99 protein-coding genes, 3 tRNA genes and 1 pseudogene (2 of these 103 running past the window's edge) are annotated in these 115343 nt (G+C 70.9%); 62 read left to right on the forward strand and 41 right to left on the reverse strand.

Annotated elements, in window-relative coordinates:
• From ACFWM2_RS01905 to ACFWM2_RS01950, 10 genes are all read left to right on the forward strand, one after another.
• Positions 1 to 882 carry the 3' portion of an NAD(P)/FAD-dependent oxidoreductase gene (locus tag ACFWM2_RS01905; RefSeq protein WP_383271944.1) on the forward strand. Its footprint begins 795 nt before the window's first position, so only the last 882 of its 1677 coding nucleotides appear in the window; its start codon lies beyond the left edge, outside the window; it ends in the stop codon at positions 880 to 882.
• 49 nt (positions 883 to 931) lie between these two features.
• Complete coding sequence (locus tag ACFWM2_RS01910) at positions 932 to 1828, forward strand: dihydrodipicolinate synthase family protein (protein ID WP_383271946.1); 897 nt, start codon at positions 932 to 934, stop codon at positions 1826 to 1828.
• A 90-nt stretch (positions 1829 to 1918) separates the two neighbouring features.
• Positions 1919 to 2920 (forward strand): proline racemase family protein, encoded by a 1002-nt coding sequence (locus ACFWM2_RS01915; protein WP_383271948.1) that lies wholly within the window; start codon positions 1919 to 1921, stop codon positions 2918 to 2920.
• Between the two features lie 103 nt (positions 2921 to 3023).
• Positions 3024 to 3782: a GntR family transcriptional regulator gene (locus ACFWM2_RS01920; protein ID WP_383271950.1), complete on the forward strand. Its 759-nt coding sequence runs from the start codon at positions 3024 to 3026 to the stop codon at positions 3780 to 3782.
• Positions 3783 to 3905: 123 nt separating this feature from the next.
• Complete coding sequence (locus ACFWM2_RS01925; RefSeq protein ID WP_383271951.1) at positions 3906 to 4904, forward strand: LacI family DNA-binding transcriptional regulator; 999 nt, start codon at positions 3906 to 3908, stop codon at positions 4902 to 4904.
• Positions 4905 to 5419: 515 nt separating this feature from the next.
• On the forward strand, positions 5420 to 6772 hold the full coding sequence (locus ACFWM2_RS01930) for an ABC transporter substrate-binding protein (RefSeq protein WP_383271953.1): 1353 nt from the start codon (positions 5420 to 5422) through the stop codon (positions 6770 to 6772).
• 8 nt (positions 6773 to 6780) lie between these two features.
• The gene (locus ACFWM2_RS01935; RefSeq protein ID WP_383271955.1) at positions 6781 to 7749 is read left to right on the forward strand and encodes a carbohydrate ABC transporter permease; all 969 of its coding nucleotides are present in this window, start codon (positions 6781 to 6783) and stop codon (positions 7747 to 7749) included.
• On the forward strand, positions 7746 to 8621 hold the full coding sequence (locus ACFWM2_RS01940) for a carbohydrate ABC transporter permease (protein WP_383271957.1): 876 nt from the start codon (positions 7746 to 7748) through the stop codon (positions 8619 to 8621). Before ACFWM2_RS01935 ends, ACFWM2_RS01940 begins: the two co-directional genes overlap by 4 nt.
• A 56-nt stretch (positions 8622 to 8677) precedes the next feature.
• Complete coding sequence (locus ACFWM2_RS01945) at positions 8678 to 10288, forward strand: glycoside hydrolase family 13 protein (protein WP_383271959.1); 1611 nt, start codon at positions 8678 to 8680, stop codon at positions 10286 to 10288.
• Between the two features lie 86 nt (positions 10289 to 10374).
• Positions 10375 to 12519, forward strand: a complete 2145-nt coding sequence (locus tag ACFWM2_RS01950) for a discoidin domain-containing protein (RefSeq protein WP_383271961.1) — start codon at positions 10375 to 10377, stop codon at positions 12517 to 12519.
• Here the strand turns inward: ACFWM2_RS01950 and ACFWM2_RS01955 are convergent.
• The 4 genes from ACFWM2_RS01955 to ACFWM2_RS01970 all read right to left on the reverse strand — a co-directional run bounded on the left by ACFWM2_RS01955 (position 12491) and on the right by ACFWM2_RS01970 (position 15967).
• Positions 12491 to 13297: an ABC transporter ATP-binding protein gene (locus tag ACFWM2_RS01955; RefSeq protein WP_383271963.1), complete on the reverse strand. Its 807-nt coding sequence runs from the start codon at positions 13295 to 13297 to the stop codon at positions 12491 to 12493. The two genes, ACFWM2_RS01950 and ACFWM2_RS01955, sit on opposite strands and share 29 nt — an antisense overlap.
• A gap of 20 nt (positions 13298 to 13317) precedes the next feature.
• Complete coding sequence (locus ACFWM2_RS01960; protein ID WP_383274063.1) at positions 13318 to 14121, reverse strand: ABC transporter permease; 804 nt, start codon at positions 14119 to 14121, stop codon at positions 13318 to 13320.
• Between the two features lie 104 nt (positions 14122 to 14225).
• Entirely contained in the window at positions 14226 to 15008 is a 783-nt protein-coding gene (locus ACFWM2_RS01965) for an ABC transporter permease (RefSeq protein WP_383271965.1), read from the reverse strand.
• Positions 15005 to 15967, reverse strand: coding sequence for an ABC transporter substrate-binding protein (locus ACFWM2_RS01970; RefSeq protein ID WP_383271967.1), 963 nt, complete (start codon positions 15965 to 15967; stop codon positions 15005 to 15007). The genes ACFWM2_RS01965 and ACFWM2_RS01970 overlap by 4 nt, the downstream gene beginning before the upstream one ends.
• Before the next feature lie 189 nt (positions 15968 to 16156).
• Between ACFWM2_RS01970 and ACFWM2_RS01975 the strand changes: the two genes are divergently transcribed.
• From ACFWM2_RS01975 to ACFWM2_RS01985, 3 genes are all read left to right on the forward strand, one after another.
• A complete protein-coding gene (locus ACFWM2_RS01975; protein ID WP_383271969.1) occupies positions 16157 to 16972 on the forward strand; it encodes an IclR family transcriptional regulator C-terminal domain-containing protein in 816 nt (271 codons plus the stop codon).
• A gap of 183 nt (positions 16973 to 17155) precedes the next feature.
• The gene (locus ACFWM2_RS01980; RefSeq protein WP_383271971.1) at positions 17156 to 19207 is read left to right on the forward strand and encodes a phosphocholine-specific phospholipase C; all 2052 of its coding nucleotides are present in this window, start codon (positions 17156 to 17158) and stop codon (positions 19205 to 19207) included.
• Between the two features lie 52 nt (positions 19208 to 19259).
• Positions 19260 to 20141, forward strand: a complete 882-nt coding sequence (locus ACFWM2_RS01985) for a phospholipid scramblase-related protein (RefSeq protein ID WP_383271973.1) — start codon at positions 19260 to 19262, stop codon at positions 20139 to 20141.
• Between the two features lie 136 nt (positions 20142 to 20277).
• Here the strand turns inward: ACFWM2_RS01985 and ACFWM2_RS01990 are convergent, their stop codons facing one another.
• Together ACFWM2_RS01990 and ACFWM2_RS01995 are read right to left on the reverse strand one after the other, a co-directional pair.
• A complete protein-coding gene (locus ACFWM2_RS01990; protein ID WP_383271975.1) occupies positions 20278 to 21237 on the reverse strand; it encodes a DMT family transporter in 960 nt (319 codons plus the stop codon).
• Positions 21234 to 22112, reverse strand: coding sequence for a phosphatase PAP2 family protein (locus tag ACFWM2_RS01995; RefSeq protein ID WP_383271977.1), 879 nt, complete (start codon positions 22110 to 22112; stop codon positions 21234 to 21236). The genes ACFWM2_RS01990 and ACFWM2_RS01995 overlap by 4 nt, the downstream gene beginning before the upstream one ends.
• A 232-nt stretch (positions 22113 to 22344) precedes the next feature.
• On the opposite strand from ACFWM2_RS01995, the gene ACFWM2_RS02000 reads away from it, so the two are divergent.
• Entirely contained in the window at positions 22345 to 22959 is a 615-nt protein-coding gene (locus ACFWM2_RS02000; RefSeq protein WP_383271979.1) for a TetR/AcrR family transcriptional regulator C-terminal ligand-binding domain-containing protein, read from the forward strand.
• A gap of 200 nt (positions 22960 to 23159) precedes the next feature.
• Here the strand turns inward: ACFWM2_RS02000 and ACFWM2_RS02005 are convergent, their stop codons facing one another.
• The 3 genes from ACFWM2_RS02005 to ACFWM2_RS02015 are packed head-to-tail and all read right to left on the reverse strand — an operon-like array spanning position 23160 to position 26638.
• Positions 23160 to 24125, reverse strand: coding sequence for a DUF2510 domain-containing protein (locus ACFWM2_RS02005; RefSeq protein ID WP_383271981.1), 966 nt, complete (start codon positions 24123 to 24125; stop codon positions 23160 to 23162).
• Between the two features lie 55 nt (positions 24126 to 24180).
• The gene (locus ACFWM2_RS02010; RefSeq protein ID WP_383271983.1) at positions 24181 to 25335 is read right to left on the reverse strand and encodes an anhydro-N-acetylmuramic acid kinase; all 1155 of its coding nucleotides are present in this window, start codon (positions 25333 to 25335) and stop codon (positions 24181 to 24183) included.
• Positions 25336 to 25339: 4 nt separating this feature from the next.
• Positions 25340 to 26638: an MFS transporter gene (locus tag ACFWM2_RS02015; RefSeq protein ID WP_383271985.1), complete on the reverse strand. Its 1299-nt coding sequence runs from the start codon at positions 26636 to 26638 to the stop codon at positions 25340 to 25342.
• Positions 26639 to 26908: 270 nt separating this feature from the next.
• Between ACFWM2_RS02015 and ACFWM2_RS02020 the strand changes: the two genes are divergently transcribed.
• The gene (locus tag ACFWM2_RS02020; protein ID WP_383271987.1) at positions 26909 to 29578 is read left to right on the forward strand and encodes an ATP-binding protein; all 2670 of its coding nucleotides are present in this window, start codon (positions 26909 to 26911) and stop codon (positions 29576 to 29578) included.
• Between the two features lie 65 nt (positions 29579 to 29643).
• Here the strand turns inward: ACFWM2_RS02020 and pcaD are convergent, their stop codons facing one another.
• The 7 genes from pcaD to ACFWM2_RS02055 are packed head-to-tail and all read right to left on the reverse strand — an operon-like array spanning position 29644 to position 36244.
• Positions 29644 to 30783: a 3-oxoadipate enol-lactonase gene (gene pcaD / locus ACFWM2_RS02025; protein ID WP_383271989.1), complete on the reverse strand. Its 1140-nt coding sequence runs from the start codon at positions 30781 to 30783 to the stop codon at positions 29644 to 29646.
• A complete protein-coding gene (locus tag ACFWM2_RS02030; protein ID WP_383271991.1) occupies positions 30780 to 32255 on the reverse strand; it encodes an adenylosuccinate lyase family protein in 1476 nt (491 codons plus the stop codon). Before ACFWM2_RS02030 ends, pcaD begins: the two co-directional genes overlap by 4 nt.
• Positions 32252 to 32815: a protocatechuate 3,4-dioxygenase subunit alpha gene (gene pcaG / locus ACFWM2_RS02035; protein ID WP_383271993.1), complete on the reverse strand. Its 564-nt coding sequence runs from the start codon at positions 32813 to 32815 to the stop codon at positions 32252 to 32254. Before pcaG ends, ACFWM2_RS02030 begins: the two co-directional genes overlap by 4 nt.
• Before the next feature lie 6 nt (positions 32816 to 32821).
• On the reverse strand, positions 32822 to 33592 hold the full coding sequence (pcaH, locus tag ACFWM2_RS02040; protein ID WP_383271995.1) for a protocatechuate 3,4-dioxygenase subunit beta: 771 nt from the start codon (positions 33590 to 33592) through the stop codon (positions 32822 to 32824).
• 11 nt (positions 33593 to 33603) lie between these two features.
• Complete coding sequence (locus ACFWM2_RS02045; protein ID WP_383271996.1) at positions 33604 to 34806, reverse strand: thiolase family protein; 1203 nt, start codon at positions 34804 to 34806, stop codon at positions 33604 to 33606.
• A complete protein-coding gene (locus ACFWM2_RS02050) occupies positions 34803 to 35462 on the reverse strand; it encodes a CoA transferase subunit B (protein ID WP_383271998.1) in 660 nt (219 codons plus the stop codon). Before ACFWM2_RS02050 ends, ACFWM2_RS02045 begins: the two co-directional genes overlap by 4 nt.
• Positions 35462 to 36244 carry a CoA transferase subunit A gene (locus ACFWM2_RS02055; RefSeq protein ID WP_383272000.1) on the reverse strand — a complete coding sequence of 261 codons (783 nt, stop codon included), beginning with the start codon at positions 36242 to 36244 and terminating at the stop codon, positions 35462 to 35464. The genes ACFWM2_RS02050 and ACFWM2_RS02055 overlap by 1 nt, the downstream gene beginning before the upstream one ends.
• A 244-nt stretch (positions 36245 to 36488) precedes the next feature.
• Between ACFWM2_RS02055 and ACFWM2_RS02060 the strand changes: the two genes are divergently transcribed.
• Positions 36489 to 36956: a MarR family winged helix-turn-helix transcriptional regulator gene (locus tag ACFWM2_RS02060; protein ID WP_383272002.1), complete on the forward strand. Its 468-nt coding sequence runs from the start codon at positions 36489 to 36491 to the stop codon at positions 36954 to 36956.
• A gap of 50 nt (positions 36957 to 37006) precedes the next feature.
• Here the strand turns inward: ACFWM2_RS02060 and ACFWM2_RS02065 are convergent, their stop codons facing one another.
• The 5 genes from ACFWM2_RS02065 to ACFWM2_RS02085 all read right to left on the reverse strand — a co-directional run bounded on the left by ACFWM2_RS02065 (position 37007) and on the right by ACFWM2_RS02085 (position 41830).
• On the reverse strand, positions 37007 to 37435 hold the full coding sequence (locus tag ACFWM2_RS02065) for a hypothetical protein (protein ID WP_383272004.1): 429 nt from the start codon (positions 37433 to 37435) through the stop codon (positions 37007 to 37009).
• Positions 37435 to 38697 carry an amidase domain-containing protein gene (locus tag ACFWM2_RS02070; RefSeq protein WP_383272008.1) on the reverse strand — a complete coding sequence of 421 codons (1263 nt, stop codon included), beginning with the start codon at positions 38695 to 38697 and terminating at the stop codon, positions 37435 to 37437. Before ACFWM2_RS02070 ends, ACFWM2_RS02065 begins: the two co-directional genes overlap by 1 nt.
• Before the next feature lie 2 nt (positions 38698 to 38699).
• Positions 38700 to 39125 (reverse strand): hypothetical protein, encoded by a 426-nt coding sequence (locus tag ACFWM2_RS02075; protein ID WP_383272010.1) that lies wholly within the window; start codon positions 39123 to 39125, stop codon positions 38700 to 38702.
• Between the two features lie 314 nt (positions 39126 to 39439).
• Positions 39440 to 40435, reverse strand: a complete 996-nt coding sequence (locus ACFWM2_RS02080) for a DUF3048 domain-containing protein (RefSeq protein WP_383272012.1) — start codon at positions 40433 to 40435, stop codon at positions 39440 to 39442.
• A 324-nt stretch (positions 40436 to 40759) separates the two neighbouring features.
• Complete coding sequence (locus ACFWM2_RS02085) at positions 40760 to 41830, reverse strand: ATP-dependent DNA ligase (RefSeq protein WP_383272014.1); 1071 nt, start codon at positions 41828 to 41830, stop codon at positions 40760 to 40762.
• Positions 41831 to 41953: 123 nt separating this feature from the next.
• On the opposite strand from ACFWM2_RS02085, the gene ligD reads away from it, so the two are divergent.
• On the forward strand, positions 41954 to 42973 hold the full coding sequence (ligD, locus tag ACFWM2_RS02090; protein WP_383272016.1) for a non-homologous end-joining DNA ligase: 1020 nt from the start codon (positions 41954 to 41956) through the stop codon (positions 42971 to 42973).
• Positions 42974 to 43074: 101 nt separating this feature from the next.
• On the opposite strand, the gene ACFWM2_RS02095 is transcribed toward ligD, so the two are convergent.
• Entirely contained in the window at positions 43075 to 45294 is a 2220-nt protein-coding gene (locus ACFWM2_RS02095) for an OmpL47-type beta-barrel domain-containing protein (RefSeq protein WP_383272018.1), read from the reverse strand.
• Positions 45291 to 47810: a ThuA domain-containing protein gene (locus tag ACFWM2_RS02100; protein WP_383272020.1), complete on the reverse strand. Its 2520-nt coding sequence runs from the start codon at positions 47808 to 47810 to the stop codon at positions 45291 to 45293. The genes ACFWM2_RS02095 and ACFWM2_RS02100 overlap by 4 nt, the downstream gene beginning before the upstream one ends.
• A gap of 186 nt (positions 47811 to 47996) precedes the next feature.
• On the opposite strand from ACFWM2_RS02100, the gene ACFWM2_RS02105 reads away from it, so the two are divergent.
• Together ACFWM2_RS02105 and ACFWM2_RS02110 are read left to right on the forward strand one after the other, a co-directional pair.
• Positions 47997 to 49079 (forward strand): multicopper oxidase domain-containing protein, encoded by a 1083-nt coding sequence (locus ACFWM2_RS02105; RefSeq protein ID WP_383272022.1) that lies wholly within the window; start codon positions 47997 to 47999, stop codon positions 49077 to 49079.
• Between the two features lie 28 nt (positions 49080 to 49107).
• Complete coding sequence (locus ACFWM2_RS02110) at positions 49108 to 50163, forward strand: LacI family DNA-binding transcriptional regulator (RefSeq protein WP_383272024.1); 1056 nt, start codon at positions 49108 to 49110, stop codon at positions 50161 to 50163.
• Positions 50164 to 50399: 236 nt separating this feature from the next.
• On the opposite strand, the gene ACFWM2_RS02115 is transcribed toward ACFWM2_RS02110, so the two are convergent.
• The gene (locus tag ACFWM2_RS02115) at positions 50400 to 51188 is read right to left on the reverse strand and encodes a VOC family protein (protein WP_383272026.1); all 789 of its coding nucleotides are present in this window, start codon (positions 51186 to 51188) and stop codon (positions 50400 to 50402) included.
• Between the two features lie 303 nt (positions 51189 to 51491).
• On the opposite strand from ACFWM2_RS02115, the gene ACFWM2_RS02120 reads away from it, so the two are divergent.
• The 5 genes from ACFWM2_RS02120 to ACFWM2_RS02140 all read left to right on the forward strand — a co-directional run bounded on the left by ACFWM2_RS02120 (position 51492) and on the right by ACFWM2_RS02140 (position 53614).
• Positions 51492 to 51737 carry a WhiB family transcriptional regulator gene (locus tag ACFWM2_RS02120; RefSeq protein ID WP_383272028.1) on the forward strand — a complete coding sequence of 82 codons (246 nt, stop codon included), beginning with the start codon at positions 51492 to 51494 and terminating at the stop codon, positions 51735 to 51737.
• Positions 51738 to 51877: 140 nt separating this feature from the next.
• A tRNA-Ala gene (locus ACFWM2_RS02125) sits at positions 51878 to 51949 on the forward strand.
• A gap of 12 nt (positions 51950 to 51961) precedes the next feature.
• Positions 51962 to 52033, forward strand: a tRNA-Glu gene (locus ACFWM2_RS02130).
• 27 nt (positions 52034 to 52060) lie between these two features.
• On the forward strand, positions 52061 to 53494 hold the full coding sequence (locus tag ACFWM2_RS02135) for an SDR family NAD(P)-dependent oxidoreductase (protein ID WP_383272030.1): 1434 nt from the start codon (positions 52061 to 52063) through the stop codon (positions 53492 to 53494).
• Positions 53495 to 53538: 44 nt separating this feature from the next.
• Positions 53539 to 53614 (forward strand) — tRNA-Trp (locus ACFWM2_RS02140).
• Between the two features lie 487 nt (positions 53615 to 54101).
• Here the strand turns inward: ACFWM2_RS02140 and ACFWM2_RS02145 are convergent.
• The 4 genes from ACFWM2_RS02145 to ACFWM2_RS02160 form a co-directional block, all read right to left on the reverse strand.
• Positions 54102 to 55079, reverse strand: a complete 978-nt coding sequence (locus ACFWM2_RS02145) for an acyl-ACP desaturase (RefSeq protein ID WP_383272032.1) — start codon at positions 55077 to 55079, stop codon at positions 54102 to 54104.
• 188 nt (positions 55080 to 55267) lie between these two features.
• Positions 55268 to 56044: a dimethylargininase gene (ddaH, locus tag ACFWM2_RS02150; protein ID WP_383272034.1), complete on the reverse strand. Its 777-nt coding sequence runs from the start codon at positions 56042 to 56044 to the stop codon at positions 55268 to 55270.
• Positions 56045 to 56176: 132 nt separating this feature from the next.
• On the reverse strand, positions 56177 to 58432 hold the full coding sequence (locus tag ACFWM2_RS02155; RefSeq protein ID WP_383272036.1) for an ATP-binding cassette domain-containing protein: 2256 nt from the start codon (positions 58430 to 58432) through the stop codon (positions 56177 to 56179).
• A 10-nt stretch (positions 58433 to 58442) separates the two neighbouring features.
• Positions 58443 to 60077, reverse strand: a complete 1635-nt coding sequence (locus ACFWM2_RS02160) for an ABC-F family ATP-binding cassette domain-containing protein (protein WP_383272038.1) — start codon at positions 60075 to 60077, stop codon at positions 58443 to 58445.
• 380 nt (positions 60078 to 60457) lie between these two features.
• Here ACFWM2_RS02160 and ACFWM2_RS02165 point away from each other — a divergent pair, with 380 nt between their 5' ends.
• The gene (locus ACFWM2_RS02165; RefSeq protein ID WP_383272040.1) at positions 60458 to 61138 is read left to right on the forward strand and encodes a GPP34 family phosphoprotein; all 681 of its coding nucleotides are present in this window, start codon (positions 60458 to 60460) and stop codon (positions 61136 to 61138) included.
• Positions 61139 to 61268: 130 nt separating this feature from the next.
• Here the strand turns inward: ACFWM2_RS02165 and ACFWM2_RS02170 are convergent, their stop codons facing one another.
• Positions 61269 to 61682, reverse strand: coding sequence for an SsgA family sporulation/cell division regulator (locus ACFWM2_RS02170; protein WP_383272042.1), 414 nt, complete (start codon positions 61680 to 61682; stop codon positions 61269 to 61271).
• 284 nt (positions 61683 to 61966) lie between these two features.
• Here ACFWM2_RS02170 and ACFWM2_RS02175 point away from each other — a divergent pair, with 284 nt between their 5' ends.
• From ACFWM2_RS02175 to ACFWM2_RS02185, 3 genes are all read left to right on the forward strand, one after another.
• A complete protein-coding gene (locus ACFWM2_RS02175; protein WP_383272044.1) occupies positions 61967 to 63019 on the forward strand; it encodes a WD40/YVTN/BNR-like repeat-containing protein in 1053 nt (350 codons plus the stop codon).
• 111 nt (positions 63020 to 63130) lie between these two features.
• Positions 63131 to 63454: a plasmid stabilization protein gene (locus ACFWM2_RS02180; protein ID WP_383272046.1), complete on the forward strand. Its 324-nt coding sequence runs from the start codon at positions 63131 to 63133 to the stop codon at positions 63452 to 63454.
• A gap of 174 nt (positions 63455 to 63628) precedes the next feature.
• On the forward strand, positions 63629 to 64318 hold the full coding sequence (locus tag ACFWM2_RS02185) for an endonuclease V (protein WP_383272048.1): 690 nt from the start codon (positions 63629 to 63631) through the stop codon (positions 64316 to 64318).
• Between the two features lie 62 nt (positions 64319 to 64380).
• Here the strand turns inward: ACFWM2_RS02185 and ACFWM2_RS02190 are convergent, their stop codons facing one another.
• Complete coding sequence (locus tag ACFWM2_RS02190) at positions 64381 to 65568, reverse strand: saccharopine dehydrogenase family protein (protein ID WP_383272050.1); 1188 nt, start codon at positions 65566 to 65568, stop codon at positions 64381 to 64383.
• A gap of 91 nt (positions 65569 to 65659) precedes the next feature.
• Here ACFWM2_RS02190 and ACFWM2_RS02195 point away from each other — a divergent pair, with 91 nt between their 5' ends.
• The 6 genes from ACFWM2_RS02195 (at position 65660) to ACFWM2_RS02220 (ending at position 73026) form a co-directional block, all read left to right on the forward strand.
• A complete protein-coding gene (locus ACFWM2_RS02195) occupies positions 65660 to 66040 on the forward strand; it encodes an MmcQ/YjbR family DNA-binding protein (protein ID WP_383274066.1) in 381 nt (126 codons plus the stop codon).
• Positions 66041 to 66247: 207 nt separating this feature from the next.
• Positions 66248 to 67384, forward strand: a complete 1137-nt coding sequence (locus ACFWM2_RS02200; protein ID WP_383272052.1) for a CaiB/BaiF CoA transferase family protein — start codon at positions 66248 to 66250, stop codon at positions 67382 to 67384.
• Positions 67384 to 68397, forward strand: coding sequence for an LLM class F420-dependent oxidoreductase (locus ACFWM2_RS02205; RefSeq protein ID WP_383272054.1), 1014 nt, complete (start codon positions 67384 to 67386; stop codon positions 68395 to 68397). Before ACFWM2_RS02200 ends, ACFWM2_RS02205 begins: the two co-directional genes overlap by 1 nt.
• Positions 68398 to 68411: 14 nt before the next feature.
• Positions 68412 to 69554 carry an acyl-CoA dehydrogenase family protein gene (locus tag ACFWM2_RS02210; protein ID WP_383272056.1) on the forward strand — a complete coding sequence of 381 codons (1143 nt, stop codon included), beginning with the start codon at positions 68412 to 68414 and terminating at the stop codon, positions 69552 to 69554.
• A 20-nt stretch (positions 69555 to 69574) separates the two neighbouring features.
• Entirely contained in the window at positions 69575 to 70789 is a 1215-nt protein-coding gene (locus ACFWM2_RS02215; RefSeq protein WP_383272058.1) for an acetyl-CoA C-acetyltransferase, read from the forward strand.
• A gap of 47 nt (positions 70790 to 70836) precedes the next feature.
• The gene (locus tag ACFWM2_RS02220) at positions 70837 to 73026 is read left to right on the forward strand and encodes a 3-hydroxyacyl-CoA dehydrogenase NAD-binding domain-containing protein (RefSeq protein ID WP_383272060.1); all 2190 of its coding nucleotides are present in this window, start codon (positions 70837 to 70839) and stop codon (positions 73024 to 73026) included.
• A 161-nt stretch (positions 73027 to 73187) separates the two neighbouring features.
• Here the strand turns inward: ACFWM2_RS02220 and ACFWM2_RS02225 are convergent, their stop codons facing one another.
• Positions 73188 to 73886: a MerR family transcriptional regulator gene (locus ACFWM2_RS02225; RefSeq protein ID WP_383272062.1), complete on the reverse strand. Its 699-nt coding sequence runs from the start codon at positions 73884 to 73886 to the stop codon at positions 73188 to 73190.
• Between the two features lie 341 nt (positions 73887 to 74227).
• On the opposite strand from ACFWM2_RS02225, the gene ACFWM2_RS02230 reads away from it, so the two are divergent.
• The 3 genes and pseudogenes from ACFWM2_RS02230 to ACFWM2_RS02240 all read left to right on the forward strand — a co-directional run bounded on the left by ACFWM2_RS02230 (position 74228) and on the right by ACFWM2_RS02240 (position 76431).
• Positions 74228 to 75694, forward strand: coding sequence for an amino acid permease (locus tag ACFWM2_RS02230; RefSeq protein WP_383272064.1), 1467 nt, complete (start codon positions 74228 to 74230; stop codon positions 75692 to 75694).
• Position 75695: 1 nt separating this feature from the next.
• A pseudogene (locus ACFWM2_RS02235) lies at positions 75696 to 75779 on the forward strand (Appr-1-p processing protein); the annotation flags it as partial.
• 175 nt (positions 75780 to 75954) lie between these two features.
• Positions 75955 to 76431: a hypothetical protein gene (locus ACFWM2_RS02240; RefSeq protein ID WP_383272066.1), complete on the forward strand. Its 477-nt coding sequence runs from the start codon at positions 75955 to 75957 to the stop codon at positions 76429 to 76431.
• A 266-nt stretch (positions 76432 to 76697) separates the two neighbouring features.
• On the opposite strand, the gene ACFWM2_RS02245 is transcribed toward ACFWM2_RS02240, so the two are convergent.
• Complete coding sequence (locus ACFWM2_RS02245; RefSeq protein WP_383272068.1) at positions 76698 to 78185, reverse strand: M1 family metallopeptidase; 1488 nt, start codon at positions 78183 to 78185, stop codon at positions 76698 to 76700.
• 182 nt (positions 78186 to 78367) lie between these two features.
• Here ACFWM2_RS02245 and ACFWM2_RS02250 point away from each other — a divergent pair, with 182 nt between their 5' ends.
• From ACFWM2_RS02250 to ACFWM2_RS02260, 3 genes are all read left to right on the forward strand, one after another.
• Entirely contained in the window at positions 78368 to 80326 is a 1959-nt protein-coding gene (locus ACFWM2_RS02250) for a Xaa-Pro dipeptidyl-peptidase (RefSeq protein ID WP_383272070.1), read from the forward strand.
• Positions 80326 to 81606, forward strand: coding sequence for a M14 family metallocarboxypeptidase (locus ACFWM2_RS02255; RefSeq protein WP_383272072.1), 1281 nt, complete (start codon positions 80326 to 80328; stop codon positions 81604 to 81606). Before ACFWM2_RS02250 ends, ACFWM2_RS02255 begins: the two co-directional genes overlap by 1 nt.
• 86 nt (positions 81607 to 81692) lie before the next feature.
• Positions 81693 to 83402 carry a BCCT family transporter gene (locus ACFWM2_RS02260; protein WP_383272074.1) on the forward strand — a complete coding sequence of 570 codons (1710 nt, stop codon included), beginning with the start codon at positions 81693 to 81695 and terminating at the stop codon, positions 83400 to 83402.
• Between the two features lie 170 nt (positions 83403 to 83572).
• Here the strand turns inward: ACFWM2_RS02260 and ACFWM2_RS02265 are convergent, their stop codons facing one another.
• Positions 83573 to 84517, reverse strand: coding sequence for an FAD-dependent oxidoreductase (locus tag ACFWM2_RS02265; RefSeq protein WP_383274069.1), 945 nt, complete (start codon positions 84515 to 84517; stop codon positions 83573 to 83575).
• Positions 84518 to 84589: 72 nt separating this feature from the next.
• Here ACFWM2_RS02265 and ACFWM2_RS02270 point away from each other — a divergent pair, with 72 nt between their 5' ends.
• A complete protein-coding gene (locus ACFWM2_RS02270) occupies positions 84590 to 85609 on the forward strand; it encodes an oxidoreductase (RefSeq protein ID WP_383272076.1) in 1020 nt (339 codons plus the stop codon).
• Between the two features lie 38 nt (positions 85610 to 85647).
• Positions 85648 to 87288 (forward strand): ABC-F family ATP-binding cassette domain-containing protein, encoded by a 1641-nt coding sequence (locus tag ACFWM2_RS02275; RefSeq protein ID WP_383272078.1) that lies wholly within the window; start codon positions 85648 to 85650, stop codon positions 87286 to 87288.
• 60 nt (positions 87289 to 87348) lie between these two features.
• Here ACFWM2_RS02275 and ACFWM2_RS02280 read toward each other — a convergent pair whose 3' ends face one another.
• The 3 genes from ACFWM2_RS02280 to ACFWM2_RS02290 form a co-directional block, all read right to left on the reverse strand.
• Positions 87349 to 89748, reverse strand: a complete 2400-nt coding sequence (locus ACFWM2_RS02280) for a Tex family protein (RefSeq protein WP_383272080.1) — start codon at positions 89746 to 89748, stop codon at positions 87349 to 87351.
• A 169-nt stretch (positions 89749 to 89917) separates the two neighbouring features.
• Positions 89918 to 90049: an LPFR motif small protein gene (locus ACFWM2_RS02285; protein ID WP_383272081.1), complete on the reverse strand. Its 132-nt coding sequence runs from the start codon at positions 90047 to 90049 to the stop codon at positions 89918 to 89920.
• A 72-nt stretch (positions 90050 to 90121) separates the two neighbouring features.
• On the reverse strand, positions 90122 to 90985 hold the full coding sequence (locus tag ACFWM2_RS02290; RefSeq protein ID WP_383272083.1) for a hypothetical protein: 864 nt from the start codon (positions 90983 to 90985) through the stop codon (positions 90122 to 90124).
• A gap of 110 nt (positions 90986 to 91095) precedes the next feature.
• Between ACFWM2_RS02290 and ACFWM2_RS02295 the strand changes: the two genes are divergently transcribed.
• Together ACFWM2_RS02295 and ACFWM2_RS02300 are read left to right on the forward strand one after the other, a co-directional pair.
• Positions 91096 to 92043, forward strand: a complete 948-nt coding sequence (locus tag ACFWM2_RS02295) for a GlxA family transcriptional regulator (protein WP_383272085.1) — start codon at positions 91096 to 91098, stop codon at positions 92041 to 92043.
• Between the two features lie 56 nt (positions 92044 to 92099).
• Entirely contained in the window at positions 92100 to 92726 is a 627-nt protein-coding gene (locus ACFWM2_RS02300; protein ID WP_383272087.1) for a DJ-1/PfpI family protein, read from the forward strand.
• Here ACFWM2_RS02300 and ACFWM2_RS02305 read toward each other — a convergent pair.
• A complete protein-coding gene (locus ACFWM2_RS02305; protein ID WP_383272089.1) occupies positions 92718 to 93467 on the reverse strand; it encodes an enoyl-CoA hydratase/isomerase family protein in 750 nt (249 codons plus the stop codon). The genes ACFWM2_RS02300 and ACFWM2_RS02305 overlap by 9 nt on opposite strands.
• A 284-nt stretch (positions 93468 to 93751) precedes the next feature.
• Between ACFWM2_RS02305 and ACFWM2_RS02310 the strand changes: the two genes are divergently transcribed.
• Positions 93752 to 94258, forward strand: coding sequence for an ATP-binding protein (locus ACFWM2_RS02310; RefSeq protein ID WP_383274072.1), 507 nt, complete (start codon positions 93752 to 93754; stop codon positions 94256 to 94258).
• Between the two features lie 12 nt (positions 94259 to 94270).
• Here ACFWM2_RS02310 and idi read toward each other — a convergent pair whose 3' ends face one another.
• The 4 genes from idi to galE form a co-directional block, all read right to left on the reverse strand.
• Positions 94271 to 94864, reverse strand: coding sequence for an isopentenyl-diphosphate Delta-isomerase (idi, locus tag ACFWM2_RS02315; protein WP_383272091.1), 594 nt, complete (start codon positions 94862 to 94864; stop codon positions 94271 to 94273).
• Positions 94865 to 94986: 122 nt separating this feature from the next.
• Complete coding sequence (locus tag ACFWM2_RS02320) at positions 94987 to 95118, reverse strand: hypothetical protein (protein WP_383272093.1); 132 nt, start codon at positions 95116 to 95118, stop codon at positions 94987 to 94989.
• A 102-nt stretch (positions 95119 to 95220) separates the two neighbouring features.
• Positions 95221 to 96159: a cation diffusion facilitator family transporter gene (locus ACFWM2_RS02325; RefSeq protein ID WP_383272095.1), complete on the reverse strand. Its 939-nt coding sequence runs from the start codon at positions 96157 to 96159 to the stop codon at positions 95221 to 95223.
• Between the two features lie 134 nt (positions 96160 to 96293).
• The gene (gene galE / locus ACFWM2_RS02330; protein WP_383272097.1) at positions 96294 to 97274 is read right to left on the reverse strand and encodes a UDP-glucose 4-epimerase GalE; all 981 of its coding nucleotides are present in this window, start codon (positions 97272 to 97274) and stop codon (positions 96294 to 96296) included.
• 336 nt (positions 97275 to 97610) lie between these two features.
• Between galE and ACFWM2_RS02335 the strand changes: the two genes are divergently transcribed.
• From ACFWM2_RS02335 to dxs, 17 genes are all read left to right on the forward strand, one after another.
• A complete protein-coding gene (locus tag ACFWM2_RS02335) occupies positions 97611 to 99410 on the forward strand; it encodes a DUF5941 domain-containing protein (RefSeq protein ID WP_383274076.1) in 1800 nt (599 codons plus the stop codon).
• Positions 99407 to 100159 carry a sugar phosphate nucleotidyltransferase gene (locus tag ACFWM2_RS02340; protein ID WP_383272099.1) on the forward strand — a complete coding sequence of 251 codons (753 nt, stop codon included), beginning with the start codon at positions 99407 to 99409 and terminating at the stop codon, positions 100157 to 100159. The genes ACFWM2_RS02335 and ACFWM2_RS02340 overlap by 4 nt, the downstream gene beginning before the upstream one ends.
• A complete protein-coding gene (locus tag ACFWM2_RS02345; RefSeq protein WP_383272101.1) occupies positions 100147 to 101208 on the forward strand; it encodes an iron-containing alcohol dehydrogenase family protein in 1062 nt (353 codons plus the stop codon). Before ACFWM2_RS02340 ends, ACFWM2_RS02345 begins: the two co-directional genes overlap by 13 nt.
• A complete protein-coding gene (locus ACFWM2_RS02350; RefSeq protein ID WP_383272103.1) occupies positions 101186 to 101965 on the forward strand; it encodes a CDP-alcohol phosphatidyltransferase family protein in 780 nt (259 codons plus the stop codon). Before ACFWM2_RS02345 ends, ACFWM2_RS02350 begins: the two co-directional genes overlap by 23 nt.
• Positions 101966 to 101973: 8 nt before the next feature.
• A complete protein-coding gene (locus ACFWM2_RS02355) occupies positions 101974 to 102846 on the forward strand; it encodes a glycosyltransferase family 2 protein (RefSeq protein WP_383274079.1) in 873 nt (290 codons plus the stop codon).
• Between the two features lie 96 nt (positions 102847 to 102942).
• Positions 102943 to 103872 carry an ABC transporter permease gene (locus ACFWM2_RS02360; protein WP_383272105.1) on the forward strand — a complete coding sequence of 310 codons (930 nt, stop codon included), beginning with the start codon at positions 102943 to 102945 and terminating at the stop codon, positions 103870 to 103872.
• Positions 103865 to 104644, forward strand: coding sequence for an ABC transporter ATP-binding protein (locus ACFWM2_RS02365; protein ID WP_383272107.1), 780 nt, complete (start codon positions 103865 to 103867; stop codon positions 104642 to 104644). Before ACFWM2_RS02360 ends, ACFWM2_RS02365 begins: the two co-directional genes overlap by 8 nt.
• Before the next feature lie 404 nt (positions 104645 to 105048).
• Positions 105049 to 105981, forward strand: a complete 933-nt coding sequence (gene hpnC, locus ACFWM2_RS02370) for a squalene synthase HpnC (protein ID WP_383272109.1) — start codon at positions 105049 to 105051, stop codon at positions 105979 to 105981.
• A complete protein-coding gene (gene hpnD, locus ACFWM2_RS02375; RefSeq protein ID WP_383272111.1) occupies positions 105978 to 106928 on the forward strand; it encodes a presqualene diphosphate synthase HpnD in 951 nt (316 codons plus the stop codon). The genes hpnC and hpnD overlap by 4 nt, the downstream gene beginning before the upstream one ends.
• The gene (locus tag ACFWM2_RS02380; RefSeq protein WP_383272113.1) at positions 106928 to 107068 is read left to right on the forward strand and encodes a DUF6380 family protein; all 141 of its coding nucleotides are present in this window, start codon (positions 106928 to 106930) and stop codon (positions 107066 to 107068) included. The genes hpnD and ACFWM2_RS02380 overlap by 1 nt, the downstream gene beginning before the upstream one ends.
• Positions 107065 to 108495 carry a hydroxysqualene dehydroxylase HpnE gene (gene hpnE, locus ACFWM2_RS02385; protein WP_383272115.1) on the forward strand — a complete coding sequence of 477 codons (1431 nt, stop codon included), beginning with the start codon at positions 107065 to 107067 and terminating at the stop codon, positions 108493 to 108495. Before ACFWM2_RS02380 ends, hpnE begins: the two co-directional genes overlap by 4 nt.
• A complete protein-coding gene (locus ACFWM2_RS02390) occupies positions 108492 to 109622 on the forward strand; it encodes a polyprenyl synthetase family protein (protein ID WP_383272117.1) in 1131 nt (376 codons plus the stop codon). Before hpnE ends, ACFWM2_RS02390 begins: the two co-directional genes overlap by 4 nt.
• A 108-nt stretch (positions 109623 to 109730) precedes the next feature.
• Entirely contained in the window at positions 109731 to 111740 is a 2010-nt protein-coding gene (gene shc, locus ACFWM2_RS02395; RefSeq protein WP_383272119.1) for a squalene--hopene cyclase, read from the forward strand.
• The gene (locus ACFWM2_RS02400; protein ID WP_383272121.1) at positions 111740 to 112381 is read left to right on the forward strand and encodes a 1-hydroxy-2-methyl-2-butenyl 4-diphosphate reductase; all 642 of its coding nucleotides are present in this window, start codon (positions 111740 to 111742) and stop codon (positions 112379 to 112381) included. Before shc ends, ACFWM2_RS02400 begins: the two co-directional genes overlap by 1 nt.
• A 5-nt stretch (positions 112382 to 112386) precedes the next feature.
• Positions 112387 to 113409, forward strand: a complete 1023-nt coding sequence (gene hpnH, locus ACFWM2_RS02405) for an adenosyl-hopene transferase HpnH (protein WP_383272123.1) — start codon at positions 112387 to 112389, stop codon at positions 113407 to 113409.
• 4 nt (positions 113410 to 113413) lie between these two features.
• Entirely contained in the window at positions 113414 to 114589 is a 1176-nt protein-coding gene (gene ispG, locus ACFWM2_RS02410) for a flavodoxin-dependent (E)-4-hydroxy-3-methylbut-2-enyl-diphosphate synthase (RefSeq protein ID WP_383272125.1), read from the forward strand.
• Between the two features lie 30 nt (positions 114590 to 114619).
• On the forward strand, positions 114620 to 115343 hold the 5' end (the start) of the coding sequence (gene dxs, locus ACFWM2_RS02415; RefSeq protein WP_383272127.1) for a 1-deoxy-D-xylulose-5-phosphate synthase. 1172 nt of this gene lie beyond the right edge of the window; 724 of the gene's 1896 nt are visible here — the first part of the coding sequence; the start codon lies at positions 114620 to 114622; its stop codon lies off the right edge, out of view.

Below are 115343 nucleotides of genomic sequence, written 5' to 3' on the forward strand. Positions count from 1 at the left end.
GTCGAGTCCGCCGCCCCGAGGGCGTTCGTACGCCGGGCCGGGACGCTGGCGGCCCGGCCGGACAAGCTCGCCGAGGGCGCCCGGTACGCGGCCCGACTCCTGTGCCACCGCGTCGCGTTGCTCGCACACCACACCGTCGTCGAGGCGCACGGCGGCGAGCGGCTGGAAGCGGTGACGGTGGCCCGGCTCGACACCGCCGGGCGGGTACGGCCCGGCACCGGGCGACGTATCCCCTGCGACACCCTCGCCGTCGGACACGGCATGCTCCCGCACACCGACCTCGCCGAGGCGCTCGGCTGCCGTATCGAAGGCCTGAACGTCCATGTCGACCGCGAACAGCGCACCGACGTGCCCGGCGTCTGGGCCGCCGGCGAGACCACCGGCATCGGGGGCGCGGCGCTCGCGCTCGCCGAGGGACACATCGCGGGGCGTTCGATCGCCGCCCGGCTGAACGGCGCGGAACCCGACCCGCGCCAGTGGTCCGCGGCCGCCAAGTCCCGTACCCGGCTACGGGAGTTCTTCGCCGCGCTCGACGCCGTCTGTGCTCCGCCCGCGCACTGGCCGGAGCAGGTCACCGACGACACCGTCGTGTGCCGCTGCGAAGAGGTCACCGGCGGGGCGGTCCGGGCGGCGGTGACCGGGCTGGGGGCCGGAGACGTCCGTACGGTCAAGCTCCTCACCCGCGCCGGGATGGGGTGGTGCCAGGGCCGGATGTGCGAGTCGGCGGTCGCGGGGCTCGCCGGCTGCGAACAGGTCCCCGTACGACGGCTGTTGGCCCGTCCGGTGCCACTCGGGGTGCTCGCCCGGGCGGGCTATCCCGAGGCGACCGACCGACCGACCCCGAGCCCGGCAGCCGGAGTCAGGCAGGCCCGCGGCGAGTGAACCGTAGGGCTCGATGCAATGTCACACTCCATGGAGAGGGGTTCCGCTCATGGTCACCACCGAGAACCGTCCCTGGCGCGGCGTCCTCGTCGCCACCGCCCTCCCGTTCGACGACGACCTGTCCGTCGACCACGACCGGTACGCCGAGCACTGCGCCTGGCTCGTCGAGAACGGCTGCGACGGTGTCGTACCGAACGGCTCGCTCGGTGAGTACCAGGTCCTCACGCCCGAGGAGCGCGCGCGGGTCGTCGAGACGGCCGTGTCCGCGGTCGGCGGCTCCCGGGTGATGCCGGGTGTCGCCGCCTACGGATCCGCCGAGGCCCGCCGCTGGGCCGAGCAGGCCCGGGACGCGGGCTGCGGATCCGTCCTGCTGCTCCCTCCGAACGCGTACCGCGCCGACGAGCGCTCCGTGCTCGCGCACTACGCGGAGGTCGCCAGGGCGGGGGTGCCGGTCGTGGCGTACAACAACCCCGTCGACACCAAGGTCGACCTGGTGCCCGAACTGCTCGCGAAGCTGCACGGCGAGGGGTCGATCCAGGCGGTCAAGGAGTTCTCCGGCGATGTGCGCCGGGCCTACCGGCTGGCCGAACTCGTCCCGGAACTGGACCTGTTGGCCGGCGCCGACGACGTCCTGCTGGAGCTGGCCGTCGCGGGTGCGAAGGGCTGGGTGGCGGGCTTCCCGAACGCGTTGCCCACCGCGACCGTCGAGCTCTACCACGCCGCCGTCGGCGGCGACCTCGACACGGCGGGCAAGCTCTACCGGCAGCTGCACCCGCTGCTGCGCTGGGACTCCAGGACCGAGTTCGTCCAGGCCATCAAGGTGTCCATGGACATCGCCGGCCGGTACGGCGGTCCGGTCCGACCGCCGCGCGTACCGCTGCTGCCCGGGCAGGAGGCCGCGGTCCGCGCCGCCACCGAGCAGGCCGTCGCCGCCGGCCTCGGCTGACCCCCTCGTCGATCATCAGGAGTTCCTCGCCCCCCGTATCTCATCAGGAGATTCCCGACCGCCCGTCGACCACCAGGAGTTACGGATCCCATGCGCAGCAGACTCGTCCTGCACGCCGTCGACTCGCACACCGAGGGCATGCCGACCCGGGTCGTCACCGGAGGCATCGGCACGATCCCCGGCGCGACCATGAACGAGCGGCGGCTGTACTTCCGTGCGCACCGCGACGACATCAAGCGGCTCCTGATGAACGAACCGCGCGGCCACGCGGCGATGAGCGGCGCCGTCCTCCAGCCGCCCACCCGACCCGACTGCGACTACGGCGTCGTCTTCATCGAGGTCTCGGGATATCTCCCGATGTGCGGGCACGGCACCATCGGCGTCGCGACGGTGCTGGTGGAGACCGGCATGGTCGAGGTCGTCGAGCCGGTCACCACCATCCGGCTCGACACCCCGGCGGGCGTCGTCGTCGCCGAGGTCGCGGTCGAGGACGGCGCCGCCGGGGCCGTGACCCTGAGGAACGTGCCGTCCTTCGCCGTCGGCCTCGACCGCAGGGTGACCCTGGCCGACGGACGGACGGTGACGTACGACCTCGCCTACGGCGGCAACTTCTACGCGATCCTGCCGCTCGCGGAGTTCGGGCTGCCCTTCGAGCGTGCCCGCAAGGACGACATGCTCCGGGCCGCCCTCGCGCTGATGGACGCCATCGGCGAAGCGGGCGGACCGGTGCACCCCGAGGACCCGTCCATCCGCGGGTGCCACCACGTCCACCTCGTCGCCCCGGGCGCCACGGCCACCCACTCGCGGCACGCCATGGCGATCCACCCGGGCTGGTTCGACCGCTCGCCCTGCGGCACGGGGACGAGCGCGCGGATGGCGCAGCTGCACGCGCGTGGCCAACTCCCGCTGCACACCGAGTTCGTGAACGAGTCCTTCATCGGGACGCGGTTCACGGGACGGCTGCTCGGGACCACCGAAGTCGCCGGAGTCCCGGCCGTGCTGCCCAGCTTCACCGGCCGCGCCTGGGTGACCGGCACCGCCCAGTACCTGCTCGACCCCAGCGATCCGTTCCCGGCCGGATTCGTGCTCTAGGGACTGTCCGGCTGCGGGACAGGCCCCGTTGCCGGGGCGGATCCGAACCGTGGAGATACTGGTGAGACGTCATATGGCACTGCCCGCCCGAGGAGAGACCCCCATGGCCGCCCAGCGCAGCAGCGCACCCTCCGCCGCGCCCGCCCTGCCCGTGCTGGGCGGGAAGAAGAGCAGCTACCGCGAGCGGGTCGCGGACGCGCTGCGGGCCGCGCTGATCGCGGGCGAACTGCGTGCCGGCGAGGTCTACTCCGCGCCGACGCTCGCCGCCCGGTTCGGCGTCTCGGCCACACCGGTGCGCGAGGCCATGCTCGACCTCGCCAAGGAGGGCCTGGTCGACACGGTGCCGAACAAGGGCTTCCGGGTCACCGCGGTCTCCGAGAGACAGCTCGACGAGTACACCCACATCCGCTCCCTGATCGAGGTCCCCACCGTGGTGGAGCTGGCCACCACCGCCGACCCGGTCTCGCTGGAGGCGCTGCGCCCCGCGGCCCGGGAGATCGTGACCGCGGCGGCGGCCGGTGACCTCATCGCGTACGTCGAGGCGGACATCCGCTTCCATCTCGGCCTGCTCGCGCTGGCGGGCAACGCGCACCTCGTCGAGGTCGTCGGCGAGCTGCGCAAGCGCTCCAGGCTGTACGGGCTCCACGCGCTCGTGGCGGCGGACCGGCTGCGGGACTCCGCGGAGGAGCACCTCGAACTCCTCGACGCGCTGCTCGCCCGCGACGAGCGGGCCGTACGCGAGGTGATGACCCGTCATCTGGGTCATGTGCGCGGGCTGTGGGCGGCTCCGGGGGCCGGTCAGGGGACCGTTCCGGGAGCGGCTTCGGGGGCGGCGCGCGCGGCCCGGGTCTCCCGGGCGTGACACCCGCGCTCGGCCGGCACGGACACGCACGGGGGCCCTCACCGGCAGGCCTGTCGGATCGCAGGAACAAGTAGTCCGACGATTACGCAAGCGGTTTGCATTGCTTGCGCTATTCTTGCGGCCATGACGCGACGACTTGCTCAGGTGGCGATGAAGGTCGGGGTCAGCGAGGCCACGGTCAGCCGGGTGCTCAACGGCAAGCCCGGAGTCTCCGACGCCACCCGGCAGGCGGTGCTCTCCGCCCTCGACGTCCTCGGCTACGAGCGGCCCACACAGCTGCGCGGCGAACGCGCGCGTCTCGTCGGCCTGGTCCTGCCGGAACTGCAGAATCCGATCTTCCCCGCCTTCGCCGAAGTGATCGGCGGCGCGCTCGCACAGCTCGGGCTGACTCCGGTGCTGTGCACCCAGACCAAGGGCGGTGTCTCCGAGGCGGACTACGTGGAGCTCCTGCTCCAGCAGCAGGTCTCCGGAGTGGTCTTCGCGGGCGGCCTGTACGCCCAGGCCGACGCTCCGCACGACCACTACCGACAGCTCGCGGACCGCAAGATTCCGGTCGTCCTGGTCAACGCGTCCATCGAGCACCTCGGCTTCCCGGGCGTCTCGTGCGACGACGCCGTCGCGGTCGAGCAGGCGTGGCGACACCTGGCCTCCCTGGGGCACGAGCGGATCGGGCTGGTCCTCGGCCCCGCCGACCACATGCCCTCCCAGCGCAAACTCGCCGCGGCCCGGGCCTTCGGGGCCGATCTGCCCGAGGAGCACATCGCCCGGGCCATGTTCTCCCTGGAGGGAGGCCAGGCGGCCACCACCCGGCTGCTGGACCGCGGTATCACCGGCATCATCTGCGCCAGCGACCCGCTCGCCCTCGGGGCCGTCCGCGCCGCCCGCCGCAAGGGACTCGCCGTCCCGTCCGAGGTGTCGGTCGTCGGGTACGACGACTCCGCGTTCATGAACTGCACCGAGCCCCCGCTGACCACCGTCCGCCAGCCCATCGAGGCGATGGGACGCGCGGCCGTCGAGCTGCTGAACGCCCAGATCGGCGGCAGCGCCGTACCGGCCGAAGAGCTGCTGTTCGAGCCGGAGTTGGTGGTCCGGGGCTCGACCGCGCAGGCGCCCCGCGCCTGAGCCGCTAAGTCCCTCCGGGCTCCGCCACCGAGTCCCGCCGGCCCGCGCGAGCGCGCCGCTCCTGAGTCCTGCCCCGCGCCCCGCTCGGGAGCGCCGCGATCGAGTCCCTGCGGCGCCGCGCGCACCGAGCCCGTTAGCCTCCGCGGTCTGCCCGGCCGAACTGCACCCGCCTCCCTGCGTGCCGCGCGAGGCCACCGCCGGAACACGGCTGTCCGCAGGGCCATCGCCGCCGGGCGCCGCCGCCCGCGGGAGCGCCGCGCCCCGGCTCCGGCCCCGTGCGGAAGCGCACTGCAACGGGATCCGGTCACCCGCGCAAACGTCTCGCCGCTCCGGGGTCCATCGCGCAAGCGCCGCGCCACTGAGATCCAGTCCGCTGTCAAATAATTACAGATTCTGCGCGACATCTTGCGGACAGCTGCCCCCGGTGCTTGAGTGTGCGGCGCCAGACACGGTCGTCGCACCGCCCGGTGTGCCGCCGTGGGCCTTCCCTGCGCCTGCCCAAGAGGGGTCCACCGATGAGAAGTCCCGGGTTCCGCCGTACCTGCACCACGCTCATGGCATCCGCCCTTGCGCTCACCGCCGTCTCCGCGTGCGGGTCGGGCGACGACGGCAAGGCGGGTGGCAAGACCCGCATCACGGTCAACTGCGAACCGCCCAAGAGCGCCAAGGTCGACCGTTCGTTCTTCGAGGCCGACGTCAAGGCCTTCGAGAAGCAGAACCCGGACATCGACGTCGTCACGCACGACGGGTTCCCCTGTCAGGACCCCAAGACGTTCGACGCGAAGCTCGCCGGCGGTCAGATGGAGGACGTCTTCTACACGTACTTCACGGATGCCAAGCACGTCGTCGACATCAACCAGGCCGCCGACCTCACGCCGTACGTGAAGGACCTCAAGAGCTACAGCACCATCCAGCAGCAGCTGCGCGACATCTACACCGTCGACGGCAAGATCTACGGCATCCCGCGCACCGGCTATTCGATGGGGCTGATCTACAACAAGAAGCTCTTCGAGAAGGCCGGACTCGACCCGGACAAGCCCCCGGCCACCTGGGACGAACTCCGCGCCGCGGCCAAGAAGATAGCCGCGCTCGGCAACGGCACCGTCGGTTACGCCGACTACAGCGCGCAGAACCAGGGCGGCTGGCACTTCACGGCCGAGATGTACTCGCAGGGCGGCAACGTGGTCAGCGAGGACGGCAAGAAGGCCACCGTCGACACCCCCGAGGGCAAGGCCGTCCTGCAGAACCTCAAGGACATGCGCTGGACCGACAACTCGATGGGCAGCAAGCAGCTCCTCATCCTCAACGACGTCCAGCAGATGATGGGCTCCGGCAAGCTCGGCATGTACCTCTCCGCGCCCGACAACATCCCGATCCTCGTCAAGGAGAAGGGCGGCAACTACAAGGACCTGGCGCTGGCCCCGATGCCCGGCGGCAAGGGAACGCTCATCGGCGGCGACGGCTACATGTTCAACAAGAAGGACACCCCGGCGCAGATCAAGGCCGGCCTCAAGTGGCTCGACAGCATGTACCTGACGCCCGGTGACGGCTTCCTCGGCGACTACGCCCGCGCCAAGAAGAACGACGCGCCCGTGGGCCTGCCCGAGCCCCGGCTCTTCACCGGCGCGGCCGACGCCAAGGACCAGCAGGTCAAGAAGGCCAACGCCAACGTGCCCGTGGAGAACTACCAGGCCTTCCTCGACGGCAACCAGAGCCTGGAGATGAAGATCGAGCCGCCGCAGGCCCAGCAGATCTACTCCGTCCTCGACGGCGCCGTCTCCGCCGTGCTCACCAAGAAGGACGCCGACATCGACAAGCTGCTGAAGGACGCGTCCGGCAAGATCGACTCCATTCTGGCCCGGGGCTGACACCGTTCATGAAGACCGCATCGAAGCCCGCAGCACTCCCTCCGGCCGCCGTCGGCGTGCCGGAGGGGTCGCGGTCGGCCAGGCGCCGGACGGGGAGTCCATTGCGCCGGCGCCTGGCCGACCAGTTGCGTGCGTACGCCTTCCTGATCGGCGGCCTGCTCTGCTTCGCGCTGTTCTCCTGGTACCCGGCGATCCGCGCGGTCGTGATCGCCTTCCAGAAGTACACGCCCGGGTCCGGCGGGGAGTGGGTCGGTACGGCCAACTTCATCCGCGTCTTCCACGACCCGGAGTTCACCGCGGCCTGGCGCAACACCCTGACCTTCACGCTCATCGCCCTGCTCATCGGCTTCGCCGTCCCGTTCCTGATGGCGCTGGTGCTCAACGAACTGCGGCACGCGAAGGCCTTCTTCAGAGTCGTGGTCTACCTGCCGGTGATGATCCCGCCGGTGGTCAGCGCCCTGCTGTGGAAGTGGTTCTACGATCCCGGGGCGGGCCTCGCCAACGAGGCGCTGCGCTTCGCGCACCTGCCGACCTCGAACTGGTCCAACGGCGCCGACACCGCGCTCGTCTCGCTCGTCATCGTCGCCACCTGGGCCAACCTCGGCGGCACCGTCCTCATCTACCTCGCCGCGCTGCAGGGCATCCCCGGTGAGCTGTACGAGGCGGCCGAGCTGGACGGCGCGAGCATCTGGCAGCGCGTCCGCCACGTGACGATCCCGCAGACCCGCTTCATCATCCTCATGCTGATGCTGCTGCAGATCATCGCCACGATGCAGGTCTTCACCGAGCCCTTCGTGATCACCGGCGGCGGTCCCGAGAACGCGACCGTCACCGTGCTCTACCTGATCTACAAGTACGCCTTCCTCTACAACGACTTCGGCGGCGCCTGCGCGCTCAGCGTGATGCTGCTCGTCCTGCTCAGCGCCTTCTCCGCGCTCTATCTGCGGCTGACCCGTTCCGGAGGAGAGGACTCGTGAGTACCCGCACGCTGGTTTCGCCCCTCACCCTCGCCCGACCCCGCGGCAAGGCCCTCTACTGGACCGTCTTCACCGGCGTCGTCCTGCTCTTCGCGCTCGCCTTCCTCTTCCCCGTCTACTGGATGGTGACCGGCGCGATGAAGTCGCCGGACGAGGTCACGCGCACACCCCCGAGCCTCGTTCCCGAGCACTGGAGCCTCAGCGGCTACACCGACGCCTGGGAACTGATGGACCTGCCCACCCACCTGTGGAACACGGTGGTGCAGGCCGCGGGCGCGTGGATCCTCCAGCTGATCTTCTGTACGGCCGCGGCCTACGCCCTGTCCAAGCTGAAGCCCGCCTTCGGCAAGGTGATCCTCGGTGGCATCCTCGCCACGCTGATGGTGCCGGCCCAGGCACTGGTCGTACCGAAGTACCTGACCGTCGCCGATCTGCCGCTGATCCACACCAGCCTGCTGAACGACCCGCTCGGCATCTGGCTGCCCGCGGTGGCCAACGCCTTCAACCTCTATCTGCTCAAGCGGTTCTTCGACCAGATCCCGCGCGATGTCCTGGAGGCCGCCGAGATCGACGGCGCCGGCCGGCTGCGCACCCTCTGGTCGATCGTGCTGCCGATGTCCCGTCCGGTCCTGGGAGTCGTCTCGATCTTCGCCCTGGTCGCCGTCTGGCAGGACTTCCTCTGGCCGCTGATGGTCTTCTCCGACACCGACAAGCAGCCCATCAGCGTGGCGCTCGTCCAGCTGTCGCAGAACATCCCGCTGACCGTGCTCATCGCCTCGATGGTGATCGCCAGCATCCCGATGGTCCTGATGTTCCTGGTGTTCCAGCGGCACATCATCGCGGGGATCAGCGCGGGCAGTACGAAGGGCTGAGCCGCAGCCCCCTCCGGCGCCCCTCGTGACCCCCCTCGAACGAAAGGCAACGCACCGTGGGACAGCCCCTCCCTGCCCGGAATCAGTCCGAGTGGTGGCGCTCCGCCGTCATCTACCAGGTGTACGTCCGCAGTTTCGCGGACGGTGACGGCGACGGCACCGGTGACCTCGCGGGCGTCCGCGCCAAGCTCCCGTACCTCGCCGAACTCGGTGTGGACGCCCTGTGGTTCAACCCCTGGTACCTCTCACCGCTGGCCGACGGCGGCTACGACGTCGCCGACTACCGGACCATCGATCCGGCCTTCGGGACGCTCGCCGAGGCGGAGAAGCTCATCGCCGAGGCGCGGGAACTGGGCATCCGCACCCTCGTCGACATCGTGCCCAACCACGTGTCCGACCAGCACGCCTGGTTCCGCGCGGCGCTCGTGGCGGGACCCGGCAGTCCCGAGCGGGAGCTCTTCCACTTCCGCCCCGGACGGGGTGCGCACGGTGAACTCCCGCCCAACGACTGGCGGTCGCAGTTCGCGGGGTCGCCCGAGCCGGTCTGGACCCGGCTGTCCGACGGCGAGTGGTACCTGCATCTCTTCACTCCCGAGCAGCCCGACCTCAACTGGGCGCACCCGGCGGTCCGTCAGGAGCACGAGGACGTCCTGCGGTTCTGGTTCGAACGGGGTGTGGCCGGCGTCCGTATCGACTCGGCCGCGTTGCCCGTCAAGGACCCGGACCTGCCGGACTTCGTCGAGGGCCGCGACCCGCATCCGTACGTCGACCGCGACGAGCTCCACGACATCTACCGCTCCTGGCGCGCGGTCGCCGACGAGTACGACGGCATCTTCGTGGGCGAGGTCTGGCTGCCCGACACGGAGCGCTTCGCCCGCTATCTGCGCCCCGACGAACTGCACACCGCCTTCAACTTCTCCTTCCTGTCCTGCCCGTGGGACGCCACCCGGCTGCGGACGTCGATCGACGAGACGCTCGCCGAGCACGCCCCGGTCGGCGCGCCCGCCACCTGGGTGCTGTGCAACCACGACGTGACCCGCACGGTCACCCGCTACGGCCGCGAGGACACCGGCTTCGACTTCGCGACCAAGGCGTTCGGCATCCCGGAGGACCTCGCCCTCGGCACCCGTCGCGCCCGTGCCGCCGCCCTGCTCTCACTGGCCCTGCCCGGAGCCGTCTACGTCTACCAGGGCGAGGAACTCGGCCTGCCCGAGGCGGAGATTCCGCGCGACCGGATCCAGGACCCGATGCACTACCGCTCCGGTGGCACGGATCCCGGACGGGACGGCTGCCGCGTCCCGCTGCCATGGACGGAGGACGCGCCGTACGCCGGTTTCGGCGGCGAGCCCTGGCTTCCGCAGCCCGCCGGCTGGCCCGCGTACGCGGCCGACCGGCAGACCGCGGACCCCGGCTCGATGCTGCGCCTCTACCGCGAGGCCCTGCGCATCCGGCGCACCGAACCCGGCTTCGGCGACGGCCCGCTCGGCTGGCTGCCCGCGCCCGAGGGCGTCCTCGCCTTCCAGCGCACCGACGGTCTGCGCTGTGTGGTCAACCTCTCCGGCACCCCGGCGGATCTCCCCGCGCACCGCGCACTTCTGCTCACCAGCGGCCCCCTGGACGACCAGGGGCGCCTTCCCCAGGACACGGCGGCCTGGCTGCGTGCCTGACCCCGCAGCCAGGCCGTCGAACCACCCCGCTATCCCGGCACCCCCACGATGAAAGGGATCAGCACATGTCCAGAACTGTCAGGCGCATGCCAGCTGCGGCGGCCGCGGTGGCCGTCGCGCTCTCCGCGGGCATGCTCAGCGCCACTTCGGCCCACTCCGCGGCGACGGCCGCGGGCGCCACCCTGCCCTTCACCTCGGTCGAGGCCGAGGGCGCCACCACCACGGGCACGAAGATCGGCCCCGACTACACCCAGGGCACCCTCGCCTCGGAGGCCTCCGGACGCCAGGCCGTACGGCTGAGCGCGGGCCAGCGCGTCGAGTTCACCGTGCCGCGCGCGGCCAACGCGGTGAACGTCTCGTACAGCGTCCCCGACGGCCAGTCCGGTTCGCTCGACGTGTACGTCAACGGGACCAAGCTGTCGAAGACGCTGGGCGTCACCTCCAAGTACTCCTACGTCGACACCTCCTGGATCGCGGGAGCCAAGACCCACCACCTCTTCGACAACGCGCGGCTGCTGCTGGGCCAGAACGTGCAGGCGGGTGACAAGGTCGCCTTCCAGGCGACGTCCACCCAAGTCACCGTGGACGTCGCCGACTTCGAGCAGGTGGCCGCGGCCGCCACCAAGCCCGCGGGGGCCGTGTCGGTCACCGACAAGGGGGCCGACCCCACCGGCCAGGGCGACTCGACGCAGGCGTTCCGGTCCGCGATCTCCGCCGCGCAAGGGGGCGTCGTCTGGATCCCGCCGGGCGACTACCGGATCACGTCCTCCCTCAACGGCGTCCAGAACGTGACCCTCCAGGGCGCCGGCAGCTGGTACTCCGTCGTGCGCACCTCGCGCTTCATCGACCAGACCAGCTCGTCCGGCAGCGTCCACCTCAAGGACTTCGCGGTCATCGGCGAGGTCACCGAGCGCGTGGACTCCAATCCGGACAACTTCGTCAACGGCTCGCTGGGCCCGAACTCGACCGTCTCCGGCATGTGGATCCAGCACCTCAAGGTCGGGCTGTGGCTGACCGGGAACAATGACAACCTTGTCGTCGAGAACAACCGGATCCTCGACACCACCGCCGACGGCCTCAACCTGAACGGGAACGCGCACGGTGTCCGCGTCCGCAACAACTTCCTGCGCAACCAGGGCGACGACTCCCTCGCCATGTGGTCGCTCAACTCGCCCGACACCAACAGCAGTTTCGAGAACAACACGATCTCGCAGCCGAACCTCGCCAACGGCATCGCGATCTACGGCGGCACCGACATCGGGGTGAAGAACAACCTGATCTCCGATACCAACGCCCTCGGCAGCGGTATCGCGATCTCCAACCAGAAATTCATGGACCCCTTCTCGCCGCTGGCCGGCACCATCACGGTCGACGGCAACGCGGTCGTGCGCGCCGGCGCGATCAACCCCAACTGGAACCATCCGATGGGGGCGCTGCGCGTCGACTCCTACGACAGCGCGATCAACGCCACGGTGAACATCACCAACACCACCGTCACGGACAGCCCGTACAGCGCCTTCGAGTTCGTGTCGGGCGGCGGGCACGGCTACGCCACGAGCAACGTGAACGTGAACGGCGCCACCGTCGACAAGGTCGGCACCGTCGTCGTCCAGGCCGAGACGCAGGGCACGGTCAAGTTCAGCAATGTCCGGGCGACCGGCGTGGGCGCGGCCGGCGTCTACAACTGCCCCTACCCGAGCGGCACCTTCACGCTCACGAACGGCGGCGGCAACACGGGCTGGGACAGCACCTGGTCGAACTGCTCGGCCTGGCCGCAGCCCGGCTCCGGCAACCCGGCGCCCGACCCGACCACCAATCTCGCCAAGGGGCACACCGCCACCGCCAGCGGATCCGTCGACGTCTACACGCCCGGCAAGGCGGTCGACGGGGACACGAACACCTACTGGGAGTCGTCCAACAACGCCTTCCCGCAGACCTGGACGGTCGACCTCGGTTCGGCCCGGGCGGCCCGCCGGGTGGTGCTGAAGCTGCCGCCCGCCGCGGCCTGGCAGGCCCGTACGCAGACCCTGTCCGTCCTCGGCAGCACGGACGGCTCCTCGTACTCGACGGTCGTCGGCTCGCAGGGCTACCGCTTCGACCCGGCCACCGGGAACTCGGTCACCGTGAACCTGCCCGCCGGCACGAACGCGCGCTATCTGAGGCTCAACGTCACCGCCAACACCGGCTGGCCCGCGGCCCAGCTCAGTGAGGTGGAGGCGTACCTTTCCTGAGCTCGGACGCCGCCCCGCGCTTCGCCGCCTGGATCTGCTCGTACACATGGGTCCGCAGCTCGGCGAAGCGCGGGGCGACCCGGGTGTGCAACTGGTCCCGCTCGTCGGGCAGATCGACCTGCAGCTGCTCCTGTACGACGGTGGGGGAGGAGGAGAGGATCAGCACCCGCTGGCCGAGATAGACGGCCTCGTCGATGTCGTGCGTGACGAACAGGACCGTGATCCCGCGCTCCCGCCACAGCCTGCGCACCAGGTCCTCGAGATCGGCCCGCGTCTGCGCGTCGACCGCGGCGAACGGCTCGTCCATCAGCAGCACGTCCGGCTCGTACGCCAGCGCACGGGCGATCGCGACCCGCTGCTGCATGCCGCCGGACAGCTGCCAGGGATACGCCCCGGCCGCGTCCGCGAGGCCGACCGACTCCAGCGCGTCGGCGACCAGCTCCCGGCGCCGCGCCCTGCTCAACTGCTTCTGCTTGAGCGGCAGTTCCACGTTCTCGCCGACCCGCATCCAGGGGAACAGACTGCGCCCGTACTCCTGGAACACGAACGCCATGCCGGGCGGCGGACCGGTCACCGGCCGGCCCCTGAGCAGGACCTCCCCGGACGTGGGAGCGAGCAGGCCGCCCAGGCACTTCAGCAGGGTGGTCTTGCCGCAGCCCGACGGGCCGACCAGACAGACGAGTTCGCCCGCGTCGAGGGTGAAGGTGAGGTCCCGCACCGCCTCGACACGGCGCCCGGACCCCTCGTACACCTTCCGCAGACCACGTACGTCGAGCATGGACCGCCCTTTCGTGAGCGTCACGGGGACCGCCGGCGGCGTGCGCCGGGCCGTGCGAGAGGTGCCGCGCGGACGCCGTGGTACCAGCCCAGTACCCGGCGCTCGACCAGCTGGAAGACGACCGAGAGCAGAAAGCCGAGCAGCCCCAGGACGAGAATCCCGGTCCACATGTCCGGGATCGCGAACCCGCGCTGGAACTGGACGATGGTGAAGCCGATGCCGTTGCTGGCCGCGAACATCTCGCTGATGACCATCAGGATGAGGCCGAGGGACAGCGCCTGGCGCAGGCCCGCGAAGATCTGCGGGCTCGCCGCCGGCAGCACCACGCTCCGCAGCCGGGCGATGCCCGTGACGCCGTACGAGCGCGCCGTCTCGGACATCACGGAGTCGAGTGCCCGCACGCCCTCGACCGTGTTGAGCAGGACCGGCCAGACGCAACCGCTCGCGATCACGGCGATCTTCATCGTGTCGCCGATCCCGGCGAAGAGCATGACGACCGGGACGAGGACCGGGGGCGGTACCGCCCGCAGGAATTCGAGGACCGGTTCACAGACGGCCCGCACCCGCCGGTACGAGCCGATGACCGTACCGAGGACCACGCCCACGACGGCCGCCGACGCATAGCCGGCCAGCAGCCGCAGCAGGCTGGGCAGCACGTCGGCGCGCAGTCGGTCGATCGTCCACACGTCCGGGAACGTGGTCAGGATCGTCCGCAGCGGCGGCCAGTACGGGTTGACGCTGTCGTCGGACGCCAGCCACCAGGCCAGGACGAGCAGCGCGGGCAGTCCGATCACGAAGAGAGTCCCGAGGAGGGCGCGCCGCACGAGTTCCCCGGTGGCGCGCCGGGACGGCGGGAGCTGCTTCACTCCGTCCGCGCCCTCCGGAGGCGGTCGGTCCCCTCGTACGGCCTCGGGAGGGCGGTCGCTCTTCACGCCACCACCTCCCCGCGCACCGACTGGTGCCAGGCCAGCGCCCGGCGCTCCACCGTGCGGGCGCCCACGTTGATCAGCAGCCCGAGCAGGCCGGTCACCACCACCAGCGCGTACATGTCCGGGACCGCCTGCGAGGACTGGGCGACCGCGATACGCGCGCCCAACCCCGGTGCGCCGATGACGAGTTCGGCGGTCACCGCGAGGACGAGGGCGACCGCGGCGGCCAGCCGCACGCCTGTCATGACGTACGGCAGGGCGCTGGGCCACAGCACATGACGGATCCGGGCCACGGTGCCGAGCCCGTACGAGCGGGCGGTCTCCTCGGCGACCGGGTCCACGTCCTGGACGCCGTACAGGACCTGGATGAGGATCTGCCAGAAGGCGGCGTACACGACCAGGAGGAGCACCGAGCGCAGTTCGCTGCCGTAGAGCAGGACGGCGAGGGGGATCAGGGCGACCGAGGGGATGGGGCGCAGGAACTCGATCGTCGAGGCGGTCACCTCCCGCAGATACGGCACGACCGAGACGAGCACGCCGACGACGAGTCCCGCGCCGAGGGCGATCGCCAGGCCCAGCGCCCAGCCTGTCAGGGTGTCGCCGAGCGCGGTCCAGAAGGCCCCGTCGCCCAGCTCGGTGAACAGCGCACGGGCGATGCGGCTGGTCGGCGGGAAGTAGTCCTCGGAGACGAGGCCGAGCCGCGGGACCACCTCGCCCAGTGCGAGGAATCCCGCGAGCCCGGCCGTCCCGAGTGCGGCGTTCGTGAGGCCCGGCCCGCTCACGGCAGCAGCTTGTCCAGATCCGGCATCTCCTTGAAGAGGCCGTCCCGCTCGCCCAGCTTGGCCAGTGTCGCGATCGACACGCGGTTCGGCTTGGCGGGCCACTTGGGCAGGATCATCTTCTGCAGGGTGGCCTCGGGGATCTTCGTGTACGTGGTCAGGATGTCGCGCACCTCGTCCGGGTGGCTGTCGGCGTAGGCCAGCGACTCCTCGGTCGCCTCCCGGAACCTCTTCACCACGTCCGGGTTCCGCTGCGTGTACTGCGTGGACGCGAAGTACATGGCGACGGTCAAGTCCGGTGCCACATCGACGTAGTTGGAGGCGATGACCTTGCCGCCCGCGGCCTTGACCGTGGCCAGCGAGGGCTCGACGACCCAGGCCGCGTCGATCTGCCCGCCGTCGAGCGCGGCGGGCATCTGGTCGAAGGCCAGCTCGACGAACTTCACCTTGGTGGCGTCGCCGCCGTCTCTGCGGACGGACTCGCGCACCGAGGTGTCACCGATGTTCTTGACGGTGTTGACCGCGACCTTCTTGCCGACCAGATCCTTGGGCGACTTGATCGCGCTGCCCTTCTTCACCACGATCCCGCCGAAGTCGGCGCCGTCCTTGCCGGTCGACGCGACTCCGTTGGCCACCGCCTTGACGGGCACGTTCTTGGACTGCGCCACCATCAGCGAGGTCACGTTGGAGAAGCCGAACTGGAACTGGCCGCTGACCACGCCCGGCACGATCGCCGCGCCGCCCTGCGCGGTCGTCAGCGACAGCTTGAGACCTCGTTTGCTGTAGAAGCCCTTCTTCTGGCCGAGATAGACGGGCGCGACATCGACGATGGGAATGACTCCGACCTTCACGGTCGTGGTGCCGCCGGACGCCGTGCCGGATCCCCCGGAGTCCGACGAACCGCAGGCCGTCGCGGCGGCTAAGACGGCTCCGGCCGCGAGGCCGATGAGCAGACGACGCATGGTTCCCCCTGTTGAGACCTCTGGTACTCCGACTGGATGTGCGCAGACCGCACAGGTGTGCTCAGCGGGAACGTAGAGCGCATCGCCCCGAGGGGTCAATGCCCTTGGCCCGCAAGGTCGTTGACAGTTGTCGAAGTGTGCTCTTAGCGTGCGCAGGGCGCACCCCCGTGCGCCCAGGTGGAGGCGACGATGGCTGCTGAACTCCGCGATCCGTACTTCGTCCGGTCCTTCGAGCGCGGCCTCGCCGTCATTCGCGCCTTCGACGGTGAGCACCCCTCGCTCACCCTCAGCGATGTGGCCCGGTCCTGCGAGCTGACCCGGGCGGCGGCCCGCCGGTTCCTGCTGACGCTGGTGGACCTCGGCTATGTGCACACCGACGGCCGGCTGTTCCGGCTCACTCCCCGCGTCCTCGAACTCGGCTTCTCCTACCTCTCCAGCTTCACGCTGCCCGACATCGCCGAGCCGCATCTGGAGCAACTCGTCGCCCAGGTGCGGGAGTCGTCCTCGCTCTGTGTCCTGGACGGCGACGACATCGTGTACGTGGCCCGGGTCCCGACCCGGCGGATCATGACCGCGACCATCACGGTCGGCACCCGCTTCCCGGCCCAGGTGACCTCCGTGGGCCGGGTGATCCTCGCGCATCTGGGCGACGAGGAGATCGACGCCCGGCTCGCCCGCGCCGAACCGCGCCGTCTGACGGCCCGCACGATCGTCTCGCCCGACCGGCTCAAGGCCGAGCTGCGCCGGGTACGGCGTCAGGGGTACGCCATCGTCGACCAGGAACTGGAGGAGGGGCTGCGCTCGGTCGCCGCCCCGGTGCGGGACCGGGACGGTGACGTGGTCGCCGCCGTGAACATCCCCGTGCACGCCAGCCGCAACTCGGTCGAGTCCGTACGCCGTGATCTGCTGCCCCATCTGCTGGCGACCGTCGCCCGTATCGAGGCCGACCTGCGGGTCACGGGTCCGGCGCGCGCCGCTTCCCACGGCAGCGCGAAACAGAGGTGAGCGCCCCACGGGCGAGGTCCGCCGACATTCCGTCCGAAAACGTTGGCCACCCGTACCACCGACTTTCACGTGGATGCCACAAGACCCTTCCCTGACGTTTGGTGCTCTTGGAACACTCCTTTCGCGCACGTTCCATCAGCATCCGGCCGCCCGAGGCCGCTCAGGACAAGAGGTCACTCACCCATGCCCCCAGTGAATCGGCGCCGATTCCTTCAACTCGCCGGCGGTACCGCGGCGTTCACCGCGCTGTCCGACAGCATCGCCAAGGCCGCCTCGATACCGGCGGGTCATCGCAGCGGCACGATCGACGACGTCGAGCACATCGTCGTCCTGATGCAGGAGAACCGTTCCTTCGATCACTACTTCGGCTCCCTGCGAGGAGTCCGCGGCTTCGGTGACCCGCGTCCGGCCACCACATCGGGCGGCAAGTCGGTCTGGTACCAGTCCGACGGCACCAAGGACGTGCTGCCCTTCCGCCCCGCGGCCGACGACCTTGGGCTGCAGTTCATCCAGGACCTCCCGCACGGCTGGAGCGACGGACACACCGCCTTCAACAAGGGCAAGTACGACAAATGGGTGCCCGCCAAGTCGTCGACCACGATGGCCTACCTGACGCGCGAGGACATCCCGTTCCACTACGCGCTCGCCGACTCCTTCACCATCTGCGACGCGTACCACTGTTCGTTCATCGGCTCCACGGACCCGAACCGCTACTACATGTGGACGGGCTGCACCGGCAACGACGGCAAGGGCGGCGGCCCGGTCCTCGGCAACGAAGAGGCCGGCTACGACTGGACGACGTACCCCGAGCGACTCGAAGCGGCCGGCGTCTCCTGGAAGATCTATCAGGACGTCGGCGACGGTCTGGACGCGAACGGCTCCTGGGGCTGGATCCCCGACGCGTACCGCGGCAACTACGGCGACAACTCCCTGCTGTACTTCGACAAGTACCGCAACGCCAAGCCCGGCGACCCGCTGTACGACAAGGCCCGCACCGGCACCGACGCCCGCAAGGGAGAGGGCTTCTTCGACCGGTTGAAGGCCGATGTGCAGGGCAGGAAGCTGCCGAAGATCTCCTGGATCGTCGCGCCCGAGGCGTTCACCGAGCACCCGAACTGGCCCGCGAACTACGGCGCCTGGTACATCTCCCAGGTCCTGGACGCGCTGACCTCCGATCCCGAGGTGTGGGGGAAGACGGCCCTGTTCATCACGTACGACGAGAACGACGGCTTCTTCGACCACCTCGTGCCGCCGTACCCGCCGCAGTCCGCCGCCCAGGGCAAGTCCACGGTCGACGTCGGCCCGGATCTCTACCAGGGCGACGCGAGCCATGCCGCCGGACCCTACGGACTCGGCCAGCGCGTGCCGATGCTCGTCGTCTCGCCCTGGAGCAAGGGCGGGTACGTCTGTTCCGAGGCGCTCGACCACACCTCGGTCATCCGGTTCATGGAGCGCCGCTTCGGGGTGCATGAGCCCAACATCTCGCCCTGGCGGCGCGCGATCACCGGCGACCTCAGCTCCGCGTTCGACTTCGCCCGCAAGGACACCAAGCCGGCCGCGCTGCCCGACACCGACGGCTACCGGCCGCCGGACCACGACCGGCACCCCGACTACGTCCCCACCCCGCCCGCGAACCCGGCCCTGCCCAAGCAGGAGCGCGGCTCGCGTCCGGCCCGTCCGCTCAAGTACGCGCCCGTGGTGGACGGTTCGGCGGACCCGGCGGCAGGCAAGTTCACGCTGTCCTTCGCTTCGGGTGCCGCGGCCGGCGCCGCCTTCCTCGTCACCTCCGGCAACCGCGCCGACGGTCCGTGGACCTACACCACCGAGGCCGGCAAGAGCGTCTCGGACACCTGGAACTCGGCCTACTCCGGCGGCTCCCACGACCTGACCGTGCACGGCCCGAACGGCTTCCTGCGCACCTTCAAGGGCCCCGGCGGGACGGCCGGAGCGGAGGTCACCGCCCGGCACGTGGGCGACAACGTGGAGCTCACCTTCACCAACAAGGGCTCGGGCACGGTGCAACTCAAGCTCAGCAACGGCTACGGCGGGCAGCCGCGGTCGTTCAAGGTGCGGGCCGGCGCGACCGTGAAGCACACGGTCGACCTGAAGGCGAGCAAGCGCTGGTACGACCTGAGCGTCGTGTCCGACGCGGACCGCACGTTCCTGCGCCGGTTCGCCGGACATGTCGAGAACGGCCGGCCGAGCGTGAGCGATCCGGCAATCGTGACAGTCTGATGGCGACCCGGGCGTTGGTTGCTTTCCGGTCGGCCCGCGGTAGTGTGCCCCGGTGACCACGCATTCGAACACTCCTGCAGGTTGGTACCCGGATCCGCACGGGGCGGCCCAGACGCTGCGTTACTGGGACGGCTCGCAGTGGACCGACCACACGAATGCGGACCAGCAGGCCCAGGCCGCGCAGCAGGTACCGCAGCAGGCGCCGCCGATCCCGCAACAGCCCGCCCAGCAGCCGCAGCAGGCCTATGGGCAGCAGCCTGCCGCGGGCCCCGACCCGCGCGTGCAGCGTCAGGTGCAGCAGGAGGCCGGCGTCGCGGGCGGCGGTGCCGGTGGCGGCACGCTGTTCACCGAGCCGGTGCTGGTGGTGAACCAGAAGGCCAAGCTGATCGAGGTGACCGCCGAGTACAAGGTCATGGACCAGCAGGGCAACCAGCTCGGTTCGGTCGTCGAGGTCGGGCAGAACGCGCTGAAGAAGATCCTCCGGTTCGTCTCCAGCCTCGACCAGTTCATGACCCACAAGCTGGAGATCCGTGACGCGTACGGCCAGCCGCAGCTGCTGCTGACGCGCCCCCGCAAGTTCATGAAGTCGCGGGTGCTCGTGGCGCGTCCGGACGGACAGCCCGTCGGTGAGATCGTGCAGCAGAACATGGTCGGGAAGATCAACTTCGCGATCAATGCCAACGGTCAGAAGATCGGTGCGATCAAGGCGGAGAACTGGCGCGCCTGGAACTTCGCGATCGTCGACCACGCGGACAACGAGGTCGCCCGGATCACCAAGACCTGGGAAGGCCTCGCGAAGACGATGTTCACGACGGCGGACAACTACGTGCTGCAGATCCACTACCAGCTCCCGGAGCCCCTGCTGAGCCTGGTCGTGGCGACCGCCCTGACGGTCGACACGGCGCTGAAGCAGGACTCCCGCGGGCTGGGCTGACGCGGCGTACACGGCGTAGGGGAAGGGCGGTTGCGGAGGTCCGCAACCGCCCTTCTCGCATGTGCCGGTGGATTCCGCCCGACCGGGTGCCTCTTGAGGGGCCTGACGGGGGAGCCTCTAGAGCGTTGCGGAGCCTCTAGAGCGGCGTGAGGTGCCCTCGCTTCGACCGCCGCTTCGGCTGTCGTGGCACCAACGAGGGCTCGTACGCGGCCGATCCTGGTTCGAGTGCCAGCACCGCGGCCACGGGGTGGTCGTCCAGGACCGTCTCGGCCGCCGGTTCGGGTGCCGAGCGCGACAGTGTCACCACACCCCAGCCGGCGACGCCCGCGCCCACCGCGGCCAGCAGGACGCCCGCCGCACCGCCCTGCAGGCGTTCGCCGAGCAGCACCAGACCGATGGCCGCGGCGGCGACCGGATTGGCGAGCGTCACCACGGCGAGCGGGGCGCCGAGTCCACCCCGGTACGCGGTCTGCGACAGCAGCAGCCCGCCGGTCGCGAAGGCGGCGACCAGCAGGGCCACGACGACGATCTGCGGACTGAGCACCGGGCCCGTGCGGTCGGTGGCGGCGACGGTCACCGTCTGGGTGAGCGCCGAGGCGACACCCGAGGCGAAGCCGGACGCGCCCGCGTGCCGCAGCCCCGGCTTGGCGCCGGGCCGTGCCAGCACCCCGATCACCGCCACGGTCGCGGCGGCGACGCCCAGCGCCTGAGGCACGCTGAGGACGTCCTCGGGCGCGGGCCCGGAGGCCGTGACGAGCAGGGCCGCGAGCCCGATGAGTGTGAGCGCCGTCCCGCGCCATTCGACGGAGCGGACCCGCCGTCCGGCGACCCGCGCGCCCAGCGGCACCGCGGCCACCAGAGTGAGCGCGCCGAGTGGCTGGACCAGGGTGAGCGGTCCGTACTTGAGGGCCGCGACGTGCAGCAGCGCGGCGGAGGCGTTGAGCGTCACCGACCACCACCAGGCCCCGTTGCCGAGCAGGTGCAGGATGCCGGTGTCGGCCCCCTTGGCCGCGAGCCGTTCCTGGGCCACCGCCGCGGCCGCGTACGCCACCGCGGAGAACAGCGACAGGACGACGGCGACGAGGGTGGCGTTCATCGTCCCGCTCCCACGAGCTCCGGTACGGATTCCGGGCCCTCGGCACCGACCAGGCGCCCGGTGCGTCCCGCGGTCGTCGCCGTCCGGTGCGGCAGGTGGATCACCGCGAGGGCGATGCCGAGCAGCGCGCCCGCCACGATCGCGTCGAGCCAGTAGTGGTTGGCCGTGCCGACGATCACCAGCAGCGTGAGCAGCGGATGCAGCAGCCACAACCAGCGCCACCGTGACCTGGTCGCCGCGATGAGGCCGATCGCCACCATCAGCGCCCAGCCGAAGTGCAGCGACGGCATCGCCGCGAACTGGTTGGCCATCGAGTCGGTCGCGGGCCGTGCCCCGTACACCGTCGGCCCGTACACCTGCCCGGTGTCGACGAGACCCGTCATGGCGAGCATCCGGGGCGGGGCGAGCGGGAACGTGAGATGCAGCACAAGGGCGGCGGCGGTGACCGCGGCGAGGCTCCGGCGGGCCCACACGTAGTGCGTGGGGCGCCGCAGATACAGCCAGATCAGAAAGGCCGCGGTGGCCGGGAAGTGGACGGTCGCGTAGTAGGTGTTCGCGATGTGGACGAGGGTGTCGCTGTGCAGCAGTGCGCTCTGCACAACTTCTTCGCCCGGCAGATGCGCGGCCCGCTCCCAGTCCCACACACGGTGGGCGTTGCGGAACGCCTCGGCGGTGTGGCCGGTGACCAGCTGCCGGCCGACCTTGTAGACGACGAAGAGTCCTACGACGAGCAGGAGCTCGCGGACCAGGGGAGGTCGCGCGAGGGTGTCGCGCGACGCCGGGGGTGCGCTCGACGGCCGTGGTGCGGGGGTGTCCCGCCGTGGCCGCCGTACGGCGTCCGGCTCCTGGTCCGCAGGCTCGGTCTGGGAATCCATCCCCCGGCCCCTTTGCTGACGAAATTGCGTGGGGTGGTGCTTGGTGAGCCCAGGACAAGGTCCACGCCAGGGAGTGGATCCTGTCCAAGGCTCATCGATACGCCAGTGTACCGATACGCCAGTGTACCGATACGGTCGCGTTCCGGTACGGCCACGTACCGGTACACTGGCGTATCGATACACTGGGTGGGAACACCCGGCCGATCGACCGACCCGAGCGAGGAGAAGAGCCATGACGTCGCAGGCAGCGGAGGGACCGGAGACGGTCGTCGCCTCGCGCCGCTCCAAGATCACGCCCGAGCGTGAGCAGGAGTTCTACGACGCCGTGCTCGAACAGATCCGTGGCTGCGGCTACGAGGCGCTCACCATGGAGGGCGTGGCCGCGAGCGCCCGGTGCAGCAAGTCCACGCTCTACCGGCAGTGGAAGACCAAGCCCCAGTTCGTGGCCGCCGCGCTGCGCTCCAACCGCTGTCCGCGGTTCGCGGGCATCGACACCGGTTCCCTCGCCGGGGACCTGCGCGAGGCGGCGCGGGCGGCGGGCGAGCAGTCGGGCGCGGACACCCAGCTGCTCCAGGCGCTCGGCCACGCCATGATGCAGGACGAGGAGTTGCAGCGGGCGCTGCGCGACGCGCTGGTCGAGCCCGAGGTCTCCGCGCTCAAGGGCATGATCGACCGCGGGGTGGCCCGCGGTGAGGTCGCCGCCGATCACCCGGCGCTGGCGTACATCCCGGCCCAGCTGCTGGGCGTCCTGCGGGTCCGCCCCGTCCTGGACGGGCAGTACGCGGACGCCGAGTATCTCCAAGGCTTCGTGGAGGCGGTCGTGATTCCGGCCCTCGGCCTGACCTGAGACTCAGGCCGCCGTCCGCGGGATGACCGGACGACGGCCTGTCAGCGCCGCACCGTGGGGACGGGGGCGGCGCGCACCCCCCGGCCGGGTGGGGTTCCTCTTGAGCGGAGAGGCGCCCCACCCGGCCGATCTGTGTCCTGGGGCCCGTCCGACCGTTCCCGTCTGCCTCGCGAGGCAGACGGGAATTTGACGACGGGGCCCTAGACCTTCTGCCCGTTGCCGCCCGCTCCGGACGCCACCTTGATGCCCTTGGTGATCGTGTCGATCACGGTCGCCTTGGAGCTGACGTCGACGCCGAAGCGGACCACGATCAGCGACTTGGAGTCGACCGGCGAGGGGAAGGCGAGCGACTCGACATAGCCGTCGTCCCCCTTGCTCGTGACGACCTGCCAGCGGACCAGATAGCCCTTCTGCCCGGCCACGGTCACCGCCTTGGAGTCCAGCTCCTTGTGCGAGGTGATCTTGCCGTAGGTCGTACCGCCGTAGGACTCCTCGGCGTTCTTGGAGACGTCCTCCTTGGCGGCGGCCTGGGCGGTGGTGGCCTTGAGCTTCAGCGCCACCGCGGGAGCGGAGTACGCGCCGCCCTTCGTGCAGTCCTTGGAGGTGTCACCGGGGCACTTGTACGAGTCCTTCGACGTCACCGCGGCGGTGCCCATGCCGCTCTCGCCGGTCCAGCCGTCGGGCACGGGAATCGCGATGCCGCCCAGCATGTCGGTGGCGTAGCCGTCCTCCGTCTGCGGCTGTCCGGACCGACCCGGTGCGGGAGTCTGCCCGTCCTGGCCGCCGGAGCCTCCCCGGGGTCCGCCCGGCGCGGTCTCGGTGCCGCCCTGCCCGCCGGGCGGGGCGGCCGGCACCTGGGAGCCGGCGCTGCTGCTGCCGCCGTCGTCCTTGGTCAGTGCGTACACACCGCCGCCTATGCCGGCGAGGACCGCGACGGCCACGGCGACGGCTATGCCGGTGCGCAGTCCGCGCCGCCCGGAGGCGGGCGGCCCGCCCGGATAGGCGCCGGCCGCGGGCGGATGCGCCGGCGGACCCCAGAGGGCGGCCGATCCGACGGGACGGGTCTGCTCCGTCCATTCCTTGCCGTCCCACCAGCGCTCGGTGGGCGGAGCGTCACTTGTCTGCCCGGGGTCGGAATACCAGCCGGGGGGAGTCACCTGCGTCATGGGACCACCGTATGAGCCCTGGGTGAAAGGCGGATGAGAGGCCCTCCCGCAGAGGTCACTTCAGGACGAGCCGCACCGGTGCGCGATCCGCGGGCGGCGGCAGCCGCAGCCCGTCCCGTCCCGGCGTGAGCGACCCGAGCACGCTGGGATGCCGGGCCCCGGTGCTCGCCGGATCGGTGCCGGCCAGCCCGTGCGCGGTGAGGAAACCGAGGACGGCGAAGGCGTACGCCTCCTTGGCGGCCGACGGCAGCCCCAGTGCGTCGGAGCTGCGCAGCGGCACACCGGGAAGTTCGGCGGCCAGCATCGACATCAGCACCGGATTGCGTGTGCCGCCGCCGGACGCGATCACCTCCGTCGCCCGCACCGCGCGCACGGCGTCCGCGACCGTCCGGGCGGTCAGCCGGGTCAGCGTCGCGATGACGTCCTCGGCCCGCAGCGTGCCGAAGCCGGCCAGCGCGTCCCGCAGATAGCCGGGATGGAACAGTTCCTTGCCCGTCGTCCTGGGCGCGGGCAGCGCGTAGTACGGCTCGTCGAGCAGCCGCCGCAGCAGCGGCTCGTGGACCGTGCCCCGGGCGGCGAGGGCGCCGTCCACGTCGTAGGCGAGCCGCCCGCCGCTCAGGCCCCGCGCGGCGGCGTCCACGAGTGCGCATGCGGGGCCGGTGTCGAAGGCCGTTCCGTCCGGCGCGGTGAGGTTGGCGATGCCACCGAGGTTCAGTGCGACCGGGGTGCCCGGCCGGCTGCGCAGCCACAGCAGGTCGACCAGGCTCACCAGCGGCGCCCCCTGGCCGCCGGCGGCGACGTCCCGGGGACGGAAGTCGGCGACCACCGGCAGCCCGGTCGCCTCGGCGATCCACGCGGGCTGCCCGAGCTGGAGGGTGCCGTGCACCTGCCCCTGTGCCGCCCAGTGGTAGACGGTCTGGCCGTGCGAGGCGATCAACTCCGCTTCACCGTCACACAGTTCACGGTCGGCCCGGACGGCCACCGCGGCGAAGGCCTGCCCGATCCGGGTGTCCAGACGGCACACCTCGGCGAGGCTGGTGGCCGCCGGAGGCAGCGCCGCCGCGAGCGCCTCCCGCAGCTCCTCGTCGTACGCCTCGCTGACCAGTCCCAGCGGCCGCAGTACGAGGCTGTCCCCGTCGAGGCTGAGATCAGCCGCCGCCGCGTCGATCGCGTCGTACGACGTCCCGGACATCAGGCCGATCACTCGCACGTGCTCAACTCCCTTGGTCGCTATGCCCGTTCCCGCCGAGCGTGGCCAGGGCGAACACGCTGACGGCGCAGGTGGCCGCCGCGTAGTAGGCGGGAATGTCCACGCTCCCGGTCCGCTTGATCGTCTCCGTGATGATGAGCCCGGCGCAGCCCGAGAAGACCGCATTGGACAGGGCGTAGGCGAGTCCCAGGCCGGTGTAGCGCACGCTCGTCGGGAACATCTCGGAGAGCATCGCGGGACCGGGCCCCGCCATCAGCCCGACGACGGCGCCCGCCACGAACACCGCCGCGCCCTTCACGGCGTTCGATGTGCCGCTGCCCTGCAGGAGGTTGAGCAGCGGGACGGCCAGCGCGGTGACCAGCAGCGCACCCGTCAGCATCACCGGGCGCCGCCCGATCCGGTCGCTGAGCAGCCCCGCCGGGACGATGGTCACCGCGAAGCCCAGATTGGCGAGCACGGTGGCGACCAGCGCCTGCTGGAACGTCGCGTGCAGCGTGCTCTGCAGATACGAGGGCAGCACCACCAGGAAGGTGTAGCCGGCCGCCGCCCAGCCCATGATCCGCCCGGCCCCGAGCGCGATCGCCCGCGCGACCTCACGGCCCGGCGGGCTGTCGAGCCGGTGCTCCCGCGTGAACGACGGCGTCTCGTCCAGCCGCAACCGCAGCCACAGCGCGCCGAGACCGAGCGGCAGCGTCAGCAGGAACGGCAGCCGCCAGCCCCAGTCGCCCAGCTGCGCCTCGCTCAGCACGGTGGCCAGCAGCGCCGCCACCCCGGCCCCGCCGAGCAGCCCCAGCGCGACGGTGAAGGACTGCCACGATCCGTACAGGCCCCGCCGGCCCGGCGGCGCGAACTCCGTCATCACCGAGACCGCGCCGCCGAACTCCCCGCCCGCGGACAGCCCTTGGAGCACCCGCAGGAAGGTGAGCAGCCAGGGAGCGAGGGCGCCGGCGGTCGCATACGTGGGCAGCACGCCGATCAGGGTCGTCGCCGCCGTCATCAGGACGATCACCGCGACGAGGACGGGACGGCGGCCGATCCGGTCGCCGAGCCGGCCGAACAGCGCGGCACCGACGGGCCGGAAGAAGAACGCGAGCGCGAAGGACGCGTACGTCTTCACCAGTGCCTCGGCCTCGCTGCCACCCTCAGGGGTGAAGAACCGGGCCGCGATGATCGTCGCGAAGTAGCCGTAGACGCCGAACTCGTACCACTCGATGAAGTTGCCGACGGAGCCCGCGAGCAGGGCGCGGCGGGAGTGCCCGGGCCGGGCCGCGCGGGGGTCCGAGCCGTGCACGGGGGCGGTCATGTCGGTTCCTCCCGGGGCCCGGCCGAAGCGGGGTGGTCGGATGCCGGGACCGGGCAGGTCCCGCTGATGTTGGAAAATTAGCTTCATTTCAGGGGCGGTTGACTGTCAATAACTTTCACGGCGGCTGGTCGGAGCCCCGGCGCGTCGCCCTGGGACACCCGCCGTCACCCGTGACGGCAACAGGTGCCCGGACCGGCCTCCACCGCGGCTTGCGGAGGGCTAGGCTCGATATCTGTACGTCGTTCGGGCGACGCCTGGGGAGGTAGCGGGATGACGGACGCACGGCCCGGAGTGGTCGCCTCGGCTTCCCTGTGGGAACGCGCCGAGGAAGTCGCCACGGTCGAGGCGGCGATCACCGCCCTGCGCGCGGACTCGGCGGACTCGGGAAGTCTGCTGATGTTCACCGGTGAGGCGGGTCTCGGCAAGACCGCACTCCTCGCCGAGGCGCGCCGGATCGCGGAGGACAGCGGCTGCACGGTGTGGTCGGCACGCGGCGGCGAGACCGTCACGTCCGTTCCCTTCAACGTCGTACGCCAGTTGCTGCAACCCGCTCTGGTCTCGCTGCTGCCGGAGGAGGCCCGCGAGTATCTGGGCGACTGGTACGACATCGCCGGGCCCGCCCTCGGAGTGACCGAGCCCGGCGACCGGCAGCCCGACCCGCAGGGCGTGTGCGACGGACTGGTCGCCGCGGTGCGCCGGCTGGCCAAACGCGAGTGGCCGCTCGTGCTGCTCATCGACGACGCGCACTGGGCCGACCAGGAGACCCTGCGCTGGCTGGCCGCGTTCGCCGAGCGGCTCGACGACCTGTCCGTCCTGGTCGTGGTCGCGCGCCGCCCCGGCGAGGCCGGCGGGGAGAGCGCCGGCCACCTCGACACGGTCGCCGCCGCGGGCCGCACGATCACGAAGCTGAGCGCGCTGACGCCCGACGCCACGGCCGGGCTCACCCGCGCCACGCTCGGCGAGCACGCCGACGCGCCGTTCTGCCGCGAGGTATGGGCGGTCACCGGCGGCAATCCGTACGAGACGGTGGAACTCCTCGCGAAGGTGCAGGACAGCGGGCTGGACCCGGTCGAGGGATCCGCCTCGGAACTGCGCGCCCTGAACCGCTCGGCCCGCGGCCGCGGCCTCGTCGCGCGCCTCGAAGGACTCGGCATCGACGCCACCCGCTTCGCGTGGGCGGCCGCGATCCTCGGCACCCAGATCTCCCTCGACCTCGCCGCCCAGCTCGCCGGAATGCCCCGCGACGAGGGGCTGCGCTGCGCCGAACTGCTGGGCGCCGCCCGTATTCTCACCACCGGTGCGCCTGCGAACGACCAAGTGGTCGAGGGCGACCTGGAGTTCGTGCACCCGCTGATCGCCAGCGCCGTCTACCGCTCGATCCCGGACGCCCTGCGCACCGCGATGCACGGCCAGGCGGCCTGGGCGGTCACCGAGTCGGGCCGAGGGCCCGCGGCGGCCTCCCGGCACCTCCTCGAAGTGCACCCGGACGACGATCCGGAGCTGGTCGAGCAGATGCGCGACGCGGCCCGCGAACACCTCGCCGTCGGCGCCCCCGACGCGGCCCGCCGCTGTCTCGAGCGTGCCCTGCGCGAACCGCCCCTGCCGGACGCCCACGCGCGCGTGCTGTACGAACTGGGCTGCGCCACCCTGTTGACCGCGCCCGCCAAGACCATCGCGCACCTGCGCGCCGCGCTCGACATGCGGGGCCTCGAAGGAGAGCTGCGCGTCGACGCCGTCTACCGCCTCTCGCAGGCACTCCTCCACAACGACCAGCTGGAGGAGGCCGTCCGCACGGTCGACGCGGAGGCGGCCCGCCTCGAACCGGGACCGGCCCGGATGCGCCTGCAGGCCGTGCACTACATGTGGGAGGGCATCCACGCCGGCGAGGACGGGTCCCCGGGACGCTCCCGCGGCCTCGCCGAACTCGCCGGGACGTGCACCGGCCGGGACAACTCCGAGCGCGCGCTGCTCATCCTGCGCGGCTTCGACGCGATGACCCGGGGCGAGAACGCCGAGGAGGTCGTGGAACTCTGCGACCGGGCCCTGGTCAACGGCCGCCTCGCACCCGGACTCGGCTGGACCGACACCGAGTGGGGCATCGAGCTCCTGATGATGCTGAGCAGTTCGTACGCCTACGCGGACCGGCTCGACCGGGCGGAGAGCCTGTTCAGCGAGGCCCTGCGCGCCTACGAGTCGGCCGGCTGGAGCGGCGGCCACCTCGCCCTGGCCCACGCCTATCTCGGTCTCGCGCACCGCAGGCGGGGCCGCCTCGTCGAGGCGGAGGCGTCCCAGCGCGAATCGCTCCGCCTGGCCGAACGCGTGGGCCGCGGACTGCCCCTGTACTGGTCCTCGACCTGCGGCCTCATCGACACGCTCCTCGCCCGCGGCCATGTCGGCCAGGCCGCGGAGCTCGCCGAGCGGTTCGGCTTCGCGCCGCCGTACCCGTCCACGATCGTGCTGCCGGACACCCGTTCCGTCCGCGGCCGGCTGCTGCTCGCCCTCGGCCGCACCAAGGAAGGCGTCAACGAACTGGAGGCGGCCGAGAAGGCGGCCACCGCGCGGGGGCACCACAACACGGTGCTGGCACCCTGGGCGGTCGACCTGGCCAAGGCGCTGGCCGTCGACGACCCGGTGCGCGCGGCGGCGGTGGCCGCCGACGCCCGCCGCCAGGCCGAGCGCTTCGGCACGGACACCGCCATCGGCGAGGCGCTGCGCTGCGCGGCGGCCCTGGAGTCGGGCCAGCGGGCGGTACGGCTGGCCGCCCAGGCGGTCACCTATCTGGAGGCCTCGCCCTGCCAGTACGAACACGCGGCGGCCCGCGTCGAGTACGGCCTCCTCTCCCGCTCGGCCATGGAGCTCAACAAGGGCCTGACACTGGCCCGTTCATGCGGAGCGGACGGTCTGGCGGCGCAGGCGGAGGAAGCGCTGAAGGGGTTCTAGTTCCGGACGCGACGTCTTGGGTCATTCTCGGGAGCCGGCGCGCCACCCTCAGGGGCCCGGGGCCGTCAGCCCCGGTCCGTGTCCTCCTCCGCCAGCACTCGCTGGGCCACCGCGAACGCCGAATTGGCCGCCGGGACGCCGCAGTACACGGCGGTCTGGAGCAGCACCGCGCCGATCTCCTCCGGGGTGAGTCCGTTGCGCCGCGCCGCCCGCACGTGCATCGCCAGTTCGTCGTAGTGGCCGTGCGCGACCAGCGCCGTCAGCGTGATCAGACTGCGCTCGCGGCGCGAGAGCGTGGGGTCCGTCCAGATCTCGCCCCAGGCGTAGCGCGAGATGAAGTCCTGGAAGCGGGCGGTGAAAGGCGTCTGCCGGGCCTGGGCGCGGTCCACATGGACATCGCCGAGCACCTGACGGCGTACCTCCATACCGCGCCGCGCATAGCCGTCCAGGTGCCCGCGCAGCGCGGCGAGCACGGCCTCCGGGCGCTCGGCGGGGGCCAGATGCGAGGCACCCGCGATCTCGGTGAGCGAGGCGCCGGGCACCGCGTCCGCGATCTCGCGCAGATGCGCGGGCGGTGTCGCCGGATCCTCACGGCCCGCGATCAGCAGGGTCGGCGCCCCGATCGCCGGCAGCCGGTCCCGGAGGTCGAACGCGGCGAGCGCGTCACAGCAGGCGGCGTACGCGTCCGGGTCGGCCTCGCGGTGGTCAGCCACCAGCCGCGGCACCGTGAAGCCGGGCGTGAACCAGCGGGTGTCCGCGGTCGCCGCGACCGGCGCCAGACCCTCCCGGCGGACCAGCTCGGCGCGCTCCTCCCACGGCTTGGAGCCGTTGAAGTGCGCGGACGAGCAGATGACGGCAAGGGACGCGACCCGCTCCGGGTGGTACACGGCCAGGTGCAGACCGACCGCGCCGCCCAGTGAGACGCCCGCGTACGCGAAGCGGTCGATGCCCAGCGCGTCGGCGAGCGCCAGGACCAGCCCAGCGAGGTCGCCGACCGTCGCGCCCGGGCCGATCAGGTCCGCGGGCGAGTCGCCGTGCCCCGGCAGGTCCCAGCGGATCACCCGATGGGTGACGGACAGCTCGGGGGCGACCTTGTCCCACAGCGCGGTGGACGTGCCGAGCGAGGGGCCGAGGAGCAGCGGGGGAGCCGTGACCGGCCCCTCGGCTCGGTGGTGCAGCAGCTTGCCGGACGGCTCGGTGGTCAAGGTCGCTCCAGGGCACGGTCGGTGAGGGCTCCGGCGGAGCCGAGATAGCGGGTGGGGTCGGTGAGGTCCGCGAGGTCGAGGTCCTTGAGCTCAGGCTCCTCGCGGAGCAGCTCAAGGAGGGGGCGGTCCTCGGCGACGGCGCGCCGGGCGGTCCGCGTCAGCAGTTCCCTGGCGCGCGGCCGGCCCAGCAGGGGCGCGAGTTCGGCGGCCAGCCGTTCGGAGACGATCAGTCCATGGGTGAGGCCGAGGTGGTCGCGCATGGCGTCGGTGTTCACCTGGAGGCCTTCGGTCAGCTCCACCGCGTCGTGCGCCGCGCCGCCGACCAGCCGCAGCAGTTCGCGCAACGGCTCCCACTCGGCGTGCCAGGCGCCGGCGGGCCGCTCGTCCTCGGCGGGCATCGACGCGTAGAGCGTGGCGGCGAGCTGCGGCGCCCGCCGGGCCGCGGCCGCCACCAGGGTCGCCCGTACGGGGTTCGCCTTGTGCGGCATCGCGGACGAGCCGCCGCCGGAGCCCTCCGCGACTTCGGCGATCTCGGTACGCGCGAGGGTGAGCACGTCGACCGCGGTCTTGCCGAGCGCACCGGCCGTGAAAGCCAGCGCTCCGGCCAGGTCCGCGACGGGGGTGCGGAGGGTGTGCCAGGGCAACGCCGGTTCGGCCAGGCCGAGTTCACGGGCGTACGCCGCGACCAGGCGCCGAGTGTCGACCGGTACGGGTGTGCCTGGCCCGCCACCGGAGGGCTTGCCCGCAGCGCCGGTCGGCTTGCCCGCAGCGTCGGAGGGCCTGACCGGATCGCCCGCCGGCGGACGCCCGTCCCGGGCTCGGGCGGCGTCCCCGGCCTCCGCTCCGAACACCGCGGAGGCGGCCAACGTGCCCGCCGCACCGCCGAGTTGGACGGGCAGCGAGGCGCGTACGGCGGAGAGCCGGTCGCGGGCGTCGAGGACCAGCGAGCGCCACCCCGCCGTCTTCAGACCGAAGGTCGTCGGCACCGCGTGCTGTGTGAGCGTCCGCCCGGGCATGGCGGTGTCCCGGTACCGGGCGGCGAGCCGGCCCAGGGCCCGCTGCGTACGCTCCAGGTCGGCCAGGACGAGGTCCAGTGTGCGGGCGGCCACCAGCATCGCCGCGGTGTCCATGATGTCCTGGCTGGTCGCACCCCGGTGGACGTAGGGGCCGTGCTCCGGTCCTGCCGCCGCCGTCAGATCGGCGACGAGCGGGATCACCGGATTGCCGCCGCTCCGGGCCCGCAGCGCGATCGCCCGCACGTCGAAACGTCCCACGTCGGCAGCGTCCGACACCGCCGAGGCCGCCTCCGCCGGGGCCAGCCCCAGCGCCGCCTGCGCCCGGGTCAGCGCGGCCTCCGCGTCCAGCAGGGCCCGCAGATAGGCGGTGTCAGCGGTCGCGGACGCCGCCGGGGAACCCGCCCATCCGGGGGCGAGCAGGCCGGCGTCGGAGTCGCCGGGGTCGTCAGCTGTCACTGGAACTCCAGGAAGACCGTTTCGCCTTCGCCCTGAAGGCGGATGTCGAAACGGTACGTCCGGTTCGCGCCCTCGCCCGCGATCAGCGTGGCGCGTCGGTCGGCCGGGAGCGAGTCGAGCAGCGGGTCCACCCCGTCCGTGAGGTAGGCGCGGGTGAACAGGTGGTGCAGCAGCCCGCGCGCGAACACGCACACACTGATGTACGGCAGCCCGGCGTTGCCCGGCGGCAGCGTGTGCAGGGAGTAGTGGCCGTCGGCGTCCGTGGCGACCCGGCCGAAGCCGGTGAAGTCGGTGCCGTTGCGGCCGAGGTGGCCGCCGGTCACCGGGTCACGGCGCAGGGACCCGGGCACGCCCTCCAGCGATCCGTCCGGGGCCGCCTGCCAGAACTCCAGCAGGGCGTCCGGGACGGGCCCGCCCGCGCCGTCGAGCACGTACCCGTGCAGCGTGATCGTGTCGGGGTGCCCCTTCGGGGCCACCTGCTCGCCCTCCGGAAAGGGCAGGGCGTAGCCGTAGAACGGGCCGACGGTGTGGGAGGGGGTGGGGAGAAGCTTCTCGCTCATGGCGGTTCAGCGACCTTCCTCGATCCAGGTGGCGGAGGGACCGTCGAGGACGATGTCCCATTCGTAGCCGAGCGAGAACTCGGGCCGGGAGAGATCGTGCCGGTACGCCGCGACCAGCCGGTCCCGGGCCGGCTCGTCGGTCACCGAGCGCAGGATCGGGTCGTAGCGGAACAGCGGGTCGTTCGGGAAGTACATCTGCGTCACGAGGCGTTGGGTGAACGCCGTGCCGAACAGCGAGAAGTGGATGTGCGCGGGCCGCCACGCGTTGGTGTGATTGCGCCAGGGGTACGCGCCCGGCTTGACCGTGGTGAAGCGGTACCGCCCCTGATCGTCCGTCAGGGTCCGTCCCACCCCGGTGAAGTTGGGGTCGAGCGGGGCCGGGTGCTGGTCGCGCAGATGCGCGTACCGGCCGGAGGCGTTGGCCTGCCAGATCTCGACGAGCTGACCGCGTACCGGACGGCCGTCGCTGTCGAGCAGTCGCCCGGAGACGGTGATGCGCTCGCCGAGCGGCTCGCCCTGGTGCTGGATCGTGAGGTCGCTGTCGATGTCGGTGATGTCGGTGGGGCCGAAGACGGGCCCGGACAACTCGACCGTCTCCGGGTCCCCGCCACGGACGGCCACCAGGGGCTGCTTGGGGTGGCGCAGCACCGAGCTGCGGTACGGCGCGTAGTCCCGCGGCGGGTGGTTGCGTACCGGCGCTCCGCCGGCCACCGCCTTGTCGTACGCGCTCTGGAGGTCGTCGATCTCGGCGTCGATGTCCGCCTGGGTGAGAGCCATGGGGTGCGTTCCTATCGCTCGAGGACGAGGGCGAGGCCCTGGCCCACGCCGATGCAGAGGGTGGCGACGCCGACTCCGCCGCCTTCGCGGGCGAGTTGATGGGCGACGGTGCCGGCGAGGCGGGCGCCGGACGCGCCCAGGGGGTGGCCGAGGGCGATGGCGCCGCCCAGCGGGTTGAGCACGGCCGGGTCGAACTCGGGCCACTCGGCCAGGCAGCCGAGCACCTGCGCGGCGAAGGCCTCGTTGAGTTCGAGAGTCGACAGGTCGTCGAATGTCCTGCCGGCCTTGGCCAGTGCGCGGTTGACGGCCTCGACGGGCGCGAGTCCGAAGTAGTGCGGATCGATAGCGGAGACGCCGGTCGCCGAGACCCGGGCCAGCGGCTCGCGGCCGGTGGCCCTCAGCCCCTCCTCGTCGACGAGGAGCAGCGCGGCGGCGCCGTCGTTCAGCGGGGAGGCGTTGCCGGCCGTCACCGTGCCCTGCTCGGTGCGGAAGGAGGGCTTCAGCCTGGCCATCGCGTCCAGGGAGGCGTCGGCGCGCACGCATTCGTCCGCGTCGAGGACGACGGGGTCGCCCTTGCGGCGCGGGACGGAGACCGGGACGAGCTCGCCGTCGAAGTGCCCGGCCGTCTGCGCGGCGGCCGCCTTCCGGTGGCTGTGCAGCGCGAACTCGTCCTGCTGCTCCCGGGTGATCTTGTGCTTCTCGGCGATGAGTTCGGCGGACTCGCCCAGCGGGACGGTCCACTGGGGGTTCATGCCCGGGTTGACCATGCGCCAGCCGAGGGTGGTGGAGTACAGCTCGGCGTGCGCGGCGGGGAACGGCTGATCGCTCTTGGGCAGGACGAAGGGTGCGCGGGTCATCGACTCGACACCGCCGGCCAGGGCGATGGAGGCGTCGCCGACCGCGATGGCCCGCGCGGCCTGGATGACGGCTTCGAGACCGGACGCGCAGAGCCGGTTCACGCTCACGCCGGGCACGGAGGTGGGCAGGCCCGCCAGGAGCACGGCCATGCGGGCGACGTTGCGGTTGTCCTCGCCGGCGCCGTTCGCGTTGCCGAAGTACACGTCCTCGATCCGCGACGGGTCCAAGTCGGGTGTGCGGGCGAGGAGTTCACAAATGACGTGGGCGGCCAGGTCGTCCGGGCGGACGGCGGCCAGCGATCCGTTGTACCTGCCGAACGGCGTGCGCACCGCATCGACGATGTAGACGTCCTTCACGACGTGCCCTCCTCGGTCGGTCCGTCCGCGACGCGGACCTTGGCGGCGGTCCTCGCGACGATCTCCTCGACGGTGACACCCGGCGCGGTCTCCCTCAGCACCAGTCCGTCCTCCACGATGTCGAGGACACCGAGGTCGGTGATGACACGGTCGACGCAGGCCCTGCCGGTCAGCGGCAGCGCGCACTCCTCCAGGATCTTGGGGGAGCCGTCCTTGGCGGTGTGGGTCATCACGACGATGACCGTGCGGGCGCCGTGCACGAGGTCCATCGCCCCGCCGATCCCGGTGATCATCTTGCCGGGGATGGCCCAGTTGGCGAGGTCGCCGCCCGCGGACACCTGCATCGCGCCGAGCACGGCGACGTCGATGTGGCCGCCGCGGATCATGCCGAAGGACAGCGAGGAGTCGAAGTAGGAGGCGCCGGGCAGGACGGTGACGGTCTCCTTGCCGGCGTTGATGAGATCCGGGTCGACCTGGTCCTCGGTCGGATACGGACCGGTGCCCAGGATGCCGTTCTCGGACTCCAGGATCACCTCGACCCCCGGCGGGAGGTAGTTGGGGATCAGGGTCGGCAGCCCGATGCCGAGATTGACGTACTGGCCGTCCGTCAGCTCGCGAGCCGCCCGGGCAGCCATTTCCTCACGTGTCCAGGCCATCACTCGCCCACCGTTCCGCCGGCCTGGGGTGCCGACACCGTCCGCTTCTCGATCATCTTCGCGTTCGCCTGCCCGGGCGTGAGGGCAAGGACACGCTGCACGAAGATGCCCGGCAGATGCACCGCGTCCGGGTCGATCCCGCCCGGCTCCACGAGCTCCTCCACCTCGGCGATCGTCACCCGGCCGGCCATCGCGGCCAGCGGATTGAAGTTCCGCGACGACTTGCCGAAGACCAGGTTCCCGTGCCGGTCGCCCTTGGCGGCCCGCACCAGCGCGAAGTCGGTACGGATGCCGTGCTCCAGCACGTACTCGGTGCCCTCGAACTCCCGCACCTCCTTGGGCGGCGAGGCCAGCGCGACACCACCGGAGCCGTCGTACCGCCACGGCAGTCCGCCCTCGGCGACCTGCGTGCCGACGCCGGCGGGGGTGTAGAACGCGGGGATACCGGCGCCGCCCGCCCGCAGCCGCTCGGCGAGGGTGCCCTGCGGGATCATCTCCACCTCCAGCTCACCGGCCAGGTACTGCCGGGCGAACTCCTTGTTCCCGCCGATGTACGACCCCGTGACGCGGGCGATCCGCCCCGCCGCCAGCAGCACCGCGAGACCGGACTCCATCGCCCCGCAGTTGTTGGAGACCACGCCCAGCCCCGAGACACCGCGCTCGTACAGAGCCTGGATCAGCACGTTCGGCACACCGCTCAGCCCGAATCCGCCCACCGCGAGAGTCGCGCCGTCCGGTACATCGGCCACCGCCTCCAGGGCCGTGGCGACCACCTTGTCCATCCGTGAAGCCCCATCTCTCCCGAGCGTCCAGCACCTCAATTAGTCAGGGCACTGATTATTTCTTCGAGGTGACAAACACGCTGCCACCCGATCCCTCGCCAGTCAAGACCTCAAGGTATTGCGCGGGTGGGGGTCTCTTACGTCCGCGAGACAGGCGATGTCGCGTCCAGGTATCGTTCAGTGCACCAACGAATACAACCCGTATGCCGCGTAGCTCGCGCGTACCTGGAGCCGAGGAGCGCACATGGCCGCGGTGGACCTCTCCACGCACCCCGGGCACCTGGCCCGGCGGCTGCAGCAGGCGCACTACCTGCTGTGGAACACGATGGTCTCCGAGGAGATCACCTCGCCGCAGTTCGCGGTCCTGAACGCGCTCGTCGCCGAGCCGGGACTCGACCAGCGAACGGTGGGGGAGCGGGTGGGCCTGGACCGGTCCACCATCGCCGAGGTCATCAGCCGCCTCGGCCGGCGCGGCCTGCTCGACAAGGTGCGCGACCCGCAGGACGGCCGCCGCTTCCAGCTGCGCCTCACCGACGAGGGCATGCGGACGCACCGCAAGCTGACCGTGCGCACGGCCCGGATGAACCAGGTCTTCCTGGCCCCGCTTTCGGCCGAGGAGCAGACCCTGTTCTTCGACCTCATCCAGCGCGTCTCGGACGCAGCGGAGGGGCTCCGCAACCCGGCGGAACCCCTCGTGGCGAGCAAGGCCTGATCAGGCTCTGCCCAAGCCCTTCTCTCAGGCCGGGTGCGTGCTGCCACCCTCTACCACGGTGACGGACGGAGCAGGAAAAGCCCGGAGCAGTCCTGCCCCCCGGACGGATCCGAGGAGTACAGCCAGTACAGCGTCGCCAGCTGCGCCAGCAACACCAGCGGGGCGAGGCAGGCGGCAACGAGGGCGAGGCGTCCCTGCCAGACCGCCCCTGTACGCGACCCGCTGCGAAGTGCGCCGCGGCTCAGGGAGAGCTGGAGCAACAGAGCGGCCGCGGTGCACAGCACGCCTGCCCATGAGGTGACGTACATCCGTGTGGACGGGCCGAGGTAGCGGCAGTTCTGGAAGGTGTCGCCGTCGAAGGCCAGGCGCGCGACCAGGAGCCCGACCGAGACGGCCATCAGGACCGGCACGAGCAGGGCCCTTTGACGCCAGGCCGGGGAGAGGATGGCGGGCGCGGAAGCGTGAGTGGGAGTCGTCATCAGTACCAGTCGGGGTTGGGGCGGACGAAGCGCAGGTGCTGCGCTCCTTCGTGCTTCTCGCCGGAGGGGATACGCCCTTCCAGGCTGACGTTCTGGTACGAGTCGGTGTGCTGCGTGTACTTGATCTCACCGTCCGGCATGACCGCGGTGACGATCGCCGCGTGGTGCGTGGTGCCCTGCTCGATCGAGTCGTTGGGGCCGGACTGCTCGTAGTAGATGATGTCGCCCGGTTTGACGTCGGAGGCAGCCACTTCCGCGCCACCGTGGTTCAGCATGAAGTTCTGGTTGTTCTCGGCCGCGGCCCAGCTGTCGGAGTAGGCGAGCCGCTTGTCGACCGCGTCCACGCCGGTCCGGTTGCCGATCATCCAGCTGTCGTCGTCGGTCGTACCCCACCAGAACGAGGTCTTCTCCTGCATGCCCGCTGCGTGCAGCGCGTTGGAGACGAAGTTGGTGCAGTTGTTGCCGAAGTCGGTCGGGTCTTCCTTGTTCCAGTTGTCCAGGGCGTACTGGACCAGTTTCATGCGGTCGTACTTGCCGTTTCCGCGCAGCTCCGTGCGGACGTCCTCGGGAATCCCGTCGAGGCCGGCGATGGCGACCGGCTGGGCCAGCATCATGTCCTTGCGCTGTTCAGCGGTCAGTCCGTCCCACCACTGACGAACCGTCGTCGGGTCCTGGCCGACCGGGATGTCGGCGGCGAGCATCTGTACCTGGACCTGCGAGGCGTGGTTCTGGAGTTCGTTGAGCGCCTTGTCGGGGTCGGTCAGCTCCGTCTGGCCGGCCAGCTTGGCGAACTCGGTGGCGGCCAGTTTGTCGGCTGTCGTCACCTGCGCGACGGCCTGGTTGATGAGGTCCAGGACCTGCGACCGGTAGGGGCCCATCTCCTCGGCCTCCGTGCGGTTGTGCGGTGACGGGCCGGTGATGGTGCCGTCGACCCCGATCTCCAGTCCGTAGTTCCCGGCGAGTTCCCGCGCTTCCCGCAGGGTGCTGTGAGCGGTCTCGATGGCGGTGGTCATGGCGTCGGCGACCATGTTCACGGCGAGCAGGATGTCGTAGGCCACCTCGAACTGGTTGGCCAGCTTCTCGAACTTGCCGGCCGCGGCCACCCCGACCTCGTCGGTCCAGTGCTCGGAGAGGGGTTTGACGCCGAGGTCCCGGAGGTCCTTGGCGGCGGCCAGCGCATAGTCGGCCAGCGAGTGGAATTCGCCCGCGGCCGTCGACCACTTGCTGGGGACGGCGTTCGCTATGCCTGCGTAGGCGACCACGATCAGGCCTTGCCCAGGTCGCGGGCGGCGGCGCGCAGCCGGGCCTCGGCCTCGGCGTCCGCGCTGTCGTATCCGTTGGCGGAGTCCTTCAGCTTGGCGCTGAGATCTCCCATCTCCTTGGCGAGGGAGACCAGGTGGCTTTCCCATTTCTCGGCGCAGACCTTGAGATGGGCCGGGCTCTCCCACCCGTTTCCGAGGTGGTACGCGTAGACCTCGTCGCTGGTGTCGAGGGAGTGCTCCAGCCGCCTCATGGCCTGCCGGAACAGGTCGTCCATGTCACCGGCCGCCGTGTGCACGGGCGGCGTACGGATCGCGATGTCCGGACGGCCCCCGGCCCCGTCCAAGGGGGCCAACCGGTTCACCTGCATGGGCGTCGAGCCCCGAGCAGCCGCCTGCGCCTTGAGCTCTTCCCACTCTTCCCACGCCATGACCTTGTCCCCCCGAATGTTGGTCGTGTACAGACACCCACACCGCGGTCACGTTAACAAGACGCACGTGCCGACGGACGATCGGGAGCACATGGATGCAGAAAGCGCACAAAAGAGCCCGACCTGTTGCATACGCCTGCCGAACTCGACCGGGCCCGCCGCCGCCCCCGGGGACCGCTCGCCGCCGCCCGCCGGGAGGCGGGGGCGGCGAGCGAGCGTCGGCTCGGACACCACCTCCGCCGCCCGGCCGTGACACGGGGGCGGCGATCAGAGCATCGGCTCGGACACCACGCGCAACGCACGCGAAGCGCCGGTCAGGCCTTGGCGAACACCACCCACACCTGGCCCTTCGCGAAGTTCATCGGCTTGCCGTCCGCCGTCGTGAAGTCCGTGCCGTCCGTTGCCGACGGCCGCTTCCAGCCGGCGTCGAAGGCGCGCCCGTCGCGCAGCACCTGGGCCTTTCCGGACCCCACGGTCTCCGTGTACGGCGTGTTGTTGCCCAGCACGTCGTGGAACTTGGAGGTGCGCACCTTCACGTACTGCACGACCACCGTCGCCGGGGCCACCGACGTGCCGTCCGCCGAGACCGTCTGCGTCCCGTCCATCGACACCAGCCAGCGCTGCCGCTCGGCGGACCAGGTGAACGTGAAGCGGGCGGAGGGGAAGCGGACGGTGCGGGTGTTCTCGGCGGTGCCACCTGCGGGCGCCGCACCGAAGCGGAAGCCCGTCGTCAGCGCGGTCGAGCCCGGCGCGGAGCCCATCAGCTTCTGGGGCCGCAGATAGAGATTGTGCGGTGCCGCTCTGTCGTTGCCCCGGTAGTAGGCGCCGGAGTTCTCCTCGGGACGCACCGCGCGCAGTGGTGCCTCGTCGATCAGCGGCAGCAGCTTGTGCTGGGCCCCGGAGAAGGCGAGCGTCGGGTCGTCGAACTGGCGGAGCAGTTCCAGATCGGACTCGCGGGCGCTGCGCACCGGCCCGACGGTCTTCGGCAGCTGGGTCGCGTACACCGCCATCAGCCGGCTCAGGCCGCCCTCGACCTGCTCCGCGTAGATGACGTCGGCTTCGCCCAGACCGGTCTGGGGGCGGGCCGCGCTCACGTTGTCGATCTTCACCGCGAGCACCTGGCCGGCGTTCGCGGTCTCGGTCTGCCCCGGCGTCTGCCCCGGGTGCCGTCCGCGCCCGTCGTCGGCCGAGCCCCCGCCCCCGGTGCAGCCCGTCATCAGGGAGCCCGTCACCGCGGCCGCCAGCAGCGCCGCCGTCATCACGCAGCGCCGCATCCGCGCCTTCTGTCCCATGCCCACCGTGGCCACCATGTCCTGTGTTGTCGATTGTGCGCTTATACGCTCATCGATGGCCATACCCGCTCGCTTCTGATTGCGCGCGCCCACTGAGCTGATTGGCCGAGCGGACCGGGCCGACTTTGTGGGCCGGTCGGCCCAGCGGCTCCCGGGGAACGGGCACGGCGGTCCCCACGGCAGGTGCGCCGGGCCCGCCGCGAGGGCGCGGAAGGGCCCCGATGGATGCCGGCCTGCGAGGCGGATCGGTCCCCGGCGGAAGGTCACGCGGCGAGGCGGAACGGCTCCCCGGCGGATGTCACCCGGTGCGAGAGTGGCGTGCGCCGGGGCCGTGGTCCCGCGTCAGCCCCGCGAACCGAAGATCTCCGCGAGGTCGTAGCGCACCGGCTCCTCCAACTGGCCGTACGTGCAGCTCTCCGGCGTGCGGTCCGGGCGCCAGCGGCGGAAGCGGGCCGTGTGCCGGAAACGCGCCCCGTTCTCCATGTGGTCGTACGCCACCTCCACCACCCGCTCGGGGCGCAGCGGCACCCAGGAGAGGTCCTTCTTCGACGACCACCGGCTCGGCGCCCCGGGCAGCCGGGCCGACTCGTGCGCCGCCTCGTCCGCCCACGCGGCCCAGGGGTGCGTCCGGAAGTCCGTCATGCGCAGCGGCTCCAGCTCCTCCACCAGCTCCGCGCGCCGCTTCATGGTGAAGGCGGCGGACACCCCGACGTGCTGGAGGGCGCCCTGGTCGTCGTACAGGCCGAGGAGCAGGGAGCCGACGATCGGGCCGCTCTTGTGGAGGCGGTAGCCGGCGACCACGACATCCGCGGTGCGCTCGTGCTTGATCTTGAACATCAGGCGCTCGTCCTGGCGGTAGCGCAGGGTCAGCGGCTTGGCGACCACTCCGTCGAGGCCGGCGCCCTCGTACTGCTCGAACCACTGCCGCGCCACCTCGATGTCCGTCGTCGCCGGCGCGAGATGCACCGGCGCGTCGGCCTCGGACAGTGCTCTGGCCAGCAGGTCGCGCCGGTCGACGAGCGGCACGTCGAGGAGCGACTCGTCCGCCAGGGCCAGCAGGTCGAAGGCCACGAAGGAGGCAGGTGTCTTCTCGGCGAGCATCCGCACCCGTGAGTCCGCCGGATGGATGCGCTCGGTCAGCGCGTCGAAGTCGAGCCGCCCGTCCCGGGCGATCACGATCTCGCCGTCCATCACACAGCGCTCCGGCAACCGCCCCCGCAGCGCCTCGACCAGCTCCGGAAAGTACCTGGTCAGCGGCTTTCCGGTGCGGCTGCCGAGCTCGATCTCGGCGCCGTCCCGGAACACGATCGCCCGGAAGCCGTCCCACTTCGCCTCGTAGTGCATGTCCGGCGGGATCTTCGCCACGGACTTGGCGAGCATCGGCTTCACGGGAGGCATCACCGGCAGATCCATGCTCCGATTCTGCGGGCATTCCCCCGGATCCGCCCGGTGCGCGATCCCGCGGATCCGTCCGGGGGCGATCCCACGGATCCGTCCGGTGTGCGGGGGATACGGGGTAGGCCTACCGTGGCTCGCATGGGCGATGCGGTGGAACTCGAGGCGGCCGGGCGGACGGTGCGGCTGTCCAGCCCGGGCAAGATCTTCTTCCCGGAGCGCGGTTTCACCAAGCTGGATCTGGCCCAGTACTACATCGCCGTCGGCGACGGCATCCTGCGGGCGCTGCGCAACCGCCCCACCACGCTGGAGCGCTACCCGGACGGTGTGACCGGGGAGTCGTTCTTCCAGAAGCGGGCGCCCAAGAACATGCCCGACTGGATCCCGACCGCCCACATCGCCTTCCCCAGCGGTCGCACCGCGGACGAGATGTGCCCGACCGAGGTGGCCGCCGTGGTCTGGGCCGCCCAGTTCGGCACCCTCACCTTCCATCCGTGGCCGGTGCGCGGTGACGACGTCGACCACCCCGACGAACTGCGCATCGACCTCGACCCGCAGCCCGGCACCGACTACGGCGACGCGGTGCGGGCCGCCCACGAGCTGCGCGCCGTCCTCCACGAGTACGGCGATCTGCGCGGCTGGCCCAAGACGTCCGGCGGCCGGGGCCTGCACGTCTTCGTGCCGATCGAGCCGCGCTGGACGTTCACGCAGGTGCGCCGGGCCGCCATCGCCGCCGGGCGCGAGCTGGAACGCCGTATGCCCGAGCAGGTGACCACGGCCTGGTGGAAGGAGGAGCGCGGCGCGAAGATCTTCGTCGACTACAACCAGACCGCCCGCGACCGCACCATCGCCTCCGCCTACTCCGTACGCCCTCGCCCCCACGCGCCCGTCTCCGCGCCCCTGCGCTGGGAGGAGGTGGGCGATGCCGTGCCCCAGGACTTCGACCTGGCGACCATGCCCGGGCGCTTCGCGGAACTGGGCGACGTGCACGCGGACATGGACGACCACGCCTTCTCCCTGGAGGCCCTGCTGGAGCTCGCCGCCCGCGACGAACACGACCACGGGCTGGGGGATCTGCCGTATCCGCCCGAATACCCGAAGATGCCGGGCGAGCCGAAACGGGTGCAGCCGAGCCGCGCCAAGCACGAGGACACGCCTTAGGCCTGTCCGGTCGGCCGTCCGATGTGCCCCGCCCAGTGGCGCGCGGCTGCCGCTGGTCTCGGCAGGCCGCACGCCACTGACGGTGGTTCAGGCGGAGCGGCTCACAGCTCCTTGATCCGGATGTCGCGGTACGAGATCACATCCGTCGTGCTGTGCACCTGAAGGCCGACATAGCCGGAGGCGAACCGCCGTCCGTCCGTGCCCGGGTCGTCCGACCGCGGCGGGTAGAAGTCCTGGCCGCCGATGTTGTCGAACTCGTTGATGAGCACACCGTTGCGGTACACCGAGTAGTGCTGGTCGACCACGCGGATCTCGTAGTCGTTCCAGGTGCCCTTCTGGGTGACGCCCGCACCGGCGAGCCCCACCCGGTCGAAGCCGTAGACCGAACCGGTCTTGTACATGTCGCCGTCGGGCCGGTCGAACACCTGCACCTCGTGCCCGTACTCGATGGCGACCCACTCCGGACGCGACTCCTCGGGGCGGTCGTGGACCCACGGGAACCGCACGAACACACCGGAGTTGGCATTGCCCGTGCCCGGAGCGTCGTCACGCCACTGGAGCTTCAGCGAGAAGTCGCCGTACTTGCGCTGCGGGTACCACAGCATGCCGAGGCCGCCCTTGGCCGTGCCGGACGTGATCGATCCGTCGGCGTTCAGTCCGAACGAACCGCCGCCCACCTGCTCCCACTTGGCCAGCGACGCGGCGGAGCCGTCGAAGATGGTGCGGTAGCCGGTGGTCTGGCCCGGCTTGCCGATCCCGGACCGCTGCGCCGCCTTGTTGATCTCGTCGTACTCGCGCTGGTCGACGACGCCTTCCTTGAGGAGCTTGTCGAGGACGGTCGTCACATGCTTGAGGAACAGCGCCTGGGACGTCCACTCCTTCTCGTCCTCGATCAACTCGTTCACCCGGCAACGGCTGTTGGTGACGCGGTTCGGCACACCCGAGTCCACAGTGCCGACGATCACCGTCAACCGTTCGTCGTACTCGGGGCAGTTGGGCGCCGGTACGCCGCCGCCCGGCGCGACCGTGAAACTCACGGTGCGGGACGTGGACGTGTTGCCGGCCTTGTCGCTCGCCCGGTAGGCCACCGAGTGCGCGCCCACACGGTCGACCACCACCGGTGCCGTGTAGGCCAGATAGGGCCCGGCGTCCAGCGAGTACTCGATCGCGGCGACTCCCGAGCCGCCCTCGTCCGTCGCGCTCACGGTCACCTTGGCGCTCTTCACATACGCGCCGTCGGAGTTCCTCGTGCCGTCGACGGTCGCGCCCGTCACCGGGGCTGTCGTGTCGGAGGCGGGCGGCGCGGCCACGGTGAACTCGACGCTCTTCTCGGCCGCCGTGTTGCCCGCCTTGTCGGTCGCGCGGTATCTCACCTTGTGCGCACCGAGAGCGTGCACCATCACGGGCGCGGTGTACGGCTGCCAGGCCCCCGAATCGACCGCGTACTCGATCGTGTTGACTCCGGAACCCGTGTCGGAGGCGGAGACGGTGACGGTCGCCATGTCGACGTACGTCCCGTCGGGGTTCCGCTCCCCGCTGACCGTCGCCGAGGTCTCCGGCGGCGTCGTGTCGTCCGTCGGCGGCGCCACCACGGTGAACTCGACGCTCTTCTCGGCCGCCGTGTTGCCCGCCTTGTCGACCGCGCGATAGCGGATCAGGTGGGAGCCGACCTGGTCGACCACGACGGGCGTGGTGTACGGCTGCCAGGCGCCCGTGTCGCCGATCGCGTACTCGACCCGGTCGACGCCGGAACCCGCGTCGGTAGCCGACACGGTCACGGTCGCCGAACCGACGTACGCGCCCTGCGAGTTCTGCGTCCCGCTCACCGCCGCGGCCGTCTCGGGAGCGGTCGTGTCCTGACCGCCGCCCTCCGTCACCACGAGGATGCCCTGCATCTGCTCGTGGCCCGGCATCGTGCAGAAGTAGCGGTAGCGGCCGGGCGTCAGCGTGACCTCGGCGGTGTGCCGGCCGCCCTGGTCGTCGAAGGGATTGGCCAGGATGTTGAGCTGGACGTCGTTGTTGTACTCCGGGTCGGAGACGTCGAAGGTCAACGTGTGCGGCATGCCTGTGGTGTTGCCGGTCGCCGCGCTGTTCTCGAAGACGATCGTCGTCGGGCCCGCGACCGCGGTCTGCGGTACGGACGCGTACTTGGTGGTGTTGTCGTTGCCCGTCCAGGTCAGCACCTGGGCGGCGGCCGCGGGTGCGGGTGCGTTGTCCGTTCGCCCGAACGCGGACGTCGACGTCAGTCCGAGCACCATCAGCAGGGACGCCAGCAGGGCCGTCCAGAGCTGCGCGGCTCTTCGCCTTCGTATGCCCATCATTCCGCCTTCCGGGCCAGCTGATCGGCGGCCGGGGTCGGTCCGCCGCCCGTGTAAGTGACCTTCCACAGCGCCGACTTGGCGTCCGAGGTGAAGAAGCCGCGTCCGTAGTCGAGGACGTACAGCGCGCCGTCCGGACCGAACTTCCAGTCCATGAGGTTCTTGACGCCGTCGTTGCCGATCGGCACGATCTTCTTCAGGGACTCCGAGTGGACCGGGAGTCCGCCGTCACCGGCCGTCTTCGGGTCGGTGAGCACGGCGTTGCGCGGCTGGTCGGAGTCGTAGAAGTCGCCGACGAACCACTTGCCGTCCCAGTAGGCGGGCCACTTCGTCTCACTCGTGACCGACGCGTCGTAGCGGTAGACCGGCCCGTCCATCGCCGCCTGGCCGCCGCCCTTGAGCCACGGCAGCAGATAGGTGGCCTCCTCCTGCTTGTACGAGGGGATCCCGGCCGCGTCGCGCGGGTAGTCCGGGGCACCGCCCTGGGGCGAGTACCAGATGTTGTTCCCGCTGACCGGCGGCAGGTTGACCAGGCCGTCGTTGTTCGGCGACTCGTTCTTGGGGTGGTCGCAGTCGTACCAGCCGAGCGGCTTCGTCGGGTCCGGCAGATTGCGGTCCCGGTAGGGCTGCTTGTTGCCCATGCAGTACGGCCAACCGCGGTTGCTCGCCTTGGTGATGACCGCGAAGGTGTCGTACTTGGCGGGGCCCCAGGTGGTCGACGGCGCCGACGCGTCCGGGCCGACCCACCCCGCGTAGAGGGTGTCGGTGGCCTTGTCGACGGAGATGCGGGCGGGGTTGCGGACACCCATCACATAGATCTCGCCGCGGGTCTTGCCACCGCCCTCGGCGGTCTCCTTGCCCGTGAACAGATTGCCTTCAGGCAGGGTGTACGTGCCGTCCGGCTCCGGGTGGATGCGCAGGATCTTGCCGTTGAGGTTGTTGGTGTTGCCCGCGGTGCGGCGCGCGTCGGCGAACGAGACGCCCTTGTAGTTGGGCTGCGGGTTGTTGCCCGAGTAACCGTCGCTGAACTGGCTGGAGTTGTTGTCGCCGGTCGCGATGTAGAGGTTGCCCCTGGAGTCCCAGGCCAGTCCGCCGCCCGCGTGGCAGCAACTGTGGATCTGCACCGGCCACTTGAGCAGCACCTTTTCGCTGTCCATGGCCAGCTTGCCGGTGGTTGCATCGAACGTGAAGCGGGAGACCCGGCGTTGCGCCATCCGTGTGTCGCGGTTGATCTCGGAGTGCGGGGTGTAGTGCAGATAGACCCAGCCGTTCCGCTCGAACTGCGGATCCAGCTCGATGCCGAGCAGCCCCTCCTCGACCTTGGTCAGCTCGTCGCCGCCGCCCTTGTTGCCGAACACGGTGAGCGCGCCCGCCAGGGTGACCTTCTTGGTCCTCGGGTCGTAGACGTGGATCTCGCCCCGGCCCTTGCCGATGTCGGGGTTGTTCCAGTCGGTGATCACGGGCTGGGCGCCGTCGGCGCCACCGCGGCCGATGTAGAAGACCCTTCCGTCGGGTGCGGTCACCAGGCCGTGCGGCTCGCCGATCTGGTCGTTCTGGCCCGGCTGATTGGGCTGCGTCAGGCGCTCTGCCTTGTAGTTGCCGTTGATGGTGGCCTTGCAGTCGGCCTGCGCGAGCCGGGTCGTCCAGAGCAGGGCGCCGCGCAGATGGCCCCGGAAGTCGGTCTCGTCGTACGACGAGACGGTGCCGCCCATGCCGGTGTAGAAGGACCGGCCGCTGTCGTAGTCGCGGCACCAGCTCACCGGGTGGTCCCAGCCGTTCTTGCTCGCGCCCGGCTGGTACGTCGACTCCCGCACCCGCGCCACGGTGTGCACGTCGCCGGACGGGTTCTTCACCCAGTTCGGCCACTGGTCGGAGCGCTTCCACTGGACCGGGAGGTCCTTGGTCGCGGGGTGCCGGCGGTCGCCCACCTCGACTGTCGCCTTCTGCACGCCGGTTGGGCTCGTGCTCGCCGGACGGGCACCGATGAGCCCGGTGAACCAGTCCGAGTACGGTTCGGCGCGGGCCGCGTCATGGATGCCGACGAAACCTCCGCCCGCCTCCATGTACGCCTCCAGTCCGGCCTCCTGCTCCGGGTCGAGGACGTCGCCGCCACCCGTCAGGAAGACCACGGCGTTGTACCCGCTCAGCCTGTCCTCCCGGGTGAACACCGAGGCGTCGCCGGTCGCCTCGACCGTGAACCGCTCCGCCGCCGGCCCCGACAGACCGATCTTCTCGATCGCCTCGATTCCGGCGTTGACGACGGGCGATTCGTCGCCGGCCGCCGCGGAGCCGTAGAAGACCAGCACCTTCACGTCGGCGCCGCCCGGCGGCGAAGTGATGGACATCGTTGTCAGGGCCGGATCCGGGGCCGGGCGGGCGCTCGCGGCGGGCCCGGAGAGCACTCCGGCGGTGACGGCACCGGCGGCCAGGACGGCCGCCCAGGCGCGGTGCTGCCTTCTGCGTCTCCTCGCGCTCAAACCTCTTGAGACTGACGGCTCTTGGTGCGATGTGAACCGCATGTGGTCATCCACCCCTCGTCGGTCACAGCTACAGCGCCAAGGAAGCTAGACCTCTTTTCGCGGCGCGCCAATAGGTATCACCGGAATGGAACGAACTTTGTCCTGAGTGTGGATAAACGGAGGGAGGGCCGCTACCGTCTCACAGGTTCATCTCCGTAAATTCCGTACCAGGGTGGGGAGTTCGGCATGGACCGACGCGGCTTCAATCGGCGGGTGCTGCTGGGCGGAGCGGCGGTCGCGGCGGGAGCGACATCGTTGTCGTCGGCTCAACAGGCGGCGAGCGCCGACGGACCGGTGCGGACGGCCCCGGCCGGCGGCGAGGTACGCCACATCAAGCTGTACGCCGAGAAGCTCGCCGACGGGCAGCTGGGCTACGGCCTGGAGAAGGGCAAGGCGTCGATCCCGGGGCCGCTGATCGAGCTCAACGAGGGCGACACGCTGCACATCGAGTTCGAGAACACGCTGGACGTGGCCGCCAGCCTGCACGTGCACGGCCTGGACTACGAAATCTCCAGCGACGGAACGAAGTTGAACCGGAGCGACGTCGAGCCCGGCGGCACCCGCACCTACACCTGGCGCACCCACGCACCCGGCCGCCGCACGGACGGCACCTGGCGCGCGGGCAGCGCGGGCTACTGGCACTACCACGACCATGTCGTCGGCACCGAGCACGGCACGGGCGGCATCCGGAAGGGCCTCTACGGTCCCGTGATCGTCCGCCGCAAGGGCGACATCCTGCCCGACAAGACCCACACGATCGTCTTCAACGACATGACGATCAACAACAAACCGGCCCATTCGGGGCCCGACTTCGAGGCCACGGTGGGCGACCGGGTCGAGATCGTGATGATCACCCACGGCGAGTACTACCACACGTTCCATATGCACGGGCATCGCTGGGCCGACAACCGGACGGGCCTGCTGACCGGCCCCGACGACCCGAGCCAGGTCATCGACAACAAGATCGTGGGCCCCGCGGACTCCTTCGGGTTCCAGGTCGTCGCCGGCGAGGGCGTGGGGGCCGGAGCATGGATGTACCACTGCCACGTGCAGAGCCATTCCGATATGGGGATGGTGGGCCTGTTCCTGGTGAAGAAGACGGACGGGACGATCCCGGGCTACGAGCCGCACGAGCACCAGGGGCGCTCCGGCGGATCAGGTCGGCTCCGAGGGGAGCCCGCGACCACGGCGGAATCAGCCGGACAGGACCGCGCCGTGCCGGGGCTGGGGAAGCGCTCTCACGGCCTGCGGGCGGCGCGGCTATCCTGATCGGCAACCGCCGATGAGGAGCCCTGACGTGACCGAGCCGACGACAGAGTCGCGCCCCACGCTGGAGGCAGTGGCCGCCCGGGCCGGAGTGTCCCGGGCCACCGCGTCACGCGTCGTCAACGGCGGGGACGGAGTACGAGAGCCCCTGGTCGAGCGGGTCAGACGAGCCGTCGAGGAGCTCGGGTACGTCCCCAACCAGGCGGCGCGCAGCCTGGTCACCCGACGTCATGACGCTGTCGCCGTCGTGATCGCGGAACCGGAGACCCGGGTCTTCGCCGACCCCTTCTTCGCGCTGCAACTCCGAGGCATCAGCAAGGAGTTGACGCTGCACGACACCCAGCTCGTGCTGTTGCTGACCGAAGGGCGCGACGACCACGCCCGCGTCGGGCGCTATCTCGCCGGCGGTCATGTCGACGGCGCGCTCGTCTTCTCGCTGCACCTCGACGACCCGCTGCCCGAGCTGATCCACGGTGCGGGCGTGCCCACCGTGTTCGGCGGGCGGCCCGGCTGGGGCGACGGATCGCGCGGCGCCGGGTCCCCGGTCTATGTGGACGTGGACAACCGGGGCGGGGCGCGTGAAGCCGTACGTCATCTGGTGGAGCTCGGGCGCACGCGGATCGCGCACATCGCCGGCGCCCTCGACCAGACCTCTGCGGTGGACCGGCTCGACGGCTTCCGGGACGTCATGGTCGACGCCGACCCGCGCCTGATCGTGGAGGGCGACTTCACGCCCGGGGGCGGTGAGCGTGCGATGCGCGAGCTCCTGGACCGCTGCCCCGACGTGGACGCGGTGTTCGCCGCCAACGACCTGACGGCCGCGGGCGCCCTGCGGGTCCTGCGCGAGCGGGGGCGGCGGGTGCCCGAGGACGTCGCCGTGATCGGCTTCGACGACATGCTGCCGGTCGCCGAGCAGACCGACCCACCGCTCACCACGGTGCGCCAGGACATAGAGGAAATAGGGCGGTTGATGGCCCGGCTGCTGATCCAGGGCCTCGACCGGCGCAACGGCAAGGGAAGCGGCCTGGGCGGCGCTCCGTCGAGCGTGGTCCTGCCGACGACGCTGGTGCGGCGGGCTTCGGCGTAGCAGCGACGCGGTGCCATGAGGCGGGGGCCCTTGTGACGAGGCGCCGCTGCCACGAGCGGCCGGTCCCCTGTGAGGAGGCCGGCCTGCCCCGGCGTCGACGCGGTGCCACAGGGGAGGAATGCCTCGTGACGTGGCCGCGATGCCACGGCGGAGAGGCCCCTTGTGACAAGCCGCCCCTGCCCCCGTCCCCGCCGCCTACTCGACGCTGCTGCGAAGCGTCGGCCCTGCGCCGCGCGTCAGCCGTGCGGCGCGCTCTTGATCACCGCGAAGCGCGCCCCGTACGGGTCGGCGAGCTTGGCCACACGTCCGACGCCCTCTGCGTCCGTGGCGGGCATCCGCACCGTGCCGCCCAGCTCCTGGGCCCTGCTGAGGACGGCGTCCGTGTCGGTGACCTCGAAGTACGGCAGCCAGTACGCCCCGGACTCGGCCTCCGTCGGGTCGTCGGCCAGCGGGACCAGGCCGCCGAACATGCCGTCGTCCCCCGTGCCGGCCGGGTTGATGCAGGTGTAGGTGCCGCCCGGGAACGCCACGCCCGAGGTGTCCCAGCCGAACACGGAGTGGTAGAACGCTGCGGCCGCGGCGATGTCCGGGGTGTAGAGCTCCGCCCAGCAGAGCGAGCCGGGGTCACCGGCGACGTCCAGACCCTTCAGCCGGGCCGGCTGCCAGACGCCGAACGGCACCCCCGCCTTGTCGGCGAGGATCGCCATGTGGCCCTCGCCCATCACGTCCATGGGCTGCATGAGAACCGTGCCCCCGGCGTGCTCGACGGCCTTGGCCGTGGCCTCCGCGTCCGGGCTCTGGAAGTACACGGTCCAGGAGGGCGGACCCTGCTCCGGAGTCGTCTGCATGCCGCCGGCCGCGGTCTTCCCGTCCAGCTGGAAGAAGCCGTAGCCGCCCGAGTCCGGGCCCGCGGACTGGAACTGCCAGCCGAACAGTGCGCCGTAGAAGGACTTGGCGCCGTCGATGTCGGGCGTGCCGACATCGATCCAGTTCGGGGCGCCGGTGACAAATCGGGTGGTGAGCATGATGTGCTCCTTCGAGGGGTCCCGTTGCCTGCACAGCCGAGTCTTGCACCGCCCACTGACAATCGCTCCCGACGCGCTACCGCACGCCTGTGGAATGCTCCGGTTACTTTCCGTGACGGTCGCATTTTCATGGATCGCCTCATGAGAAAGCACAGCGCCCACGTATTCCGCCCATCGGTTCAGCGCGCCGCCGTGCAACCGAGACCGGTGCGGAGCCATCATCGGGGGCCTGCCCGCGCCCATGAACGGCCGCGTTGATCCGGCATTGATCGAACGTTTTTCGCTGCCGGGCACGATCTCGCCATGCACATCAACACGATCATCGAGCCCGACATCGCCTGGCAGGAGGAGGCGTTGTGCGCGCAGACCGGTGCCGAGTTCTTCTTTCCCGAGCCGGGCAGTTCGGTGCGCGAGGCGAAGCGCATCTGCGGGATGTGCGAGATGCGCCCCGCCTGCCTCGAGTACGCGCTGAACAACGACGAGCGCTTCGGAGTCTGGGGCGGCCTCTCCGAGAAGGAGCGGCTCAGCCTCCGGCGCCTCCAGGAGTGAACGTCCCGTCGCCTCCAGGGAAGAGCGTCTCGTCACCTGCGGGAAAGAGCGTCCCGGTGTGTGCGGGAGCAGCCGGACGGAGTGCGCCGTAAATCGCTACGGCCGGGTGGACCCGCGTGGTTAAGATCCCGGGACGCACCCCGGGTGTAGCGCAGAGGCAGGCGCACCTCCACGGCATGGAGGACACGCCGGTTCGAATCCGGCTGCCCGGGGCAGCGCGTCGGGGTCCTGTAGAGCAGAGGCAGACTCGCCGCCTTCTCAGGGCGGATACGCCGGTTCGAATCCGGCCGGGACCCCGGCAAGGAACGGGCGGGCGGGGGCACATGAGCGAGCACGACGCGATCACCGAGGACGAACTGGCGGCCTTCCACCGTACGGTCGGGAAGCTCCGCGCGCTGTCCACCGACGACCCGGTGCGGCTGCGGGCCGAACAGGTCGCCGCGTCCTTCGCGCGCGACGGCCGGCTGCGCCGCCGCAAGGCGCGTGGGGCCGAACTGTCCGCGGCCGACGCGGCCGTGATGGCGGCGACGGCGACCGGCGCGCTCGACCGGCGCGAGGACGCACCGCTGTCCGCGCTGCCCGGGACCACCTCCGGCTCCGACGCCGGCTCCGGCTCGGTGGTGTTGGACTCCGGGAACCGTGCTGATCCGGGCCCGAGCCCTGACCTCGGCGTCACCGGCTCCGGCGGTGTCTTTCTCCGGCCGCGCACCTGCTACGTCTGCAAGACGCCCTATCGACAGGTCGATTCCTTCTACCACCGGCTGTGCCCTGACTGCGCGGCCGACAACACGGCCCGGCGCGCGCTGAGCACCGACCTCGGCGGCCGTCGCGTACTGCTCACCGGCGGCAGGGTCAAGATCGGCTTCCAGCTGGCACTGATGCTGCTGCGCGACGGTGCCGAACTCATCGTCACCAGCCGGTTTCCGCACGACACCGTGCGCCGTTTCCGCGCCGAGGCAGGCAGCGAGCGATGGCTGGACCGGCTGACCGTCCTCGCCGTCGACCTTCGCGACCCACGCCAAGTGCTCGGTCTGTGCGAGCAGTTGAAGCAGGCGGGCGAGCCGCTGGACATCCTCGTCAACAACGCGGCGCAGACCGTGCGACGGCCTCCGGAGTCGTACGCGCCCCTGGCGGCCGGGGAGCGCGGCGAGCTGCCCCAACGCGTGCGCACAGCGCCGGGGTTCACGCCGATGCGGGCGCTGGGGCGAGCCTCCTCGGCGCTGCCCGTGATGCTGCGTGAGGCCGACGAGGCGGGGCTGCTGCCCGACCCCTCCCCGGACAACTCCTGGTCGGCGCGGCTCGGCGAACTCGACCCCGCCGAGGTCCTGGAGACCCAGCTCGTCAACGCCGTCGCTCCGGCCCTGCTCTGCGACCGGCTGCTGCCGCTGCTGCTCGCCTCGCCCCACCCGCGTCGCTACGTGATCAATGTGACGGCGGTCGAGGGCCGGTTCGCCGTGCGCAACAAGATGGCCGGCCATCCGCACACCAACATGGCCAAGGCGGCGCTGAACATGCTGACCCGCACCAGCGCCGCCGAACTGGCCACGCGCGGCGTGCACATGTGCGCCGTCGACACGGGCTGGATCACGGACGAGAACCCCGCCCCGAAGAAGGAGCGCATGGCCGGCGCGGGGTTCCGTACGCCGCTGGACGTGGTGGACGGCGCGGCCCGTGTCTACGACCCCATCGTGCGGGGCGAGGCGGGCGCGCCGATGTCCGGGGTGTTCCTCAAGGACTACCGGGAGGCGGAGTGGTGAGCGGGCCGACGCCGGCGGGCCGGCGTACTACGCTCTGCTCCCAGGCGGGGTCGTAGCGCAGAGGCAGACGCGCCGGTCTCCAAAACCGGAACACGTTGGTTCGAATCCAACCGCCCCGCCCCCGAAAACGAGTGTGCCGCGCGACCGCTGACCGGCGGAATCACCGGCATGGTCGGCAGCGAGCAGCGAGCAGCGAGCAGCCGGCACCTCGCACCCCGCAGCACGAGGCCGAGAGACTACTGACCGTCCTCGACCCGCTCCCGTACCCCAGTGCATGCGCGAACTGGCCCTGGCAGTCAGGGAGATGGGCCCCGTTCAGCCGCTGCTGGAGGAGCCGGCGCGGCGCGGACCCCATGAGTGGGGCGTCGCCGTCAGCGCGGCGACTGTGTCTCGTGACGTGGACTGGATCACGACACGCATGGCCGACCCGGACGCGTTCGTCCGCAGGTATGGGCCGGTCGGCGGTCGTACGGGCTGGTTCGGGCCCCGGCGGGGCCAGTTGACAGCACTGCGCCGCCACCCGGTGGCCGACGTACAGGACGTGGCACTCGACCGGGAGGCGGCGCATGAGTGGAGCGGGGAGGCCCGATGCCGGGCCCCCTGGGGGTCAGCCGGCCGCGCGGGCGGCCATCCGGGCCTTGCGGGCCGCGAGCTTCTCGTCGAACTTCGAGGCCTCCGAGTTCAGGCCGTCCATGTAGAGGCCGAGCTCCTGCTGGGCCTTGAGGCCCTCGGGGCCGAGGCCCTCGATGTCCAGGACCTTGAGGTGGCGCAGCACCGGCTGCAGCACGTCGTCGTGGTGGATCCGCATGTTGTAGACCTCGCCGATGGCCATCTGCGCGGCGGCCCGCTCGAAGCCGGGCATGCCGTGACCGGGCATCCGGAAGTTGACGACGACATCGCGGACGGACTGCATCGTCAGGTCGGGGGCCAGCTCGAACGCGGCCTTCAGCAGGTTGCGGTAGAAGACCATGTGCAGGTTCTCGTCGGTCGCGATGCGCGCCAGCATGCGGTCGCAGACCGGGTCGCCCGACTGGTGGCCCGTGTTGCGGTGCGAGACGCGGGTGGCCAGCTCCTGGAAGGCGACGTACGCCACGGAGTGCAGCATCGAGTGCCGGTTGTCCGACTCGAAGCCCTCGCTCATGTGCTGCATGCGGAAGGCTTCCAGCTGGTCCGGGTCCACGGCGCGCGAGGCGAGCAGATAGTCGCGCATCACGATGCCGTGCCGGCCCTCCTCGGCGGTCCAGCGGTGCACCCAGGTGCCCCAGGCGCCGTCGCGGCCGAAGAGCGAGGCGATCTCGTGGTGGTAGCTGGGGAGGTTGTCCTCGGTGAGAAGATTGACCACCAGGGCGATCCGGCCGAGTTCGGTAACCTTGGACTGCTCCTTGTCCCAGGCCTCGCCGTCCTCGAACAGACCCGGGAAGTTCCGGGCGTCCGACCACGGCACGTACTCGTGCGGCATCCAGTCCTTCGCCACCTTCAGGTGGCGGTTGAGTTCCGTCTCGACCACTTCTTCCAGCGCATACAGCAGTCGAGCGTCGGTCCAGACAGTGGACGGGCTGCCGAGATGGGGAGAAGTGATCGTCACGGGGGCTCCAGGGGACGTGCGAGCAGAAGCGGGGGTGAACCTACGGCATCGTAGGCTACGTATCCGTAGGTTACGCCACCGTAGGTTAAGGGGGCCGTAAAGGCCGCTGATCAGCGGGATTCCCCTGGAGCGGCCGTCCACTCCCGGACGCGCAGGTCCAAGGGCCGGACAGGCGCTCAGTAGATCACTCAGGCATGCAGCTCCCGCAGTCGTACCGAGAGGCATGTCACACAGCCTTCCAGCTTCTCGAACTCGCTGATGTCGACGAGCACGGGCTCATGGCCGAGTTCGGAGAGCAGTTCCGCCGTCTTCGGCGCGCTCGCGGCCATGAGCAGCTTTTCGCCGCCCAGGAGTACCACGTGCGCGCCCGACTCCTCCGGTACGGGCAGGAAGCGCGGAAACAGCGACGGGGTGTCCACCAGGGGGATGTGGCCGAGGACCGTGCCGTCGGGCAGCGCGGTGACCGCGGACTTCAGGTGCAGCACCTTGCTCACGGGGACGGGGACGACCCGGGCGCCGAGCGGCTCGAAGGCCGCCCGCAGCTGCTGGACGCCGGCGGCGTTGGTCCGGCCGCCGCGGCCGACGTAGATCGTGTCGCCGACCTTGAGGATGTCGCCGCCGTCGAGGGTGCCGGGCTCCCAGACCCAGTTCACGGAGCAGCCGAGGCGGGCCACGGCCTCCTCCACGCCGGCGGTCTCACCGCGCCGGGCCTCGGCTCCCGGGCGCCCGATCAACGCGACGTTGCGGAAGACGACCACCGTGTCCTCGACGAACACCGAGTCCGGGCAGTCCTCGGCCGGGTCCACCTCGATGGTCTCCCAGCCGTGCGTGCGCAGGGCCTCCCCGTACGCCTCCCACTGCTCCACCGCCAGGTCGGCGTCGACCTCCGTGCGCTCGATGTGCGTGACCAGCCCCTCCGCGAGGCGCGGGCTGGGGCGGCGGACGAGGGCCTTCTTGCTGGGCACGTGCGGGTCTCCGAATCGGCAGGGTGTCTCGGCGCACATCATGCAGGGAGACCCGCGCGGACAAAAGCCCCCAGGATTCGGGGCCCCGCCCGGAGGGGTCCCCGCGGTGCCGGGGCGGGGCCCCGGGGGACGTCAGGCCACGGCCCTGCGCAGGTGCTCCGCCGTATACGAGTCGCGCGCCGCGAGCAGCTCCGCCGACGGCCCCTCGAAGATCACCCGGCCCCCGTCCCTGCCGCCTTCGGGCCCCAGGTCGATGATCCAGTCCGCGTGTGCGACGACGGCCGCGTTGTGCTCGACGACCACCACCGTGTTGCCGGTGTCCACCAGCCGGTCCAGCAGCGCGAGCAGCCCGTCGACGTCGGACATGTGCAGTCCGGTGGTCGGCTCGTCGAGCACGTACACCGCTCCCGTGCGATGCAGCCGCGTCGCGAGTTTGATGCGCTGACGCTCACCGCCGGAGAGCGTCGACAGGGGCTGACCGAGTTTCAGATACGTGAGCCCCACGTCCCGCAGGGCGCGCAGCCGCCGTCGTACACCTTCATCCGTGAAGACGCCCAGCGCCTGATCGGCCGTCATGTCCAGTACGTCGGCGATGGAGTTGCCGTCGACCGTGAGCCGCAGCACCTCGTCGCGGAAGCGCCGCCCCTCGCAGTCGTGGCACGTCGTGGTCACCGGGTCCATGAACGCGAGATCGGTGAAGAGGGCCCCGCGTCCCTCGCAAGTGCCGCATGCCCCTTCCGAGTTGAAGCTGAACAGCCCGGCCCCACGTCCGGTCCCGCGCGCGAAGAGCTTCCGTACGGTGTCCATGATCCCGAGGTACGTCGCCGGGGTGGAGCGTCCCGAGATCCCGATCGACGACTGGTCGACGACCACGGTCTCGGGGTGGGCCGCGGTGAAGACCTCGGAGACGAGCGTGCTCTTGCCCGAGCCCGCGACCCCGGTCACCACGGTCAGCACACCGGCGGGGAACTCCACCGTCACGTCCCGCAGATTGTGCAGATCCGCGCTCTTCACCCGGAGTCCGCCGGTCGCCGTCCGCGGCCGGCGCCTGACGGCGGTACCCCGACGCAGGCACCGGCCCGTCGGGGTGTCCGCGCGGGCCAGTTCCTCCGGTGTCCCCTCGAACACGACCCGTCCGCCGTCGGCCCCCGCGTGCGGCCCCATGTCGATGACGTGGTCGGCTAGGGCGATGACGTCCGGGTCGTGCTCCACCACCAGGACGGTGTTCCCCTTGTCGCGCAGCCGGAGCAGCAGATCACCGAGGCGGCCCACGTCACGCGGGTGCAGACCGACGCTGGGCTCGTCGAAGATGTACGTCATCCCGGTCAGGCTGGAGCCGAGGTGGCGCACCGTCCTGAGCCGCTGGCCCTCCCCGCCGGACAGCGTCGAGGTCTCCCGGTCGAGGCTGAGGTAGCCGAGCCCGATCGCGTCGATGCGTTCGAGCGCCGTCACGGCGGCCTCGGCGACGGGACCGGCCACCGGGTCTTCGATCCGCCGCAGTACCTCGATCAGGTCGCTGACCTGCATACGGGTGCAGTCCGCGATGGACAGTCCGCCGATCCGGGTCGCGAGTGCCGCCGCGTTGAGCCGTGCGCCCTGGCAGACCGGGCAGGTGCCCTCCACCAGGAAGCGCCGGACCAGGTCGCGGGTCCGCCGGCTCAGCGCCGACAGATCGCGGTGGAGATACAGCCGCTCGAACCGGTCGGCCAGCCCCTCGTAGTCGATGGCGCGCGAGCCTCCCGTGTTGTCCACGTGCACCGTCGCGCCGTGTCCGCGCAGCAGGAACTCCCGCTCGGCCGCGGTGAATTCGCCCACCGGCTTGTGGGTGTCCAGCGCGGTGGTGTGGGTGTACGTCTGCCCCTGCCAGGTCCCCGCGGCGAACGGCGGGAAGACGACCGCGCCGTCGGCCAGGGACCGGGCGGGGTCGAGCATGCGGGCCCAGTCGGGCCGGACCGCGCGCCCCAGGCCGTCGCACGCGGGGCACATGCCCGACGGGTCGTTGAACGAGTAGGCGCTCGCCCCTCCCGCGCTCGGTGTCCCGTGCCGGGAGAACAGCACGCGGATCACCGCGTAGATGTCCGTCATCGTGCCGACCGTCGACCGCGAGTGCCCGCCGAGCGGCCGTTGGTCGACGACGATCGCGGGCGAGAGGCCGTCGACGGAGTCGATGCGCGGCCGCTCGTACTTGGGCAGCCGGTTGCGGACGAACGAGGTGAAGGTCTCGTTCAGCTGGCGCTGCGACTCGACCGCGATGGTGTCGAACACGACCGACGACTTCCCCGATCCCGAAACGCCGGTGAAGACCGTGAGCAGGCCTTTCGGGATACGGAGACTGACGTCCTTGAGGTTGTTCTCCCGGGCTCCGTCAAGGGTGATGAACGAGTGCATACCGTCGAAGCTAATCGGGATACCCGACAGCTTCTGTCGTGATTTCCTTCAGTTCTCCTCCTTCCATCAGCAGCCCGCGCGTAATGCCGATCGACTCGAGGAACGGCATGTCGTGGCTGGCCACGATCAGTGCGCCCTCGTACGACTCCAGGGCCGAGGTGAGCTGCCGGACGCTCGCCATGTCGAGGTTGTTCGTGGGCTCGTCCAGCATCAGGAGCTGGGGTGCGGGCTCCGCCAGCATCAGCGCCGCGAGCGCGGCCCGGAAGCGTTCGCCGCCGGACAGCGTGGCCGCGAGCTGGTCGGCCCGGGCGCCCTTGAACAGGAAGCGGGCCAGCCGCGCCCGGATCCGGTTGTTGGTGGCGGCGGGCGCGAAGCGGGCCACGTTCTCGGCGACGGTCAGCTCGTCGTCGAGGACGTCGAGCCGCTGCGGCAGAAAGCGCAGCGGCACCTGGGCCCGTGCCTCGCCGGAGACGGGCTCCAGCTCGGCGGCGATCGTCCGCAGCAGCGTGGTCTTGCCCGCGCCGTTGCGCCCGATCAGCGCGACCCGCTCGGGCCCGCGCAGCTCGAACGACCCGTCCACGCGCGCGCCGTACTTCAACTCCAGCTTCTCCAGGGCGAGTACGGTGCGGCCCGGCGGTACGGCCGTGTGCGGCAGGTCGACCCGGATCTCGTCCTCGTCGCGTACGGCCAGGGCCGCCTCGTCGAGACGCTCCTTCGCCCCGGCGAGCCGCTCCTCGTGCATGATGCGGTGCTTGCCCGCGGACTCCTGTGCCGCGCGCTTGCGTGCCCCCATGACGATCTTCGGTTCCCGCTTCTGGTCCCACATCTTCTGGCCGTACCTCTTGCGGCGGGCCAACTTGACCTGTGCGTCGACCAGTTCGCGCTTCTGCTTCTTCAGATCGGACTCGGCGACGCGCATCATCCGCTCCGCCGCCTCCTGCTCGCCGGCCAGCGCCTCCTCGTACGCCGAGAAGTTGCCGCCGTACCAGGTGACCTCTCCGGAGTGCAGATCGGCGATCTGGTCGACCAGGTCGAGGAGTTCGCGGTCGTGGCTGACCACGACCATCACTCCGGACCAGGCCTCCACCGCCGCGTACAGCCGCTGACGGGCGTACAGGTCGAGGTTGTTGGTCGGTTCGTCCAGGAGGAGCACGTCGGGCCGGCGCAGCAGCAGCGCGGCCAGCCGCAGCAGGACCGACTCGCCGCCCGAGACCTCGCCGATGGTGCGGTCGAGGCCGATGTGGCCGAGCCCGAGTTCGCCGAGCATCGCCTCGGCGCGTTCCTCCACGTCCCAGTCGTCGCCGACGGCCGTGAAGTGCTCCTCGGACACGTCACCCGCCTCGATGGCGTGCAACGCGGCCCGGGTGGCGGCGATGCCGAGCGCCTCGTCGACCCGCAGGGCGGTGTCGAGCGTGACGCTCTGCGGCAGATGGCCGACCTCGCCCGCGATCCGGACCGTGCCGTCGGACGGGGTGAGTTCGCCGGCGATCAGCTTCAACAGGGTTGACTTTCCTGATCCGTTGACGCCGACCAGCCCGGTCCTGCCGGGGCCGAAGGCGACCTGGAGGTCGTCGAAGACGGCGGTGCCGTCGGGCCAGGTGAAGGAGAGGGACGTACAGGTGATGGAGGGAGGGAAAGTAGACATGAGACCTCGCGGTTGCCGGAGCGGTCGTGGGAACGCATGGAGAACACCGCGAGGTGACGACGGTCCGGGAGCGGGGTACAAGAAAGGCCCCATGCCGGGAGGACGGCTCATATGCCGAGGTCGCACGCTGCGCACACGGACGCCAGAGGGAACTGGCTGCGTGTGACGCGGTGTCTCAGGACCTCAGACGAGCAACGTCCTTCTCCAATCGACGGCAACAGGACCGCTGTACAGCGTAGGAGGGGGCTTGAGGGCTGTCAACGGAATTGAAGCGGGGTACGGACCGGCCGGCAGGACGCGGGCGCGACGCCCGGGTCGACGCGGGACGTGCCCCGACCGCCTACGGTGGGCTGCGCCCCCGACGACGTGAAGGAGACCCCTTGCCCGACGGCTCGCTCTCGCTGCCCGCCCGCCTCTATCTGCTGGCCTGGGACACCACCAAACTGAAGGTCACCGGCGGTACCCACCTGCACCATCTGGTCCGCGCCGGCGCGCTCACGGAACTGGCTCAGCGGGGCCTGCTCAAGGACGTGGACGGCATCGCCACACCGGCCGACGCCGACGGCCGTACCGGCGATCTCGTCCTGGACGGCCTGCTGGAACTCGTCGAGGAATCCCGGCCGCGCAAGTGGAAGACGTGGGTGACGCTGCGGGCCCGGGTCACCCTCGACGCCGTCCGCGCGCAACTGGCGGCCGACGGATATCTGCGCGCCGAGAAGAAGCGGGTGTTCGGGGTCTTCCCGTCCGTGGACTACGTCCTGGCGCGGGTGCCGGTGGTGGAGGCGCTGCGCGAGGAGGCACGGCAGGTGCTGGCGGGACCGCTGCCCGTCTCGGCGGTCGGCGACCGTGACGCGGCGCTGGTCGCGCTCGCCGCCGCGGCCGAGCTGCGCACCTTCGTGTCGGGCAAGGAGCGCAAGCAGTACAAGGACCGCATCGCGGAGCTGACGGAGCGCAGTGGCGCGGCGGCACCCGCGCTGAAGAAGGTCATCCAGGAGGTCCGTACGGCGATGATCGTCGCGGTCACGGCTGCGTCGTCCGCCGGGGCGTCCACGGGCGGTTGAGGCACCCACCGCATCGCGCGGGCACGGGGGTCGGACAGGCGCGCGCCATCGTCCGCCGAGCGGCGCGGGAGCTGCTGAGCGCGGGGACTCGCGGATGCGTCGGCCGACGGGATCGACTACGCCGGGCTGATCACGCTTCCCGCATCAGCTCCGCGAGGTCGTGGTCCAGATCGAGCTGGAGGTGTTCGAGACCGAGGGGCACCAGCTCCGTCGTACGTTCCAGGAAGGCACGCAGCTCGCCCGACCGGATGTGCACCACGGCGGTGCCCTCGGGGGCGTGGAACTCCAGGACGGTGCGGTCGTAGCCGTACGGGCGCACGCGTACGTCGCCGTGTCCCTCCGCCTGGTCCATGCCGGCCACGAGGAGCTCGCGCGCGAAGGTCCAGCAGACCTCCACCCCTTCGAGCGTCGACGGGGCGGGGAAGGTCATACGGACGGCAAACGGATCGCTCCGGTCGTAATGGAGCTTGGCGGGAATGCTCGGCATCCGCGGCGCGGCGGCGACGAGGCGGGCCTCTACGGGCTGCTCGATGACGATGGACAACGCCTTGCTCCCTTGTGACGACTGGACGGACTCCGGGTGGATGAGACCTGGCACTTGAAGAGACGATGGAATGAGTCAATCCGTGCACATGAGTTTCTAGTGACCTCTGTCACCGAGTTCATTCGGTGGGGTGATCCATTTCTCATCGCGTCGTCTCCGGTCACCCGGAAGGACACTCGTCGCGCTCCAGGGGTTCCCGCGGAACGCCATCTGGACGGGACCGGGGGAGTGGGCTAGCTTCGCCCGCCATGAGGGGCTTGGGGAAGTCGAGACGTACGAGTCGGATGGTCACCGTGGGACTGTGCGTGGCGGCGCTCGCCGCCGCGACGACGGCACCCGCGGCGGCCGACCGCGCGGAGCGGCCCCGGCCGCACTGGCAGCTCAAGGACAGCGGCACGGACGTACGCTTCCGCGGCCTGTCGGCGGTCGGCCGGGACACGGCCTGGGTGGCCGGATCCAAGGGCACCGTCCTGCGCACCACCGACGGGGGTGCGCGCTGGCGAAACGTCTCGCCGCCGGACGCTGCCGACCTGGAGTTCCGCGACATCGAGGCGTTCGACGCCCGCCGTGCCGTGGTCCTGGCCATCGGCGAGGGCGAGGCGTCCCGGGTCTTCCGCACGGACGACGGGGGAGCGACCTGGACCGAGTCCTTCCGCAACACCGACGCGAAGGCCTTCTACGACTGCCTCACCTTCTTCGACCCGCGCCACGGCCTGGCGATGAGCGACCCCGTCGACGGCAAGTTCCGCATGCTGTCGACCAGTGACGGCGGCCGGTCCTGGAAGGTGCTGCCGAGCGAGGGCATGCCGGCGGCGCAGGAGGGCGAGGCGGGCTTCGCCGCCGGCGGGCAGTGTCTGGTGGCCGCGGGGTCGCACGACGTGTGGCTGGCGACCGGCGGGGGTGCACGCGCGCGTGTGCTGCACTCCGATGACCGCGGGCTGACCTGGCAGGCCGCCGAGTCGCCGATCCCGGCCGGCGATCCGGCGCGCGGCGTGTTCGCCGTCGCGTTCCGGGACCGCATCCACGGCCTAGCGGTCGGCGGCGACTACCGGGCCGACCAGCCGTCACCCCGGGCGGCGGCGGTCACCCGCGACGGCGGCCGCACCTGGACGCCGTCCGCCCAGCCCCCGCCCGCCTACCGCTCCGGCGTGAGCTGGCTCCCGCACAGCCGCTCCGCCGCCCTCGCGGTCGGCCCCACCGGCACCGACCTGACCACCGACGGCGGCCGCACCTGGCGCACCGTCGACACCGGCTCGTACGACACCGTGGACTGCGCGGCCGACTTCGGCTGCTGGGCCTCCGGCGAAAAGGGCCGGGTGGCACGGCTGGAGCGCTGAGCCGTCGCTCGCCATGCGGCAAGCCGGTGGTCGTGTTTGCGTGGGGACGGGGTACCCGCCCGGATGACGAGGGCGGTACCCGTCCCACGTGACGAAAGGAAGTGAGCCGTCATGCCTCGTGGCTCGAGCCCCAAGCGGGAACGCCAGTACGAGCACATCAAGGAGAGCGCGCAGGACCGCGGGGAGAGCAAGGGGCGCGCCGAGGAGATCGCCGCGCGCACCGTGAACAAGGAACGCGCCCGCTCCGGCGAGTCGAAGACCGCGAGCCGCACCTCCACCAAGGACATGTCGTCCGGCAAGCGCGGCGGTCAGCGCTCCCATCAGGGCTCCCAGGGACCGACCTACGACCAGCTCTACGAGGAGGCCAAGCGGCGCAACATCCACGGCCGCTCGGACATGAACAAGCAGCAACTGCAGCGCGCTCTGGGCAAGTAGCCGCGCGCCTCGGATTCGTGGCGCGTCCGGTCGGTCCGGCGCGTTCGCGATCCCCCGTGACGGCGAGGACGACACCGCCGTCACGGGGGATCTTCCTGCCGCGGCAGGCGTCCGCCGGCGCGAGGCATCTCGCCGACCGTCTCCGACGGCCCGCCCCGTACGCTCGTCACCACCATGACGACCGTAGGCATCCCCGCGGGCTGGCCCGCCACCGAAGAGCAAGCGCGCGCCGTGCAGGACGAGTTGCGGGGGCGGGTGGTGCGCGGGGAGCCCGGACCGCTGCCCGGGACCGGCCGGGTGACCGGCGTCGACGTCGCGTACGACGACGAGCGGGACCTGGTGGTGGCCGCGGCCGTGGTGCTGGACGCGGCGACCTTCGACGTGGTCGCCGAGGCCACCGCCGTCGGCCAGGTCTCCTTCCCGTACGTCCCCGGACTCCTCGCCTTCCGTGAGATCCCGACGGTCCTCGCCGCGCTCGACGCCCTGCCCTGCGCGCCCGGCCTCGTCGTCTGCGACGGCTACGGCCTGGCCCACCCCCGCCGGTTCGGCCTCGCCAGCCACCTCGGCGTGCTCACCGGGCTCCCCACGATCGGCGTCGCCAAGAACCCGTTCACCTTCTCGTACGACGACCCGGGCGCCCGGCGCGGCAGCGCGTCCCCGCTGCTCGCGGGCGACGAGGAGGTCGGCCGCGCCCTGCGCACCCGGGACGGCACCAAGCCGGTGTTCGTCTCCGTCGGCCACCGGGTGAGCCTCGACACCGCCTGCGCGCACACCCTCGCGCTCACTCCGCAATTCCGTCTCCCGGAATCGACGCGGCGCGCGGACTCCCTGTGCCGGCGGGCCCTGAAGGAGACGGCTTCCTGACGGCTGCCGTCCTCGTCCGGGACACCCGCGGCCGGGCGGCGAGCGGGCCCGGCCGGTCGGTGTCAGCGCGTGGCGGCGACCCGGAACACGATGCCCGCCGCGCGCAGACGTTCCGTCAGCGCGTCACCCATGGCCACCACCGTCGTGACCTGCCCGGCCGTCTCCGGCAGCGCGTCGAAGGCGAGCGACAGCGCCGACTCGGCGAGTATCTTCGCGGTCTCGCCGTAACCCGGGTCGCCCCCCGAGACCTCCGTGAACACACGACGCCCGCCGCCCTCGCCCACGAACCGCACCGAGAACCAGCTCTTCGCGCGCCGCTCCTCGCTCGGGCCCTCGCCCGGCTTGATCCGGTCGGACAGCCAGCGCCGCGCGGGCGGCAGCTGGGCCGCCGCGAAGACCGCGCCGATCGCGGCGACCGAGCCCACGGCGACGGGCAGATGCTCGACCGCCGCGTAGTGCCGGTAGCGGAAGTCGGGCCCGTACCGCTCCAGGGCCCGCGCGGAACGCTGCACCACCTGCGGGTCGATCGTGGGCAGCGGCAGGGCCCACGCCCCGACCTCCTTGGCGAAACGGGGCGCGCTCGGCGGCGCGGAGGCCCGCCGGCCCACCTGGCGCGGCTCGTGCCGCCGGCGGTCACGGGCGGCGGCCAGGATGTGCCGGCCCCGGGCGAACTGGTTGAGCGCGGAGGCGAACGTGCCGCCGGAGAACATCGCCTGCGCCCGGACGAATCCGTCGACCGTCAGCGGTACCCCCTCGGGCAGCTGCCGCACGGTGAAGTACGCGCCCAGGTCGTGCGGGACCGAGTCGAAACCGCAGGCGTGCACGAGCCGCGCCCCGGTCTCCCGCGCGCGTGCGTCGTGCCGGACGTACATCAGGTCCACGAACTCGGGCTCGCCGGTGAGGTCCACATAGTCGGTACCGGCGTCCGCGCAGGCGGCCACCAGCTCCTCGCCGTAGGTGAGGTACGGGCCGACCGTGGTGGCCACCACGCGCGCGTTCCCGGCGAGTTCGCGCAGCGAGGCCGGGTCGGACACATCGGCGTGGAGCACGCCGATCTCCGAGGCCGCCGATGCGCCGGCCAGCCGCTCCCGCAGAAGCTCCAGCTTCTTCGTGCTGCGCCCCGCGATCGCCCAGCGCAGCCCCTCGGGCGCATGCGCGGCGAGATACTCCGCGGTGAGCGTCCCCACGAAGCCCGTGGCTCCGAAGAGCACGATGTCGTACGCGCGATCCGCCTTGCCCTGCCTGGTCATGACACCTCTCAGCCGTCCGTCCCGCGCCGTTGTCGGTGGCTGAGGCTAGCGTGAGGTACGAGCAGCCGGACGAGGAGGTCGGAGGGTGGCCGTGGCCGTGCCGAAGAACGCCCTGAAAAAGTGGGAGAAGGTGCGCGGGTTCGCCCTCGGTCTGCCGGGCGCCGTCGAGGAGTTCCCCTGGGGCGAGTCCGTCGCGAAGGTCAACAAGAAGGTGTTCGTCTTCCTCGGCGTCGACGACGGCAGTTACCCGCTGGGCATCACGGTGAAGCTCAAGGACGAGGCGGCGCACGCCCACGCCCTCACCTCCCCGGGCGCGGTGCCCGCGGGGTACGGCCTGGGCAAGGCCGGCTGGGTGCGCATACCCCTGGCGGAGCCGGATGCCCCGGCCGCGGAGCTGCTGTGCGACTGGGTCGAGGAGAGCTACCGGACGATCGCCCCGAAGAGGCTGGCCGGTGAGCTGGACGCCGGCTGACGAGGCTGGTTCGCGGAGTCGGACGCCCGCTGACGAGGCCGGTCGCGCCGCTGGATCCCGGCTGACCCGACCCGTTTTCGCCCGGTCCGGCGTGATCCGTCACGCGGAATTTAACTAAGCGCTTGCTCGTGCAGGGCTTGCCCGGAGTGGAACACGTTCTTAACATCGTTGATGTCACATCAGTGGTGTCACAGTGCTGGGGGCTCGATGACAGTGCCAGGGACGGCAGAACACGGCCCGCTGGCCGGGGTGCGCGTGGTCGAGCTGGCGGGCATCGGTCCCGGACCGTTCGCCGCCATGCTCCTCGCCGACCTCGGCGCGGACGTCGTCCGCGTGGACCGGCCCGGCGGCGCCGGCCTCGCGATCGATCCGCGGTACGACGTCACCAACCGCAACAAACGCTCGGTCCTCATCGACCTGAAGGCGCCCGACGGGCCGTCCCGCGTCCTCGACCTGGTCGAGCGCGCGGACATCCTCGTCGAGGGCTATCGCCCCGGCGTCGCCGAGCGCCTCGGTGTGGGGCCCGAGAGCTGCCACGCCCGCAACCCCGGGCTCGTCTACGGGCGCATGACCGGCTGGGGCCAGGACGGCCCGCTCGCCCCCCGCGCCGGGCACGACATCGCCTACATCGCGCTGACCGGCACCCTCGGCATGATCGGCAAGCCGGACGAGCCGCCCACCGCCCCCGCGAACCTCGTCGGGGACTACGCGGGCGGCTCGCTCTACCTCGTCGTCGGCGTCCTCGCCGCCCTCCACCACGCGCGCGCCACGGGCGCCGGCCAGGTGGTGGACGCGGCCATCGTCGACGGCGCCTCGCATCTCGCCGCGATGATCCACGGCATGATGGCCGCCGGCGGCTGGCAGGACCGGCGAGGCGCCAACCTGCTGGACGGCGGCTGCCCGTTCTACGGGACGTACGAGACCGCGGACGGGCAGTACATGGCCGTGGGCGCCCTGGAGCAGCAGTTCTACGACGAGTTCGTGGATCTGCTCGGCATCGCGGACCAGGCGCCGGACCGCAAGGACGTGACCCGCTGGGGCGAGCTGCGGGAGACGGTCGCCGCCCGTTTCAGGACCCGTACGCGCGAGGAGTGGACCGCAGTCTTCGAGGGCTCCGACGCGTGCGTGGCGCCCGTCCTGTCGCTGCGCGAGGCCCCCGCCCATCCGCATCTCGCCGCCCGCGGCACCTTCACCGACCACGGCGGCATCACCCAGCCCGCCCCCGCTCCCCGCTTCTCCCGCACGCCCACCTCCGTCCGCGGCGGCCCCGCCCAGCCGGGCGCCGACACCGCGGACGTGGCCCGCGACTGGGACGTACCCCATCTCATGAAGGACGCCGACTGATGGAGCTCTCCCTCCCGCTCGACTACGCGGGCGACCCCCGGCAGGCCGCCGACGACGTCGCCGCCCTGGAGGCCGCGGGTCTGGACGCCGTCTGGGTCGCCGAGGCCTACGGCTTCGACTCGCCCACGATCATGGGCTATCTCGCCGCCCGCACCGAGCGCTTGAAGATCGGCGCCGGGATCCTCAACGTCTACTCGCGCACCCCCGCCCTCATCGCGCAGACCGCCGCCGGGCTCGACGCCGTCTCCGGTGGCCGTGCCCTCATCGGCCTCGGCGCCTCGGGCCCCCAGGTCGTCGAGGGCTGGCACGGAAGGGCGTACGACAAGCCGATCGGCCGCACCCGCGAGGCGATCGAGCTGACCCGCCGGATCCTGCGCCGCGAGACCATCGACCACCACGGCATCACCGACATGCCCCGCCCCGGCGGCCTGGGCAAACCCCTGAAGATCCTCGCCAGGCCGGTGCGCGCGGAAGTGCCCCTGTACGTCGCCTCGTTGGGGCCCGCCAACGTCCGTATGACCGCCGAGGTCGCCGACGGCTGGCTGCCCACGCTCTACATCCCGGAGAAGGCCCGCGAGGTGTGGGGGACCCCGCTCGCGGAGGGCGCCGCACGCCGGGACCCGGCCCTCGGACCCCTGCAGACCGTGGCCGGCGGGCTGCTCGCCATCGGCGAGGACGCATCGGCCCTGCGCGACCTCGCGCGCCCCAGAATCGCCCTCTACGTAGGAGGCATGGGAGCGCCGGGCAAGAACTTCTACAACGACCTCGCGGTGGCGTACGGCTACGAGAAGGAGGCCCGGCTCATCCAGGAGCTGTACCTCGCCGGGAAGAAGCGGGAGGCCGAGGCCGCCGTACCGGACGAGTTCTGCGAGCTCATATCGCTCTGCGGGCCCGCGAGTTACGTCCGCGAGCGCGTGGAGGCGTTCCGGGATTCGGGCGTCACGATGCTGAACGTCACGCCCGTCGGCCCGGAGCCGGCCAAGTTGATCGAGACCGTCAAGAGCTGGCTCTAGGGGGCTGGGGAGCAATGAAGCGGCAGATCTTCACCGCCGAGCACGACGCGTTCCGCGAGACCGTCCGCACCTTCCTCGCCAAGGAGGTGCTGCCGTACTACGAGCAGTGGGAGAAGGACGGCATCGTCTCCCGGGACGCCTGGCGGGCGGCCGGGAAGCAGGGGCTGCTCGGGCTCGCCGTACCGGAGGAGTACGGGGGCGGCGGCAACGCCGACTTCCGCTACAGCGCCGTTCTCGCCGAGGAGTTCACGCGCGCGGGCGTATCGGGGCTCGCCGTCGGACTGCACAACGACATCATCGGGCCGTATCTGACGGGTCTCGCCACCGAGGAGCAGAAGCGGCGCTGGCTGCCCGGGTTCTGCGACGGCACGCTGATCACGGCGATCGCCATGACCGAGCCGGGCGCGGGATCCGACCTCCAGGGCATCAGGACGCATGCCGAGGACCGGGGCGACCACTGGCTGCTCAACGGCTCCAAGACCTTCATCTCCAACGGCATCCTCGCCGACCTCGTGATCGTCGTCGCGAGGACGACACCCGAGGGCGGCGCGAAGGGCCTGTCCCTGCTGGTCGTCGAGCGGGGCACGGAGGGCTTCGAGCGCGGCCGCAACCTCGACAAGATCGGCCAGAAGGCGCAGGACACCGCGGAGTTGTTCTTCCACGACGTCCGGGTGCCCAAGGAGAACCTCCTCGGTGAGCTCGACGGCGCCTTCCTGCACCTGATGACGAACCTCGCGCAGGAGCGCATGGGCATCGCCGTCGCCGGGATCGCCGCGGCCGAGTACCTGCTGGAGATCACCACCCAGTACGTGAAGGAGCGCGAGGCCTTCGGACGGCCGCTGTCCAAGCTCCAGCACATCCGCTTCGAGATAGCGGAGATGGCGACCGAGTGCGCCGTCACCCGGACGTTCCTCGACCGCTGCATCGTCGATCACTCGAACGGGGAACTCGACGCCGTACACGCCTCGATGGCCAAGTGGTGGGCCACCGAGCTGCAGAAGCGCGTTGCGGACCGCTGTCTCCAACTGCACGGGGGCTACGGCTACATGACCGAATACCGGGTCGCCAAGGCCTTCACCGACGGACGCATCCAGACCATCTACGGCGGGACGACCGAGATCATGAAGGAGATCATCGGCCGTTCCCTGCTCGGCTAACCCTCCCGAAAGGCTTACCAGTGAGCACCGAAGCGTACGTGTACGACGCGATCCGCACCCCGCGCGGCCGCGGAAAGGCGAACGGCGCCCTGCACGGCACCAAGCCCATCGACCTGGTCGTCGGTCTCATCCACGAGATCCAGCACCGCTTCCCGGGACTCGACCCGGCCGCGATCGACGACATCGTGCTCGGAGTCGTCGGCCCTGTCGGCGACCAGGGCTCCGACATCGCCCGCATCGCCGCGATCGCGGCCGGACTGCCCGACACGGTCGCCGGTGTCCAGGAGAACCGCTTCTGTGCCTCCGGCCTCGAAGCCGTCAACCTCGCCGCCATGAAGGTCCGTTCCGGCTGGGAGGACCTGGTTCTCGCGGGCGGTGTCGAGTCGATGTCCCGGGTGCCGATGGCCTCGGACGGCGGCGCCTGGTTCGCCGACCCGATGACCAACCTGGCCACCAACTTCGCGCCGCAGGGCATCGGCGCCGACCTCATCGCCACCATCGAGGGCTTCACGCGCCGCGATGTCGACGAGTACGCGGCCCTCTCGCAGGAGCGCGCCGCCGCGGCCTGGAAGGACGGCCGTTTCGACCGGTCCGTCGTCCCTGTGAAGGACCGCAGCGGACTCGTCGTCCTCGACCACGACGAGCACCTGCGCCCCGGCACCACCGCCGACTCGCTCGGCAGGCTCAAGCCGTCCTTCGCCGACATCGGCGACCTGGGCGGCTTCGACGCCGTGGCGCTGCAGAAGTACCACTGGATCGAGGCGATCGACCACGTCCACCACGCGGGCAACTCGTCCGGCATCGTGGACGGCGCGTCCCTCGTCGCCGTCGGCTCGAAGGAGGTCGGCGAGCGCTACGGCCTCACCCCGCGCGCCCGGATCGTCTCCGCGGCCGTCTCCGGCTCCGAGCCCACCATCATGCTCACCGGCCCCGCGCCCGCGACCCGCAAGGCGCTCGCCAAGGCCGGCCTGACCATCGACGACATCGACCTCGTCGAGATCAACGAAGCCTTCGCCGCGGTCGTCCTGCGCTTCGCACGGGACATGGGCCTGTCCCTGGACAAGGTCAACGTCAACGGCGGCGCCATCGCACTGGGCCACCCGCTCGGCGCCACCGGCGCGATGATCCTGGGCACCCTCGTCGACGAACTGGAGCGCCAGGACAAGCAGTACGGCCTCGCCACGCTCTGCGTCGGCGGCGGCATGGGCATCGCCACCATCGTCGAGCGCCTGTAACTCCCCAGCGGACCACCAGACTTCAACGGAGACCGGAGACCCTCCCCATGACCGAGAGCACCACCATCCGCTGGGAACAGGACGAGACCGGCGTCGTCACGCTCGTCCTCGACGACCCCAACCAGTCCGCCAACACCATGAACCAGGCCTTCCGGGACTCGATCGCGGCGGTCGCCGAGCGCGCCGAGGCCGAGAAGGACTCCATCCGCGGCTTCATCTACACCTCCGCCAAGAAGACCTTCTTCGCCGGCGGCGACCTCAAGGACATGATCCAGGTCGGTCCGGAGAACGCCCAGCAGGTCTTCGACACCAGTACGGCCATGAAGTCCGCGCTGCGCCGCATCGAGACCCTCGGCAAGCCGGTCGTCGCCGCCATCAACGGCGCGGCCCTGGGCGGCGGTTACGAGATCGCCCTCGCCTCCCACCACCGCGTCGCGCTGGATGCGCCCGGCTCCAAGATCGGTCTGCCCGAGGTCACGCTCGGCCTGCTGCCCGCCGGCGGCGGCGTGACCCGCACGGTGCGGCTCATGGGCATCGCGGACGCGCTCCTCAAGGTGCTGCTCCAGGGCACCCAGTACTCTCCGCGGCGCGCCCTGGACAGCGGTCTCGTCCACGAACTCGCCGCCACCCCCGAGGAGATGCTCGCCAAGGCGCGTGACTTCATCGACGCCAACCCCGAGTCGCAGCAGCCGTGGGACAAGCCCGGCTACCGGATCCCGGGCGGCACGCCGTCGAACCCGAAGTTCGCCGCCAACCTGCCCGCCTTCCCGGCCAACCTGAAGAAGCAGCTGAACGGCGCCCCCTACCCCGCGCCGCGCAACATCCTCGCGGCGGCCGTCGAGGGCTCGCAGGTCGACTTCGAGACCGCGCTGGTCATCGAGGCGCGCTACTTCACCGAGCTGGTCACCGGACAGATCGCCAAGAACATGATCCAGGCGTTCTTCTTCGACCTCCAGGCGGTCAACTCGGGCGCCAACCGGCCCCAGGGCGTCGAGCCGCGCCCGGTCCGCAGGGTCGCCGTCCTCGGCGCCGGGATGATGGGCGCCGGCATCGCCTATTCGTGCGCCCGCGCGGGCATCGACGTGGTCCTCAAGGACGTGTCCGCCGAGGCGGCGGCCAAGGGCAGGAACTACTCCGAGAAGCTCTGTGCGAAGGCCGTCTCCCGGGGCCGTACGACCCAGGAGAAGGCGGACGCGCTGCTCGCCCGCATCACCGCGACCGCGGACCCCCAGGACGTGGCCGGCTGCGACGCCGTGATCGAGGCCGTCTTCGAGGACACCTCCCTCAAACACAAGGTGTTCCAGGAGATCCAGGGGATCGTCGAGCCGGACGCGCTGCTGTGCTCCAACACCTCGACCCTGCCCATCACCGCGCTCGCCGAGGGCGTGGAGCGGCAGGCCGACTTCATCGGCCTGCACTTCTTCTCGCCCGTCGACAAGATGCCGCTCGTCGAGATCATCAAGGGGGAGCGCACCGGGGACGAGGCGCTGGCCCGCGCCTTCGACCTGGTCCGCCAGATCAACAAGACCCCGATCGTCGTCAACGACTCCCGCGGGTTCTTCACCTCGCGCGTCATCGGGCAGTTCATCAACGAGGGCGTCGCGATGGTCGGCGAGGGCATCGAGCCCGCGTCGGTCGAGCAGGCGGCCGCGCAGGCGGGCTACCCGGCCAAGGTGCTCTCCCTGATGGACGAGCTGACGCTCACCCTGCCGCGCAAGATCCGCAAGGAGTCCCAGCAGGCCGTGGAGGAGGCCGGCGGCACCTGGGAGACGCACCCGGCCGAGGCGGTCATCGACCGCTTGGTCGACGAGTTCGGCCGCACCGGGCGCAGCGGCGGCGCGGGCTTCTACGAGTACGGGGAGGACGGCAAGCGCGGCAAGCTGTGGCCGGGACTGCGCGAGCACTTCACCAAGCCGGGCCACGAGATCCCCTTCGAGGACATGCAGGAGCGCATGCTCTTCTCCGAGTCGCTGGACACGGTCCGGCTGCTGGAGGAGGGCGTCCTGACGTCCGTGGCCGACGCCAACATCGGGTCCGTCCTGGGCATCGGCTTCCCGGGCTGGACGGGCGGTGTGCTGCAGTACATCAACGGGTACGAGGGGGACGCCGGGGTCGGCCCGGCCGGATTCGTGGCACGCGCGCGTGAACTCGCCGAGCGCTACGGGGACCGGTTCCTGCCCCCCGCGCTGCTCGTCGAGAAGGCGGAGAACGGCGAGAAGTTCAGCGACGCGCGCTGAAGTCGGCCCGTCGCCGGCGGTGCGCCGCTCGTGCTCCTGGGTGTGCGGGGACCGGACGAACCGGTTCCCGCACACCCGCGCCGCGTGAGGGATCGCCGTACGGGTCCCGGGTGGCGCGTGCCCCTGTACGACGTGAAAGGGCAGCGCCCCGGGAGACCGGCTCAGGACTCCTTGAGCCACTCCCGCAACTCCTCCTTGAGCGAGCGTTGAAACGTGGTGAGCAGCGCCTGCACCACCAGCGGCTGCATGTGCGCGGAGAGGGACTTGACCGCCGCGACGGAGTTCCGTTCGCCGACCGCTTCGCGCAGCAGCGTGGACAACTCGTGTGCCGCCGCCCGCGAGTGCTCCAGCAGGACGGTGCGAGCCGCCAGGACCGCCTCGTGCGCGATCGGTACGTCGAGGAGCTGAACGCCGAGCCGCAGCAGCCCCGGGTCCACCCGGAAGGTATCGGCCTCGCGAGTCACGACGTCCATCGCGACGAGCCGGTCCACCTCCTCCTCGGTCAGCGGGCGTCCGGCCCTGCGCTCCAGCTCTCCGCGCGTCACCGCCTCCGCCGCGTCGGGCGCCCAGGAGGCCACCACGGCACGGTGCAGCGCGAGGTCCTGGGCGCTCAGGTCCGACGGCAGCTGCTGCAGATGGCGCTCGATCGCGGCCAGCGTCATGCCCTGGTGCTGGAGTTCCTCGATGAGCGCGAGCCGGGCCAGATGCGCCTCGCTGTAGTGCCCCACCCGCCGGGGGCCGATCACGGGCGGCGGAAGCAGGCCCTTGGTGCTGTAGAAGCGGACCGTACGGACCGTGACACCCGCCCGCGCGGCCAGTTCGTCGACCGTGAGCGCCGGCTCCTCGGTGTCCGTCGTCATGGCAGTCCCTCGCCTCTCCGGTGGTGCGGTGATCCCGGTGAAACAGTATTGCTGTCTCACCAGTGTTGTGAAAGGCAGCCACCCCGGGTACGCGCGTCGGACGACCCCCGCCGCAGGACGGCCGGGTGATCCGGCCGCACCCCCAGCACGCCGTCGGGTGCTGTCCACTCCTTGATCATCATGTGAGATGCGCCGCTATGTGACATGTGCCACCGCATGCGGGGCGATCTCTGGGGGAAGGTGTCGCCTTGGTCTGTGCTGCGTCGGAACGGGTGCGGGCCGAGGCACATCCGGACACCCGCGTACCGCGTACGCGGGGGCACCAGAGAGTGGATCCACCCGTGAGCAAGGACGCCGTAGACACGGCCATGGCCGCATCCCGCACGGAAGCGGCCCAGCGGCCCGCGGACGCGGGCGACGCCGGTTACAGCAAGGACCTCAAGCCCCGCCACGTCAACATGATCGCGATCGGCGGAGCGATAGGCACCGGACTCTTCCTGGGAGCGGGCGGCCGCCTCCACACCGCAGGCCCCGCCCTCGCCGTCGCCTACCTCGTCTGCGGCGTCTTCGCCTTCTTCGTCGTACGCGCCCTCGGTGAGCTGGTCCTGTACCGGCCCTCCTCCGGGTCCTTCGTGTCGTACGCGCGCGAGTTCCTCGGCGAGAAGGGCGCGTACGTCGCCGGCTGGATGTACTTCCTCAACTGGTCCACGACCGGTATCGCGGACATCACCGCGATCGCGCTCTACACGCACTACTGGAGCCTGTTCACCGACATCCCGCAGTGGACGCTGGCACTGATCGCACTCGCGGTGGTGCTGGCCGTGAACCTGATCTCGGTGAAGATCTTCGGCGAGATGGAGTTCTGGTTCGCGATCATCAAGGTCGCCACGCTGGTCGGCTTCATGCTCATCGGCATCTTCCTGCTGGCCACCCAGCACGAGGTGGGCGGCACTACGCCCGGCGTCAGCGTCATCGCGGACCACGGCGGCCTTCTCCCGCACGGGATGATGCCGGTCGTCCTGGTGATGCAGGGCGTGATCTTCGCGTACGCCGCGCTGGAACTGGTCGGCGTCGCCGCGGGCGAGACCGCCGAGCCGGAGAAGGTCGTCCCGCGCGCGGTGAACTCGATCATGTGGCGCGTGGGCCTCTTCTACGTCGGCTCGGTCGTCCTGCTCGCCCTGCTGCTGCCCGGATCCGTCTACTCGGCCGACCAGAGCCCCTTCGTCACGGTCCTGTCGAAGATCGGTGTCCCAGCGGCCGGCGACGTCATGAACCTGGTGGTCCTCACCGCCGCCATGTCGTCGCTGAACTCCGGCCTGTACTCCACCGGCCGCATCCTGCGCTCCATGGCGATGGCGGGCTCGGCCCCCAAGTTCACCGCGAGGATGAACCGCAGCCAGGTCCCGTACGGCGGCATCCTGCTGACCTGCGCGGTGTGCGTACTGGGCGTCGGCCTGAACTACCTCATGCCGAGCCAGGCCTTCGAGATCGTCCTGAACGTGGCGTCCCTGGGCATCATCAGCACCTGGGTGATCATCATGATCTGTCACCTGGTCTTCGTCCGCCGCGCCAGGGAGGGGCTGGTCGCCCGCCCGTCCTTCCGGCTCCCCGGCAGCCCGTTCACCGAGATCGTCACGATCGTCTTCCTGATCGCCGTGCTCGGCCTGATGTGGAACGACCCCGAGGTGGGCCGCAAGACGCTGGCCCTCATCCCGCTCATCGCCCTCCTGCTGGTCGGCGGCTGGTTCGCGGTCCGCCGCCGGGTCTCCCGCGACGAGGACCAGGAACTGGACAAGCTCACCCACTAGCAAGTGGTCCCGCGTCGAGCCCCTTGTCATCCGGCGGCTGGCGCGGCGGGGGATACCGGTGACGGTGTACGACCACGGGGGCTGAGCGGGGTGCGGTGCCGCGGGGTGGTGCCGTGCCGACGGTGCCGCGGAGCGTGGACCGGACGGGTTCTCGGTGGGTGGCCGACGGCCCGCCCGGACGTGCCGTCGAGGGGTGACTTTCGGTCAACGTCGGCGCAGATGCGCGTTGTTGCGCACGCATGAGCGGGTAGGTCAGGGGTATGGACCTCATTCCGTACCCCATCGGCCCGCTCAACCCGAAGGTGCAGGACCTCGTCTTCGCGCTGCCGTTGTTCGCCCTGTGCTTCCTGCTCCTGGCCCGGCTGCTGCCGCGGATGAACAGGGTCCTGGAGGCGCGGGACGACGCGATCACGGGTGCCGCGGACCGTGCCGCGGCCGTGCGCGCCCGCGCCGAGGGCGAGCGCGACAGGACGGAGGTCCTTTTTGCCGAGGCGCGCCGCGACGCCGCCCGGACGCGTCAGCAGGCCCGCGAGCAGGGGGCCGCCCTGATCGCCGAGGCCCGTGCGGACGGGCAGCGGGAGCGCGATGCGTTCCTGATCGCAGGGCAGGAACGCATCGCGGCCGAACGGCTGGCCGCCGAGGCCGAACTCCGTATGTCCGTCTCGGAGTTGGCCTCGGAGCTGGCGCACCGCATCGTCGGCGAACCGGTGGCGGCCCGCGCCGAGTGGAGCAACTGACGCCGGGCCGGCGGGGCAGCCGACGCCGACCGAGGGGCAACCGATGCCGGGCGAGCGCCGCATGCGCAGGACAATCGACGCCGGGCGACGCCTGCCCGCAACCGGACGAGCGCCACACGCGCGGGGCAACCGACGCCGGCCGACGGGCAACCGACGCCGGGCGACGGACCGGCTGCCCGCCCCGAGCCGGGCGGGGCGGGGCGGGCGAGGCGCTGACCCGGAAACGAATCAGCGCACGGAGAACCGGTCAGCGCACGGAGAACCGGTCAGTGCACGGAGTCGGTCGCCGCGATCTTCTTCCACGACTTCGGCTGGACCGGCGCCTTCGCCGTCCGGGACGAGGTGAGCGACGCACCCGCCGCCGACGCGCTCGGCTTCGACGGCTGGTACAGCCACGTGTCGAAGAGCTCGGCGAGCGGCTTGCCGGACACCTTCTCCGCGAACTTCTGGAAGTCGGCAACCGACGCGTTCCCGTACGGGTGCTCCTTCGGCCAGCCCTTCAGAATGGCGAAGAAGGCGTCGTCCCCGACCTCGTTGCGCAGCTCCTGCACGGCCAGTGCGCCCCGGTCGTACACGGCGATGTCGAACTGGTTGTCCGCACCCGGGTCACCGGGCTCGACCGTCCAGAACGCGTCGTCAGCGGGGTGCGACGCGTACACGTAGTCGGCGAGCTCCTGCGTCGTCCCCTCGCCCTCGTGCTCCGACCACAGCCACTGCGCGTACCGCGCGAAGCCCTCGTTGATCCAGATGTCCTTCCAGCCGGAGAGCGACACGCTGTCGCCGTACCACTGGTGGGCCAGCTCGTGGACGACGACCGAGGTGTTCGACCCGTTCGCGAACTGCTTGGGGCTGTAGAACACGCGCGTCTGGGTCTCCAGCGCGTACCCGGTCGTGGTGTTCGGGACGTATCCGCCGACCGCGCTGAAGGGGTACGGGCCCAGGTAGCCGGTCAGCCAGTCGACGATCTCGCCGGTGCGCTCCACGCTCGCCCGCGCGGCCCCGTCGTTGTCGCCGAGGTCCTTGCTGTAGGCGTTGATGACCGGGATGCCGTCGGACGTCTTCCCTGTCGTGATGTCGAACCTGCCGACCGCCAGCGTGGTCAGATACGTGGCCTGCGGCTTGTTGGAGCGCCAGTTGTAGACGGTCCGGCCCAGCTTCGAACTCGTCGACTGGAGCGTGCCGTTGGAGATCGCCTGCGAACCGTCCGGGACGGACACCGACACGTCGTAGGTCGCCTTGTCGAGCGGGTGGTCGTTGCTCGGGAACCACCACCACGCCGACTCGGGCTCGTCCGCGGCGACGGCGCCGTCCGGGGTGCGGTGCCAGGTGGAGAAGCCGTAGGCGGTCTTGGTGGACGGCACTCCGCTGTAGCGCACCACGATCGTGGCCGCAGTGCCCTTCGGCAGCGGCGTCGCCGGGGTGATCTCCAGTTCGTGCTGGCCCGAGGTCTTGAAGGTCGCCTTCGCGCCGTTGACCCGCACCTCGCTCACATCGAGCAGGAAGTCCAGATTGAACCGGGACAGGTCCTGCTTGGCGGTGGCCAGCAGCGTCGCCGTGCCCTCCAGCTCGTCCGTCTTCGGCTCGTACCGCAGCCGCAGGTCGTAGTGGGAGACGTCGTATCCGCCGTTCCCGTAGGCCGGGTAGTAGGGGTCGCCGATGCCCGGCGCCCCGGGGGAGTAACTGGCCGCCGATGCCGGGATCGCCAGCAGCAGGGAGGCCACGAGTGCGCCCGGGGCGATGAATCTGCGGTGCACGTCAAGCTCCAAGTGGTAGGGGCACGAAGTCTGTTCGGAGCCTATTCAGTCCCGGCTGCCCCGGTCATGTCCATGGCCCCACCCGTCACACGATCGCCATTCGGCCGACATGAGCCATTGCGTCCCATGCACCTTGCAAGAACCCCCTTTTGCGCGGGAGTTGACCGGGGTACCTTCCGCGCATGCCGATACGTGCGCGCCGTGTGCGCCTCACCACCTGGAGATCGCTCGCGACCGCGGCCACCGCCGCCCTGCTGGCCGCCTTCGTGTCCCCCGTCGCCGCCCACAGCGCGCCCCGGGAGAGCACACCGGTCTACTCCTACGAGAACGCCATCCGCGAATCCGTCTGGGTCGACACCGGACTGGACGGCGACAGCGACGGAAAGACCGACCGCGTCGCCGTCGACATCGTCCGCCCCCGCGAACCCGCCCAGCAGGGCCGCAAGGTCCCCGTGATCATGGACGCGAGCCCGTACTACTCCTGCTGCGGACGCGGCAACGAGAGCCAGAAGAAGACGTACGACGCGAACGGCAACGTCGTCCAGATGCCGCTCTTCTACGACAACTACTTCGTGCCGCGCGGCTACGCCTTCGTCGGCGTCGACCTGGCCGGCACCAACCGCTCCGACGGCTGCGTGGACGTCGGCGGCCGCTCCGACGTCCAGTCCGCGAAGGCCGTGATCGACTGGCTGAACGGCCGGGCCAAGGGCTACACCACCCGCACCGGCACCGCGAAGGCCAAGGCCGGCTGGACCAACGGCAAGACCGGCATGATCGGCAAGAGCTACGACGGCACGATCGCCAACGGAGTCGCCGCCACCGGAGTCGAGGGCCTGAAGACGATCGTCCCGATCAGCGCCATCTCCTCCTGGTACGACTACTACTTCGCCAAGGGCGCCCCGCTCTACGACTCCGGCCCCGACTGGCTGTCCGACTACGTGGAGAGCCCGGCCGCCCGCATCCGGTGCGCGGCCGTGCAGCAGAAGCTCGTCGACCAGGCGCCGCGCACCGGTGACTGGACGTCGCTGTGGACCGAACGCGACTACGTGCGCCACGCCGACCGCGTCGAGGCCAGCGTCTTCGTCGTGCACGGCATGCAGGACCTCAACGTGCGCACCAAGCACTTCGGCCAGTGGTGGAGCGCCCTCTCCAAGAACGGCGTCGAGCGCAAGATCTGGCTCTCCCAGACCGGCCACGTCGACCCCTTCGACTTCCGCCGCACCGCCTGGGTCGACACCCTGCACCGCTGGTTCGACCACGAACTCCTCGGCTACGACAACGGCATCGACGACGAGCCCGTGGCCGACATCGAGCGCAGCCCCGACACCTGGGTCACCTCCGCCACCTGGCCGCCGCGCGGCACGGAGAGCGTGAGCCTGCGTCCGGCCACGGGCACCCAGGCCGGCGTCGGCACCCTCGGGCTCCGTAAGCAGTCCGGGACCGAGACCTTCACGGACGACCCGCAGCTCAGCGAGACCGACTGGGCCGCGAACATCGACCGGTCGACCCCCGACAAGGCCGGCTTCGTCACCAAGCCGCTCACCCGCGACCTCCGGCTCTCCGGCTCCTCCAAGGTGACGGTCACGGCCACGCCGACCACGTCCACGGCCCATCTCTCCGCGGTCCTGGTCGACCTGGGCCCGGACACGATCCGCGACTACGCCGCCGCCGGCGAAGGCATCACGACGCTCACCGACCGCACCTGCTGGGGGCCGAGCACCGCCGGGGACACCTCCTGCTTCAAGGAGACACGGGCGACGACGGCGGACGTGGACTACACCGTCTTCAGCCGTGGCTGGGCGGATCTCGGCAACTACGCCTCGGCCACGAAGGGCGTCCCGCTCACACCGGGCAAGGCGTACACGATCACGCTCGACCTGGCGGCCGGCGACCACGTCGTCCCGAAGGGCCACCGGCTCGCGCTCATCGTCGCGGGCACCGACAAGGACCTGATCGACCCGCCGTCGACCACACCGACGCTCACCCTCGACCTGTCCCGTACGTCGGCCCGGGTCCCGCTGGTCGGCGGCGCCGGCGCCTTCACCCGGGCGACGGCCGGCTCCTCCGCCGCGTCGCCCACGTCCGTCCTCGACGGCGTACGCGACCCGCAGGCCCACCGTGTCCCGGGAGACAGCCGCTGATGCCCCTGAGCACCCGCGCCCTGGCCGTGGCGGTCACCGCCACGGCCCTGGCCGCGCCTCTGCTGACCGTGCCCGCCCACGCCACCGCCACCCCGCCGCGCACCGGATTCGAGCGGACCGACGGGGCCCGCTGGACGACACAGCCCGAGGAGCAGGACTTCCTCGCAGCCGTCGACAGGGCGAGCGGCCGGGTGTCCGTCGACCGTATCGGCACCACCCGGCAGGGCCGCCCGCTCCAGCTCGTCCGCGTCGGCGCCCATCGCACGGCGACCACCGTGCTCCTGGTCTGCTCCCAGCACGGTGACGAGCCGTCCGGCCGCGAGGCCTGTCTCACCACGATCCGCGACCTGGCGTACGCCAAGGACCAGCGGACCCAGCGGTTCCTGAAGAGCACCACCCTGCTCGTGGTGCCCACCGCCAACCCCGACGGCCGCGCCGCCGACACCCGTGAGAACAGCGAGGGCGTCGACATCAACCGCGACCACCTCGCCCTCAGGACGGCCGAGGCGCGCGCCATGGCCGCGGTCCTCCGCGACCGCGAACCCGACGTCGTCTACGACCTGCACGAGTACGGCGCCACACCCAAGTACTACGACAAGGACCTCTTCGACCTCTGGCCGCGCAACCTCAACACCGACACTGCCGTGCACGACGCGGCGCACACCCTGTCGCAGGAGTACGTACGGCCCGCCGCCCAGCGGGTCGGCTACTCGACGGGCACGTACGGCATCTGGACCGACCCCGTGACCGGCGACCCGGTCAAGCAGACCGCGGGCGACGGACAGGAGCGCATCCTGCGGAACATGTCGGGCGTCAAGCACTCCGCCGGACTGCTCATCGAAAGCCGCGTCGACGCGCTCACCGACGCCGAGCAGGCGGATCCCGCCCTGAACCACCGGCGCCGGGTCGGCTCCCAACTGGCCGCGCTGGGCGGCCTGTTCACCTTCACCGGTGAACGTGGCCGACGCCTCGCGGCCGCCACCGGAGCGGCCCGGATCGCCGGCTACCGGGACAGCGGGCCGGTGTACCTGGGCGGCGCCGACAACGACCCGGCCGAGCCTGCCGAGGTGATCCAGAACCCGCCCTGCGGGTACCGGCTCACCGCGGAGCAGTTCGCCGACGTGGGCGACGAACTTGCGCTGCACGGCGTCCATGTGCGGCGCGACGCCGACGGCGTCCTCGTGCCGCTGCGACAGTCCCTGCGTGCGCTCGTCCCGCTTCTGCTCGACGAGCGCGCGCCGTACCACCTCGCGGCCGGAGAGCCCGACACCGGCTGCTGAGCCAGGTGATGCGGCGGCACCTGTGATAGGCCGTATGGGCGCAATGGGGCAAAGCGCCCATACGGCTTCCAGGGAAGGTGCCGCCGATGACAGACGACCCGACGGAAAAGGAAGGCCGGGGAGACCCGGCGCACGCCCCCGGCGACACCGGCCAGTCCACCGACCGAGTGGTGTTCGGCGTGACCGCGGCGCTCACCCTGGCCTTCGTGGTCTGGGGTTCGGTCGCCACGGACTCGCTGAAGAGCGTCTCCACCACGATGCTCAACGGGCTGATCCACAACGGCGGTTGGGCCTTCATGCTGGCCGCCTCCTGCTTCGTGGTCTTCGCGCTGTGGCTCGCCGTCAGCCGCTACGGCAGGATCCACCTCGGCGACGAGGGCGAGGAGCCGGAGTTCCGCACCGTGTCATGGGTGGCGATGATGTTCAGCGCCGGCATGGGCATCGGCCTGATGTTCTACGGCGTGAACGAGCCGCTGTCGCACTACGTCACGCCCCCGCCGGGCACCACGCCCGCCGACTCCGGCGAACGCATGGAGACGGCGATGGCCACCACCCTCTTCCACTGGACCCTCCACCCCTGGGCGATCTACGCGGTGGTCGGCCTCGGCATCGCGTACAGCACCTTCCGCAAGCGCCGGCGCCAGACCATCAGCGCGGTCTTCACCCCGCTCATCGGCGAGCGGCACGCCAACGGCACCGCGGGCCGGGTGATCGACATTCTGGCGATCATCGCCACCGTCTTCGGCTCGGCGGCCTCACTGGGCCTCGGTGCGCTGCAGATCGGCTCCGGTTTCAAGGAACTGGACTGGATGGCCAAGGTGAGCACGACCCTGCTCGTGACCATCATCGGTGTCCTGACCGTGGCGTTCGTCGCCTCGGCCGTGTCCGGTGTGGAGAAGGGCATCCAGTGGCTGTCCAACATCAACATGGTGCTCGCGCTGGTGCTCGCCGTGTTCGTGTTCATCGCGGGCCCGACCATCGTGGTCCTCGACCTGCTGCCCACGTCGATCTTCGCCTACCTCGGTGATCTACCCCAGCTCGCCGGCCGCACCGAGGCGAGCGGCGGCAAGGGAGTCGCGGAGTGGCTGGGCAGCTGGACCGTCTTCTACTGGGCGTGGTGGATCTCCTGGACGCCCTTCGTCGGCATGTTCATCGCCCGGATCAGCCGCGGCCGCACCATCCGGCAGTTCGTCGGCGGTGTCATCCTCGTCCCGAGCAGCGTCAGTCTGGTCTGGTTCGCGGTCTTCGGCGGTACGGCGATGAAGCTCGAGGAGAACGGGCAGCTCGGCGGTGAGTCGACTCCCGAGGGCCAACTCTTCGGTGTGTTGCACGAGTTCCCCGTCGCCACCGCCTCCAGCCTGCTGGTGATGATCCTGGTGGGCATCTTCTTCGTCTCGGGCGCCGACGCCGCCTCGATCGTGATGGGCACCCTCTCCCAGAAGGGCGCTCTCGAACCGGCCCGTGTCGTCGTGGTGTTCTGGGGCGTCGTGACCGGAGCCGTCGCCGCCATCATGCTGCTCGTCGGCAGCGGCCAGGGCGACGCCCTCACCGGGCTGCAGAACCTCACGATCCTCGCCGCCGCGCCTTTCGTGCTCGTCATGATCGGGATGTGCGTGGCCCTCATGCGCGACCTGCGCCGGGATCCGCTCATCGTGCGGGGCGAGATGGGCGCCGAGGCCGTCGCCCTCGCCGTGATCGAGGGGCACAAGAGGTACGACGGCGAATTCGAGATCAGGGTGGGACCGGGCGCCGGCACGGACAAGGAGGGCGATCCGCTGGGGCACGACCACGGCTGAGCCGTCGGAGCCGGTGCCCGGCCCCGACGGCACGCTCACGACGCGGCCGGGGCCGGGAGCGGGGCTCGCGCCGGGCCGGGCGGGTCCTCCATGGACCGCGCGAACCGGGCTCCGCTCCGCAGCGGATCACGCGTCGGCTCAGCGGGAGGCGAGTGCCGCCTCGCGTCGGCTCAGCGGGAGGCGAGTGCCGCCGCCTCCCGCGCGCAGCCCCAGGCCACCGTGACGCCCCCGCCACCGTGACCGTAGTTGTGCACCAACAGCCGTCCGTCGGCGAGCGGTTCACGCTCGATGCGCACCGCGTGGCGGACCGGCCGCAGCCCCACCCGGTGGTCGAGCACGCGCGCCCCGGCGATCTCGGGGCGCAGCGCCGCGCACCGCGCGACGATCCGGGCGGCCACCGCCGGGTCGGGCGACAGCGACCACTCGTCCTCATCGGCCGTGCCGCCCAGGATCAGCCGGTCGGGGTGCGGGAAGAAGTACGTGGTTGTCCCCGCCGTCGCGTCGGTGGAGACGAGATAGGTCCGGATGCCGGGGTTCTCGACGATCACGAGCTGCCCGCGCACCGGCCGCACCGCCGGATCCGGTACGAGCTCGCGGGCGCCCAGCCCCGTGCAGTTGACGACGACCGGCGCCCCGGCCTCCGCGAGATCCGCCACCGTGCGCGTCTCGATCACCCCGCCCGACTTCAGGAACCGCTCCCGCAGCCACCGCAGGTGCACCGGCATGTCGATCAGCGGCAGCCGCGCCCACAGCCCCGTACCGGCGTACTCCTCGGCCGTCGACGCCCGCAGTCCCGGTATGCGGCTGGTCCACCCGTCCTGCTCGTCCACTCGCGACTCGCCCTGTACGCCCTCGACCAGGCGTACGCCGGTTTCCTCGGGATGCCGCGCCAACTCCTCGTAGACCGTGAGTGATTGAAGCGCCCATGCACGGGCCTTCGCCTCCGGCTCGATGCGGTAGGGCCACCACAGCGCGCCCGCAACCGCCGAGGTGGTGCGCTCGGCGGGCTCCCGCGTCCACACCCTCACCCGTCGGCCGCTCTCGGCCAGGACGACAGCCGTCGTCAGCCCGATGACGCCGCTGCCGACCACGATCACATCGCCGCTCAAGTCCATGTCCACGCGGGGACGTTAGCGGAATATGTCATGCCGTGCTCACATCAGGCTCACTCTGGGAATACTCACACCATGTCCCCCGAGTATGCGACCTTCGGCCTGGCACCGGCGATGCGTGCCGGTGGAGTCCTCGCCAACGGTGACTACCAAGTGCACCGGGACTTCGTCGACTTCGTCGTCGACGGACGTCCCCTGCTGTTCCAGCTCTCCGACCTCGACGCCGTCTCCCCGCTCGCCTCCGACGTACCGCCCGCGATCTTCTCCGAGCAGGTGCGCAGCCTTCTGCTGGAGGCCGGGGCACCCCTGGCCGACGGCCGCTACGTCATCTACGGCTGTCCCGAGTGCGAGGGCATCGGCTGCGGAGCCGTCACCGCGGTGATCGAGCGGGCCGGCGACGACTTCGTCTGGCGCGACTTCGCCTGGCAGACCGATGAGCGGGCGGACCTGGAGCTCAACGGCTACCACGGAATCGGCCCGTTCCGTTTCCACGGCGGCGAGTACCGCAGCGCCCTGAGCTCCCTGCTCGACAGTGACGGCGGCGCCGGGCGCCGGGTCCTGCTCATCGGCGCCCGCGTCGCCGTCCTCGCCAAGCTCGCCGCCGCCCTGCGCACCATCGGCATCGGCGCCGACATCACGCACGACGCCGCCGACGTCCCGGCCGACGAACTGCGCGGCTACGGTGCGGTGGCCTTCGGCCGCGCCGTCGGCGAGCAGGAACGTGCCGCCGTACGCCGGTCCTTCGACCGCGCCGAGGTCGACGTCGCGTACGTCGACGGCCTGGCCCCCGTCATCCCGCTCCTCGTCGCCCAGATCGAACACGCGCTGGACCGCCGCCCCCTCGAACTGCGCCGCCTCACCCGGCTGATCGCCGCCGACGGCGAGGCCGCGGTCGAGGTCACCTCCACCTGCCGCGTCCGGCTGACCGCCTACCGTCTCGACCGCCTGTACCGCACCCACGTCCACGAGGTCTTCGACGACATCCTCGAAACGGGCCGCCATCGCATCGCCCTCGACGCGAAGGCCGTCAAGGGGGAGTCCTTCGTGGTGGCGCGGACCTCGGGGAGCGTGCTGGTGACGGCGATGGCGCGCTGAGCAGGCGCGCAGCCGCACTCGGTAGGATCGGGCTCCTGATGACTGCCACTCTCGTCGCCAAGAATCTCGCCGCCGGACACGGCGACCGCTCGCTCTTCTCCGGACTCGACCTCGTCGTCGCGCCCGGAGACGTGATCGGGCTCGTCGGTGCCAATGGCGCGGGCAAATCCACGTTGCTGCGGCTGCTCGCCGGACTGCTCGCCCCGGAGGAGGGGGAGCTGCGGCTCTCCCCGCCGAGCGCGACCGTCGGACATCTGCCGCAGGAGCCGGAGCGCCGGCCCGGCGAGACCGTGCGGGAGTTCCTCGCCCGCCGCACCGGCATCGCCGAGGCACAGCGCGTGATGGACGAGGCGACCCAGGGCCTCGTGGACGGGACGCCGGGAGCGGACGACGCGTACGCCACCTCCCTGGAGCGCTGGCTCGGCCTCGGCGGCGCCGACCTCGACGAACGTTCCGAGGAGGTCGCCGACTCCCTCGGCCTCGGCGTCGGCCTCGACCAGCTGATGACCTCGCTGTCCGGCGGCCAGGCCGCCCGCGCGGGACTCGCCTCGCTCCTGCTGTCCCGCTACGACGTGTTCCTGCTCGACGAGCCCACGAACGATCTCGATCTGGACGGCCTGGAACGGCTCGAACGCTTCGTGAGCGGCCTGCGCGCGGGCACCGTCGTCGTCAGCCACGACCGCGAGTTCCTCACCCGCACGGTGACCAAGGTCCTCGAACTCGACCACGCACAGCAGCAGATCACCCTGTACGGCGGTGGCTACGAGGCCTACCTGGAAGAGCGCGAGACCGCCCGCCGGCACGCCCGCGACGACTACGAGGAGTACTCCGACAAGCGGTCCGCGCTGGAGGGCCGGGCCCAGATGCAGCGCTCCTGGATGGACAAGGGCGTCAAGAACGCCCGGCGCAAGGCGAACAGCGACAACGACAAGATCGGCCGCAAGTTCCGCAGCGAGGCCAGCGAGAAGCAGGCCGCGAAGGCCCGGCAGACGCAGCGCATGATCGAGCGCCTCGACACCGTCGACGAGCCGCGCAAGGAGTGGGAGCTGCGGATGGAGATCGCGGCCGCGCCCCGGTCGGGCGCCGTCGTCGCCACGCTGCGGGACGCCGAGGTGCGGCGCGGCGACTTCACCTTCGGCCCCGCGACGCTGCAGATCGACTGGGCGGACCGGGTCGCCGTCACCGGCGCGAACGGTGCCGGCAAGTCGACGCTCCTCGCCGCCCTGCTGGGCCGGGTGCCGCTGGACGCGGGACACGCCGTCCTCGGCTCCGGCGTGGTCGTCGGCGAGGTCGACCAGGCGCGCAAGCTGTTCCACGGGCCGGAGTCCCTGCTCGACGCGTTCGGCGCGGCCGTACCGGACACGGAGCCGGCCGAAGTCCGCACGCTGCTGGCCAAGTTCGGCCTCAAGGCGGAGCACGTGCTGCGTCCGGCCGCGACCCTCTCGCCGGGCGAGCGCACCCGCTCCGCCCTCGCCCTGCTCCAGGGCCGGGGCGTGAACCTCCTCGTCCTCGACGAGCCGACGAACCACCTCGACCTGCCGGCCATCGAGCAGCTGGAATCGGCCCTGGACTCGTACGAGGGCACACTGCTCCTGGTCACCCACGACCGCCGGATGCTGGACGCGGTCCGCACCACCCGCCGCCTGGAGGTCGCGGACGGCAAGGTCACGGAGCGGTAGCTCACCGCCTGCCCCGCCCGTGCCGGGTTCCCGTCTACCGGGAACCCGGCTGCCGGAAGGTCAGCCCCGGCCCCGCTTGGGATCCGTCAGCCCCGCCCGCCGCAACGCGTCCGCCATCGCGCTGTTGGCCGGCGGCGGCGCCTGCCGCGATCCCCCGCCGGAGCGGCCCTGCCCCTGACGCGGCTGGCCCTGGCGCGACGACTGCTGCTGTCGCTGCTGAGGCGGCCGGCCGCCACGCTGGGGCCGCCCGCCCTCCTGCGGCTCCGCGGCCGCCGCCTCGTCGTCGAGCCGCAGCGTCAGCGAGATCCGCTTCCGCGGAATGTCGACCTCCAGCACCTTCACCTTGACGATGTCCCCGGACTTCACGACGTCCCGGGGGTCCTTGACGAAGGTCTTGGACATCGCCGACACATGCACCAGACCGTCCTGGTGGACGCCCACATCCACGAACGCCCCGAACGCGGCCACGTTGGTGACGACACCCTCCAGCACCATCCCGGACGCCAGGTCGGAGAGCTTCTCGACACCGTCCTTGAAGGTCGCCGTCCTGAAGGCGGGCCGCGGGTCGCGCCCGGGCTTCTCCAGCTCCTTGAGGATGTCCGTCACGGTCGGCAGACCGAACGTCTCGTCCACGAAGTCCGCCGGCTTCAGCGAGCGCAGCACTCCGGTGTTGCCGACGAGGGAAGCGACCTCGCTGCCCGCCGTCTTCACCATGCGCCGTACGACGGGGTACGCCTCGGGGTGCACGCTGGACGCGTCCAGCGGGTCCTCGCCGTCACGGATCCGCAGGAAGCCCGCGCACTGCTCGTACGCCTTCGGACCGAGCCGGGCCACGTCCTTGAGCGCCTTGCGGGACCGGAAGGGCCCGTTCGCGTCACGGTGCGCCACGATGTTCTCGGCGAGGCCGGAGGTGATGCCGGAGACGCGGGAGAGCAGCGGCGCGGAGGCCGTGTTGACGTCCACGCCCACGCCGTTCACACAGTCCTCGACCACGGCGTCGAGGGAGCGCGACAGCTTCACCTCGGACAGGTCGTGCTGGTACTGCCCGACGCCGATCGACTTCGGGTCGATCTTCACCAGCTCGGCCAGCGGGTCCTGGAGCCGGCGGGCGATGGACACCGCTCCGCGCAGCGAAACGTCCATGTCGGGCAGCTCCTGCGAGGCGAACGCGGACGCCGAGTACACCGACGCGCCCGCCTCCGAGACCATCACCTTGGTGAGCTTCAACTCCGGGTGCTTCGTGATGAGTTCACCGGCGAGCTTGTCCGTCTCGCGGGACGCCGTGCCGTTGCCGATGGCGATCAGGTCGACCGCGTGCTGCTGGGAGAGCCGGGCCAGCTTGGCGATGGCCTCGTCCCACCTGTTGGCCGGGACGTGCGGATGGATGACGTCCGTGGCGACGACCTTGCCGGTCGCGTCGACCACGGCCACCTTGACGCCCGTACGGAAGCCGGGGTCGAGCCCGAGCGTCGCGCGCGTGCCGGCGGGGGCGGCGAGCAGCAGGTCCCGCAGGTTCGTCGCGAACACGTTGACCGCCGCGTCCTCGGCGGTCGTCCGCAGCCGCAGCCGCACATCGATTCCGAGATGCACCAGGATGCGGGTCCGCCAGGACCAACGGACCGTGTCCGTCAGCCACTTGTCGCCCGGACGGCCGCGGTCGGCGACCCCGAAGCGATGGGCGATCATTCCCTCGTACGAGGACGGACCGGGCTGCTCGGAGGGCTCCTCCGGCTCCAGGACGAGGTCGAGCACGTCCTCCTTCTCGCCGCGCAGCATCGCGAGGACCCGGTGCGAGGGCAGCTGGGTGAAGGGCTCGGCGAAGTCGAAGTAGTCGGCGAACTTGGCGCCCGCCTCCTCCTTGCCCTCCTTGACCTTGGCGGCCAGCCGCCCGCGCGTCCACATCCGCTCACGCAGCTCGCCGATCAGGTCGGCGTCCTCCGAGAACCGCTCGGCGAGGATGGCCCGGGCGCCGTCCAACGCGGCCTGCGCGTCGGCGATCCCCTTGCCCTCGTCGACGAACGCGGCGGCCGCGGCGAGCGGATCGACCGACGGGTCGCCGAGGAGCCCCTCCGCCAGCGGCTCCAGGCCGGCCTCACGGGCGATCTGCGCCTTCGTGCGCCGCTTCGGCTTGAAGGGCAGGTAGATGTCCTCCAGCCGCGCCTTGGTCTCGGCGCCGCGGATCCGCGCCGCCAGCTCCTCGGTGAGCTTGCCCTGCTCGGTGACCGATTCGAGGATCGCCGTCCGGCGCTCCTCCAGCTCCCGCAGATAACGCAGCCGCTCCTCGAGCGTGCGCAGCTGCGCATCGTCGAGCATCTCGGTCGCTTCCTTGCGGTAGCGGGCGATGAAGGGCACCGTCGATCCGCCGTCGAGCAAGTCGACGGCGGCCTTGACCTGCCGCTCCCGTACGCCGAGTTCCTCGGCGATCCTGCCTTCGATGGACCCTACGAGGGGTGTCGTCACGATCCCGTACCGCCTTCTCCACAGAGGTTGCGCGGCAATTGTGGCAGGTGGCACCGACAGCGGGGGATCAGGGCGGCCCCGCAGACGTGCCGGGAGCCGGACGCGTTGGTCGCGTCCGGCTCCCGAGCCGAGGTCGTGGCGGCCCCGGCGAGGCGGGGCCGTGCTGTGGTCAGGCCCTGCGGCCTCCACCGGAGCCGGAGGCTCCGCCGAACAACCGGGCCAGCGCCCGGAACGGAAGCGTCACCACTGTGGCGATGGCACCGCCGATCTGCCGCAATACGTCTGCGATCGCACGAAACACGCGCTTCCCCTTTCGTCTCCCGGCACGGACTCCCGCTCGGACGCGAACGAAGCCGGGTGACGAACGAGTACCTCAGTCCTTGCCGATCATGCCTTCGGGGAACGCCCCATTCGCCAGAGCCGTGGTCAGCACCACCTTGGCCAGCTCCGTGAGCCGCTCGACGCCCGCCGCGCCCAGCTGTTCGTAGGGGGCCCGGTCCAGCCGGTCCGTATCCGCCTCGATCGTCGCGCGCAGGGCCACGCCGGCCTCGGTCAGCTCGCCCTCCGCGTCCAGCAGCCCGCGCCCGCGCAGCCGGGCCACCGCCGCCTCCCAGTCCGCCCGGGTCCAGCCCCGGGTCGCGAGCGCCCACCGCGGCGCCATGCCCTTGCCGGTCGCGGTGTGGCTCACCAGTGCCTCGACCGGGTCGAGTTCGGCGCCGAGCAGCACCGCGAGGTGGCCGTCGCCGCGGTGTTCGCGCAGCAGGGTGGCCGCGTGCCAGAGCGCCAGGTGCGGCTCCTCGGGCACGGGCAGATCGGCGTGCGCGGCGTACAGGGGGCGTGCGGTCCGCACGCACGCCTCGGTGGCCCGCAGTGCGAGCTCCGCAGCCTCGGCCGTCTCCTTGGCGGCGATCAGCTCCTCGCCGAGCAGCCGCCGCAGGGTGGTGTCCACGGCACGCACGCGTGCGGCGAGGACGGTCTCCGGGGACGCGGACCGCCACACCCCGGGCACGTGCCCGGACACCAGCTCGTGGCTGAAGTTGTAGAACGTCGCCGTCACCGTGCCGGGGCCCACGGCGCCCATGGCGGCGGCCCGTGCGGCGAAGTACGCGCCCCTGTCGTCGTCGATCCCGACCGCGGCCAGCTCACGCCCCAGGTCGGGGGAGAAGTAGTGCATCGAGTGCAGCGGGTTGAGGACGTTGTGGCAGCGCCGCCCGGCGCGCTCCGGCAGAGAGGTCATGAGAGCACATTACCGACTGGTCGGTACGCGAGGAACCGTGGTGCGCGCATGTCAGGAAAGGTGGGGTGCTCGTCATTGCGGCCATCGGTCCCGGCTCCCAGAATCAACACATGCGAACCGTCCTGGTCGTCCTCTTCGACGACGTGCAGAGCCTCGACGTCACGGGGCCCATCGAGGTCTTCGCGGGTGCGGACGTGTACCGCGGTGGCTCGTACGGCATCGTCACCGCCTCGCTGGACGGCGCTCCGGTGCGCACCACCAGCGGCCTCACCCTCGTCCCGGACCACGCGCTGGCGGACGTCCCCGCCCCGCACACCCTCGTCGTCCCGGGCGGTCTGGGCACCCGGACCGCGGATCCGCGCCTGATCGACTGGCTGAGGAGGCACGGCCCGCGCGCCGAGCGCCTGGTCTCCGTCTGCACCGGAGCCGGGCTGCTCGCCGCGGCGGGTCTCCTGGACGGCCGCCGGGTGACGACGCACTGGGCGTACTGCGCCGAGCTCGCCCGGGACCACCCGGCGATCGAGGTCGACCCGGACCCCATCTACGTACGCGACGGAAACGTCGCCACGTCGGCCGGAGTGACCGCCGGAATCGATCTCGCCCTCGCCCTCGTCGAGGAGGATCTGGGCCGTGACGCCGCCCTCGTCATCGCGCGTCACCTGGTCGTCTTTCTGCGCCGGCCGGGAAACCAGGCCCAGTTCAGCGCCCAGCTGGCCGTCCAGACCGCCCGGCGCGAGCCGCTGCGCGAAGTCCAGCAGTGGATCACCGAACACCCCGGCGACGAGCTGTCCGTCGCGTCGCTCGCCGCCCGCGCGCAGCTCTCGCCCCGCCACTTCGCCCGTGCCTTCCAGGCCGAGACGGGCGTGACGCCGGGCCGGTACGTCGACCGGGTCCGGCTGGAACACGCCCGCCGCCTTCTGGAGGACACCGCCGACGGCGTCGAGGAGATCTCCCGCGCCTGCGGCTACGGCACCCCGGAGGCGATGCGCCGCGCCTTCGTCAGGACCCTCGCCGCCTCCCCGGCCGAATACCGGCGCCGCTTCCATCCGGCCCGCTGAAGTGCCCTCCGCGGCCCAACCGTCCTCCGGGACAGTCACTCACCGAAAGGAACTCCATGCAGATCGCGATCGTCCTCTACGAGGGCTTCACCGTCCTCGACGCGGTGGGCCCGTACCAGATGCTCGGTGGCATCCCGGGCGCGGAGGTCGTCCTCGTCGCCGAGCGCAAGGGGCCCGTCAGGGACGACCGGGACAGTCTGTCCCTGATCGCCGACCGCTCCCTCGCCGAGGTCCCGAGCCCGGACGTCGTCGTCGTTCCGGGCGGCCCCGACCCCAGCGGCGCGATGGGCAGCGACGTCCTGCTCGACTGGCTGCGCCGCGCCGACACCACCAGCACCTGGACCACGTCCGTGTGCACGGGTTCGCTGATCCTGGCCGCCGCCGGACTCCTCAAGGGCCGCCGCGCCACCTCGCACTGGCTCGCTCTGGACGACCTGACGGAGTTCGGAGCGGAGTCGACCGGCGACCGCGTGGTGACCGACGGCAAGTACGTCACCGCGGCCGGGGTCTCCGCGGGCATCGACATGGGGCTCACCCTCGTCGGCAGGATCGCCGGCGACCGGGCCGCCCAGTCCGTTCAGCTGCTCACGGAGTACGACCCACAGCCGCCGTACGACGCGGGGTCCCCGGCGAAGGCACCGGCCGACCTGGTCGAGCAGTGGCGCCGCACGGCGTCAGCCTGACCCCGTCCATGTGAAGCGCGGCTGCCGGCGCTCCAGGAACGCGGCGACGCCCTCCGCGGTGTCGCCGCTGCCGCGCGCCTGTCCGGACCAGTAGGCGTCCCGGTCCGTGCGCCCGTCCGCGAACTCCTTGGCCGCGGCCTGCGTCAGCTGCGAGCGCGCGGCCAGGATCCGGGCGAACTCGGCGACACGTTTGCCGAGTTCGCCCTCCGGCAGCACCTCGTCCACCAGGCCCGTCCGCAGCGCCCGCTCGGTGTCGATCAACTCGCCCGAGAACAACAGGTACTTGGCGGTCGCGGGTCCCACCAGCGACACCAGCCGCCGGGTGGAGGAGGCCGGGTAGACGATCCCCAGCTTCGCCGGCGTCACCCCGAACAGCGCGCCCTCCTGCGCGAACCGCAGATCACAGGCCGCCGCCAACTGGGAGCCGCCGCCCACGCAGTACCCGCGGACGGCCGCCAGCGTCGGCTTCGGGAAGGCCGCGAGTGCCTCCTCGGCCCGCACCGAAAGCCCCTGGGCCTCGTCCGATGAGCCGCGCAGCGTGGAGATGTCGGCCCCGGCACAGAACGTCCCGCCCTCGCCCGTCAGCACCAGCACGCGTACGGCGGCGTCCGCGGTCAGCCGGTCGAGCAGGGGCGGCAGGGCCCGCCACATGCCGGCCGTCATGGCGTTGCGCTTGGCCGGATGGTGGATGACGACGGTGGCGACCCCGTCGGCGACGCTGTGCAGCAGCTGCGGCTCCATGCACCGGATGCTAACCGCACCCGCCGTCCGTACGATCATCGACGCCGGGGGCTGCGGCGGCGGGACGAATCGGGCGGGCCCGGCGTCAAACCCGTACAACCCGAACAGTTCCCGAAGGCGGCACAACAGGGACAGGAACGGTCCCGCACCCGTCGAAGTCGTGCGCCGACAGTCGGAAAGCTGTCGATACTCGCTGACTTCTGTTCAGTACTTCGGTACGGACCAGCGCGTTCTCAACACTCGACTGTGTGGTGACAATCGAGCGCAAGGGTGGCGACCGGACGATGGAGAACCAGGGGCGGGGGGCCGACTCACGCCCTGCGGGCGGCGGGGAGGTGCCTCTCGGTCCAAGACCCCCGGACCCGCTGCCGTACGAGGGTGTCTGGCGGTTCACCGCCCCCGCCGTCGACCCCTCCGTGCCGCAGGCGCGTCACGCCGTGCGGGACCTGCTCGTCCGCCAGGGGGTGCCCCTCTCGGACGACCTGCTCCAGGGACTGCTGCTCATCGTCTCCGAGCTGGTCACCAACGCGGTCCGGCATGCGGCGCTGCTGTCGCCGATGCTGGCCGTGGAGGTCGCCGTCGGCGCCGAGTGGGTGCGGATCTCCGTGGAGGACAACCACCCCTACCGCCCCACCGCCCTGGAGGCCGACCACGGGCAGACCGGAGGCCGGGGGCTGCTGCTGGTCCGTGAGGTCACCAAGGAGGCGGGCGGGGTGTGCGACGTCGAGCACACGGCGGGCGGCGGAAAGGTGATCTGGGCCGCCCTGCCGCTCAAGCCGTTCGTCGGCTAGGGAGGCGCGACGTCACCAGCCGGCGGACGGGCCCGTCAGCTCCCTGACCGCCGGACGTGCCGCGTCCAGGACGGTCATGAACCACGACGAGAAGGGCTCCTTCGCGTGCCGCCGGGCCAGCTCGTCGGCGCTCACGAAGGCGGTCGACCCGACCTCTTCCGGGTCCGGGCGCACCGGGGCCTGGACCATCCCCACGAACAGGTGGTTGTACTCCTGCTCCACGAGGCCCGAGTCCGGGTCCGGGTGGTTGTAGCGGACCGTGCCCGCCTCACCCAGCAGCGACGGTGACACCCCGAGCTCCTCGTACGTCCGCCGGGCCGCCGCCGCGAAGGGTGACTCGCCCGGGTAGGGGTGACCGCAGCAGGTGTTCGACCAGACACCGGGGGAGTGGTACTTGCCGAGGGCGCGCTGCTGGAGCAGGAGCCGCCCGCGCTCGTCGAAGAGGAAGACGGAGAACGCCCGGTGCAGTTGCCCGGGGGGCTGATGGGCGGAGAGCTTCTCCGCTGTGCCGATTGTCGTGCCGTCCTCGTCGACCAGTTCCAGCAAGATCGCTTCAGCGGTGCCGTTCGACGAACTGTGCGTCGCGGTGGCAGGTGTGATCGGCATACCCATCCTTCGCATCGGTCTTCGGGTCCCAAGTCTGCCGTACGAAACCGGCACTCCGGACACTCGCGGCGCTCCGCATGTCTCTCCCCCGACATCGCAACGGGACACGCGGTCGACGTGGGTCAGACGCCGAAAGCGGCCGGATACCTGATCGTGCCCGCTGCCACGGACGAGGAACCGCTCCGGACCAGGGCCATCATGTGTTCGTGCAGTACCTCGGATCCGGGCCGGATGCCGTACTCCGAAGCGGGCACGAAGCCGAGTTTCGAGTAGTACCCCGGATGCGGGTGCCGTCCGGAGCCTCGGCGACGGCGTCTCGACACTCCGTCCGGCTCCCGGCGGTCCTGTCGGTCCCGCTAGTGGCAGAGCTTGGCCTCGTGCTCCGCGTGTCCGCTCGGTTCGAGCTGGAAGGTGCAGTGCTCGACATCGAAGTGGTCACCGAGGCAGCCCTGCAGTTCATGAAGGATCTTCTCGTGACCGATCGCGTTCAGGGTGTCGGTGCCGACCACCACATGGGCGGAGAGGACCGGCATCCCGGAGGTGATGGTCCAGGCGTGCAGGTCGTGGACGTCCTCGACCCCGGGCAGGGCCAGGATGTGCGCCCGCACCTCCGCCATGTCGACATCCCTGGGCGCCGACTCCAGCAGCACGTCGAGGGTCTCGCGGAGCAGCTTCCAGGTCCGCGGGACGATCATCAGGCCGATGACGAGGGAGGCGACCGGGTCGGCGGCCTGCCAGCCGGTCGTCAGGATGACGGTCGCGGCGATCAGCACCGCCACCGAGCCCAGCGCGTCGGCGGCCACCTCCAGGAAGGCGCCGCGCACATTGAGGCTCTCCTTCTGGCCGCGCATCAGCAGGGTGAGCGAGATCATGTTCGCGACCAGGCCGATCAGACCGAACACGACGGTCAGACCGCCCTCGGTGTCGGCCGGTGTCACAAAGCGCTGGATCGCCTCGTACAGCACGTAGCCGCCCACGCCGAGCAGCAGCAGACAGTTGGCGAGCGCCGCGAGGATCTCGGCGCGGGCGTAGCCGAAGGTGCGGTTGCCGCTCGGCGGCAGGTTGGCGAAGTGGATCGCCAGCAGCGCCATGCCCAGACCCAGCGCGTCCGTCGCCATGTGCGCCGAGTCCGCGATGAGCGCGAGCGAGTCGGCGAGCAGGCCGCCGACGATCTCGACCACCATGACGGTGAGCGTGATCGACAGCGCGACGCGCAGCCGCCCGCGGTACGCCGCTGCCGCCGTACCCGTCGGGGGAGCGCCGTGCGCATGTCCGTGGTCGTGCCCAGCCCCCATGGAAGCCGCCTCCTGTGCTCTGCCCGGGATCACAGTGAACTACGGCCGGGGGGTATGTGGCAACGCGGCATTGAACACCGTTGTCATATGCTCTGACCTGCGGAAACGATGCGCAGGTCAGAGCGCGGGACCGGTCAGACCGCGGACTTTCCCCGCTGGTGCAACTGCCATCCCTGCCACGCCGACTCGACCATCTCGCGTACCCCGCGCCGTGCCGTGAAGCCCAGCTCCTCGGCGGCCAGCGCGGCCGAGGCGACGGCGCGCGGGGCGTCGCCGGGACGCCGCGGCTCGACGACCGCGGGTCGGTTGTCGCCGCTGACCTCGCCGATGAGGCTGACCAGTTCGCGAACCGAAACCCCCTCACCGCGCCCGATGTTGGCCGTCAGATCGCCCGTGGCACCCCCGGACAGTCGCCGGGCCGCCGCCAGGTGGGCGTCCGCGAGGTCGGCGACGTGGATGTAGTCGCGGACGCAGGTGCCGTCCGGCGTCGGATAGTCGTCGCCGAAGATCCGCGGGGCCTCGCCGCGGGAGAGCCGGTCGAAGACCATCGGGATCACGTTGAAGATGCCGGTGTCGGCCAGCTCCGGAGCGGCGGCACCCGCCACGTTGAAGTAGCGCAGACACACGGTCGCGATGCCGTGCGCCCGGCCCGCCGCCCGCACCAGCCACTCCCCGGCGAGCTTGGTCTCGCCGTAGGGGCTCATCGGGTCGCAGGCCGTGGCCTCGGTGATCAGCTCCACATCGGGGTTGCCGTAGACGGCCGCCGAGGAGGAGAAGAGGAAGCGCTCGACGCCGGCGCCGGCCGCCGCTTCCAGGAGCGTCGCGAGACCGCCCACGTTCTCCTGGTAGTAGCGCGTGGGCTGCGCGACGGACTCACCGACCTGCTTGCGTGCGGCGAGATGCACCACACCGGTCACGGAGTGCTCGGCCAGGACGCGCTTCAGCAGCTCTCCGTCCAGCGACGAGCCCTGCACCAGCCGGATGTCCGCCGGGAGCCGCCCCGCGACACCGGCCGAGAGGTCGTCGAGCACGACCACGCGCTCCCCGGCCTCGGCCATCGCCCGCGTGACGTGCGCCCCGATGTATCCAGCCCCACCTGTGATCAGCCATGTCATGGACGCCCACCCTATGCCGGTTCCGCGCCCGGCCGCCCTTGTCCCGAAGTGTTCCCCCTGCACCGCTCCGCGGTGGTACGCCGGGGACATGTGCGATGCCGTGAATGCGCCGGTCTGGGGCCGCGGTTTGTGGCCGGGGCCCCGGATCCCTGATGATGATCTCGGCGGAGGCGGCCACGCAGACCGGGTTGATCGGGCCGTGAACGGGCGGTGAACGTGCGCTTCCCATCATCCGATAGCCTCTGCCGACATGCCGCCCGCCGCCCCAGGCGCAGGGCCATCCCACCACGCACATGCCCGGCGCGGACGCGTCGGCACCCCAGGGAGTGAGTTCGTCTGTCGACCGCCATCCTCACCGGCCAGCCGGTCCCCGGATCGTCGCTCGAGGGCGATCTGCGGTCGCTCGGCTTCGACGTGCGGGTCGCCTCCGACGCCGGTGACGCCGAGGCGCTCCTCGCCGCGGTGCCCGCCGGGCGGCGGGTCGCGATCGTCGACGCCCGTTTCGTGGGCCACCTGCACGCGCTGCGCCTCGGTCTCACCGACCCGCGCTTCCCTGCCGCCGCGCTGCCCGGGGCCGTCACGGTCCAGCCCGGCGCGCGCCAGGCGCTGACCCGCGCGGTGGCCCGTGAGAGCTTCGCCGCGGGCGGCGGCGCCACCGTCGTCATCGACAACCTCGCCGACCGGGTCACGGCCGCGCTCGACGCGGACGGCGTCGCGGTGCACCGGCCCGACCTCGGCACCCTCGTGGCCGCGGTCCCCACCGACCCGCAGGCCCGCAACGAGGCACGGCAGGCCGTTTCGGCCGTCGACGACGAGGCCGTACGACTGCGCACGGCCGTGAAGTCCCGCGACGGGTTCTTCACCACCCACTTCATCAGCCCGTACTCGCGCTACATCGCCCGCTGGTGCGCCCGGCGCGGGCTGACCCCGAACCAGGTCACCACCGCCTCGCTGCTCACCGCCCTGATCGCGGCGGGCTGCGCCGCCACCGGCACCCGCGCCGGCTTCGTCGCCGCGGGCCTGCTCCTCCTCTTCTCCTTCGTCCTCGACTGCACGGACGGGCAGCTCGCCCGCTACTCGCTGCAGTACTCGACACTCGGCGCCTGGCTCGACGCGACCTTCGACCGCGCCAAGGAGTACGCCTACTACGCGGGCCTCGCCCTCGGAGCGGCCCGCGGCGGCGACGACGTCTGGGAGCTCGCCCTCGGCGCGATGATCCTGCAGATCTGCCGGCACGTCGTCGACTTCTCCTTCAACGAGGCGAATCACGACGCCGCCGCCAACACCAGTCCCACCGCGGCCCTTTCGGGCAAGCTCGACAGTGTCGGCTGGACGGTCTGGCTGCGCCGGATGATCGTGCTGCCCATCGGGGAGCGCTGGGCGATGATCGCCGTCCTCACCGCGTTCACGACGCCCCGCATCACCTTCTACGCCCTGCTCATCGGCTGCGGCTTCGCGGCGACGTACACCACGGCGGGCCGCGTCCTGCGCTCGCTGACGCGCAAGGCACGGCGCACCGACCGCGCGGCGCGGGCCCTGGCCGACCTCACCGACTCGGGTCCGCTCGCCGAGCTGCTCACCCGCTTCACGCGCGGTCTCCCGCGCCGCGGCCCGGCCTTCCTGGCCTTCGCCGGCGGCGCCCTTGTGGTGCTGGTCACCGTCTTCGTCCCGTACGGCAGCTGGTGGCCCGTCCTGGCCGCCGCGGTGTACGTGCTCCTGTCGCCGGTGGCGCTGCAAAGGCCCCTGAAGGGCGCCCTGGACTGGCTGGTCCCGCCGTTCTTCCGGGCGGCCGAATACGGCACCGTTCTGGTGCTGGCGGTCAAAGCCGACGTGAACGGAGCGCTGCCCGCGGCTTTCGGGCTGGTGGCCGCTGTCGCCTACCATCACTACGACACGGTGTACCGCATCCGCGGCAACGCCGGCGCGCCACCGCACTGGCTGGTGCGGGCGATCGGCGGGCACGAAGGCAGGACGCTGCTGGTCACCGTCCTGGCCGCGCTGCTCGCCGCCACAGATTTCAAGGTCGCGCTCACGGCACTCGCCGTGGCCGTGGCACTCGTGGTGCTCGTCGAGAGCATCCGCTTCTGGGTGTCCTCCCATGCACCCGCCGTACACGATGAAGGAGAACCCGCATGATCGGCCTCGTGCTGGCGGCCGGCGCCGGACGGCGTCTGCGCCCCTACACCGACACCCTGCCCAAGGCACTGGTACCGGTCGGTCCTGAGGGCAACGAGGACAGCCTCACCGTCCTGGACCTGACCCTCGGCAACTTCGCCGAGATCGGCCTGACCGAGGTCGCGATCATCGTCGGGTACCGCAAGGAGGCCGTCTACGAGCGCCGCGAGGCGCTGGAGCAGAAGTACGGCGTCAAGATCACCCTGATCGACAACGACAAGGCCGAGGAGTGGAACAACGCCTACTCCCTGTGGTGCGGCCGTGACGCCATCAAGCACTCGGTGATCCTCGCCAACGGCGACACCGTGCACCCGGTCTCCGTCGAGAAGACGCTGCTCGCCGCCCGTGGCGACGGCAAGAAGATCATCCTCGCCCTCGACACGGTGAAGTCCCTCGCCGACGAGGAGATGAAGGTCGTCGTCGGCCCCGAGGGTGGCATGACGAAGATCACCAAGCTGATGGACCCGGCCGAGGCGACCGGTGAGTACATCGGCGTCACCCTCATCGAGGGCGACGCGGCCGACGAGCTCGCCGACGCGCTGAAGACGGTCTTCGAGACGGACCCGCAGCAGTTCTACGAGCACGGCTACCAGGAGCTCGTGAACCGCGGCTTCCGCATCGACGTCGCGCCCATCGGCGACGTCAAGTGGGTCGAGATCGACAACCACGAGGACCTCGCCAAGGGACGTGAAATCGCGTGCCAGTACTGACGAGGCTCATCCCCTCGCCGGTCGTCGTCGACATCCGTCCGGGCGCCCTGGACGATCTGGCGAAGATCCTCGCCGACCAGCGGATCTCGCACTCCGGCAAGCTCGCCGTCGCGATCAGCGGCGGCTCCGGGGCAAAGCTGCGCGAGCGGCTCTCCCCGGCGCTGCCGGGTGCGACCTGGTTCGAGGTCGGCGGGGGCACCCTGGACGACGCGATCAAGCTCGCCGACGCCATGAAGAAGGGGCACTACGACGCGGTCGTGGGCCTCGGCGGCGGCAAGATCATCGACTGCGCGAAGTTCGCCGCGGCGCGTATCGGCCTCCCGCTGGTCGCCGTCGCCACGAACCTCTCGCACGACGGTCTGTGCTCGCCGGTCGCGACCCTCGACAACGACGCGGGCCGCGGCTCCTACGGTGTGCCGAACCCGATCGCGGTCGTCATCGACCTCGACGTGATCCGTGAGGCACCGGTCCGCTTCGTGCGCTCCGGCATCGGCGACGCGCTGTCCAACATCTCCGCGGTCGCCGACTGGGAGCTGGCCCACCGCGAGAAGGGCGAGTCGATCGACGGCCTCGCCGCCGCGATGGCCCGCCAGGCCGGCGAGGCCGTCCTGCGCCACCCGGGCGGCGTCGGCGACGACGCCTTCCTCCAGGTGCTCGCCGAGGGTCTGGTCCTCACCGGTATCTCCATGTCGGTCGCGGGCGACTCCCGCCCCGCCTCCGGCGCCTGCCACGAGATCAACCACGCCTTCGACCTCCTCTTCCCCAAGCGCGCGGCCAGCCACGGCGAGCAGTGCGGCCTGGGCGCGGCCTTCGCGATGCATCTGCGCGGAGCCCACGAGGAGTCCGTGTACATGGCCGAGGTACTGCGTCGGCACGGGCTGCCGGTGACGCCGGAGGAGATCGGCTTCACCGTGGACGAGTTCGTCCAGGTCGTGGAGTTCGCTCCGCAGACCAGGCCCGGCCGCTACACGATCCTCGAACACCTCGACCTGACCACCGACCAGATCAGGGACGCATACGCCGACTATGCAAAAGCCATCGGTAGCTGAGCTCCGCCCGGTCGTCCACCCCCCGGGGGTGAAGGACCGGCGGAGCGGCGAACACTGGGCCGGCCGGCTCTACATGCGCGAGCTCTCACTGCGCATCGACCGGCACCTGGTGAACACCCGGGTCACGCCCAACCAGCTGACCTACCTCATGACCGTCTTCGGCGTCCTCGCCGCCCCGGCCCTGCTCGTGCCGGGCATCCCGGGCGCCGTGCTCGGCGTGCTGATGGTCCAGCTCTACCTGCTGTTCGACTGCGTCGACGGCGAGCTCGCCCGCTGGCGCAAGCAGTTCTCGATGGCCGGGGTCTACGTGGACCGGGTCGGCGCGTACCTGTGCGACGCCGCGGTCCTGGTCGGCTTCGGCCTGCGCGCCGCCGACCTGTGGGGCTCGGGCCGGATCGACTGGCTGTGGGCGTTCCTCGGCACGCTGGCCGCCCTCGGCGCCATCCTGATCAAGGCCGAGACCGACCTCGTCGGCGTCGCCCGGCACCAGACCGGCAAGGAGCCGGTCCAGGAGTCCGCCTCCGAGCCGCGCTCGTCCGGTATGGCGCTGGCCCGCAAGGCCGCCGCGGCGCTGAAGTTCCACCGGCTCGTCCTCGGCGTCGAGGCCTCCCTGCTGATCCTGGTCCTGGCCGTCGCCGACACCGTCCGCGGAGACCTGTTCTTCTCCCGGCTCGGCGTCGCCGTACTGGCCGGCATCGCGATCCTGCAGACCCTGCTGCACCTCGTGTCCATCCTCGCGTCGAGCAGGCTGAAGTGAGTGCCGCCATAAAGGTCGGGGCGGTCATCATCACGATGGGCAACCGCCCCGACGAACTCCGCGCCCTTCTCGACTCGGTCGCCAAGCAGGACGGCGACCCGGTCGAGGTGGTCGTGGTCGGCAACGGCTCGCCCGTCCCGGACGTCCCCGCGGGCGTCCGCACGGTCGAGCTGCCCGAGAACCTCGGCATCCCCGGCGGCCGCAACGTCGGCATCGAGGCCTTCGGCCCCGGCGGCACCGACGTCGACGTCCTGCTCTTCCTGGACGACGACGGCCTGCTCGCCCGGCACGACACCGCCGAGCTGTGCCGCGAGGCCTTCACCGCCGACCCCGAGCTCGGCATCATCAGCTTCCGCATCGCCGATCCCGAAACCGGTGAGACGCAGCGCAGGCACGTGCCCCGGCTGCGCGCCGCCGACCCCCTGCGCAACTCCCGCGTCACCACGTTCCTGGGCGGTGCCAACGCCGTCCGTACGAAGGTCTTCGCCGAAGTCGGCGGGCTTCCGGACGCATTCTTTTACGCCCACGAGGAAACCGACCTGGCATGGCGGGCCCTCGACGCGGGCTGGATGATCGACTACCGGTCCGACATGGTGCTGTACCACCCGACGACCGCGCCCTCGCGGCACGCGGTCTACCACCGCATGGTCGCGCGCAACCGCGTCTGGCTGGCCCGGCGCAATCTGCCCGCGCTGCTCGTTCCGGTCTATCTCGGCGTCTGGATGCTGCTGACCCTGCTCCGCCGCCCCTCCGCACCCGCCCTCAAGGCCTGGTTCGGCGGCTTCAAGGAGGGGTGGACCAGCTCGTGCGGCCCCCGGCGCCCCATGAAGTGGCGTACGGTGTGGCGCCTGACTCGACTGGGCCGGCCTCCCGTTATCTGACAAGCTCGATATCTGAGAGCATGCGGCCGTACCCGGTCCCTGGCTTCTGCCTAGGCCCGACCAGGCTGCGCACTTTGAGGACGAAAGTTTCCACTTGTGAGTGAGACAACGCATGACGGCGGGGTCGCGGTGAGCGACCGACCGTCGCCCGATGACGGGCTCTCCGCAACCGAGCTGGCTGCCAAGTACGGGCTCGCGGTCAGTGGTGCCCGGCCGGGACTCGTCGAGTACGTCCGCCAGCTCTGGGGGCGCCGTCACTTCATCCTCGCCTTCTCGCAGGCGAAGCTCACCGCGCAGTACAGCCAGGCCAAGCTCGGCCAGCTGTGGCAGGTGGCGACCCCCCTGCTGAACGCGCTGGTGTACTTCCTGATCTTCGGCCTGATCCTGAAGGCCGACCGCGGGATGACCCGCGAGGTGTACATCCCGTTCCTGGTGACCGGCGTCTTCGTCTTCACGTTCACCCAGAGCTCGGTGATGGCCGGGGTCCGGGCGATCTCCGGCAACCTCGGGCTGGTGCGCGCGCTGCACTTCCCGCGTGCCGCGCTGCCGGTCTCGTTCTCGCTGCAGCAGCTCCAGCAGCTGCTCTTCTCGATGATCGTGCTGTTCCTGGTGGCGATCGGCTTCGGCAGCTACCCGAAGCTGTCGTGGCTGCTGATCGTCCCGGTGCTCGCCCTGCAGTTCCTGTTCAACACCGGCCTCGCGATGATCATGGCCCGGATGGGATCCAAGACCCCGGACCTCGCCCAGCTGATGCCGTTCGTGATGCGTACGTGGATGTACGCGTCGGGCGTGATGTTCTCCATCCGGATCATGCTGAAGGGCCGGCCGGAGTGGATCGCCGACGTCCTTCAGTGGAACCCGGCCGCCATCTACATGGACCTGATGCGCTTCGCCCTCATCGACGGGTACGGCTCCGGGAACCTGCCCCCGCACGTCTGGGCGGTCGCGGGCGGCTGGGCGGCGCTCGTCGCGCTCGGCGGCTTCGTGTACTTCTGGAAGGCGGAAGAGAGGTACGGCCGTGGCTGAGCAGAGGACCGACTCCCACATCCCCACCGTCATCGCGGACGAGCTGCACATCGTCTACCGGGTGAACGGCGCCAAGACCGGCAAGGGCAGCGCCACCTCGGCCCTCAGCCGCATCGTCAAGCGCGGCGAGGAGCGCGGCGTGCGCAAGGTGCACGCGGTCAAGGGCGTCTCCTTCATCGCCTACCGCGGCGAGGCCATCGGTCTGATCGGCTCCAACGGCTCCGGGAAGTCCACCCTGCTGCGCGCCATCGCCGGTCTGCTGCCCGCCGAGAAGGGCAAGGTCTTCACCGACGGCCAGCCCTCCCTGCTGGGCGTGAATGCGGCGCTGATGAACGACCTCACGGGCGAGCGCAACGTCATATTGGGCGGGCTCGCGATGGGCATGTCCCGGGAACAGATTCGCGAGCGTTACCAGGAGATCGTCGACTTCTCGGGCATCAACGAGAAGGGCGACTTCATCACGCTCCCCATGCGCACCTACTCGTCCGGCATGGCGGCCCGGCTGCGCTTCTCCATCGCCGCGGCCAAGGACCACGACGTCCTGATGATCGACGAGGCCCTGGCCACCGGCGACCGCAAGTTCCAGAAGCGCTCCGAGGCCCGCATCCGCGAGCTGCGCAAGAGCGCCGGCACGGTGTTTCTGGTCAGTCACAACAACAAGTCGATCCGCGACACCTGCGACCGCGTGCTGTGGCTGGAACGCGGCGAACTGCGGATGGACGGTCCGACCGAAGAGGTCCTCAAGGAGTACGAGAAGTTCACGGGCAAGTAGCCGCCCTTCTCGCGTGCACACGACAGAACCCCGCAGGAGCCCCTCCGGCGGGGTTCTGTCGTGCAACCGGAACTCCGCCGGAGGTGTCCTGACGGGCAAGAGGACGCGCCGGGGGAGATCAACTGTGCAAAGAGAGGCCCAACTCTGGCTCCTCTTAGGAATCTTGACGCCAATCGGTGTGTTGTTGTGATGTGCAGGACACCCCGACGAGGCACGGCGCGTTGTACAACGTAAGCTGTACCGGTGCTGATTCGCGGCAAGTAGGGCGATAATGCGCGACACCGGCACCGGGCGGGCCCCGCGGCTCGTCGAGCGGCGTGTCCGAAATGGGATGCATTGGGTCGGCAGTGTAGAACGGGAGATGTGACGGCAATGGCTACGGAAACTCTCCGGCTCCGCGATGCATGTGCCGTCGCCGCGCCGGGTGGCGAGTGGTGACCGAAGCCCGGACGGCGCGCGCCGGCCACCCGGAGCGCGGCACGCTCGACAAGGCCGCGGACGAGAACTTCCCCGTGGCGCCGTTCTTCCTGCCCAGGGCCTGGCGCGACGACCTCATGGCCGTGTACGGCTTCGCCCGGCTGGTCGACGACATCGGCGACGGCGATCTGGCCCCCGGCGGCGCGGACGCCCGGCTGCTCGGTGTCGCCCCCGAGGACGCCGAGGACCGGCTGCTCCTCCTCGACGCCTTCGAGGCCGACCTCCACAAGGTCTTCGACTCGATCCCCGGCCACCCCCTGCTGCGCAACCTGCAGCCCACGGTCCGCCGCGCGGGACTCACCCTGGAGCCCTTTCTCGGACTGATCGCCGCCAACCGGCAGGACCAGCTCGTCAAGCGCTACGAGACCTACGACGACCTCCTCGCCTACTGCGAGCTGTCCGCGAACCCCGTCGGCCGCCTCGTCCTCTCCGTCACCGGCACCTCGACCCCCGAGCGGATCCGCCGCTCCGACGCCGTGTGCACGGCGCTGCAGATCGTCGAGCACCTCCAGGACGTGGCCGAGGATCTCGGACGCGACCGCATCTACCTGCCCGCCGAGGACATGAAGCGTTTCCATGTCCAGGAGGCGGATCTCGCCACGCCCACAGCAGGCGCATCGGTGCGCGCACTGGTTGCATACGAATCAGAACGCGCCCTGAACCTCCTGAATGAAGGCACCCCCCTAGTGGGTAGCGTCCACGGCAGGCTGAAGCTGCTGCTTGCGGGGTTCGTGGCGGGGGGAAGGGCGGCGATCCGTGCGATTGCCGCCGCTGAATACGACGTACTTCCCGGCCCGCCCAAGCCCGGCAAGCTCCAGTTGCTGCGCGAGGTGGGAGTGACTCTGCGAGGAGAGGGGTGATCCGGAGCGTGGAGTCGGAACAACACGCGTCCGCACCGGTACTCGCCGCTTACAGCTACTGCGAGACAGTGACCGGACAGCAGGCCCGCAATTTCGCGTACGGCATCAGACTGCTGCCTACGCCCAAGCGCCGAGCGATGTCGGCGCTCTACGCGTTCTCCCGGCGTGTCGACGACATCGGCGACGGCGTGCTGGCACCGGACGTGAAGGCGACCCGGCTCGAGGACACCCGGGCGCTGCTGACCCGGGTGCGCGAGGGCTCCGTGGACGAGGACGACACCGACCCGGTGGCGGTCGCGCTCAGCCATGCGGCGGAGGCGTTCCCGCTGCCGCTCGGCGGCCTCGACGAGCTCATCGACGGCGTCCTGATGGACGTACGCGGTGAGACGTACGAGACCTGGGACGACCTGAAGGTGTACTGCCGCTGTGTCGCCGGAGCGATCGGGCGGCTCTCGCTGGCCGTATTCGGCACGGAGCCGGGGGCGCGCGGTGTGGAGCGGGCGTCCGAGTACGCCGACACGCTCGGGCTCGCGCTGCAGCTCACCAACATCCTGCGGGACGTGCGCGAGGACGCCGAGGGCGGGCGTACCTATCTACCGGCCGACGATCTCGCCAAGTTCGGCTGCTCGGCCGGGTTCAGCGGGCCGACGCCGCCGGCCGGTTCCGATTTCGCGGGCCTCGTGCACTTCGAAGTGCGTCGGGCTCGCACTCTTTTCGCCGAGGGCTACCGGCTGCTGCCGATGCTGGACAGACGCAGCGGAGCCTGTGTCGCCGCGATGGCCGGCATCTACCGTCGCCTCCTGGACCGCATCGAGCGGGATCCGGAGGCCGTGCTGCGCGGCCGCGTCTCGTTGCCCGGACGCGAGAAGGCGTACGTCGCCGTACGCGGCCTGTCGGGCCTCGACGCCCGCCATGTGTCCCGGGGCACCGTCAGGAGGCGTGCCTGATGGGCAATTCGCCCCAAAGTGATTCCTCCGGCGAAAAGCGGCACGCAACCCTCCGGAGTCGCGTGGCGTCCCTGACTGCAACGACCGGCCGTGCACCGTTCAAGCACCGCGGCCCGGTTGCGGGGGAGGGGAAACGATGACCGACGGGACACCGTCCGAAGGGCGGGACGCGGACATCCCGGAACACCCCGCGGGCGCGACCGCCGTGGTCGTCGGCGGCGGGCTCGCCGGGATCACCACCGCGCTCGCGCTCGCCGACGCCGGGGTGCGCGTGACCCTGCTCGAAGGCCGGCCCCGTCTGGGCGGGCTCGCGTTCTCCTTCCAGCGCGGCGGACTGACGGTCGACAACGGGCAGCATGTGTATCTGCGCTGCTGCACCGCCTACCGCTGGTTCCTCGACCGCATCGAGGGGGCCGAGCTCGCGCCGCTGCAGGATCGTCTCGACGTGCCCGTACTCGACGCGGCGGGTACACCGGGCAAGCGACTGGGCAGACTCAGCCGCACCGCCCTGCCGGTCCCGCTCCATCTGGCGAAGAGCCTCGCGACGTATCCGCACCTCTCGCTCGTTGAGCGCGCCAAGGTCGGCCGTGCCGCACTGGCGCTCAAGGGGCTCGACCTCGCCGACCCGGCGCTCGACGCGCAGAACTTCGGCACCTGGCTGGCCCGGCACGGTCAGTCGGAGCGTGCCGTCGAAGCACTGTGGGACCTGGTGGGGGTCGCCACCCTCAACGCGGTGGCCGGCGACTCGTCGCTCGCGCTCGCCGCGATGGTGTTCAAGACCGGTCTGCTGTCCGACCCGGGCGCGGCCGACATCGGCTGGGCGCGCGTCCCGCTGGGCGACCTGCATGACCGGCTCGCCCGCAAGGCGCTCGACTCCGCGGGCGTGCGCACCGAAGTCCGTACACGCGTCACCTCCATCTCCCGGTACGAAAACGGGCGTTGGAGCGTTCAGGTTCCCGGCGAGAACATCGACGCCGACGCGGTCGTCCTCGCCGTACCCCAGCGAGAGGCCCACGATCTGCTGCCGGCGGGCGCGCTCGACGCCCCCGAGCGGCTGCTGGAGATCGGCACCGCGCCGATCCTCAACATCCATGTCGTCTACGACCGGAAGGTGCTCGGCCGGCCGTTCTTCGCGGCGCTCGGCTCCCCGGTGCAGTGGGTCTTCGACCGCACCGAGGCCTCGGGGCTCGCCGAGGGGCAGTACCTCGCGCTGTCCCAGTCGGCCGCGCACGACGAGATCGACGAGCCCGTCGCCGCACTGCGCGAGCGCTATCTGCCGGAGCTGGAGCGTCTGCTGCCCGGCACGCGCGGCGCGCAGGTGAAGGACTTCTTCGTGACCCGGGAGCGCACCGCGACGTTCGCTCCCACTCCGGGCGTCGGGCGGCTGCGGCCCGGCGCTCGCACCAGGACCCCCGGCCTCTACCTGGCCGGAGCGTGGACCGCCACAGGGTGGCCCGCGACCATGGAGAGCGCGGTCCGCAGCGGTGTCAGTGCGGCCGGCGCCGCGCTGGGCGCCCTGGGCCGGCCCCGCGATCACCTTCTCGAACTCTTCGAGGAGGCGGCGTGACGCTCGATCTGCCGGGGACCGGTCCCCGCACCCCCGGTATCGCAACAAGAGGAGAGACTGTGCCCACTGTGCCCCCGGCCGAAACGGCTGCCGACGCGGTGGACGTGTCCGCGCTCCTGGAGCGCGGCCGGACCCTTGCCACCCCGGTGCTGCGCGCGGCCGTCGACCGGCTGGCAGCACCCATGGACACCGTCGCCGCCTACCACTTCGGCTGGATCGACGCCGAGGGCAACCCCTCGGACGGCGACGGCGGCAAGGCGGTACGCCCCGCGCTTGCCGTGCTCTCCGCGCAGGCGGCCGGCGCGCGCCCGGAAGTGGGCGTCCCCGGCGCGGTCGCCGTCGAACTGGTCCACAACTTCTCGCTGCTGCACGACGATCTGATGGACGGCGACGAACAGCGCCGCCACCGCGACACCGTCTGGAAGGTGCACGGCCCCGCACAGGCCATCCTGGTCGGCGACGCCCTGTTCGCGCTGGCCAACGAGGTCCTGCTGGAGCTCGGCACCGTCGAGGCGGGCCGCGCCGCCCGCCGGCTGACCACGGCGACCCGCGCCCTGATCGACGGCCAGGCCCAGGACATCTCCTACGAGCACCGCGAGCGGGTCACCGTCGAGGAGTGCCTGGAGATGGAGGGCAACAAGACCGGCGCCCTGCTCGCCTGCGCCTGCTCCATCGGCGCGGTGCTCGGCGGCGCCGACGACCGCACCGCCGACACCCTCGAGAAGTACGGTTACCACCTCGGCCTCGCCTTCCAGGCCGTCGACGACCTCCTCGGCATCTGGGGCGACCCGGAGGCCACCGGCAAGCAGACCTGGAGCGACCTGCGCCAGCGCAAGAAGTCGCTGCCGGTGGTGGCCGCGCTGGCCGCGGGCGGGCCCGCCTCCGAGCAGCTCGGCGAGCTGCTCGCCGCGGACGCCAAGGCCAACGACTTCGAGAACTTCTCCGAGGAGGAGTTCGCCGCGCGGGCCGCGCTCATCGAGCAGGCGGGCGGCCGCGAGTGGACCGCCCAGGAGGCGCGCCGCCAGCACACCATCGCCATCGAGGCCCTGGACTCGGTCCGGATGCCGGACCAGGTACGGGCCGAGCTGGTGGCGCTCGCCGACTTCGTCGTCGTACGGAAGAGATGATCACTATCGGTCGAATAAGCCTCGCGTAGTCGCCGGCCGGTGCCGCGGGAGAAAGCGCACCGGCCGACGGCGGACCCAGCAGACATGTCACTGCACGAAGGGGAAGCCATGACAGCGACGACCGACGGAAGCACCGGGGCCCTGCCGCCTCGCGCTGCCTCGGCCAGCGAACCACTGCAGCACAGCGACACGCTCCCGGAGGCGGCCGGGACTGTCGGTACTCAAGACGCCGCCGCGCGCGCCATGCGGCGTGCCACCGACTTCCTGCTGTCGCGGCAGGACGCCGAGGGCTGGTGGAAGGGCGACCTCGAGACGAACGTCACGATGGACGCCGAGGACCTGCTTCTCCGTCAGTTCCTGGGCATCCGCGACGAGAAGACCACACACGCCGCCGGGCTGTACATCCGCGGCGAACAGCGCGAGGACGGCACCTGGGCCACCTTCTTCGGCGGTCCCGGCGAACTCTCCACCACCGTCGAGGCGTACGTCGCCCTGCGCCTGGCCGGTGACCTGCCGGACGAGCCGCACATGGCGAAGGCGTCCGCGTGGATCCGTGAGCGGGGCGGCATCGCCAAGGCCCGGGTCTTCACCCGGATCTGGCTCGCCCTGTTCGGCTGGTGGAAGTGGGACGACCTGCCCGAACTTCCCCCGGAGCTCATCTACTTCCCGAAGTGGATGCCGCTCAACATCTACGACTTCGGCTGCTGGGCGCGGCAGACCATCGTGCCGCTCACCGTCGTCTCCGCGAAGCGTCCGGTGCGGCCCGCGCCGTTTTCGCTCGACGAACTGCATGTCGACGCGGGCAACCCCAACCCGGTCAAGCCCTTTGCCCCGGCGGTGAGTTGGGACGGGGCCTTCCAGCGTCTCGACAGGGCGTTGCACCTCTATCGCAAGGTCGCGCCCCGCCGGCTGCGCCGGGCGGCGGTGAACACGGCCGCCCGCTGGATCATCGAGCGGCAGGAGAACGACGGCTGCTGGGGAGGCATCCAGCCGCCCGCCGTCTACTCGGTCATCGCCCTGCACCTGCTCGGCTACGACCTCGAACACCCGGTGATGCGCGAGGGGCTGGCGTCGCTGGACCGTTTCGCCCTGTGGCGGGAGGACGGGGCCCGGATGATCGAGGCCTGTCAGTCGCCGGTGTGGGACACCTGCCTCGCGACGATCGCGCTCGCCGACGCCGGGGTGCCCGCCGACCATCCGCAGCTGGTCAAGGCCGCGGACTGGATGCTCGGCGAGGAGATCGTCCGGCCCGGCGACTGGTCGGTGAAGCGGCCGCAACTCCCGCCCGGCGGCTGGGCGTTCGAGTTCCACAACGACAACTACCCCGACATCGACGACACCGCGGAGGTCGTCCTCGCGCTGCGCCGGGTCAAGCACCACGACCCGGAGCGCCTGGAGAAGGCCATCGGGCGCGGGGTGCGCTGGAACCTCGGCATGCAGTCGAAGAACGGCGCGTGGGGCGCCTTCGACGTCGACAACACCAGCCCCTTCCCCAACCGGCTGCCGTTCTGCGACTTCGGGGAGGTCATCGACCCGCCGTCCGCGGACGTCACCGCGCACGTCGTCGAGATGCTTGCCGTGGAGGGGCTCTCGCACGACCCGCGCACCCGGCGGGGCATCGAATGGCTGCTCGCCGAACAGGAGCCGAACGGCTCCTGGTTCGGCCGTTGGGGGGTCAACTACGTATACGGCACAGGATCGGTGGTCCCGGCGCTCGTCGCCGCCGGGCTGCCCGGCTCGCACCCGGCGATCCGGCGGGCCGTCGGCTGGCTGGAGACCGTGCAGAACGACGACGGCGGCTGGGGCGAGGACCTGCGCTCCTACCACGACGTCGCCGAGTGGAGCGGCCGCGGCGCCTCGACGGCCTCCCAGACCGGCTGGGCACTGCTCGCGCTGCTCGCGGCGGGCGAACGCGACTCCAAGGCGGTGGAGCGCGGGGTCGAATGGCTTGCCGGGACCCAGCGGGAGGACGGCTCCTGGGACGAGCCGTACTTCACCGGCACCGGCTTCCCCTGGGACTTCTCGATCAACTACCACCTCTACCGGCAGGTCTTCCCGCTGACCGCGCTCGGCCGGTACGTGAACGGCGAGCCGTTCGCCGAGACCGAGGGGGGTTGATGAGCACCAAGCCCGAGCCGGCCCCGCTGCTCATCGCCTGTGCGCTGGGCATCGAGCACCTCGCCCTGCGCAGCGGCGACCGCGGCGGCGCCGACGGGCCCGTCACCGTACTGCGGACGGGGATGGGACCCAAGGCCGCCGAGCGCTCCGTCACCCGGGTGCTCGCCGACCCGGGGCTGCACGACGCGGCCGTCCTGGCCACCGGGTTCTGTGCCGGGCTCGCCCCCGGCATGCACCCCGGTGACCTCGTCGTCGCCGAGGAGACCCGGGATCGACGCGGCACCACCCGCTGCGTGGGCACCGAGCTTCTCGTCAAGGAACTGGCCCGCGCCCTGCCCGGGCGCACCGTCCACACCGGGCCGCTCACCGGCTCCGACCACGTCGTCTGCGGCCACGAACGGGCGGCACTGCTCGCGACCGGCGCAATCGCGGTCGACATGGAGTCCGCCGCCACGCTCCACAGCGCCGTCCGCACGGGCACCCGCCCGGTTGCGGCCGTACGGGTGGTCGTGGACGCTCCAGAACATGAACTCGTCCGTATCGGCACGGTACGCGGTGGAATATCGGCTTTCCGTGTTCTTCGTGCCGTCCTTCCCGCTTTTTATGAATGGCACCGTTCTTTGCTGCTCCCTCGGAGGTGAGCCAGATGGCCATGCCGCTTCGGCAGTCCATGAAGGTCGCTGCATACCTGTTTGAACAGAAGCTCAGGAAGCGGGACAAGTTCGCGCTGATTGTCGAGCTGGAACCCCTCTTCGCGTGCAACCTCGCCTGTGAGGGCTGCGGCAAGATCCAGCACCCGGCGGGGGTGCTGAAGCAGCGCATGCCGGTGGCCCAGGCCGTCGGCGCGGTGCTCGAATCAGGTGCGCCGATGGTGTCCATCGCCGGTGGCGAGCCGCTGATGCACCCTCAGATCGACGAGATCGTCCGGCAGTTGGTGGCCAAGAAGAAGTTCGTCTTCCTGTGCACCAACGCGATGCTGCTGCGCAAGAAGATGGACAAGTTCAAGCCCTCGCCGTACTTCGCCTGGGCCGTGCACATCGACGGGCTGCGCGAGCGGCACGACGAGTCGGTCGCCAAGGAGGGCGTCTTCGACGAGGCGGTGGCGGCGATCAAGGAGGCCAAGCGGCGCGGCTTCCGGGTCACCACCAATTCGACCTTCTTCAACACCGACACCCCGCAGACCATCATCGAGGTCCTCAACTACCTCAACGACGACCTGAAGGTCGACGAGATGATGCTCTCGCCCGCCTACGCGTACGAGAAGGCGCCCGACCAGGAGCACTTCCTCGGCGTCACGCAGACCCGGGAGCTGTTCAAGAAGGCCTTCGCGGGCGGCAACCGGCGCCGCTGGCGGCTCAATCACAGCCCGCTCTTCCTGGACTTCCTGGAGGGCAAGGTCGACTTCCCGTGCACTGCCTGGGCGATCCCGAGCTACTCGCTCTTCGGCTGGCAGAAGCCCTGCTATCTGATGAGCGACGGGTACGTACAGACGTACAAGCAGCTCCTGGAGGAGACCGACTGGGACTCCTACGGTCGCGGCAAGGACGATCGGTGCGCGAACTGCATGGCGCACTGCGGTTACGAGCCGACCGCCGTCCTGGCCACCATGGGCTCCCTCAAGGAGTCCATCCGTGCCTCCCGTGAGACCTTCATGGAAAGCCGCGGGTGACGTCATGACCGCCGTTTCCTTGGGCCTCCCCGAGGTGCCGGTCCGACCGATCGCGGAGCGCCGTGTCTCACGGCAGATCCAGGTCGGACCGGTGGCGGTCGGGGGCGGCGCACCCGTGTCGGTGCAGTCGATGACGACGACGCGTACGTCGGACATCGGTGCCACGCTGCAGCAGATCGCCGAACTGACCGCGTCCGGCTGTCAGATCGTCCGCGTCGCCTGTCCCACACAGGACGACGCGGACGCGCTGGCGACCATCGCCAGGAAGTCGCAGATCCCGGTGATCGCGGACATCCACTTCCAGCCGAAGTACGTGTTCGCGGCGATCGACGCGGGCTGCGCGGCCGTCCGCGTGAATCCGGGCAACATCAAGCAGTTCGACGACCAGGTCAAGGAGATCGCGCGGGCCGCCAAGGACACCGGCACCCCGATCCGGATCGGCGTCAACGCGGGCTCGCTCGACAAGCGGCTGCTCCAGAAGTACGGCAAGGCGACCCCGGAAGCGCTCGTCGAGTCGGCGTTGTGGGAGGCGTCGCTCTTCGAGGAGCACGACTTCCGGGACATCAAGATCTCGGTCAAGCACAACGACCCGGTGATCATGGTCAACGCCTACCGGCAGCTCGCGGCCCAGTGCGACTACCCGCTGCACCTCGGTGTGACCGAGGCGGGTCCGGCCTTCCAGGGCACGATCAAGTCGGCGGTCGCCTTCGGGGCCCTGCTCAGCGAGGGCATCGGGGACACCATCCGGGTCTCCCTGAGCGCGCCGCCGGCCGAGGAGTGCAAGGTCGGCATCCAGATCCTGGAGTCGCTCGGGCTGCGCCAACGGCGTCTGGAGATCGTCTCCTGCCCGTCCTGCGGGCGGGCCCAGGTCGACGTCTACAAGCTGGCCGACGAGGTCACGGCCGGTCTGGAGGGGATGGAGGTTCCCCTGCGCGTCGCGGTCATGGGCTGCGTCGTCAACGGTCCGGGTGAGGCGCGGGAGGCGGACCTCGGTGTCGCCTCCGGCAACGGCAAGGGGCAGATCTTCGTCAAGGGCGAGGTCATCAAGACCGTCCCCGAGTCGAAGATCGTGGAGACCCTCATCGACGAGGCGATGAAGCTCGCCGAGCAGATGGAGCAGGACGGCGTCGCGTCAGGCGCCCCCGGCGTCACGGGAACACCCGCGGTGACGGTGAGTTGACATAGGCACGGACCGAGAGGGGGCCCGAGCGTGACCATTCTGGAGAACATCCGGGGACCACGCGACCTGAAGGCGCTGTCCGAGGCGCAGACCGGTGAACTGGCCGGTGAGATACGCGAGTTCCTGGTCCAGGCGGTGGCCAGGACCGGCGGACACCTCGGGCCCAATCTGGGGGTGGTGGAACTGTCCATCGCCCTCCACCGGGTCTTCGAGTCACCCGGTGACCGCATCCTGTGGGACACCGGCCACCAGAGCTATGTGCACAAACTGCTCACCGGCCGCCAGGACTTCTCCAAGCTGCGCAGCAAGGGAGGCCTCTCCGGCTATCCCTCGCGCGAGGAGTCCGAGCACGACATCATCGAGAACAGCCATGCCTCGACCGCCCTGGGCTGGGCGGACGGTCTCGCCAAGGCCCGCCAGGTGCAGGGCGAGCGCGGCCATGTCGTCGCGGTCATCGGCGACGGCGCCCTGACCGGCGGGATGGCCTGGGAGGCGCTGAACAACATCGCCGCCGCCAAGGACCGCCCGCTGATCATCGTCGTCAACGACAACGAGCGCTCGTACGCCCCGACCATCGGCGGCCTCGCCAATCACCTCGCCACCCTGCGGACGAAGGACAGTTACGAGCGGGTGCTGGCCTGGGGGAAGGACGTACTGCTGCGGACGCCGGTCGTCGGGCGCACCCTCTACGAGTCGCTGCACGGCGCGAAGAAGGGGTTCAAGGACGCCTTCGCGCCGCAGGGCATGTTCGAGG

It is taken from the genome of Streptomyces sp. NPDC058371 (assembly GCF_042723265.1).
GTDB lineage: Bacteria > Actinomycetota > Actinomycetes > Streptomycetales > Streptomycetaceae > Streptomyces.

Coding starts and splice junctions, on each gene's coding strand:
- ACFWM2_RS01910 (WP_383271946.1), top strand. CDS start 932: ATGGTCACCACCGAGAACCGTCCCTGGCGCGGCGTCCTCGTCGCCACC.
- ACFWM2_RS01915 (WP_383271948.1), top strand. CDS start 1,919: ATGCGCAGCAGACTCGTCCTGCACGCCGTCGACTCGCACACCGAGGGC.
- ACFWM2_RS01920 (WP_383271950.1), top strand. CDS start 3,024: ATGGCCGCCCAGCGCAGCAGCGCACCCTCCGCCGCGCCCGCCCTGCCC.
- ACFWM2_RS01925 (WP_383271951.1), top strand. CDS start 3,906: ATGACGCGACGACTTGCTCAGGTGGCGATGAAGGTCGGGGTCAGCGAG.
- ACFWM2_RS01930 (WP_383271953.1), top strand. CDS start 5,420: ATGAGAAGTCCCGGGTTCCGCCGTACCTGCACCACGCTCATGGCATCC.
- ACFWM2_RS01935 (WP_383271955.1), top strand. CDS start 6,781: ATGAAGACCGCATCGAAGCCCGCAGCACTCCCTCCGGCCGCCGTCGGC.
- ACFWM2_RS01950 (WP_383271961.1), top strand. CDS start 10,375: ATGCCAGCTGCGGCGGCCGCGGTGGCCGTCGCGCTCTCCGCGGGCATG.
- ACFWM2_RS01955 (WP_383271963.1), bottom strand. CDS start 13,297: ATGCTCGACGTACGTGGTCTGCGGAAGGTGTACGAGGGGTCCGGGCGC.
- ACFWM2_RS01970 (WP_383271967.1), bottom strand. CDS start 15,967: ATGCGTCGTCTGCTCATCGGCCTCGCGGCCGGAGCCGTCTTAGCCGCC.
- ACFWM2_RS01975 (WP_383271969.1), top strand. CDS start 16,157: ATGGCTGCTGAACTCCGCGATCCGTACTTCGTCCGGTCCTTCGAGCGC.
- ACFWM2_RS01980 (WP_383271971.1), top strand. CDS start 17,156: ATGCCCCCAGTGAATCGGCGCCGATTCCTTCAACTCGCCGGCGGTACC.
- ACFWM2_RS01990 (WP_383271975.1), bottom strand. CDS start 21,237: ATGAACGCCACCCTCGTCGCCGTCGTCCTGTCGCTGTTCTCCGCGGTG.
- ACFWM2_RS01995 (WP_383271977.1), bottom strand. CDS start 22,112: ATGGATTCCCAGACCGAGCCTGCGGACCAGGAGCCGGACGCCGTACGG.
- ACFWM2_RS02000 (WP_383271979.1), top strand. CDS start 22,345: ATGACGTCGCAGGCAGCGGAGGGACCGGAGACGGTCGTCGCCTCGCGC.
- ACFWM2_RS02005 (WP_383271981.1), bottom strand. CDS start 24,125: ATGACGCAGGTGACTCCCCCCGGCTGGTATTCCGACCCCGGGCAGACA.
- ACFWM2_RS02015 (WP_383271985.1), bottom strand. CDS start 26,638: ATGACCGCCCCCGTGCACGGCTCGGACCCCCGCGCGGCCCGGCCCGGG.
- ACFWM2_RS02020 (WP_383271987.1), top strand. CDS start 26,909: ATGACGGACGCACGGCCCGGAGTGGTCGCCTCGGCTTCCCTGTGGGAA.
- pcaG (WP_383271993.1), bottom strand. CDS start 32,815: ATGAGCGAGAAGCTTCTCCCCACCCCCTCCCACACCGTCGGCCCGTTC.
- pcaH (WP_383271995.1), bottom strand. CDS start 33,592: ATGGCTCTCACCCAGGCGGACATCGACGCCGAGATCGACGACCTCCAG.
- ACFWM2_RS02050 (WP_383271998.1), bottom strand. CDS start 35,462: ATGGCCTGGACACGTGAGGAAATGGCTGCCCGGGCGGCTCGCGAGCTG.
- ACFWM2_RS02055 (WP_383272000.1), bottom strand. CDS start 36,244: ATGGACAAGGTGGTCGCCACGGCCCTGGAGGCGGTGGCCGATGTACCG.
- ACFWM2_RS02060 (WP_383272002.1), top strand. CDS start 36,489: ATGGCCGCGGTGGACCTCTCCACGCACCCCGGGCACCTGGCCCGGCGG.
- ACFWM2_RS02065 (WP_383272004.1), bottom strand. CDS start 37,435: ATGACGACTCCCACTCACGCTTCCGCGCCCGCCATCCTCTCCCCGGCC.
- ACFWM2_RS02075 (WP_383272010.1), bottom strand. CDS start 39,125: ATGGCGTGGGAAGAGTGGGAAGAGCTCAAGGCGCAGGCGGCTGCTCGG.
- ACFWM2_RS02080 (WP_383272012.1), bottom strand. CDS start 40,435: ATGGTGGCCACGGTGGGCATGGGACAGAAGGCGCGGATGCGGCGCTGC.
- ACFWM2_RS02085 (WP_383272014.1), bottom strand. CDS start 41,830: ATGGATCTGCCGGTGATGCCTCCCGTGAAGCCGATGCTCGCCAAGTCC.
- ligD (WP_383272016.1), top strand. CDS start 41,954: ATGGGCGATGCGGTGGAACTCGAGGCGGCCGGGCGGACGGTGCGGCTG.
- ACFWM2_RS02095 (WP_383272018.1), bottom strand. CDS start 45,294: ATGATGGGCATACGAAGGCGAAGAGCCGCGCAGCTCTGGACGGCCCTG.
- ACFWM2_RS02100 (WP_383272020.1), bottom strand. CDS start 47,810: ATGCGGTTCACATCGCACCAAGAGCCGTCAGTCTCAAGAGGTTTGAGC.
- ACFWM2_RS02105 (WP_383272022.1), top strand. CDS start 47,997: ATGGACCGACGCGGCTTCAATCGGCGGGTGCTGCTGGGCGGAGCGGCG.
- ACFWM2_RS02115 (WP_383272026.1), bottom strand. CDS start 51,188: ATGCTCACCACCCGATTTGTCACCGGCGCCCCGAACTGGATCGATGTC.
- ACFWM2_RS02120 (WP_383272028.1), top strand. CDS start 51,492: ATGCACATCAACACGATCATCGAGCCCGACATCGCCTGGCAGGAGGAG.
- ACFWM2_RS02135 (WP_383272030.1), top strand. CDS start 52,061: ATGAGCGAGCACGACGCGATCACCGAGGACGAACTGGCGGCCTTCCAC.
- ACFWM2_RS02155 (WP_383272036.1), bottom strand. CDS start 58,432: ATGCACTCGTTCATCACCCTTGACGGAGCCCGGGAGAACAACCTCAAG.
- ACFWM2_RS02160 (WP_383272038.1), bottom strand. CDS start 60,077: ATGTCTACTTTCCCTCCCTCCATCACCTGTACGTCCCTCTCCTTCACC.
- ACFWM2_RS02175 (WP_383272044.1), top strand. CDS start 61,967: ATGGTCACCGTGGGACTGTGCGTGGCGGCGCTCGCCGCCGCGACGACG.
- ACFWM2_RS02180 (WP_383272046.1), top strand. CDS start 63,131: ATGCCTCGTGGCTCGAGCCCCAAGCGGGAACGCCAGTACGAGCACATC.
- ACFWM2_RS02185 (WP_383272048.1), top strand. CDS start 63,629: ATGACGACCGTAGGCATCCCCGCGGGCTGGCCCGCCACCGAAGAGCAA.
- ACFWM2_RS02190 (WP_383272050.1), bottom strand. CDS start 65,568: ATGACCAGGCAGGGCAAGGCGGATCGCGCGTACGACATCGTGCTCTTC.
- ACFWM2_RS02200 (WP_383272052.1), top strand. CDS start 66,248: ATGACAGTGCCAGGGACGGCAGAACACGGCCCGCTGGCCGGGGTGCGC.
- ACFWM2_RS02205 (WP_383272054.1), top strand. CDS start 67,384: ATGGAGCTCTCCCTCCCGCTCGACTACGCGGGCGACCCCCGGCAGGCC.
- ACFWM2_RS02210 (WP_383272056.1), top strand. CDS start 68,412: ATGAAGCGGCAGATCTTCACCGCCGAGCACGACGCGTTCCGCGAGACC.
- ACFWM2_RS02220 (WP_383272060.1), top strand. CDS start 70,837: ATGACCGAGAGCACCACCATCCGCTGGGAACAGGACGAGACCGGCGTC.
- ACFWM2_RS02225 (WP_383272062.1), bottom strand. CDS start 73,886: ATGACGACGGACACCGAGGAGCCGGCGCTCACGGTCGACGAACTGGCC.
- ACFWM2_RS02240 (WP_383272066.1), top strand. CDS start 75,955: ATGGACCTCATTCCGTACCCCATCGGCCCGCTCAACCCGAAGGTGCAG.
- ACFWM2_RS02250 (WP_383272070.1), top strand. CDS start 78,368: ATGCCGATACGTGCGCGCCGTGTGCGCCTCACCACCTGGAGATCGCTC.
- ACFWM2_RS02255 (WP_383272072.1), top strand. CDS start 80,326: ATGCCCCTGAGCACCCGCGCCCTGGCCGTGGCGGTCACCGCCACGGCC.
- ACFWM2_RS02260 (WP_383272074.1), top strand. CDS start 81,693: ATGACAGACGACCCGACGGAAAAGGAAGGCCGGGGAGACCCGGCGCAC.
- ACFWM2_RS02265 (WP_383274069.1), bottom strand. CDS start 84,517: ATGGACTTGAGCGGCGATGTGATCGTGGTCGGCAGCGGCGTCATCGGG.
- ACFWM2_RS02270 (WP_383272076.1), top strand. CDS start 84,590: ATGTCCCCCGAGTATGCGACCTTCGGCCTGGCACCGGCGATGCGTGCC.
- ACFWM2_RS02275 (WP_383272078.1), top strand. CDS start 85,648: ATGACTGCCACTCTCGTCGCCAAGAATCTCGCCGCCGGACACGGCGAC.
- ACFWM2_RS02290 (WP_383272083.1), bottom strand. CDS start 90,985: ATGACCTCTCTGCCGGAGCGCGCCGGGCGGCGCTGCCACAACGTCCTC.
- ACFWM2_RS02295 (WP_383272085.1), top strand. CDS start 91,096: ATGCGAACCGTCCTGGTCGTCCTCTTCGACGACGTGCAGAGCCTCGAC.
- ACFWM2_RS02300 (WP_383272087.1), top strand. CDS start 92,100: ATGCAGATCGCGATCGTCCTCTACGAGGGCTTCACCGTCCTCGACGCG.
- ACFWM2_RS02305 (WP_383272089.1), bottom strand. CDS start 93,467: ATGGAGCCGCAGCTGCTGCACAGCGTCGCCGACGGGGTCGCCACCGTC.
- ACFWM2_RS02310 (WP_383274072.1), top strand. CDS start 93,752: ATGGAGAACCAGGGGCGGGGGGCCGACTCACGCCCTGCGGGCGGCGGG.
- idi (WP_383272091.1), bottom strand. CDS start 94,864: ATGCCGATCACACCTGCCACCGCGACGCACAGTTCGTCGAACGGCACC.
- ACFWM2_RS02325 (WP_383272095.1), bottom strand. CDS start 96,159: ATGGGGGCTGGGCACGACCACGGACATGCGCACGGCGCTCCCCCGACG.
- galE (WP_383272097.1), bottom strand. CDS start 97,274: ATGACATGGCTGATCACAGGTGGGGCTGGATACATCGGGGCGCACGTC.
- ACFWM2_RS02340 (WP_383272099.1), top strand. CDS start 99,407: ATGATCGGCCTCGTGCTGGCGGCCGGCGCCGGACGGCGTCTGCGCCCC.
- ACFWM2_RS02350 (WP_383272103.1), top strand. CDS start 101,186: ATGCAAAAGCCATCGGTAGCTGAGCTCCGCCCGGTCGTCCACCCCCCG.
- hpnC (WP_383272109.1), top strand. CDS start 105,049: ATGTGCCGTCGCCGCGCCGGGTGGCGAGTGGTGACCGAAGCCCGGACG.
- ACFWM2_RS02380 (WP_383272113.1), top strand. CDS start 106,928: ATGGGCAATTCGCCCCAAAGTGATTCCTCCGGCGAAAAGCGGCACGCA.
- hpnE (WP_383272115.1), top strand. CDS start 107,065: ATGACCGACGGGACACCGTCCGAAGGGCGGGACGCGGACATCCCGGAA.
- shc (WP_383272119.1), top strand. CDS start 109,731: ATGACAGCGACGACCGACGGAAGCACCGGGGCCCTGCCGCCTCGCGCT.
- ACFWM2_RS02400 (WP_383272121.1), top strand. CDS start 111,740: ATGAGCACCAAGCCCGAGCCGGCCCCGCTGCTCATCGCCTGTGCGCTG.
- hpnH (WP_383272123.1), top strand. CDS start 112,387: ATGGCCATGCCGCTTCGGCAGTCCATGAAGGTCGCTGCATACCTGTTT.
- ispG (WP_383272125.1), top strand. CDS start 113,414: ATGACCGCCGTTTCCTTGGGCCTCCCCGAGGTGCCGGTCCGACCGATC.